The organism is Rhizobium nepotum 39/7, assembly GCF_000949865.1.
In the GTDB taxonomy this organism is placed as follows: Bacteria; Pseudomonadota; Alphaproteobacteria; order Rhizobiales; family Rhizobiaceae; genus Agrobacterium; species Agrobacterium nepotum.
Genome location: NZ_JWJH01000007.1, coordinates 284,861 through 379,081 on the forward strand (window position 1 = coordinate 284,861; position 94,221 = coordinate 379,081).

General features: G+C 59.0%; 79 protein-coding genes, 1 pseudogene and 1 riboswitch (1 of these 81 running past the window's edge). Of the genes and pseudogenes, 37 read left to right on the forward strand and 43 right to left on the reverse strand.

Annotation, left to right across the window (positions count from 1 at the left end; all coding sequences use genetic code 11):
• Positions 1–336 carry the 5' portion of a tyrosine recombinase XerC gene (locus tag RS75_RS09565; RefSeq protein WP_084686691.1) on the reverse strand. The gene continues 612 nt to the left of window position 1, outside the view, so the window shows 336 of its 948 coding nt (coding positions 1–336); it begins with the start codon at positions 334–336; its stop codon lies beyond the left edge, outside the window.
• 144 nt (positions 337–480) lie between these two features.
• On the opposite strand from RS75_RS09565, the gene RS75_RS09570 reads away from it, so the two are divergent.
• The 8 genes from RS75_RS09570 to fdhD all read left to right on the forward strand — a co-directional run bounded on the left by RS75_RS09570 (position 481) and on the right by fdhD (position 9,531).
• Positions 481–2,697 (forward strand): primosomal protein N', encoded by a 2,217-nt coding sequence (locus RS75_RS09570; RefSeq protein ID WP_045019867.1) that lies wholly within the window; start codon positions 481–483, stop codon positions 2,695–2,697.
• 80 nt (positions 2,698–2,777) lie between these two features.
• A complete protein-coding gene (locus tag RS75_RS09575) occupies positions 2,778–3,164 on the forward strand; it encodes an AGROH133_08824 family phage infection protein (RefSeq protein WP_045019649.1) in 387 nt (128 codons plus the stop codon).
• A 261-nt stretch (positions 3,165–3,425) separates the two neighbouring features.
• Positions 3,426–3,992 (forward strand): F0F1 ATP synthase subunit delta, encoded by a 567-nt coding sequence (locus RS75_RS09580; RefSeq protein WP_200893624.1) that lies wholly within the window; start codon positions 3,426–3,428, stop codon positions 3,990–3,992.
• Positions 3,992–5,521 (forward strand): F0F1 ATP synthase subunit alpha, encoded by a 1,530-nt coding sequence (gene atpA, locus RS75_RS09585; protein ID WP_045019653.1) that lies wholly within the window; start codon positions 3,992–3,994, stop codon positions 5,519–5,521. Before RS75_RS09580 ends, atpA begins: the two co-directional genes overlap by 1 nt.
• Positions 5,522–5,552: 31 nt before the next feature.
• Positions 5,553–6,431 (forward strand): F0F1 ATP synthase subunit gamma, encoded by an 879-nt coding sequence (locus RS75_RS09590; RefSeq protein ID WP_045019656.1) that lies wholly within the window; start codon positions 5,553–5,555, stop codon positions 6,429–6,431.
• A gap of 23 nt (positions 6,432–6,454) precedes the next feature.
• The gene (gene atpD / locus RS75_RS09595; RefSeq protein WP_045019658.1) at positions 6,455–7,909 is read left to right on the forward strand and encodes a F0F1 ATP synthase subunit beta; all 1,455 of its coding nucleotides are present in this window, start codon (positions 6,455–6,457) and stop codon (positions 7,907–7,909) included.
• Between the two features lie 126 nt (positions 7,910–8,035).
• The gene (locus tag RS75_RS09600) at positions 8,036–8,446 is read left to right on the forward strand and encodes a F0F1 ATP synthase subunit epsilon (RefSeq protein ID WP_045019660.1); all 411 of its coding nucleotides are present in this window, start codon (positions 8,036–8,038) and stop codon (positions 8,444–8,446) included.
• 269 nt (positions 8,447–8,715) lie between these two features.
• Positions 8,716–9,531, forward strand: coding sequence for a formate dehydrogenase accessory sulfurtransferase FdhD (gene fdhD / locus RS75_RS09605; RefSeq protein ID WP_084686694.1), 816 nt, complete (start codon positions 8,716–8,718; stop codon positions 9,529–9,531).
• Between the two features lie 53 nt (positions 9,532–9,584).
• Here fdhD and RS75_RS09610 read toward each other — a convergent pair whose 3' ends face one another.
• The 5 genes from RS75_RS09610 to RS75_RS09630 form a co-directional block, all read right to left on the reverse strand.
• Positions 9,585–11,321, reverse strand: a complete 1,737-nt coding sequence (locus RS75_RS09610) for a methyl-accepting chemotaxis protein (RefSeq protein ID WP_045019663.1) — start codon at positions 11,319–11,321, stop codon at positions 9,585–9,587.
• Between the two features lie 374 nt (positions 11,322–11,695).
• Positions 11,696–12,172 carry a chemotaxis protein CheW gene (locus tag RS75_RS09615; protein ID WP_003504949.1) on the reverse strand — a complete coding sequence of 159 codons (477 nt, stop codon included), beginning with the start codon at positions 12,170–12,172 and terminating at the stop codon, positions 11,696–11,698.
• Between the two features lie 167 nt (positions 12,173–12,339).
• Positions 12,340–16,500, reverse strand: coding sequence for a translocation/assembly module TamB domain-containing protein (locus RS75_RS09620; protein WP_045019672.1), 4,161 nt, complete (start codon positions 16,498–16,500; stop codon positions 12,340–12,342).
• 45 nt (positions 16,501–16,545) lie between these two features.
• The gene (locus RS75_RS09625) at positions 16,546–18,471 is read right to left on the reverse strand and encodes an autotransporter assembly complex protein TamA (RefSeq protein ID WP_045019674.1); all 1,926 of its coding nucleotides are present in this window, start codon (positions 18,469–18,471) and stop codon (positions 16,546–16,548) included.
• A gap of 175 nt (positions 18,472–18,646) precedes the next feature.
• Positions 18,647–18,898 carry a YMGG-like glycine zipper-containing protein gene (locus tag RS75_RS09630; RefSeq protein WP_003492347.1) on the reverse strand — a complete coding sequence of 84 codons (252 nt, stop codon included), beginning with the start codon at positions 18,896–18,898 and terminating at the stop codon, positions 18,647–18,649.
• Positions 18,899–19,267: 369 nt separating this feature from the next.
• Here RS75_RS09630 and hemA point away from each other — a divergent pair, with 369 nt between their 5' ends.
• Positions 19,268–20,485 carry a 5-aminolevulinate synthase gene (gene hemA / locus RS75_RS09635; protein ID WP_045019869.1) on the forward strand — a complete coding sequence of 406 codons (1,218 nt, stop codon included), beginning with the start codon at positions 19,268–19,270 and terminating at the stop codon, positions 20,483–20,485.
• A 61-nt stretch (positions 20,486–20,546) separates the two neighbouring features.
• Positions 20,547–21,020 carry a hypothetical protein gene (locus RS75_RS09640; protein ID WP_045019676.1) on the forward strand — a complete coding sequence of 158 codons (474 nt, stop codon included), beginning with the start codon at positions 20,547–20,549 and terminating at the stop codon, positions 21,018–21,020.
• A gap of 116 nt (positions 21,021–21,136) precedes the next feature.
• Here the strand turns inward: RS75_RS09640 and dxr are convergent, their stop codons facing one another.
• Positions 21,137–22,330 carry a 1-deoxy-D-xylulose-5-phosphate reductoisomerase gene (dxr, locus tag RS75_RS09645; RefSeq protein ID WP_045019871.1) on the reverse strand — a complete coding sequence of 398 codons (1,194 nt, stop codon included), beginning with the start codon at positions 22,328–22,330 and terminating at the stop codon, positions 21,137–21,139.
• A gap of 185 nt (positions 22,331–22,515) precedes the next feature.
• On the opposite strand from dxr, the gene RS75_RS09650 reads away from it, so the two are divergent.
• Together RS75_RS09650 and RS75_RS09655 are read left to right on the forward strand one after the other, a co-directional pair.
• A complete protein-coding gene (locus RS75_RS09650; RefSeq protein WP_045019678.1) occupies positions 22,516–23,217 on the forward strand; it encodes a phosphatase PAP2 family protein in 702 nt (233 codons plus the stop codon).
• A gap of 31 nt (positions 23,218–23,248) precedes the next feature.
• Positions 23,249–24,505 (forward strand): FAD-dependent oxidoreductase, encoded by a 1,257-nt coding sequence (locus RS75_RS09655; protein WP_045019680.1) that lies wholly within the window; start codon positions 23,249–23,251, stop codon positions 24,503–24,505.
• 6 nt (positions 24,506–24,511) lie between these two features.
• On the opposite strand, the gene RS75_RS09660 is transcribed toward RS75_RS09655, so the two are convergent.
• The 4 genes from RS75_RS09660 to RS75_RS09675 are packed head-to-tail and all read right to left on the reverse strand — an operon-like array spanning position 24,512 to position 28,409.
• Positions 24,512–25,438 (reverse strand): ROK family protein, encoded by a 927-nt coding sequence (locus tag RS75_RS09660; protein WP_045019682.1) that lies wholly within the window; start codon positions 25,436–25,438, stop codon positions 24,512–24,514.
• A gap of 3 nt (positions 25,439–25,441) precedes the next feature.
• Positions 25,442–26,608 carry an N-acetylglucosamine-6-phosphate deacetylase gene (gene nagA / locus RS75_RS09665; protein WP_045019684.1) on the reverse strand — a complete coding sequence of 389 codons (1,167 nt, stop codon included), beginning with the start codon at positions 26,606–26,608 and terminating at the stop codon, positions 25,442–25,444.
• Positions 26,605–27,627 carry an SIS domain-containing protein gene (locus tag RS75_RS09670; RefSeq protein ID WP_045019687.1) on the reverse strand — a complete coding sequence of 341 codons (1,023 nt, stop codon included), beginning with the start codon at positions 27,625–27,627 and terminating at the stop codon, positions 26,605–26,607. Before RS75_RS09670 ends, nagA begins: the two co-directional genes overlap by 4 nt.
• A 26-nt stretch (positions 27,628–27,653) precedes the next feature.
• Positions 27,654–28,409 carry a GntR family transcriptional regulator gene (locus tag RS75_RS09675; RefSeq protein WP_045019695.1) on the reverse strand — a complete coding sequence of 252 codons (756 nt, stop codon included), beginning with the start codon at positions 28,407–28,409 and terminating at the stop codon, positions 27,654–27,656.
• A 437-nt stretch (positions 28,410–28,846) separates the two neighbouring features.
• Between RS75_RS09675 and RS75_RS09680 the strand changes: the two genes are divergently transcribed.
• From RS75_RS09680 to RS75_RS09700, 5 genes are all read left to right on the forward strand, one after another.
• Positions 28,847–30,028: a Gfo/Idh/MocA family protein gene (locus tag RS75_RS09680; RefSeq protein ID WP_045019697.1), complete on the forward strand. Its 1,182-nt coding sequence runs from the start codon at positions 28,847–28,849 to the stop codon at positions 30,026–30,028.
• 12 nt (positions 30,029–30,040) lie between these two features.
• The gene (locus RS75_RS09685; protein ID WP_045019700.1) at positions 30,041–30,925 is read left to right on the forward strand and encodes a carbohydrate ABC transporter permease; all 885 of its coding nucleotides are present in this window, start codon (positions 30,041–30,043) and stop codon (positions 30,923–30,925) included.
• The gene (locus tag RS75_RS09690) at positions 30,922–31,779 is read left to right on the forward strand and encodes a carbohydrate ABC transporter permease (protein WP_045019702.1); all 858 of its coding nucleotides are present in this window, start codon (positions 30,922–30,924) and stop codon (positions 31,777–31,779) included. The genes RS75_RS09685 and RS75_RS09690 overlap by 4 nt, the downstream gene beginning before the upstream one ends.
• 40 nt (positions 31,780–31,819) lie before the next feature.
• Entirely contained in the window at positions 31,820–33,052 is a 1,233-nt protein-coding gene (locus RS75_RS09695) for an ABC transporter substrate-binding protein (protein WP_045019705.1), read from the forward strand.
• A 190-nt stretch (positions 33,053–33,242) separates the two neighbouring features.
• Positions 33,243–34,355, forward strand: a complete 1,113-nt coding sequence (locus RS75_RS09700; RefSeq protein ID WP_045019706.1) for an ABC transporter ATP-binding protein — start codon at positions 33,243–33,245, stop codon at positions 34,353–34,355.
• 152 nt (positions 34,356–34,507) lie between these two features.
• On the opposite strand, the gene RS75_RS09705 is transcribed toward RS75_RS09700, so the two are convergent.
• A complete protein-coding gene (locus RS75_RS09705) occupies positions 34,508–34,993 on the reverse strand; it encodes a hypothetical protein (RefSeq protein WP_045019708.1) in 486 nt (161 codons plus the stop codon).
• Positions 34,994–35,237: 244 nt separating this feature from the next.
• On the opposite strand from RS75_RS09705, the gene RS75_RS09710 reads away from it, so the two are divergent.
• From RS75_RS09710 to RS75_RS09735, 6 genes are all read left to right on the forward strand, one after another.
• Positions 35,238–36,101: a MurR/RpiR family transcriptional regulator gene (locus RS75_RS09710; RefSeq protein ID WP_045019711.1), complete on the forward strand. Its 864-nt coding sequence runs from the start codon at positions 35,238–35,240 to the stop codon at positions 36,099–36,101.
• A gap of 73 nt (positions 36,102–36,174) precedes the next feature.
• Positions 36,175–36,957: an SDR family oxidoreductase gene (locus RS75_RS09715; protein ID WP_045019729.1), complete on the forward strand. Its 783-nt coding sequence runs from the start codon at positions 36,175–36,177 to the stop codon at positions 36,955–36,957.
• 44 nt (positions 36,958–37,001) lie between these two features.
• Positions 37,002–38,921 carry a beta-N-acetylhexosaminidase gene (locus tag RS75_RS09720; protein ID WP_045019733.1) on the forward strand — a complete coding sequence of 640 codons (1,920 nt, stop codon included), beginning with the start codon at positions 37,002–37,004 and terminating at the stop codon, positions 38,919–38,921.
• Between the two features lie 12 nt (positions 38,922–38,933).
• The gene (locus tag RS75_RS09725) at positions 38,934–40,367 is read left to right on the forward strand and encodes a M81 family metallopeptidase (RefSeq protein WP_045019735.1); all 1,434 of its coding nucleotides are present in this window, start codon (positions 38,934–38,936) and stop codon (positions 40,365–40,367) included.
• A gap of 65 nt (positions 40,368–40,432) precedes the next feature.
• Positions 40,433–41,638, forward strand: coding sequence for an MFS transporter (locus tag RS75_RS09730; RefSeq protein WP_045019737.1), 1,206 nt, complete (start codon positions 40,433–40,435; stop codon positions 41,636–41,638).
• Positions 41,639–41,701: 63 nt separating this feature from the next.
• A complete protein-coding gene (locus RS75_RS09735) occupies positions 41,702–42,442 on the forward strand; it encodes a copper homeostasis protein CutC (RefSeq protein ID WP_045019739.1) in 741 nt (246 codons plus the stop codon).
• Here the strand turns inward: RS75_RS09735 and RS75_RS09740 are convergent.
• On the reverse strand, positions 42,408–43,559 hold the full coding sequence (locus RS75_RS09740; RefSeq protein ID WP_045019741.1) for a glycosyltransferase family protein: 1,152 nt from the start codon (positions 43,557–43,559) through the stop codon (positions 42,408–42,410). The genes RS75_RS09735 and RS75_RS09740 overlap by 35 nt on opposite strands.
• Positions 43,556–44,682: pseudogene (locus RS75_RS09745) on the reverse strand (glycosyltransferase family 4 protein). Before RS75_RS09745 ends, RS75_RS09740 begins: the two are co-directional and overlap by 4 nt.
• Between RS75_RS09745 and RS75_RS27060 the strand changes: the two are divergent.
• Complete coding sequence (locus RS75_RS27060) at positions 44,644–44,856, forward strand: hypothetical protein (RefSeq protein WP_234704240.1); 213 nt, start codon at positions 44,644–44,646, stop codon at positions 44,854–44,856. The pseudogene RS75_RS09745 and the gene RS75_RS27060 sit on opposite strands and share 39 nt — an antisense overlap.
• Here RS75_RS27060 and RS75_RS09750 read toward each other — a convergent pair.
• The 5 genes from RS75_RS09750 to RS75_RS09770 all read right to left on the reverse strand — a co-directional run bounded on the left by RS75_RS09750 (position 44,846) and on the right by RS75_RS09770 (position 52,089).
• On the reverse strand, positions 44,846–46,054 hold the full coding sequence (locus RS75_RS09750) for a glycosyltransferase family protein (RefSeq protein WP_045019743.1): 1,209 nt from the start codon (positions 46,052–46,054) through the stop codon (positions 44,846–44,848). The two genes, RS75_RS27060 and RS75_RS09750, sit on opposite strands and share 11 nt — an antisense overlap.
• A 72-nt stretch (positions 46,055–46,126) precedes the next feature.
• Positions 46,127–47,302: an ABC transporter permease gene (locus RS75_RS09755; protein ID WP_045019744.1), complete on the reverse strand. Its 1,176-nt coding sequence runs from the start codon at positions 47,300–47,302 to the stop codon at positions 46,127–46,129.
• Positions 47,299–48,297: an ABC transporter permease gene (locus RS75_RS09760; protein WP_003516797.1), complete on the reverse strand. Its 999-nt coding sequence runs from the start codon at positions 48,295–48,297 to the stop codon at positions 47,299–47,301. The genes RS75_RS09755 and RS75_RS09760 overlap by 4 nt, the downstream gene beginning before the upstream one ends.
• Position 48,298: 1 nt before the next feature.
• Entirely contained in the window at positions 48,299–50,200 is a 1,902-nt protein-coding gene (locus tag RS75_RS09765; protein ID WP_045019746.1) for an ABC transporter substrate-binding protein, read from the reverse strand.
• Positions 50,197–52,089, reverse strand: coding sequence for an ABC transporter ATP-binding protein (locus RS75_RS09770; protein ID WP_045019748.1), 1,893 nt, complete (start codon positions 52,087–52,089; stop codon positions 50,197–50,199). The genes RS75_RS09765 and RS75_RS09770 overlap by 4 nt, the downstream gene beginning before the upstream one ends.
• 211 nt (positions 52,090–52,300) lie before the next feature.
• Between RS75_RS09770 and RS75_RS09775 the strand changes: the two genes are divergently transcribed.
• On the forward strand, positions 52,301–53,263 hold the full coding sequence (locus RS75_RS09775) for a glycosyltransferase family 32 protein (protein WP_045019750.1): 963 nt from the start codon (positions 52,301–52,303) through the stop codon (positions 53,261–53,263).
• Here the strand turns inward: RS75_RS09775 and RS75_RS09780 are convergent.
• Together RS75_RS09780 and RS75_RS09785 are read right to left on the reverse strand one after the other, a co-directional pair.
• Entirely contained in the window at positions 53,255–53,998 is a 744-nt protein-coding gene (locus RS75_RS09780) for a polysaccharide deacetylase family protein (protein ID WP_045019752.1), read from the reverse strand. The genes RS75_RS09775 and RS75_RS09780 overlap by 9 nt on opposite strands.
• A complete protein-coding gene (locus tag RS75_RS09785) occupies positions 53,995–55,092 on the reverse strand; it encodes a glycosyltransferase family 4 protein (protein ID WP_045019755.1) in 1,098 nt (365 codons plus the stop codon). The genes RS75_RS09780 and RS75_RS09785 overlap by 4 nt, the downstream gene beginning before the upstream one ends.
• Positions 55,093–55,219: 127 nt before the next feature.
• On the opposite strand from RS75_RS09785, the gene RS75_RS09790 reads away from it, so the two are divergent.
• Entirely contained in the window at positions 55,220–56,560 is a 1,341-nt protein-coding gene (locus RS75_RS09790) for a nucleotide sugar dehydrogenase (RefSeq protein WP_045019760.1), read from the forward strand.
• A gap of 34 nt (positions 56,561–56,594) precedes the next feature.
• On the forward strand, positions 56,595–57,077 hold the full coding sequence (locus RS75_RS09795) for a class I SAM-dependent methyltransferase (RefSeq protein ID WP_045019873.1): 483 nt from the start codon (positions 56,595–56,597) through the stop codon (positions 57,075–57,077).
• A gap of 37 nt (positions 57,078–57,114) precedes the next feature.
• Here the strand turns inward: RS75_RS09795 and RS75_RS09800 are convergent, their stop codons facing one another.
• The 4 genes from RS75_RS09800 to RS75_RS09815 form a co-directional block, all read right to left on the reverse strand.
• On the reverse strand, positions 57,115–58,809 hold the full coding sequence (locus RS75_RS09800) for an adenylate/guanylate cyclase domain-containing protein (protein WP_045019761.1): 1,695 nt from the start codon (positions 58,807–58,809) through the stop codon (positions 57,115–57,117).
• 209 nt (positions 58,810–59,018) lie between these two features.
• Positions 59,019–59,879: an MBL fold metallo-hydrolase gene (locus RS75_RS09805; protein ID WP_045019762.1), complete on the reverse strand. Its 861-nt coding sequence runs from the start codon at positions 59,877–59,879 to the stop codon at positions 59,019–59,021.
• Positions 59,880–60,069: 190 nt separating this feature from the next.
• A complete protein-coding gene (locus tag RS75_RS09810; RefSeq protein WP_045019763.1) occupies positions 60,070–60,525 on the reverse strand; it encodes a cyclic nucleotide-binding domain-containing protein in 456 nt (151 codons plus the stop codon).
• A 43-nt stretch (positions 60,526–60,568) separates the two neighbouring features.
• Positions 60,569–63,286 carry an ABC transporter ATP-binding protein gene (locus tag RS75_RS09815; RefSeq protein WP_045019769.1) on the reverse strand — a complete coding sequence of 906 codons (2,718 nt, stop codon included), beginning with the start codon at positions 63,284–63,286 and terminating at the stop codon, positions 60,569–60,571.
• A gap of 345 nt (positions 63,287–63,631) precedes the next feature.
• On the opposite strand from RS75_RS09815, the gene RS75_RS09820 reads away from it, so the two are divergent.
• Positions 63,632–65,452 carry a serine aminopeptidase domain-containing protein gene (locus RS75_RS09820; RefSeq protein WP_045019771.1) on the forward strand — a complete coding sequence of 607 codons (1,821 nt, stop codon included), beginning with the start codon at positions 63,632–63,634 and terminating at the stop codon, positions 65,450–65,452.
• Here RS75_RS09820 and RS75_RS09825 read toward each other — a convergent pair.
• The 5 genes from RS75_RS09825 to RS75_RS09845 are packed head-to-tail and all read right to left on the reverse strand — an operon-like array spanning position 65,420 to position 71,208.
• Entirely contained in the window at positions 65,420–67,876 is a 2,457-nt protein-coding gene (locus tag RS75_RS09825; protein WP_045019772.1) for a glycoside hydrolase family 2 protein, read from the reverse strand. The genes RS75_RS09820 and RS75_RS09825 overlap by 33 nt on opposite strands.
• The gene (locus tag RS75_RS09830) at positions 67,873–68,856 is read right to left on the reverse strand and encodes a DUF1839 family protein (protein WP_045019773.1); all 984 of its coding nucleotides are present in this window, start codon (positions 68,854–68,856) and stop codon (positions 67,873–67,875) included. The genes RS75_RS09825 and RS75_RS09830 overlap by 4 nt, the downstream gene beginning before the upstream one ends.
• Before the next feature lie 6 nt (positions 68,857–68,862).
• Entirely contained in the window at positions 68,863–69,771 is a 909-nt protein-coding gene (locus RS75_RS09835; protein ID WP_045019775.1) for an amino acid--[acyl-carrier-protein] ligase, read from the reverse strand.
• Positions 69,772–69,775: 4 nt separating this feature from the next.
• The gene (locus RS75_RS09840; RefSeq protein WP_045019777.1) at positions 69,776–70,957 is read right to left on the reverse strand and encodes an acyl-CoA dehydrogenase family protein; all 1,182 of its coding nucleotides are present in this window, start codon (positions 70,955–70,957) and stop codon (positions 69,776–69,778) included.
• On the reverse strand, positions 70,957–71,208 hold the full coding sequence (locus tag RS75_RS09845; RefSeq protein ID WP_035221504.1) for an acyl carrier protein: 252 nt from the start codon (positions 71,206–71,208) through the stop codon (positions 70,957–70,959). The genes RS75_RS09840 and RS75_RS09845 overlap by 1 nt, the downstream gene beginning before the upstream one ends.
• A 182-nt stretch (positions 71,209–71,390) precedes the next feature.
• Positions 71,391–71,502: riboswitch (TPP riboswitch) on the forward strand.
• Between the two features lie 95 nt (positions 71,503–71,597).
• On the opposite strand from RS75_RS09845, the gene thiC reads away from it, so the two are divergent.
• From thiC to RS75_RS09880, 6 genes are all read left to right on the forward strand, one after another.
• Positions 71,598–73,421: a phosphomethylpyrimidine synthase ThiC gene (gene thiC, locus RS75_RS09855; protein WP_045019875.1), complete on the forward strand. Its 1,824-nt coding sequence runs from the start codon at positions 71,598–71,600 to the stop codon at positions 73,419–73,421.
• Position 73,422: 1 nt separating this feature from the next.
• On the forward strand, positions 73,423–74,427 hold the full coding sequence (gene thiO, locus RS75_RS09860; RefSeq protein ID WP_045019784.1) for a glycine oxidase ThiO: 1,005 nt from the start codon (positions 73,423–73,425) through the stop codon (positions 74,425–74,427).
• On the forward strand, positions 74,396–74,593 hold the full coding sequence (gene thiS, locus RS75_RS09865) for a sulfur carrier protein ThiS (protein WP_045019786.1): 198 nt from the start codon (positions 74,396–74,398) through the stop codon (positions 74,591–74,593). Before thiO ends, thiS begins: the two co-directional genes overlap by 32 nt.
• A gap of 4 nt (positions 74,594–74,597) precedes the next feature.
• The gene (locus tag RS75_RS09870) at positions 74,598–75,371 is read left to right on the forward strand and encodes a thiazole synthase (protein WP_045019787.1); all 774 of its coding nucleotides are present in this window, start codon (positions 74,598–74,600) and stop codon (positions 75,369–75,371) included.
• A 61-nt stretch (positions 75,372–75,432) separates the two neighbouring features.
• A complete protein-coding gene (locus RS75_RS09875) occupies positions 75,433–76,437 on the forward strand; it encodes a P1 family peptidase (protein ID WP_045019788.1) in 1,005 nt (334 codons plus the stop codon).
• Between the two features lie 3 nt (positions 76,438–76,440).
• The gene (locus RS75_RS09880) at positions 76,441–76,836 is read left to right on the forward strand and encodes a winged helix-turn-helix domain-containing protein (RefSeq protein ID WP_045019789.1); all 396 of its coding nucleotides are present in this window, start codon (positions 76,441–76,443) and stop codon (positions 76,834–76,836) included.
• Here RS75_RS09880 and modC read toward each other — a convergent pair.
• From modC to RS75_RS09900, 4 genes are all read right to left on the reverse strand, one after another.
• On the reverse strand, positions 76,805–77,881 hold the full coding sequence (modC, locus tag RS75_RS09885) for a molybdenum ABC transporter ATP-binding protein (RefSeq protein WP_045019790.1): 1,077 nt from the start codon (positions 77,879–77,881) through the stop codon (positions 76,805–76,807). The genes RS75_RS09880 and modC overlap by 32 nt on opposite strands.
• Positions 77,878–78,585 carry a molybdate ABC transporter permease subunit gene (gene modB, locus RS75_RS09890; protein ID WP_045019791.1) on the reverse strand — a complete coding sequence of 236 codons (708 nt, stop codon included), beginning with the start codon at positions 78,583–78,585 and terminating at the stop codon, positions 77,878–77,880. Before modB ends, modC begins: the two co-directional genes overlap by 4 nt.
• A gap of 54 nt (positions 78,586–78,639) precedes the next feature.
• Entirely contained in the window at positions 78,640–79,431 is a 792-nt protein-coding gene (gene modA / locus RS75_RS09895) for a molybdate ABC transporter substrate-binding protein (RefSeq protein ID WP_045019792.1), read from the reverse strand.
• A gap of 280 nt (positions 79,432–79,711) precedes the next feature.
• Positions 79,712–80,995, reverse strand: coding sequence for an NAD(P)/FAD-dependent oxidoreductase (locus tag RS75_RS09900; protein WP_045019793.1), 1,284 nt, complete (start codon positions 80,993–80,995; stop codon positions 79,712–79,714).
• Positions 80,996–81,125: 130 nt separating this feature from the next.
• Here RS75_RS09900 and RS75_RS09905 point away from each other — a divergent pair, with 130 nt between their 5' ends.
• Complete coding sequence (locus RS75_RS09905) at positions 81,126–82,052, forward strand: LysR family transcriptional regulator (RefSeq protein ID WP_045019794.1); 927 nt, start codon at positions 81,126–81,128, stop codon at positions 82,050–82,052.
• Between the two features lie 101 nt (positions 82,053–82,153).
• Complete coding sequence (locus tag RS75_RS09910; protein WP_003516842.1) at positions 82,154–82,390, forward strand: Lrp/AsnC ligand binding domain-containing protein; 237 nt, start codon at positions 82,154–82,156, stop codon at positions 82,388–82,390.
• Between the two features lie 251 nt (positions 82,391–82,641).
• Here RS75_RS09910 and RS75_RS09915 read toward each other — a convergent pair whose 3' ends face one another.
• From RS75_RS09915 to epmA, 3 genes are all read right to left on the reverse strand, one after another.
• Complete coding sequence (locus tag RS75_RS09915; protein WP_045019798.1) at positions 82,642–82,830, reverse strand: hypothetical protein; 189 nt, start codon at positions 82,828–82,830, stop codon at positions 82,642–82,644.
• Positions 82,831–83,208: 378 nt separating this feature from the next.
• Entirely contained in the window at positions 83,209–84,273 is a 1,065-nt protein-coding gene (locus tag RS75_RS09920; protein ID WP_045019800.1) for a lysine-2,3-aminomutase-like protein, read from the reverse strand.
• Positions 84,270–85,334, reverse strand: coding sequence for an EF-P lysine aminoacylase EpmA (gene epmA, locus RS75_RS09925; protein ID WP_045019802.1), 1,065 nt, complete (start codon positions 85,332–85,334; stop codon positions 84,270–84,272). The genes RS75_RS09920 and epmA overlap by 4 nt, the downstream gene beginning before the upstream one ends.
• A gap of 251 nt (positions 85,335–85,585) precedes the next feature.
• On the opposite strand from epmA, the gene efp reads away from it, so the two are divergent.
• A complete protein-coding gene (gene efp / locus RS75_RS09930; RefSeq protein WP_045019803.1) occupies positions 85,586–86,155 on the forward strand; it encodes an elongation factor P in 570 nt (189 codons plus the stop codon).
• A 113-nt stretch (positions 86,156–86,268) separates the two neighbouring features.
• Here the strand turns inward: efp and RS75_RS09935 are convergent, their stop codons facing one another.
• The 6 genes from RS75_RS09935 to RS75_RS26990 all read right to left on the reverse strand — a co-directional run.
• Positions 86,269–87,714: an efflux transporter outer membrane subunit gene (locus RS75_RS09935; RefSeq protein ID WP_045019804.1), complete on the reverse strand. Its 1,446-nt coding sequence runs from the start codon at positions 87,712–87,714 to the stop codon at positions 86,269–86,271.
• A 149-nt stretch (positions 87,715–87,863) separates the two neighbouring features.
• Complete coding sequence (locus tag RS75_RS09940; RefSeq protein ID WP_045019805.1) at positions 87,864–90,953, reverse strand: efflux RND transporter permease subunit; 3,090 nt, start codon at positions 90,951–90,953, stop codon at positions 87,864–87,866.
• A 53-nt stretch (positions 90,954–91,006) separates the two neighbouring features.
• Positions 91,007–92,209: an efflux RND transporter periplasmic adaptor subunit gene (locus RS75_RS09945; protein WP_045019806.1), complete on the reverse strand. Its 1,203-nt coding sequence runs from the start codon at positions 92,207–92,209 to the stop codon at positions 91,007–91,009.
• Between the two features lie 198 nt (positions 92,210–92,407).
• Positions 92,408–93,067: a TetR family transcriptional regulator gene (locus RS75_RS09950; protein ID WP_045019807.1), complete on the reverse strand. Its 660-nt coding sequence runs from the start codon at positions 93,065–93,067 to the stop codon at positions 92,408–92,410.
• Between the two features lie 2 nt (positions 93,068–93,069).
• Positions 93,070–94,020: a phosphoribosylaminoimidazolesuccinocarboxamide synthase gene (locus RS75_RS09955; RefSeq protein ID WP_045019809.1), complete on the reverse strand. Its 951-nt coding sequence runs from the start codon at positions 94,018–94,020 to the stop codon at positions 93,070–93,072.
• Positions 94,021–94,033: 13 nt separating this feature from the next.
• Positions 94,034–94,221 (reverse strand): hypothetical protein (locus RS75_RS26990; RefSeq protein ID WP_210165682.1); only part of this gene is annotated, 188 nt, incomplete at its 5' end.

Below are 94,221 nucleotides of genomic sequence, written 5' to 3' on the forward strand. Positions count from 1 at the left end.
CGCATTCACCAAACCTTTCTTTTGCAGGTGGTGAAGAAGGGAGCGCAGGCCCGCCAGATGCCGCCCGAGCGAACGCGCGCCGGCACCTTCCCTGCGACGGCTGGCCAGAAAGGCGCGAAGATCGACCGGGCGCAGATCGGCTATATCGGCAATGGCTGCGGGTTTGCCGATGTAGCCGGTGAGGAATGTCAAAAACTGGCGGGTATCGCGTTCATAGGCCTCGACGGTATTGTCTGAAAGGCGGCGTTCACCCGCAATCGAGGTAAGCCAGGACTGACGCTCGTTCAGGAGATCGGGTTCGGCAAATGTCAGAATTTCGGTCACGGGGCGCTCCATTCCTGTACCGAAGTTATCCTGCCATGGTCAGCATTTGGTTAAAGCCTGCGCCTCAGCGTCGCATCCGGCATGGACTTCGCGGGGGCCAGCCATTACATGCGGGCGGTTTCCTTTTTCATTTCGCCGGGGCATGGTCGCCACATCATGGCAAAAGATTCGTCCGATCTATTTGGGGCTCTGTTCGACCCGCCGTCGCCCACGCGCACGGTGCCCGTTCTGGTGCCGATGCCGGCGCCAGGACCCTACAGTTACGCCGTGCCTGAAGATATGGTCGTGGAGACCGGCTCCGTCGTTCAGGTGCCGCTCGGGCCACGGCAGGTGTTCGGCGTGGTGTGGGACGATGCCGGAGAAAAGAGCGTCGATCCGAAGAAGCTGCGGCCCATCACCAAGAGTTTCGAGTGCCCGCCGCTGAAAGCGGAAATGCGGCGCTTCATCGACTGGGTTGCCGCATATACGCTTTCTCCGCCCGGTCTTGTGGCACGCATGGCGCTGCGCGCGCCTGCCGCCTTCGATCCCGAGCCGATGATCGAGGGGCTTCGGTTGACCGAAGGCAGGCCGGAGCGCCTGACGCCTGCCCGTGAAAGGGTGATGGAACTGGCGGCGGAAGGCCATGGCTGGACGAAGAGCGGGCTTGCCCACGCCGCCGGTGTCTCCACCAGCGTTGTCGACGGCCTCGTCAAGCAGGGCGTGTTCGAGACGGTTTTCCTGCCCGCGCCGCCTGTCGTGGCGGAGCCCGATCCGGATTATGTCGTGCCGAGACTGGAAGGCCCACAGAAGCAGGCGGCATCGGAAATTCTTGAGGATGTACGTAAAGGCGGTTTTCACGTTTCGCTGATCGACGGCGTGACCGGCTCGGGCAAAACCGAGGTCTATTTCGAAGCGGTGGCCGAGACGCTCAGGCAGGGCAAGCAGGTTCTTATCCTGCTGCCCGAAATCGCGCTGACGGCGGCGTTTCTGGATCGCTTTCACGACCGTTTCGGCGCGAGACCGGCGGAATGGCATTCGGACCTGTCGCCGCGCATGCGCGAAAAGGTTTGGCGGCAGGCGGTGACGGGTGAGGTGAGGGTGGTTGCCGGCGCCCGCTCGGCGCTTTTCCTGCCCTTCGACAATCTCGGTCTCATCATCGTCGATGAAGAGCATGATCCGGCCTACAAGCAGGAAGACCGCGTCTTCTATAATGCACGCGACATGGCCGTCGTCAGGGCGCGGATCGCGGAGTTTCCCGTCGTGCTGGTGTCCGCCACGCCCTCGGTGGAAAGCCAGGTCAATGGCAATTCGGGCCGTTACAACACCATCCATCTGCATACCCGTTTCGGCGATGCGGCGATGCCCGATCTGCATCTGGTCGATATGCGCCGCCATCCGCCGGAAAGGGGAGGGTTTCTTTCGCCGATTCTCCTGCGCGGCATCGGCAAGACCATCGAGAAGGGTGAGCAGTCCCTGCTCTTCCTCAATCGTCGCGGTTATGCGCCGCTGACGCTCTGCCGTGTCTGCGGTCACCGTTTCCAGTGCCCGCAATGTTCTAGCTGGCTGGTGGAGCACCGGTTCCGCAGTCAATTGCAATGCCACCAGTGCGGCCATAACGAGCCGACGCCGGACCATTGCCCGGAATGCGGGACCTTCGACCATCTGGTGGCCTGCGGACCGGGGGTGGAGCGGATTGCCGAGGAGGTGGAGAAACATTTCCCTGAGGCCCGCACCATCGTGCTCTCCTCGGATCTCATGGGCGTCAAGCGGCTGCGTCTGGAGCTGGAGGCGATCGTCAAGGGCGAGGCGGATATCGTCATCGGCACGCAGCTGGTCGCCAAGGGGCACAACTTCCCCCTGATGACGCTTGTCGGTATCGTCGATGCCGATCTCGGGCTTGCCAATGGCGATCCGCGCGCGGCCGAGCGAACGTTCCAGCTGCTTTCGCAGGTGACAGGGCGCGCCGGGCGTACGGGGTTGAAGAGCCACGGTCTGTTGCAGACCTATCAACCGCAGCATCCCGTCATGCAGGCGATCGTTTCGGGTGATGCATCGGCCTTTTACGAAAGGGAGATCGTGGAGAGAGAAAAGGCCGTTCTGCCGCCTTTCGGACGCCTTGCCTCGGTCATCGTCTCCGCCGATACGCGTGCGGATGCCGAAACCCATGCACGAGGCCTCAGAGCGGCAGCACCGCAGGTTACGGGCATCATGCTGCTTGGTCCGGCGGAAGCGCCGCTGGCGCTGATCCGCGGCCGCCACCGTTTTCGCTTGCTGGTGCACGGGCGGCGCAATTCCGACATGCAGTCTTTTCTTAGAACGCTTCTGGCCAATGGCCCGAAGGAGCGGGGCAGTGTGCATGTACAGCTCGATATCGATCCGCAAAGTTTCCTTTGAACTTTATCGATGGAGGCGTTTTCCCCCTGTCATGACCGTGTCATAACGCAGCAGGCGAAAAGAATGATTTGGGGAACGAGATGGAGTTTTATTTTCCCGCCGAGTTCGGCGAGCAGCTGGCTTTTGGAGCCGCAGTGATATCGGCCGTGATCGGCCTGTTTTTCATGTTTGCACCGGGTATTACCCTTCGCGCCTTCGGCCTGCAGCCGGCCGGTGAGCGCAGGGAGGGTTACGCGCTCGTGCGCTCCTCGCTTGCGGGTTTTTATCTTGGCCTCGGTGCTGCCGCGCTGCTTCTGGCGCAGCCCATGGTTTATCTTGCCTTCGGCGTGGCCTTCGCTCTCAGCGTATTCGGCGGCATTCTTTCCATTCTCTCCGATGGAGGCGCAACTATGCGGAATTGCTTACTTATGGTTGTGCATTTTCTCCTGGCCGCATTGTCGTTGAGCTACGTGTTCGGACTGGTCTAAGTCGGGCTTTTTGGCTTTTCTGCCGCACCAGACGCGCATCCGGAGCGAAATCGGAAAATTTAAACGCATTCCCCCTTGCCCAAACGGCGCTTTCCGCTATTACGCGTGTTGCGAGTCCCGGCGTCCTATGCTAGACGGACCGCGAAATTGGGAAAAGGCAGGGGGGAATTCCGGTCTTTTTCGGGGAAATTGAAACGATTTCAAGAATTTGATGCGGTGGAGCCCCCTCGCTGATGTTCTTGGACGATTAGCAGGGAAAAAGTGCCCGTGGCAGACACCTCCCATGGAACATCCGGTGTAGCGGAAAGGTATGCGTCGTCGCTTTTCGAGCTCGCTTTGGAAGCGGGTGCGGTCGAAGCGGTTGGAGCCGATCTGGACAAGTTCGGCGCACTTCTCGACGGAAGTGACGATTTGAAGCGTCTGGTTGCGAGCCCGGTATTTTCCGCCGAGGATCAGTTCAAGGCAATCACCGCAATCTGCGAGAAGGCCGGTATCGCCGGTCTTGCTGTTAATTTCCTCAAGGTCGTTGCGAATAACCGCCGTCTCTTTGCCGTTCCCGGCATGATCCGCGCCTACCGCACCATTGCCGCCGCCCATCGCGGCGAAATTACCGCCGAGGTCACCTCGGCGCATGCGCTCGACGAAGCGCAGGAAACTGAACTGAAGGCGGCGCTGAAGAGCGTTACCGGCAAGGATGTGACGGTTTCCGTTACCGTCGATCCTTCGATCCTCGGCGGCCTGATCGTCAAGGTCGGCTCTCGCCAGATCGATACGTCTCTTCGCACCAAACTTTCCACCCTTAAGCTTGCACTGAAAGAGGTTGGCTGATGGATATCCGCGCCGCGGAAATTTCCGCAATTCTAAAAGATCAAATCAAAAATTTCGGCAACGAGGCGGAAGTCTCGGAAGTCGGTCAGGTGCTTTCCGTCGGTGACGGTATCGCCCGCGTCTATGGCCTCGACAATGTTCAGGCCGGCGAAATGGTCGAGTTTCCCGGCGGCGTTCGCGGCATGGCGCTCAACCTTGAAGCTGACAATGTCGGTGTGGTTATTTTCGGTTCCGACCGTTACATCAAGGAAGGCGACACCGTAAAGCGGACTGGCGCTATCGTTGACGTTCCTGTCGGCCCGGAGCTGCTCGGCCGCGTCGTTGACGCCCTCGGCAATCCGATCGACGGCAAAGGCCCGATCAATGCCGCCAAGCGTTCGCGCGTTGACGTCAAGGCTCCCGGCATCATTCCACGCAAGTCGGTTCATGAGCCGATGTCGACCGGCCTCAAGGCCATCGACGCCCTGATCCCGGTTGGCCGCGGCCAGCGCGAGCTTGTCATCGGCGACCGCCAGACCGGCAAAACCGCGATCATTCTCGATACGATCCTGAACCAGAAGGCCATTCACGACAATGGCCCGGACAGCGACAAGCTTTATTGCGTCTACGTCGCTATCGGTCAGAAGCGTTCGACCGTTGCCCAGTTCGTGAAGGTTCTGGAAGAACGTGGCGCCCTGCAATATTCGATCATCGTTGCCGCCACGGCTTCCGATCCTGCTCCGATGCAGTATCTGGCACCGTTCGCCGGCTGCGCCATGGGCGAATACTTCCGTGACAACGGCAAGCACGCTCTCATCGGCTATGACGACCTTTCCAAGCAGGCCGTTGCCTACCGTCAGATGTCGCTGCTGCTGCGCCGTCCTCCGGGCCGCGAAGCTTATCCGGGCGACGTTTTCTACCTTCACTCCCGTCTTCTGGAGCGCGCTGCGAAGCTCTCCGACGAAATGGGTTCGGGTTCTCTGACGGCGCTGCCGGTCATCGAAACCCAGGGTAACGACGTTTCCGCCTTCATTCCGACCAACGTGATCTCGATCACCGACGGCCAGATCTTCCTTGAAACCGACCTGTTCTACCAGGGCATCCGTCCGGCCGTTAACGTCGGTCTGTCGGTTTCGCGCGTTGGTTCCGCCGCCCAGATCAAGGCGATGAAGCAGGTTGCCGGTTCGATCAAGGGCGAGCTTGCCCAGTATCGCGAAATGGCCGCCTTTGCCCAGTTCGGCTCGGACCTCGACGCTTCCACGCAGCGCCTGCTCAACCGCGGCGCCCGCCTGACAGAGCTTCTGAAGCAGCCGCAGTTCTCTCCGCTCAAGACGGAAGAGCAGGTCGCGGTGATCTTCGCCGGTGTCAACGGTTACCTCGACAAGATTCCGGTCGCACAGATCGGCAAGTTCGAGCAGGGTTTCCTCTCCTACCTTCGTTCGGAAGGCAAGGCGATCCTCGACACCATCCGCACGGAAAAGGCTATTAGCGACGATACCAAGGGCAAGCTCAAGGGCGCTCTCGATAACTTCGCGAAGTCTTTCTCGTAAATTAGGGCTCTTTTACTCGGACGGATAACGGATGCCTTCACTTAAGGATCTGAAAAACCGCATTGCCTCCGTGAAGGCGACGCAGAAGATTACCAAGGCGATGAAAATGGTCGCCGCGGCGAAGCTTCGGCGCGCCCAGGAAGCTGCGGAGGCCGCCCGGCCGTATTCTCAGCGCATGAGCGCCGTTCTTGCCAACATCGCCAAGGCGGTAGAGGCGGACGTGGCTCCGGCGCTGATGACCGGCACCGGCAAGGACGACGTGCATCTGCTCGTCGTCTGCACGGCCGAACGTGGTCTCTGCGGCGGTTTCAACTCGCAGATTTCCCGTTTTGCCCGCGATCAGGCCCGCAAGCTGACTTCCGAAGGCAAGACGGTCAAGATCATCACGGTCGGCAAGAAGGGTTACGACAGCCTTCGCCGCGAATTCGCAGCTAATATCATCGAGCGCATCGAACTGCGCGACGTGAAGAAGGTCGGTTTTGAAAATGCCGACCAGATCGCCAAGAAGGTGATCTCGCTCTTCAACGCTGGTGAATTCGACGTCTGCACGCTGATCTATTCGGAATTCAAGTCCGTTATCAGCCAGATCCCGACCGGCCTGCAGCTCATTCCGGCCGCAACCCCGGTTGTGGAACAGGAAGAAGCAACGCAGAACGCCGTCTACGAATACGAGCCGGATGCGGTTTCTATTCTGGAAGACCTTATTCCGCGCAACATTTCGGTTCAGGTTTTCCGGGCTCTGCTCGAAAACGTTGCCGGTGAAATGGGCGCCAAGATGAGCGCGATGGATAATGCAACGCGCAATGCCGGTGAGATGATCAACAAGCTGACGCTTTCCTACAACCGTCAGCGTCAGGCTCAGATCACCAAGGAACTCATTGAAATCATTTCGGGCGCGGAAGCGCTCTGAGGTAAGGAAAGAGGGTAAGGATAATGGCTAAGGCAGCTACCCCCAAGAAAACCGCAGCGGTGAACGGCGCGGGCAAGGTTACCCAGGTTATCGGCGCTGTTGTCGACGTGGCGTTCGAAGGCGAACTGCCTCCGATCCTGAACGCGCTCGAAACCGAGAACAACGGCAACCGCCTCGTTCTGGAAGTCGCGCAGCATCTCGGCGAAAACGTCGTCCGCACGATCGCGATGGACTCGACCGAAGGTCTGGTTCGCGGTCAGCGCGTCAGCGACACCGGTGCTCCGATCGAGGTTCCGGTCGGTCCGGAAACGCTCGGCCGCATCATGAACGTCATCGGCGAGCCGGTTGACGAAGCAGGTCCGATCGTAACGGCCAAGAAGCGCGCCATCCACCAGGATGCGCCGTCTTATGTCGAGCAGTCGACCGAAGCACAGATCCTCGTCACCGGTATCAAGGTCGTCGATCTTCTGGCTCCTTACGCCAAGGGCGGCAAGATCGGCCTGTTCGGCGGCGCCGGCGTTGGCAAGACGGTTCTCATCATGGAACTGATCAACAACGTCGCCAAGGCGCACGGCGGTTACTCGGTATTCGCCGGCGTGGGTGAGCGTACCCGTGAAGGTAACGACCTTTATCACGAAATGATCGAGTCGAACGTCAACAAGCTCGGCGGCGGCGAAGGCTCCAAGGCTGCGCTCGTTTACGGCCAGATGAACGAACCGCCGGGCGCCCGCGCCCGCGTTGCCCTGACCGGTCTGACCATCGCTGAAAACTTCCGTGATGAAGGCCAGGACGTTCTGTTCTTCGTGGACAACATTTTCCGCTTCACGCAGGCTGGTTCGGAAGTGTCGGCTCTGCTTGGCCGTATTCCTTCGGCCGTTGGCTATCAGCCGACGCTCGCAACGGACATGGGCCAGATGCAGGAACGCATCACCACCACGAACAAGGGTTCGATCACCTCGGTTCAGGCAATTTACGTTCCCGCCGACGACTTGACCGACCCGGCGCCGGCCACCTCGTTCGCGCATCTTGACGCAACAACGGTTCTGTCGCGCTCGATCGCTGAAAAGGGTATTTACCCGGCTGTTGACCCGCTCGACTCTACTTCGCGTATGCTCGACCCGATGATCGTCGGTGAGGAACATTACGAGGTTGCCCGTAAGGTCCAGTCGACCCTGCAGCGCTACAAGTCTCTCCAGGACATCATCGCCATCCTCGGCATGGACGAACTGTCGGAAGAGGACAAGCTGACGGTTGGCCGCGCCCGCAAGATCGAACGCTTCCTGTCGCAGCCGTTCTTCGTTGCCGAAGTCTTCACCGGTTCTCCGGGCAAGCTCGTCGCGCTCGAAGACACGATCAAGGGCTTCAAGGGCCTGGTCAACGGCGAATACGACAGCCTGCCGGAAGCCGCTTTCTACATGGTCGGTTCGATGGAAGAAGCCATCGAAAAGGCAAAGAAGCTGGCTGCTGAAGCTGCCTGATCATGAATTGGCGGGCGCGTGGGTTTACCGCGCGCTTGCCTTCAATGACGGTGAAACCGGAACGGCTTTGCCGCGTTGTTACAAAAAGTCCGTGACGCCCGCGTAATTGAAAAGAAGTGAAGAGCCATGGCTGACAGTTTCAAATTCGATCTCGTTTCCCCGGAACGTCTGCTCGTTTCCGAAACGGTTACGGAAGTCGTCATCCCGGCTACGCTGGGTGAGATGACGGTTCTGGCCAATCACGCGCCGGTGATGACGACGATCAAGCCGGGTCTGGTAACGGTGAAATTCGCCTCCGGCGAAACGCACAAATATGTCGTCTTCGGCGGCTTTGCCGATATTCTTCCGACGGGTTGCACGCTTCTGGCCGAATCCGCCGTCTCGGCCGATGATATCTCTCCCGACACGCTGCAGAAGCGTATCGATGCGGCCCGCTCCGAAATTGAAGAGGGCAATCATCATCACGAACATCGGACCAAGCTTGAAAAGCATCTTTACGAACTGACGAACCTGCACGAGGTTCTCGTCGCCGCTTGAAAGCACCGGGCGGGTTCGAAAGAATGACTGCCCACAAAATATCTAACCAAAAAAGCGGCCGCTTCGGTCGCTTTTTTTGTTTTGGGGCCCGGCCATATCTCACGCGCCGAAGAGATCGGTTTCCGCTTCAGTAAAGAGCGCTTTGGCCGGCTCGGTCCTGTCGAAATCGATTCCGATTTTCGGGGCGATAGGCTAGATGTGATGATGAAGAGGAACGCAGCTTTATCGAACGGAAGCCGAGGTGAAGACGCGTCTCCTGCCATGGAGGAATGATCGCCATGTCGGCAGAAGCAAGTTACCGAAGGGTCGCGAGAACCGCTCTGCGACAGGGGACTCTTGTCACTGGGGAGCGGGCCGTGCCTGAAGAAGTGCCGGTTGCCTTTTCTTACGGTGGCAGCACCCATGCCGTGATGATGGCCAGCCCCGCCGATCTCATCGATTTCGCCGTCGGCTTCAGCCTCACCGAAGGTATCATATCCGCACGCACTGAAATCCGGGCCATAGAGGTGGTGGAGGCGAGCCAGGGATACGATGTCCAGGTGGATTTGATGGATGCCGAGGCCGATGCCCTGCGGGCGAGACGGAGGCATATGGCAGGTCCGGTGGGCTGCGGTCTCTGCGGGATTGAATCGATAGAACAGGCTGTGCGCGTCGTGCCGGATTTGAGCGGCGTGAAAATGTCCATCGAAGGTCACGAGATCGTTGCTGCGATGAAGTCGCTTAATGATGCGCAAAATCTCAACCGCGAGACCAGGGCCGTTCACGGGGCGGGTTTCTACAATGCTGGGAAGGGTTTGCTTGCGGCGCGTGAGGATGTCGGTCGCCACAATGCACTCGACAAACTCGCCGGTGCGGTCATCAACGCCAACATATCCGCCGAGGCGGGCATTGTGGTCGTCACCAGCCGCCTGTCGGTGGAGATGGTTCAGAAGACGGCGATCCTCGGCAGTCCGGTTTTGGCGGCAATTTCGGCGCCCACCGCGCTTGCCATCGAAACCGCTGAGGCGGCAGGCATCACACTTGTCGCGCTGGTCCGGGGTGAAGACTTCGAAATCTTCACCCATGCAGACCGCGTTATTTTATAGCGCCAAAGGCCATCATCTACACGTGGCCTTCCGGCTTGGTCGGGCGTGGAGATCTAAAACTCCGCCCATTCCGCCGCCGCATTTCCATGGGACCTGACTGCAGCATATCGCGGCTGTGCTGCTGGCAGTCTGGTGACCATGGCTGGTTTTCTGTCATTCGGCTGGACGGGTAACAGCGATGCCTCGCGCGATATCCTGAACTGCCGCAGCAATTCGTGCAGGTTCTCCGCCTCATTGGCAAGGCCGTGGCTGGCGGCGGTGGTTTCCTCCACCATCGCGGCGTTTTTCTGGGTCGCCTGATCCATGACGTTGACGGCCTGATTGATTTCTCTCAGCCCGTTCGCCTGTTCGCGCGATGCCTCGACGATCGCCGAGACGTTGGCATCGATTTCGCCCATCTGCGACTGAATATCCCGCAAGGCGCCGCCGGTTCTGCCAACCAGATCGACGCCGTTGACGACCTGTTCGCGGGAGGTGTTGATGAGGGATTTGATTTCCTTGGCCGCGACTGCGGATCGTTGCGCGAGTTCCCGCACTTCCTGCGCCACGACAGCGAAACCCTTGCCTGCTTCGCCGGCGCGGGCTGCTTCGACGCCCGCATTCAGCGCCAGAAGATTGGTCTGGAAGGCGATGTCGTCTATGACGCCGATGATGTTGGTGATTTCACCGGATGAGCGCGAAATCGCGTCCATGGCGGAAATCGCCTGTTGAACGACTTCGCCGGAATGTTCGGCGTGTTCTTTCGTTCGCAGTACCAGCTTTCCGGCTTCGCCGGCGCGCTGGCTGGCGTCGGTAACGGTGGTGGTGATTTCTTCCAGCGCGGCTGCGGTTTCCTCCAGTGAAGCGGCTTGCTGCTCGGTGCGCTGCGAGAGTTGATCGGCGGCTATGCGTATCTCGCCCGAGCCGGATGCGATTGTCGAGGCATTATGGGCGATCGTCTGCATGGTGGTCTGAAGTTTGCCGACAACGTCGTTGAAGTCGTGCCGCAGCTTCTCCATGCTGGGCACGAAGCTGTTATCGAGACGCTGGATCAGATCGCCCTCCGCCAGTGCCTGCAAGGCATCGGCAAGAGCGGTAATGGCGCTCATGCGCGGGGTGACGTCGGTTGCGAATTTTACGACTTTCACCACCTTGCCGGCCTCATCCAGCACCGGATTATAGGCGGCCTGGATCCATATTTCCTTGCCGTTCTTTCCGTAGCGAACAAATTCGTCCGAGATGAATTCCCCCGATGCCAGCCGCTGCCAGAAATTGGCATAGGCAGGGGATGCGGTATAGGCCGGATCACAGAACATGCGGTGGTGTTTGCCTGCGATCTCCTTCAGATCGTAGTTCACGGTGGTGCAGAAATTCGGATTGGCGGTGATGATCGTGCCATCAGGCAAAAACTCGATGGTGGCCTGGGAGCGGGAAAGCGCCTCCAGCTTGCCGGCGTCTTCCGTGGCCTTGATCTTCTTGGCGGTGATGTCGGTCGCGATCTTGACGACCTTGTAGGGTTTGCCCGAACGGAAGACGGGATTGTAGGAAGCCTCGATCCAGATGGCCGACCCGTCCTTGCGGATTCGGCGATACTCCTTGGCCTGAAATTCGCCGCGCGCAAGAGATTCCCAGAATTCCTGATATGCGCGCGATGCGACAATATCTCCGCTGCAGAAGATGCGATGGTGCTTGCCGACGATCTCAGTGAGATCATAGCCCAGCGCCGTGCAGAAATTGCGGTTTGCCGTGAGAATATTACCTTTGAGATCGAATTCTATGACCGCCTGCGATTTGGATATCGCATCGAGCATGTTTCGGTTATCTGCGCTTTTCCCTAACCCCAGCATTAACGTCCCCCAAATATCGGCCCACGGCGCGGCTTGCCGCACGGAAGGCGCGGTCCACGTCGTATCATGTTGAACAACGAATAGGTTTTGCCACCAAAGGCGGCAATGCAGGCACTTGCGACTAAGCAGCCCCCGTCAGGTATCGGACCCGCGTGATGTCGTGCGGCGCGCGGTACTGTTCGTCGGCTTTTAATATTATGGATATCTAATATTAAAATGTTCTTATTTAAGTTGTGGGACGGGTGAGAAAACAAAAACCGCCGGGCAGGTGCTCCGGCGGTCTGGTTTTGTCGTAGATAATCGTTGTTAAACGCTTGCGTCAGAATGTAATCGCCCGATCAGGCTGCGAGATCTTCCGCTTCGGTTCCCTTGAACATTTTTGCGAGGTTCAGGAAGCAGATCATGCCATGTTCGTTGGCGATGATGCCTTCGGAATAGGACTTGTCGAAAGAGGCCGAGATTTCCGGAACCGGCTGGACCTGATTTGCCGGGATCGTCAGGATGTCCGAAACGCGGTCGACGAGCATGCCGATGACCATGTTGTGCACTTCGGCTACAACGATCGCGCTTCGTTCATTCGCAACGGTGCTTTTCATGCCGAGCTTGTGGGCCAGATCGATAATCGGAATGACGGAGCCGCGCAGATTCATGACGCCGATGACGTCTTTCGGCGCGTGAGGAATGGGCGTGGAAGGCGCCCAGCCGCGAATTTCGCGGATGGTCGTCGTCTTCACGCAGAATTCCTGATCATGCAGGCGGAATGCGATGATTTCGAGCGTCTCGCCGCCAAAGTTCGTGGAGTTTATCATTGCCATCAGAATTCTTCCCAATGCTCGCTGTGGAGGCCAGCGCAAGTGCACCGACACTTGCATATGCGAATTTGGCGTTCTGCCTGGTGCCTGAACAGCCGGAAATAATATTTCCGCCTTCATTCAATGATTCTTATCATGAGATCGTTTCGCAAACCTAAATGCGGCCGGTCTCAATATTCCTTCTCGTAAAATATGCCGGCAGCACCTTCGCCATTGCCGCCCGCTTCGCCGCGCAGTTTCACACCGCGCCCGACATCGAGGTTGATGATCGCTTTGGCGCCGGAATCACCGCTTTGCTGCAGTTCGAGATAGGTTCTTTCATTGAGATATTTGCCGGCGGAAACGCGGGCCTGGCCTTCGGAATCCGTCGAGATATCGAGATCGTCGACGCCGAGATTGCTGCGGAGCTTATCGAACAGCGAGGTGGAACGCCCGCCGGCGAGTTGGGCTGCCGCATCCGCCAGTCGCGCGATCTGCAAGGCGGAGAGTTTCGACATGGACTGGCCGAAGATCAGCTGCGCCATAACTTCATCCTGCGGCAAGGCAGGTGCTGAGGAGAAGGCGAATGTCGGATCGTTGGCAGTGCCGGAAACCGCAACCGTGATAGTGGTCGAGCCGGCGGTCGATTGCGCTTCCATATCCAGAACCGGCACGAGGCCGCCACCGAAGGTGATGTTGCCCGTCTTGAAATCGAGGCGACGGGTCAGGATTTCAAGCCTGCCGCGGCGCATTTCAAAGCCGCCGGAAATGACGGGAACAGCCGCCGTGCCGCGAATGGTCAGATTGCCCGTCAGCTCCGCATCGATGCCGCGTCCGCGCACGAAGATGCCGCTCGGTGCGTTTACCTGTAGATCAAGATTGATGGTGGAGGAACTGCCGCTGCTGCCCTGATCGCCGCCAAGCGCCTTTGCCTGCGCACGCACCTGTGGTGGAGCGTTCTTGTGCTTGACGTTGATTTCCGTCAGCGAGGCGGGAAGTTTCTCCGGAATGGTGATGGCGCTTCTGTCCAGCGTCAGGTTGCCACCAAGCACCGGCGAACTCAAAAGCGGGCCTTTCAGCGTCAGCGTACCGCTTACCACCGTCGTCACCAGCGTGCCGTCATTATAACCGGCGCGATCCAATGTGATCGTAATGTCGGCCGGGAAACCCGATCCGCCGGCGATCCCGATGCTGCCGGTTCCCGAGATCGTTCCGCCGCCCGCAAGCTTGCCCGTCAACCGGGAGATGATGGCGCGATCGCGATCGAAGGTGACGGTTGCTCCCAGTCCGTTGACTGTCAGGTTGCGGCGCACGTCGGTCAGGCGCGTGCCATCGGTGGTGATGCTGCCGGTAACGACAGGTGCGGAAGCGCTGCCGGAGATTTTCACATCGATGGCGGCTGTGCCGTCCACATCGAGGCCCTGCGCTGCGGTTTGCGCCGCAACGGCGGAGAAGGGCAGCCTGCCGGAAAAGGCCATGGAAAGCGGGCGATTGCCGGCTATACCGAGGGAGCCGCCGCCCGAAAGCGACATGCCGCCCTGACCGGATACATTGGTGTCGATCTGCAGGGTGCCGGCGGCGAAACGGCCGTTTGCCTTGATGCCGAGTGCGGCAAGCCCGGCGGCGCGGGTCTGGGCAACCTCGGCATTCGTCCAGTTCAGATTGTAGTCGACCGAAGGATCGGAAGCTGCGCCCTTGGCGTTGACCGTGCCGGATATGTTGCCCGCCGCATCCAGACCGGTGGCGAAGGCATTTGCGAGGCTTGCGGGAAGCGAGCGGATATCGGCGTTGATGTCGAGCGTCGATCCGGCGATGCCGTTTACCTCGACGCGCCCGTCGCCGGTGATGATGGTCAGACCGGCGATGCGGGCCGCACCGTTTTCAATCGCGATTGTGCTCGGTTTTTCAAGCCTCACGGCGATGCCCCTGGGGGCGGCCGAGAAAGTATCGATCCGCACGGTCATCGGCGAGCCGGCAGTATTGGCGCTGCCCTTTGCCACCAGTGGCGCATTGTCGTAACGGCCGTTGACGTCGAACTCGGTCGTGGTGCCGGAATGTGCGATGGTCGCATTCAGTGCGGAAATCGATACCGTGCCGGCATTGACGCTGTCGGCACTGACCTTGCCGTTGATGGCGAGGGCCTGCAAGTCGTCGATGGTGATATCGGCGGCGAGCTTGGAGATCGTCGTCGTGCCCTGGCGGATGCTGCCGCCATTCGCCTTTATCGTCGCGGCGGTCCGGCCGTTGGCGTTGCTCAGTTCTATCTCGCCGGCAATGTCACCATCCGCCTGTTGCGCGGCAAGTGCGGCCAGCAGGGCCAGGTCCGGGAAGTTGAAGGAAAGATTGCCTGATGGCAGGAATTGCTGCGAGAATTGCAGCTGCCCGTTCAATATGTTGCGGCCTACCGCCACATGAAGTTCGGGTATCGCCGTGCCGTTTTCGGTCTGCACAACATTGGCGTTGGCGTCGATCTTCTGCTGGTCGAGGCTGCCGCTGGCGGTCAGTTTCGCCTGCGGTGCGGCGGGATCGGCCTTGCCCGCAGCATTGACCTTCAGCGCTTCGAGCTTTCGTCCGGCAAGGATGGCGCTTTCAGAGCTTAAGGTGACATTGAAATCGGGTGCGGCAAGCGCCCCGCTCGCTTCGATTGTAAAATCGGCAACGCCCTTCGCCTGCGGTGTCAATTTTTCGAGGGCGGGGAATTTGCCTATCAGGTTGGCGCTTAACGCATTGTTTTCGAGGCTGACATCACCGGTCGCTTCGAGAGTTCCGGATTTGACCACGAGTTTCTGAACGCTGGTGCGCCCGCCGATGATCAGGTCGATATCGCCCTGCAAGGCTATGGTGGTGTCGAATTTTTCCGCAAGCGCTGGCGGCAGGGTGGCGGGCAGCGCAAAGAGCTGCACGCTGGACGTCAGGCGATTGTCAGTGAGATCGAAACTGCCATTCAGTGTTCCGCCGACACTGGCGCTTTCCAGCGTCGCGCCGTCGAAACCGATGGCGGAAGAGGTGAGGCTGAGCGGCGCCTTGATGGTGACGGGCGCGCGCACCAGCCGGTTGACGTCAGGACTGACGAAGGACGATTGCGCCACGGAGAGGACGGTCTGGATGGTGCCGCTGCGGCTGGCAATGTTGAGATCGCTGCTCTCAGCCGTCAGTTTGACGTCGTCAAGCCTGCCCTGGGGCAGGGAAAGGCTGCGCAAGGATGCGGTGGTCTTAAGATGTGCGGCATCGGCGCCGCCTTTCAACGAAAGATCGAGCCCGTTGATGAGGGCCTGAACCTCGCCATTGTTCAGCGGCCAGCGGAAATCGACCGGACCGGTGGTGCCGATGAGGTTCGCGCTGAGATCGTTCTGGCCATTCGGGTCGACGGTGCCGGAGGCTGTCAGCAGCAACGTTCCGGTCTCCAGCGTGCTGCTGCCGATTTCGATGCGGCCCTGCGGGGAGAGTGTGGCGTTCGCGTCGAGTTTCGTTTCACCGGCGAAAAGCTGGCGGAAGGCAGGCGGCAGAAGCAGATCGGGTTGGCCGCCGCCTGTGATCTCGATACGGCGTGTGCCGTCATCGGCAAGAAGATGATGGCCGGTGACATTGACGACGGGGTTGCCGGCGACATTGCCGCGCAATGTCCCCGTCCAGTCGGAAAGCGGCCCTTCGCCGTTCACGTCAAGCGCCACAGCGGGCGTGCCCGGAAGCGAAAGCAACGTGGCGAGAAGCCCGCCTTCGGGCTCTTTCATCTCGGCCTTCAGCTTCAGGACGTTTTCATTCGGCAGAAATGCGACGTCCGCATTGACGACGGCATCCGGAGCATTCCGTCGATGGGCGGTGAGCGACAGCCTTATATCGTCCTGGGCCGCCTTGAGATTGCCTTCGGCGCTCAGGTCGAAGGGACGGCCGAGAAGCGATTGCCCGAGGCTTATGTCGGGAAAATTGAAATTGTCGATGCCGATTTCTATTGGCAGCGAGGAGGTGCCGGAGCTTTTGGTCGTCGTTTGCTCCGCGGGAAGCGGTTTGCGCTCGACGTCGATCGATCCGGCCGACACCCGGTCGGCATGGAAGGTTCCGGCAAGAAGCGACAGGGGCGACCAGTCGACGGCGATCTGGTTCAGGCGGGCATAAGGTCCCTGCCTGTCCGAAAGGGTGACGTTGTCGAGCCGCAGGCGACCCGTCAAAAGCCCGCTGGGCGGAGAGATTTCGATTGTCTGATCGGGTGTGGATACGAGCGATGAAATCTGCTGTGCGGCAATTCCGGCGCCCATCGGGGTAAGACCAACGAACAGAACCGCAAGCAACACCAGCACCACGCCGCAAAGAGCAGCGTAGCCCAGCCATTTCAACAATCGAATCAACGTTTTCATCAAGGGTAATCTACACTCTATTGCAAGGGTGTTCGACGTCGGCGCTTAAAAAGACTGACCGATGCCGGCATAAATGCCGAAATTATTGCCACCATCATATTTATCGAGCGGCATGGCGACATCGAGACGCAGAGGCCCGAAGGGCGTCGCGTAACGCAAACCGATACCGGCGCCAGCCCGGATATCGGAGAAATCGGGAGTTACTTCATCCGAAACCACACCCGCATCGATAAAGGGCACGATGCCGATCGTATCGGTGACCTTGATGCGCGCCTCGATAGAGCCAACCACATAGGAGCGGCCGCCAGTCGCGTCGCCGGCTGCATTATAGGGCGATATTTCCTGATAGCTGTAGCCGCGCACCGATCCGCCGCCGCCAGCATAAAAGCGCCGGGTTGTCGGAATGTCCTGTAGATCGCTGCCGCCGACAAGCACGCCGCCGGAAAGCTTTCCGGCCATGATCAGCCGGTCTTCGGCGCCAAGTCCCTTGTAGCCGGTGATGGAGCCTTCGAAAGAGGAAAAGAACGTGCCGTTCAGCGCTTCATAGCTGGGCTTGGCGGCCACCGATGCGCGAAAGCCTTCGGTGGGATTGAGCTTGTCGTCGCGGGTGTCGCGCACAAATTCCAGCGGTATGGAGGTGGTCAGATATTCGTTCTTGCCGAACGCGTCCTCGGTGTCGGCCCATTGCACCTCGAGACCGGCGGCGGCGGTGTCGGTGTCGTTCAGCTCGTAACTGAAACCGGCGGATCCCGTCAGCGTCTTGGCCTCATAGGTGTCGGGATGCTCGGTCTTGGCGATAAGGCTGGTCTTGAATGTGGTGCGCGGATTGAACATGCCGGGCTTCGTGAAGGTGATGCCCGCCGAATAATCCATGCCTTCGACGCTCGATGCTTCGGCGATGCGCGAAACCGCGCCTTCGATACGCAGCGATTCCGCCTGCCCGAACAGGTTCCTGTGGCCCCAATATCCCTGGAGGCCGATGCCTTCCGTGGTGGAATATTGTGCGCCGACACCGAAATAGCGGTGCTTGCCTTCCGACACCTCGATGGTGAGCGGAATGGAACCGTCGCGCGCCAGCGTTCCCGCTTCCTTGATCGTCAGGCTGGAAAAAACGCCCAGCTGGCGCAGCCGGTCCGCAGCTTTGCGCAGCTTTTCCGGCGAATAGGGCTCGCCGCCATTGAGGCGCGAATAACGGCGAATGAAGTCGCCATCGACGGTTTTTTCGCCGGTGACGGCGACCGTGCCGAGTGGGGCGACGGGACCACCTTCGGCTGCCATGGTAATATCAACCGTATTCGTCGCGTGGTTTGCGACCGCCTCGCGTTTCGTCAGTTTGGCAAGCGGACGGCCTTCGGCCTTCAGATCGTCGATCAGCTTGTTGCCGGCGCGGATGATCGCCAGCGAACCGGCATCGCCGCCGGTCGTCAGGCCATATTGCTCGAGATTGCGGCCTGTGACATCGCCTTCAAGCCGGACGCTGCCGAGCGTGAAAACCGGACCGGGCGTGACCGTGATGACCACAGGCACCGGTGCGGAATGATCGAACACCGGATTGGGCGGCAGATCGTCCACATCTTTGCCGGCGACGGTGACCTGGACGATGCCGCCATAACGGGCGTTTTCGTAAAGTGCCGCGATCAGCCTGTCCCTGTCGTCGCGCGCCTTTATCAAAAGACCGAGATCGCCTGAGGCCGGTTTTTCCTTGTCGGCCAGTAGAAGCGAGCTGTTTTCGAGACTGCCTGTTAGCGACTTGTCCGCATCGGGTGCATTAAGCGTCACGGCATATTTGACCGGATTGATAACCTCGACCTCCGGTTCTTCCGAACCCCAGAGGCGCACACCGAACAGCTTGAAGGCAAAAGCGTCGCGGGCGAACGCCGGGTACAGGGCGAACGTGACTGCAACCGCAAGAGCGGTGCCAGCTTTCCGATACGCAATACCTGTCTTCGGGTTAGTCCGTGTTCTTCGCATAAGGTGCTTTATGGTTGAGCATTTATTTTGGCTCTAACCCGTTTCCTCTCCGTTAACGTTGCAGTTTAATCATAAATAAACGGCGTTGAGGACCCTTCGACTTGCGTTTTGCCCGCCTTAACGCAAAAAGCCCCGGGTGACCGGGGCTTCTGTGCAACGGTATCTTGCTAAGCGATTAACGGCAACGCGCCGTGTAACGCTGACCGTACTGGTCGCGGTAATAGCAATAACCCGGCTCGGATGCATTGCCGATCAAAGCGCCGCCTACGCCGCCGATCGCCGCACCGACTGCCGCACCACGAACATTACCCGTGATAGCGCCGCCGAGGACCGCACCGGAAACGGCACCGATCGAAGCTCCCTTTTCGGTCTGCGTGCAGCTCGCGAGCGACAGGCCGACCAGCGCAAATATGATTGCCTTTTTCATGAAACTCTCTCCAACGTTACAATGAGCTCTTCGGCTCGGTAGGCGTCCCATATTTATCTGCGGCGACTGCTACCTCCGACCGCAACAGATAACTAACAATTCGATATCGTTTAGGGAAGCCTCATTTCCAGGCATTCCTCCGGGCGGAATCGATTGCGTGCCAAACAACGGTGCGACACGAAAAAGGTTCCAAATTTCGCGGTTTTTTGATGTGAATCAATTTTGTACTTTTCATCAGCTTCTATAAACGGTTTATTGGAATGGTTCAAAACAACGGCGAATTGACGCAGACGTGGTTAAAGCGGCTCGCAAGGGTTGACGGTCCCGGTGCCGGGGCAGAAAACGATCTGGTCAATTCTGGAGCATGGCATGGACTTCGAGGCATTTTTTACGACGGAACTGCAAAGCCTGCATTCTGAGGGGCGCTATCGCGTTTTTGCGGATATCGAACGCCAGCAGGGCAATTTTCCCCGCGCGACACGGTACAACGCCAATGGCGAGCGCAAGGACGTAACCGTCTGGTGCTCCAATGATTATCTGGGCATGGGCCAGAACCCGAAAGTCATCGAAGCCATGAAGGCCGCCGTCGATCACTGTGGCGCGGGTGCGGGAGGCACCCGGAACATTTCTGGCACCAACCATTATCACGTCCTGCTGGAGCAGGAACTCGCCGATCTGCACGGCAAGGAATCGGCGCTGATCTTCACGTCGGGTTATGTTTCCAACTGGGCCACACTCGGCACGCTTGGCCAGAAAATTCCGGGCCTCATCATTTTCTCCGACGCGCTCAACCACGCATCGATGATCGAGGGCATCCGTTACGGCCGTTGCGAGCGGGTGATCTGGAAACATAACGATCTCGAAGATCTCGAGGCGAAGCTCAAGGCCGCCGATCCGAATGCGCCAAAGCTCATCGCGTTTGAATCCGTCTATTCGATGGATGGCGATATCGCGCCGATCAAGGAAATCTGCGATCTGGCCGATCGTTATGGCGCCATGACCTATCTCGACGAGGTTCACGCCGTCGGCATGTACGGACCGCGCGGCGGCGGCATCGCCGAGCGCGAAGGCCTCATGGATCGCCTGACGATCATCGAGGGGACGCTCGGCAAGGCCTTCGGCGTGATGGGCGGTTACATTACCGGCTCGACTGCGGTCTGCGACTTCATCCGCTCTTTCGCATCCGGTTTCATCTTCACGACAGCGCTGCCGCCGTCGCTTGCCGCTGGCGCAATCGCTTCGATCCAGCATCTGAAGGCAAGCCCCTTCGAGCGCGCCCGCCATCAGGACCGGGTGGGCAAGCTGCGCGGTCTCCTCGATGCGCGCGGCATTCCGCATATGGACAATCCAAGCCATATCGTGCCGGTCATGGTGGGCGATGCCGCCAAGTGCAAATGGATTTCCGACATCCTGCTCGACAATCACGGCGTTTACGTGCAGCCGATCAATTATCCGACCGTGCCGCGCAAGACCGAGCGTCTGCGCATTACCCCGACGCCGCTGCATAGCGATGCCGATATCGAGCAGCTGGTCGGTGCGCTGCACCAGCTCTGGTCGCATTGTGCGCTGGCGCGTGCGGTGGCATAACACCCCCCGTAGTATCGCAATGCGAGAGTGAACAGAAGCGAGCGCGGATAGGTGAGGTAATATGCAGATCCAATATCCCGAACCGGAAGATTTCATATCCGCGATCGCAAAGCCGTTCGAGAGCGAAGCGGTCACGAAGCTTGTGGCGCCTTTTGGCGTGAACTGGTCGAACGCCGTCAAACTCGACAGGAATCTGCCGATATTTGATCTCGACGCCACAGCATTCGGTGTGGGTTTCCACTTCAAGGACCAGAGCCTGGTGAACGAAAGCGATGGCGATGCTGTTGGTCCTAACCTGCTGACCAGTTCTGCTTGCTGGGGCTATGAGGCAGGTGTCGAAACCTATGGGGGACCCTTGTGGAAAGGCCTTCGTTTCTCGGACACAAAGGTCGACGCAATTGCCAAGCTGGGCGAGCCGAGCCGAGTCGGACGCTATGATATTCACCGCTGGGTGTTCCCGGATTTCGAACTATCGATCCACTGGAACAGTCCAAACAAAATTCGCGTCATATCTTACTGGATGAACTTAGAGTAGGTCGCTGACAAGCCAGCCGCTCGGCGTGACCGTGCAACGAACACTCCGGAAACGGAGCCGTGCACCAATTTGAACTGTAGAGGACGTCTTTCTTCGAGACCCGCCAGCAATACAGTTCAAGCCGCTTTCCCGATATTTACAACTAGTTCCAGCGCGTGACTGCGGGCTTCCTTATCCGCCGCGAACACGTCTTCGATCGTGGCGGCCGATCGGCCGTCATGCATGCGGTCCATGACCGTTTCGACGATTTCGGCCATATCGAGAAAACCGATGCCGCCCTCGACGAAGGCGTGAAAGGCCGTCTCCTCGGCCGCATTCAGGGCCGCGCCCTGCAAGCCTCCACGTTCCAGCGCCGTCCGCGCCAGTCTGAGCGCCGGAAACCGGGTCTCGTCCGGGGCTTCGAAATCGAGCCGCGCCAGTTTTGCAAAATCCAGACGCTCGACATTGAGATTGCCACGCTCGGGGTAGGTGAGGGCATAGGAGATGGCGGTGCGCATGTCGGGGGAGCCGAGCTGGGCGATGTAGGAGCCATCCGTATAACCTACCATCGAATGCACGATCGATTGCGGATGGACGATGACCTCCACCTGATCGGGCCTGAGATCGAAGAGGTATTTCGCCTCGATCATTTCCAGCCCCTTGTTGAACATGGAGGCGCTGCCGATCGACACCTTCAGCCCCATGGACCAGTTGGGGTGGGCACGGGCGATATCTGCTGTGACATTGGCCATCTCATCCCGTGACCAGGTACGGAACGGCCCGCCGGATGCGGTCAGCACGATGCGTTCCACGGCCTGCTTGTGTTCGCCCGTCAGGCACTGGAAAATCGCGCTATGCTCGCTATCGACCGGGATCAGCCTGCCGCCGCCCTGCTTGACCGTGCGCAGAAAAACATCGCCCGCCGAAACGAGGCATTCCTTGTTGGCAAGTGCGATGTCCGCACCGCGCCGCGCGGCCGTCAATGTCGGGGCGAGGCCGGGTGTTCCGGCAATTGCCGCCATTACCCAACCGGCATCCATCAAGGCCGCCTCTTCGAGACCGGATTTGCCCGCCGCAACTTTTATGTTGGTGCCGGCAAGGGCTGATTTCAGCGCCTCGTATTTGTTGTCCTCGGCTGTAACCGCAAGCTGCGCGCCGAATTCACGGGCCTGTTCCGCCAGGAGGTCGATGTTTCCGGCGCCGGTGAGCGCCATGATCTCGAATTGGCGGCGACCACCCAGCTGACGCACGACATCCAGTGTGTTCGTGCCGATCGAACCCGTCGAACCCAATATCGTCAGCTTGCGTGGCATTTCACTGGTATTTTTCATCTTCGGTCCGTCGGTCGTTTCCGGTTCGCACGTCCTATGCATGCCGTTCTCCAGAAACTGCTGCACATTTTCGGGCGACATGCATTAGCCTCTACTCGCGAAAACCTGCCATAACAAGGACACAGCCAGGCTATTGTTTTTGCGGATGGCAAAGCCATATGCAAGAAAATCATGAGAGAGCATCAATGCGACGTTTCCTAGTTTCCAGCGGATGGATTTTTGCGGCGAGCCTCGTGCTTGTGCTGGTCTTTATTCCTCTCGATCCACGCCTTTCCGAAAGTGCGCAGGCCCTGCCGGGAACGATCGTTTCCTTCAATCGCATCATTACCGATTTCGGAACGTTCGGTTGGATGCTTTATTCAACGGGCGCTCTTGCCATCTTCGCTTATGTCGGCGCGCGCGTTTTACAGGCGCGGACCTATGCCGGACGCCTGAGAACGGCATGGCGGCTCCTCGCCTATTTCTTTTTGACGATCGGAACGGCAAGCATTCTGGTTCATATGCTCAAATTCCTGATCGGACGGGCGCGGCCGGAACTTTTCGTGGAACTGGGTGCCTATAGTCTCACCCCGTTTACCGGTGACAATCTCTATGAAAGCTTTCCCTCCGGTCATTCGACGGCTGCGGGGGCATTTTTCGGCGTTTTTGCCATGCTGATGCCGCGTTTCCGCTGGGTGTTTCTGCTGTTTGCCCTTGCCATCGGTATTTCACGCGTCATCGTTGGTGCGCATTATCCAAGCGATGTCGCCGCCGGTCTGCTGCTCGGCATGTGGACCGCCATGGCCTTCGCCTTTATCTTTGCCAGGTCCGAAATGCTTTTCCGTTTCGATGAGCACGGCTGGCCGCAACCGAAAAATGCAGGCCTTCCGGCAACGGATACACGATAGGGACGTTTAACGGGACGGAGAGGGGGCCGCGATGGAAGAAGCGAAAGTCACGCCGGAAAATGACGGCAGGGCCGTTCAGCACATCCGCACTTCGGTCGCCGTGGCCGGTGGTGGGCCGGCGGGCATGATGCTTGGCCTGTTGCTTGCCCGCAGCGGCATCGACGTGACCGTGGTCGAAAAACACGGGGATTTCCTGCGCGATTTTCGCGGCGATACCGTCCATCCTTCAACGCTTGAACTGATGGAGCGGCTGGGTTTCGGCGAGGAGTTTCTGAGCCTGCCGCATACGCGCGCGCCACAGCTGAATGCGGTTATTGGCGGCGAGCGCATCACGATCGCGGATTTTTCCCGGCTACCGGTCCGACATCGCTTTATTGCGTTCATGCCGCAATGGGATTTTCTCAATTTCATCGTCGGCAAGGCCGGGCAATATGAGAATTTCCGGCTGCTGATGAATGCGCCGGTGACCGGCCTCATCGAGCGCGACGGGCGTGTCGGCGGTCTCATCGTCAATACGCCGGAAGGCGTAATCGAGATCGCCGCCGATCTGGTGGTGGGGGCGGATGGACGCAATTCCATCGTCCGCGAGGCGGCGGGGCTCGAAGTGCAGCGCTTCGGCATACCGACCGAGGTGCTGTGGTTGCGCCTTTCGAGACAGCCAGGCGATCCGACGGAAACCATGGGGCATGCGGGCTCGCGGCAGGGTTTCGTGATGATCAACCGAGGCGACTATTGGCAATGCGGTTATGTGGTGCGCAAGGGCTTTTTCGCGGACATAAAACTTCAGGGAATTGAGGCGTTCAGGGACAGGGTTGCGGAAATCTGCCCTTTCCCGCGCGACAGGCTCGACGAACTTACGAGCTGGGACGACGTGCATCTCCTGACCGTTCGTATCGACCGGTTGAAGCGCTGGTGGAAGCCCGGCCTGATTTGCATCGGCGATGCGGCTCATGCCATGTCGCCTGTTGGCGGCGTCGGCATCAATCTCGCTGTTCAGGATGCGGTTGCTGTGGCCAACGTGCTGGTGCCGGTGTTTTTGTCGGGCCGGGCCATTGCCGATGACGATCTCGCCGCAATCGAAAAACGACGATCCTTCCCCACCAAGGCCACGCAGTTTTTGCAGCGGATGATGCGTATCGGCCGCAAGAAGGAGCAGGCGGACACGGCGGAAAAACCGAAAGGCCCGCCGGCCTTCGTGCTGGCGATCATGCGATTTCCGCTTTTTGCCCATTTGACCGGCAGACTGGTGGGGCTGGGCTTCCGTCGGGAAAAGATCGAGACGGTGTGACGCTGTTCAGGAATGGACGGCGATTTCCTTCGCATATTTCAGCCCGATAACGGCTGAACCGATCAGCCCCGGCTCGATCCGGCAAATGGCAGGCACGACCAGCGGGCGGTCGAAGCGCCTGAGAATGCGGCTTCTGACGGCCTCGTCCAGAGCGGCCAGAAGTTCCCTCGAATTCGAAAGCCCGCCACCGACCGGCACGATGGTCGCGCCGGTGACGTTGATCACCATTGCCAGCGGTGAGGCGAGAATATCGATGAGGATTTCAATGGTTCTTGCGGCCTCCGCATCGCCGGCCTGCCAGGCGGCAATAATATCCTCACTGGTCATATCCTTCCGGTGAAGATGCAGATGCAGTTTTTCCATACCACGGGCGCTACCGATAGCATCGACGCAACCGGTGAGGCCGCAACCGCATTCGAAGCGCGGCAGCGAGACCGGCGGGTTGCCGGCCAAAGTCGCGGCCACCGGCCCGTGGCCCCATTCGCCGGCAAAACCGCCATCGCTGTTGATGAGCTTACCGTCGATCACCAGCCCACCGCCGACACCCGTTCCGAGGATGACGCCGAAAACCACACGGTGTCCCTGTCCGGAGCCGATTTCCGATTCGGCGATCACGAAACAATCCGCATCGTTCGAAACGATAACGGGAAGGTTCAGGGCTTTTTCCAGATCGTCTTTCAACACCCTGCGGTGAATGCTTGGAATATTGGCGACTGTCGCCTTGCCGGTGTCGAGATCGATGACGCCTGCAATCGACAGCGACACGCAGTCGGGTGTGCCGCCGCTATTGTCGATGACGGATTTCAGGCCGGCGGCGAAGTCTTCGAAGCTGGTTTTCGGTGTCGGTATACGCGGCACGGGGCGAATATCGTCCGGGGCATGGGCAATTGCGCCCTTGATGGTCGTTCCGCCAATATCGAAACAAACGATCATGGTTCAGACTCCGGAACGTGTGGCATCATAGATTTTTTCTCCTGATATCCATGTGGAATGCATCTGGAGGTCTGGTGTCAGCATGATGAAATCCGCATCGAAGCCGGGCAGGAGTTTTCCCTTGGCTGACGCGCCGATTGCCTGTGCGGGATAGGCGGATGCCATTCGCAGAGCCTCTTCCAGCGGCATTTCCATCTTCTCATGCATGAAGCGGATGCAGGAGAGCATGTCGATATCCGCTCCCGCCAGCGTGCCGTCCGCAAGCGTCAACCTGCCGCCGTTGCGATAGACGCGCCGGCCGTTCAGTTCGAAACCGTCATCATCCGTGCCGATGGTGGACATGGCGTCGGTGACGAGGAAGATGTGGGCCGGGCCATTCTTGGCGCGGAGTGCAATGCCGATTGCGGCCGGATCGACGTGGAAACCATCGGCGATAAGCCCGCAATCCAGCTTGCCGTTTGAAAGCGCTGCCCCCACCAACCCCGGTTCGCGGTGGCCAAGCGGGCTCATGGCGTTGAAGAGATGCGTGACCATGGATGCGCCTGCATCAGCATAGGCTGTCGCCACATCGAGGCCCGCATCGGTATGGCCGAGGCTGACGACGATGCCGGCTTGTCGGAGCGCGGCGACTTGCTCCACAGTCGTGTTTTCCGGGGCAATGGTCGTCATCACGAAGGGAAGCTTCGCCTTGCAGCCGATCAGGACTTCAAGATCGGCCGTCTCCATCTTGCGGATAAGCGCCGGATCATGCGTGCCCTTGCGCGCGACGGAAAGATGCGGCCCCTCGAAATGCAGGCCGAGGAAGCCGGGCACGTGCGCCTTGAGGGCGGCAATGCCTGCCTGCGCCGCTTTGGACGTTACGTCCGGACGGTCGGTGATGAGCGTAACCATCAGTCCTGTCGTGCCAAACTGGGCGTGGGCGGAGCAGATGCGGGCGATGCCAGCCACATCCGGCTGGTTGTTGAACATGACCCCGCCGCCACCATTGACCTGAAGGTCGATGAAGCCCGGCGCGATCAACAGCCCGTCCGCATCGATCGCCTCGGCTTCGGCGGGCACGCCGTCCGAGATAGCGGCAACATGCCCGTCTTGGGTCAGAAGTACCTTGCCATCGTGCCACGCGGCGCCGTCGAAAATACGTGCGCCGATGAATGCCTTGATGCCGCTCATTGGGTTTCAGTCACCTTCTTCAATGCCACGGGCGCATCCGGGTTGAAGCCCCTTGCGCGCGACAATTGCTCGATGAAGCCGTAAAACGGTGCGATCAGCAACAATGCGTCGGTCAGCGGGTGATTGGTTTCCACGAAGGGCAGGGGTTTGGCCGGGCTGCCTTTGGCGGATGTGACGAAAACATTTGCGCCTTTGTGAGCAAGGCTTGCGGCAATATCCGTCACCGAGGTCTCGGCGCGGTCGCGTGCGGCAAAGGCGATGATGGGGAATTTCGGGGCAACCAGCGAGACCGGGCCGTGCATCACTTCCGCCGATGAATAGGCTTCCGCGTGCAGTTCGCAGGTTTCCTTGCACTTCAACGCTGCTTCTGCGGCAATGGCAAGGGCAGGACCCCGGCCCAGCATGTAAAGCGATTCTTCGCCCTTGACCGCCTCGGCAATATGGCTCCAGTCGAGCGCGATCGCCCTGGCGAAATTCTGTGGCAGGGCGCTGACGGCTTTGGCGAGCAGATTGTCTTCCGTCCATTCCGCGAGGATCGCGAGGCCGGCGACAATGGAATTGACGAAGGACTTGGTCGCGGCAACCGCTTTTTCCGGCCCCGCCTGAATATCGATCGCGTGATTGGCCGCCTCGCCGAGAGGGGAAGGAAGGGTGTTCACGAGGGAGAAGGTAAGCGCGCCGCCCTTGCGGGCGCTTTCCGCCAGAGCGACGATGTCAGGGCTTTTGCCCGATTGCGATACGGCGAAAGCCGCTGCCCGTTCCAGCCGCAGCTTCGTCTGGTAGATCGAGGCGAGCGAGGGGCCGAGCGAGGCGACCGGAAGTCCGGTCTGCAATTCGATCGCATATTTCAGGAAATGCGCGGCGTGATCGGACGATCCGCGCGCAATGGTGACGATAACGGCGGGATCGCGGGCCTTCAGCCTGTCTCCGGCTTCGCGGAAGGCGGCATTGGTATTGTCCAGCAGGCGGGCGACGGCATCGGGAATCTCGTTGATTTCCTGGCGCATCAGGGTTGTCATCGTTTTATGTCCTTGGTCGATATGGTTCACTCGGAGGCGATCGTCAGTTCGGCGACGAGATCGTAGGCGTCGCTGCGATAAAGCGCGCGCGATATTTCCATGAGACGCCCGCTTTCCAGATACGCCATGCGCTGGACGGAAAGTGCTGCAGAGCCCGGCGGAACCCCAAGCAGCAGGGTTTCTTCGTCCGTCAGGTTGCGGGCGGAGATGCGCTGGATGGCGCGGACGGGGCGAATGCCGTTTTTCTCAAGTTCCTGATAAAGCGAGTTTTCCACCAGTTCAGGGTCCGGCAGAATATCTCCCGGCAGGCTCGTCACTTCGAGCGCGATCGGCTGGTCGTTGGCAAGGCGCAGTCGCGTCAACCGGGCAACCATGGCGGATTGGGAAAGGCCGAGAGCCATCATCTCGTCACCGGTCGGATAAAACAATCCCCTGTCCAGCCAGCGTGTGCTCGCGGCCATTCCCCGGCGGCGCATGTCCTCCGTAAACGAGGTGAGCTTGGTCAAGGGTTGCTGCATGCGGGTGATGGGTTTGACGACGAAGGTGCCCGAACCGTGCCTGCGGACCAGAAGGCCGTCGCGGACCAGATCGTCCACAGCCTTGCGCACCGTGACACGGCTGACGCAGGCGCTTTCGGCAATATCACGTTCGGGCGGCAGGGCGTCGCCATGCTTCAGGCGGCCGCCATTGATGGCGTCCTCAATCGTCTGACGCAGTTTCAGGTAAAGCGGGCCGCCGCCTCCCGATTGCAGGTCGTTCAGATTAAGCACTGCCCCGTTCATCCATAACCTCTGTCACAATCGATGTGGCGAGTTCCGGCTATATCATACGCATTACAATCGGCAATACCAAAATAGAACCATTGGTGAAATTGTAGGATTATTCGGTGGTTTTTTCGATGATTTGCGTAATAATGCGGCTATGTGCCTGAAATTTTCGCATTAACCAAAAAAAATTTCCGCCAATGGTAATTGCTATAGACGATTGGCATTTTTTTGGTATTGTTTTTGTATCGCTGGTCGGCGACGCGCTGTTTTGCGTCCGCCTCCATGGAAAAATTGATCTCCGATTCTCCAGAGGATTTGCGGGATCGAATTTAACTTGACCGTTGTGAAAATTAATTTCATCGTGACGGGAAATTATCGCAGATATCGAACGACCAACACAGAAATGGTTGCTTCTGCGAAAATTATTTACGAATGAACAGGGAACAAAGTTCATGAAGGTGGGAATTATCGGACTCGGATTCCGTCTCGGTTATCTGGGCTACGTTTTTCACGAGATCGACAAGGATTTCGAGATCGTCGGTTATGTCGATCCCGCCCCGGCTGGTCTGCCGGGGCTTGAGGAAAAAGGCATTTCGGCCGGCAAGGCCTATGACAGCCCCGAAGCGCTGATCGCTGGCGAGACATTCGATCTTTTGATGATCGGCTCGCCGAACCATATGCATCTGGAGCATATCCGCATCGGGCTTGAAGCCGGTTGCACCATCTTTTCCGAAAAACCCATCGTCGTCAGCATTGAGGAAAGCCTCGAACTTGCCCGGCTGCTCAACAAGCACGGCCATGAGCGGCTGCTGGTCGGTCTCGTCCTGCGTTATTCGCCGCTTTACCGCGATCTGCGCGCCGCGCAGGCCGAAGGCAAGCTCGGCGATGTCGTTTCCATCGAGGCTTCGGAACATATCCCGCCCTATCACGGTGCGTTCTTCATGCGCGACTGGCGGCGTTACGAGAATTATTCCGGCTCCTTCATGCTGGAAAAATGCTGCCACGATCTCGATCTCTATAATGGCGTGGTCGGTGCGCGGCCGCGTTTCGTATCGAGTTTCGGCGGGCGCAAGAGCTTTACGCCTGCGAACGCCCCGCAAAATGACGGCATCAACGACATGGAGGTCTACCATCGCAAGCCGAGCGGCTGGATGGGCTCCGAAAAGGTGTTCGACAGCGACGGCGACATCATCGACTACCAGACGGCGATCGTCGAATATGAGAACGGCGCGTCGCTTGCTTTCCATACCAATCTAAACGTTCCCGACGATTTCCGCCGTTTCTGCGTCATCGGCGCCAAAGGCATGGCTGAGGGCGATTTCGTGCGCGGCTTCCTGAACGTGCACAATGCCCGGACCAACGAAAAGACCGTCGCCAAGACCTATTCGGCGGCAACCACGCTCTCGCAGCATTACGGCGCCGACGAGCAGATGGCCGCGGACGTGATCGCTCATGTCGTAGAGGGTACGCCCCTGCCGGTTTCCGCGCTCGATGCGATCGAGGCCGGGATTCTGGCGCTTGCCATGGACGAGGCGCGCCATGGCCGCAAGGTGGTCGATCTCAAGCCTGTGTGGGAGGAATACGATCTGGCGCTCCACGGGCAGCCGAAATCTCCCGCTGTGAAATCGGCTTAAGGGGGCGCGGCGATGGATGCGAAACGCAGCGCGGTGATCTTCGCCTGGCTTCTTCTTTTGCCGGCGCTTTTCTACATCACGGTTATTGTTGCTTATCCGCTTGTGGATACCTTCATCCTGTCCTTCACGGACGCGTCGCTGAAAAAGACGACGAACTGGGTGGGTTTTCTCAACTACGAGAAGATTTTCAACGAAACTTTTGCCGGGGTCATCACGCGGACCTTTATCTGGACGTTCTTTTCCGTCTCGATAAAGATGATCATCGGCACATTTGGTGCAGTGCTGCTGAATTCGGCAGTTCCCGGTCGGGCGCTGTTTCGCATCCTGACGATGCCGCCATGGATCGTGCCGATGGCTATCGGCATCTTCATGTGGGGCTGGATGTATAACGGCCAGTTCGGCATGATTTCCGGCCTTCTGCAGAACCTTGGCCTGGTGAATGGTCCGGTTGCTTTCCTCGCCTATGGCAACACGGCCTTCTGGGCGACGGTGATTACCGATGTGTGGATCGGCGTGCCGATGGTGACGCTTTATCTGCTCGCCGCCATCCAGTCCATTCCGCAGGATTTGCATGAGGCTGCATGGACGGACGGTGCCAGCCGCGTCTACCGCTTCCGACGTATCACGTTGCCGCTGATGTTGCCGGCCATGATCACCATGTCGGTCCTGTCGCTGATTTCGACGTTCAATTCCTTCGACATCATCTGGATTCTCACGCGCGGCGGTCCGAACGGTGAAACAACGACGATGATCATCGACACGTATAAGACGGCGATCGGAGCTTATAAATATGGCGAGGGTGCCGCCCGCGCAGTGCTGATCTGCATATTCCTGTCGATCTTCACCTTCTTCTATTTCCGCATCACCCGCCGCTTCTCGCAGGAGGCCAGCCGATGACCGACAGACATGCGATGATCAACCGTTACAGGTGGTATGAGATCGTCGGGATCTATTGCGGCGTTGCCGTATTCCTGACCTTCGTGCTGGCGCCGTTTGTGGAAGGGTTTCTGGTTTCGCTGAAACCGCTCAGCCTGCTGTTTTCCTCGCCCTACAAGTTCTGGCCGGAAAACGGCTCGTTCGAGGCCTACAGGACCATGTGGGTCAGCGTTCCGGGTTTTGCTCTTTATATTTTCAACTCGTTCTTCATTGCCGGCGCCATCACGCTCATCGTTCTTGTCCTCGTGATACCCGCCGCCTATGCGTTTGCGAGGTTTGACTTCAAGGGCGCAGGTCTGTTGCTGGGACTATTCCTCGCGGTGAAGATGTTCTCAGGCGCCGTTTTGCTTATTCCGCTGTTTCGCCTCATGCGGTCGATCGGCGTACTGAACAGCTATTTTGCGATGATCATTCCCGGCGTCGCCTTCATCATTCCCACAGGCATCCTGCTTCTATTGACCTATATGCGCCGTATACCGCGCGAACTGGAGGAAGCTGCTTATGTGGATGGGGCGAGCCGGCTCTATACCCTGCGCAGGGTGGTCTTGCCCATAGCAACGCCAGGCATCGCAGTTGTCGCAATCTCTTCCTTCATCGAGGCCTATGCGCAGCAATTCATCTATGCGCTGACGTTCAATTCCAGGACGGAATACATGCCGTTGCCGGTGGGCCTGTTTGCCTATTTCGGCCGGCAGGAGGTTGTCTGGAACGAACTCATGGCCGCAAGCTTCGTGGGTATCGCGCCAGCGATGATCGCGATTTTCCTGATGCAACGCTATCTCGTCGGCGGTCTCACCGCTGGCGCGGTGAAATAAACAACAACCGGAACGACTACCAGAAAACGGGAGACTATCGATGGCACTGAAACATTACGGATTGGCGCTTTGCGCTTTCGCATTTGCCGGTTCCACTGCTCTTGGCACGGTGACGGCGCACGCCGCCGACAAGGAGATCAGCTGGATCTATTGCGGCGACAAGATGGACCCCATCCATGAGAAATACATCAAGGAATGGGAAGGCAAGAATGCCGGATTTAAGGTCGTTCCGGAAGTCGTGGGCTGGGAGCAGTGCCAGGACAAGGCAACGACGCTCGCTGCCGCCGGCACCCCGGTCGCCATGGCTTATGTCGGCTCGCGCACGCTGAAGCAATTCGCGCAGAACGACCTCATCGTTCCGGTGCCGATGACGGAAGACGAAAAGAAGACCTACTACCCGAATATCGTCGATACGGTCACTTTCGAGGATACGCAGTGGGGCGTACCGGTCGCTTTCTCGACCAAGGCGCTTTACTGGAACAAGGACCTCTTCAAGCAGGCGGGTCTCGATCCGGAAACACCGCCGAAGACCTGGGCTGAAGAAATCGCCTTTGCCAAACAGATCAAGGAAAAGACCGGTATCGCCGGTTACGGCCTGCCCGCCAAGACGTTCGACAACACCATGCACCAGTTCATGCACTGGGTTTATACCAATAACGGCAAGGTGATCGATGGCGACAAGATCACTGTCGACAGCCCGCAGGTTGTCGCAGCGCTCAAGGCCTACAAGGACATCACGCCCTATTCCGTCGAAGGCCCGACTGCCTATGAGCAGAACGAAATCCGCGCCATCTTCCTCGATGGCAAGGTCGGCATGATCCAGGCCGGCTCTGGTGCGGCAACCCGCCTGCAGGAAACCAAGATTAACTGGGGCATCGCAACCCTGCCGCTCGGCCCTGAAGCCAAGGGTTCCGGCACGCTGCTCATCACCGACAGCCTTGCGATCTTCAAGGGAACCGGCGTCGAAGAAAAGGCGACCGAATTCGCCAAGTTCATCACTTCGCCCGGCCCGCAGGGCGAATACGAACTGCAGGGCGGCGCTGGCCTCACGCCTCTTCGTCCGTCGCCGAAGGTCGATGAATTCATCGCCAAGGACCCCTTCTGGAAGCCGCTGATCGACGGTATCGCCTATGGCGGTCCCGAGCCACTCTTCACCGACTACAAGGGCTTCCAGGACACGATGATCGAGATGGTACAGTCCGTCGTTACCGGCAAGGCTACGCCGGAGGATGCCGCGAAGAAGGCCTCCGGCGCTCTCGAGCAGTATAAGTAATCCACTTTTGATACGGTTGCGGGCGCATGTCGCCCGCAACCGGCATATTTCGCCGCGAGAACGTTTGCCGCCATTATGGACGCATCCTCTCGTGTTTTTTCAACGGTTCCGCTCGGACACGATTTTTTCCCGTGTTGCGGAACGTCTCTGAACGCAGCCTGATGTCGGCTGGTGACGGGAGAGGCAAGTTTTGGGTCAGCTTTATCTCAACAACGTCCGCAAGAACTATGGACATTTCGAAGTCATCAAGGGCGTTCAGCTCGACATCAGGGATGGCGAGTTCGTCGTTTTTGTCGGCCCCTCGGGATGCGGCAAGTCCACATTGCTGCGCATGATCGCCGGCCTTGAGGATATTACCGCCGGCGACATCGTCATCAATGGCGTCAAGGTCAATGAATTGCCGCCGGTGAAACGCGGCATCGCGATGGTCTTCCAGTCCTATGCGCTCTATCCGCATATGACGGTTTTCGAAAACATCGCTTTTCCCCTCCGCGTCGAAAAGATGGAGGAGAGCAAGATCAAGGAAAAGGTCGAGGTTGTCGCCAAGATTCTGCAACTCGACCAGCGCCTGCAGCAGCGTCCCGGCATGCTGTCCGGCGGCCAGCGCCAGCGCGTAGCGATCGGCCGCGCCATCGTTCGCGAGCCGAAGATATTCCTGTTCGATGAGCCGCTTTCCAACCTCGATGCAGCACTTCGCGCCGACATGCGCATTGAGCTTACCAATCTTCACCGGACGCTGCAGGCGACGATGATCTATGTGACGCATGATCAGGTGGAGGCCATGACCATGGCCGACCGCATCGTCGTGCTGAATGCCGGCGAAATCGCCCAGGTCGGCGCGCCGCTCGAGCTTTATCATAAGCCGGCGAACCTGTTCGTCGCCGGTTTCATCGGCAATCCGAAAATGAACTTCCTGAAGGTCACCTGCAAAACCGCCAACGCCGATGGTGTGACTGTGGAATATGAGGGGCAGACGATCACCGTGCCGGTGGAGCCTCGCCCCGGTCTCGAAGGCGCGCAGCTGACGCTCGGCATTCGCCCGGAACATACCGGTCTGGAAACAGCCGACCTCAATATCAAGGTTGCGCCCAGCGTCATCGAGCGGCTTGGGATCAATACCATCGCTTACGGTATTGCCCCCACGGGCGAGAACTATTGCGCGCTTCTTTCCGGTTCCGCGCCGGTTGTTGTCGATGAACCCATCGTCACCGGTATCAAGGCGTCGGATTGCCATCTGTTTGATGAAAGCGGCATCGCTCTGGAGCGGCACGTCGACCTTTCTGTCCTCAAGCTGATACAATAAAGGGCAGGAACCGGGCTATGAAATCTGTCTCCCCATGCCCGGTTTTTCCCGACGCGATCCGTCTTCGGCGGGTTTCCTCCGCCTTCTCCCGACAAAAAAATGACGCCGGGCTTTCGGCCCGGCGCTCGAATATCTCTCGCAGAGGCGTTGGATCAAGGCATGGGGTTCGGCATGTAGCCGGTGAAACCGCTGATTTTCCAGCGGCCCTGATGCAGCCGGCAATAATAGAGCGTCTGCCATTTCATCACGTCGAAGCTGCCATCGGCCTTGCGAAGCCCGCCGTCGAACTTCTTGCGGACGAGCGCGGTCTCGCCTTCCACTTCGATCTCCTCCAGCGTGGTAGTCGTGAAGATGGCGTCGCGCGGGTCTTCGGCGAATTGCTGTGTCTGGAAATCCTGCGCCTGTCGCAACCACTCGTCGCGATAGGCGACAAGCGAGGGGAAGGACAGACGCCAGTTGTCCGGGTTCGCGTCCCGGTTGGCGTTGATGCCGAGAAAACCGTCCTCGACGAAATCTTCCGCCACCTTCGACCAGTCGGCGGTGAGGAAAGCGTCGATATCCCGCGTCACCAGCATCTCCCAGATGGAATGGCGGGCGACGTCTGTTTCGGGAAAGGGGTTTTTGAATGGATCGCGCATGGTTTGGGTCCGTTGTTGAAATTATTTTCAGGAACTGGATATTTCTCTGGCGAATATTGTTGGCATATGCTCATCTTCCAATCAACAGAGAAAATAATTTTCAGATCATGGGTGTCCGGAGTGTCGTCAACAGGACGAAACATGGTCGATTCATGGGTATGGATGGTTGACGGACGTCTCGGATTAGGATGCATCGGAAACGGGGCCAAGGCCTGATTTTTTGGCGGAACGGAGACCGGTGAGCATGGATATTTTTGCAAAGATTCAAGACGACAGGGGACAGTTCTCACAATCGGAGCGGCGGATCGCCGATGTCTTGGTTTCGGACTTCGAATTCGCTGTCAATGCTTCGATCATCGAGCTTGCCGCTCGCGCCGAGGTTTCCCCACCGACAGTGACGCGGTTCTGCCGTCGTCTCGGTTGTCAGAGCTTTTCGGATTTCAAGGTCAGCCTTGCCAAGACCGCTTATGTCGGCATTCGCTACCTCACTTCGGAACCCACCAGCACCGGCCCTTCGGATGTCGCCGAGGAGGTGCTTGCCAAGGCGCAGGAAGCGCTTTTCCTGCTGCACAAGACGCTTGATCCCGCGCTCGCAGACGAAGCGGCGATCAAGATCGCCAATAGCGGTATGATCTATGCCTTCGGTGCGGGCGGCAACTCCTCGATGATCGCGACGGAAATCCAGAACCGGCTGTTTCGCCTGGGCTTGCGCGTTTCGACCAGCGCCGATCACAGCATGCAACTGATGATGACGGCCGCTGCCCGGAAGGAAGACGTCATCATCGGTTCCTCCTTTTCCGGCCGCAACATGGAGCTGGTGAAATGCTTCAGACTGGCGCGGGAAATGGGAGTTACCACCATTGCGCTGACCCAGAGCGACACGCCCGTCGCCATGGCTGCCGACATGGTGGTGGCCGTCAACGTGCCTGAAGGAAACAACATCTTCCGCCCGACCTCATCGCGTTACGCCTATCTGGCCGCCGTCGATGTTCTGGCGACGCTTGCTGCCTATCACCACAGGCAACGGTCGATGGTGACGTTGCGTCACATCAAGCAGCAACTCGTGGAACATCGCGATCCGGATGACCGGCAATTGCTGGGTGACTGAAGGCGTGATGATGAAAAATGTGAGCGGTTTTGCCTGAAATCCGCTCTGGAACGTTTCGAAGGAGTGACATGACATGCAGGACAGGAAAGACCGGGTCGCCGTCGTAACGGGGGCGGCAGGTGACATAGGCCGGGCAATTGCCGCAGCGCTTTCTGAAAGCCATGCAAAGGTGGTGCTGGTCGACATCGATCCAGACGCCCTTTCCACTGCGCTTTCCCTGCTTTCCGGTTCCGCCTTCGTTCCGATAACCTGCGATGTTACCGATCCGCAGGATCTCGCAAGGCTGGCCTCGGAGGTCGCGGAGCTGGGTGATGTCGCGACCCTCGTCAACAATGCAGGTGCTGCAAGGGCCGTCAGCCTGCACTACACCACCGCTGAAATTTGGCGCAAGGACAACGCCCTCAATCTGGAAGCGCCGTTTCTCTGCTTCAGGGCTTTCGAAGATGCGCTGAAGCGGACTGAGGGGTCTGTCATCAATATCGCTTCCGTCAACGGCATGGCGGTGTTCGGCCACCCCGCCTATAGCGCGGCGAAGGCCGGGCTGATCCATCTGACGAAGCTGATCGCCGTCGAATACGGAAAATTCGGCATCCGCTCCAATGCCGTTGCGCCGGGCACCGTGCGCACGCAGGCCTGGGAGGCGCGGGCAGCCGTCAATCCTCAGGTCTTCGAGGAAGCGAAGCACTGGTATCCGTTGCAGCGCATCGTGAGGCCTGAGGATGTGGCCAATGCCGTCGCTTTTCTGGCCGGCCCACAGGCCGCCGCCATCAGTGGCGTTTGCCTGCCCGTCGATTGCGGGCTGATGGCGGGGCAGGCGCCGCTTGCCCGGACTTTCTCGCAATCCGAACATTACTGACCGGAGCCCTCCAGAGGGTTCAATGCACAATAAAGGGGAGCATCATGACGCTCGCACACTATCGTCTCGAAAATTCATGGCATCCGCTCGAAGATTCCGCCTCTGGCGGCTTCACCTTTACCCTGTTCAATCTTTCCCGTGAGCCGCTGAAGGATTTCCGGATCGTCTATACGTCGTTGACGCGGACCGTCGACAAGCCCGTTTGCGGTAACGCCGTCTATCTGCGCCGCAACGCCAATTTCCATGAATTTGCGCCGCCGCCCGGCTTTGTGCTTGCGGCTGGCAAATCGTGGCGTTTCACCGTCGATGGCCTGCTCAGGCCCGCCCGCCATCGCACGGATGGCGCGAAATCCGCCTATATCAGCCTTGCCGACGGCACACATCGGGTCGCCGATGTCGGTGATCTGATGCTGGACGGGCGCCACAGCGAGCCGGCGCCGGCGCTGCTTCCTGAAGGAAAGCTCGATCTGCCCTTCTCCATCCAGCCCTGGCCAGCCGAAATCGATGCCGAACCTGGCGACACCTTTCCAGTCGCACTTTTCCCGGCGGAAGACGCTGAGGCTGAGGAAGTGCTTGCGGTGGATACCGTGCTTTCACTGTTCCGCAGGCTTTTTGCCGTTGGGCATGTGCCGTTCAGCCTCGCGCCGGTTCACGAGGGCAAACCGCTCCGTTTCAAACGCCATAGCGGTCTGGAAGCGGAGGGTTATCGCCTGTCTTTCTCCGATGAAGCCGTTGTCGTGGAATATTCGGCCGCTGCCGGTCTGCAATATGGCCTGACGGTTCTGGCGCAATTGCTGCATGGCGCGCGGATCGATTCCAAGTTCCGCTTTCCGGCCTCCGGCACCATCAGCGACGCACCGCGTTACAGCTGGCGCGGTTGCCATCTGGATGTCTCGCGGCAATTCTATCCGACTGATGATGTCGTGCGGCTGATCGATATTCTTGCATGGCTGCGCATGAACCGGTTCCATTGGCACCTCACGGATGACGAGGCGTGGCGGCTTGAAATCAAGGCCTATCCGCTGCTGACGACCGTCGGCGCGACACGCGGGCCGGATGCGCCGCTTCTGCCGCAGCTCGGCAATGGGGCTGAACCGGTTTCCGGTTATTACACGCAGGATGATGTTCGCATGGTCGTTGCACACGCGGCGGCATTGAACATCGAAATCGTGCCGGAGGTCGATATTCCCGGCCACAGCACGGCGGCTCTCGTTGCCTATCCGGAACTGACGGATGGGCAGGAAGCGCCGGACAGCTACCGCTCGGTACAGGGATATCCCAATAACGCGCTCAATCCGGCCATTGAGCCGACCTATGAGTTCCTTGGCAAGATATTCGACGAGATGGTGGAGCTTTTCCCCTCGCGGCTGATCCATATCGGCGGCGATGAGGTTGCTGATGGTTCGTGGCTTGCCTCGCCGCTTGCCAAGGCGCTGATGGAAAAGGAGGGACTCGACGGCACCTTCGGTATCCAGTCCTATTTCATGAAACGCATTCAGGCGATGCTGCATGAGCGCGGTCGTCAGCTTGCCGGCTGGGACGAGGTTTCGCACGGCGGCGGCGTTGATCCCAAGGGAACATTGCTGATGGCGTGGCAGAAGCCGGAAGTGGGCCTCGAGCTTGCACGCCAGGGCTACGACGTGGTGATGACGCCGGGGCAGGCCTATTATCTCGACATGGTGCAGGATGAAGCATGGCAGGAGCCGGGCGCAAGCTGGGCCGGCACCGTTCCACCTTCCCACACTTATGCCTACGAGGCGGTCGGCGACTTTCCAGAGGAGTTGAAGGAGCGGATGAAAGGCGTTCAGGCCTGCATCTGGTCCGAGCATTTCCTCAATCGCGCCTATTTCAACCGTCTGGTTTTCCCGAGACTGCCGGCCATTGCGGAGGCGGCATGGACGCCTAAAGCGCAGAAGGACTGGCTGCGTTTTTCCGCCATCGTTCCGCTCAGCCCGGTTTATTGAGAGGAAGACCAGATGCGTATTGCCGTTGGTGGTATTCATACCGAATGCAGCACCTATTCGCCGGTGCTGATGAAACAGGAAGATTTTCGCGTTTTTCGCGGCACAGAGTTGCTGGAGGCCGAGTACTTCAATTTTGCCGGAGAAGGCGGGGCGGAAGTGCTGCCGCTTCTGCATGCGCGGGCGGTGCCGGGCGGACCGATCTCGCGTGTCGCCTATGATGCGTTCAAGCAGGAATTCCTTGAACGTCTCACGGCTTGCCTGCCGCTGGACGGGCTTTATCTTGCCATGCACGGCGCGATGAATGTCGAGGGCATGGACGATGCGGAAGGTGACTGGATTTCCAGCGCCCGGGCCGTCGTCGGGCCGGATGTGATCGTTTCCGCCAGTTACGACCTGCACGGCAATGTCAGCCAGACGATTATCGACCAGCTTGATATTTTCGCCGGCTACCGAACCGCACCGCATATCGATGTGCGCGAGACGATGGTGCGGGCGTGGACGATGCTCATCAAGGCGCTGAAAACGGGCGAAAAGCCCGGTGTGGCATGGGCGAAAATCCCTGTTCTGCTGCCGGGCGAAAAGACATCCACGGAAGATGAACCCGCCAAAAGCCTCTATGCCGTCCTGCCGGACCACGATGTCCGGCCCGGCATATGGGATGCGAATTTCATGATCGGCTACGTCTGGGCCGACGAACCACGGGCGACGGCCTGCGCGGTTGTGACAGGAACGGACAGAGAGGCCGCGCAGGCGGTAGCCGCCGAGATCGCGCGATCCTACTGGAATGTCCGGCAGGATTTTCGTTTCGGCCCCGTGACCGAGCCGCTCGATGCCATCCTGGATATTGCGGCAAAAACGACCACCAGCCCAATCATTCTCGCTGACTCGGGCGACAATCCGACCGGCGGCGGGGTGGGCGATCGCGCCGATGTTCTGGCCGCGCTGATTGCGCGCAGCTGGCAGGACGTGCTGATCGGCGGCATCACCGACCGGCCGGCGGTCGAAGCCTGCTTTGCGGCGGGCGAGGGCGCAACGCTTTTCCTGAAGATCGGCGGCAGTCTCGATCCACGCAGCCCATCCGTTACCGTGGAAGCCAAGGTCCTGAAACTCGACGATCCCGGCGCGGCTGATCAGCGTCAGGCGGTGGTCGGCATCGGCGGCATTACCGTGATACTGGCCGCGCGGCGCAGGCCCTATCACATGATTTCGGATTTCACCCGCGTCGGTTTCGATCCGAAGGCAGTGAGGTTGCTGGTCGTCAAGTCAGGTTATCTATCGCCGGAGCTTGCGCCGATCGCCAATCCCAATCTCATGGCGCTGACGGAGGGGGTTATCAATCAGGATATCGAAAACCTTCCCAACCGCCGCCGGTCTGGCGATTTTTACCCATGGAAGCCGCATTTCGATTATATGCCGCAACCCATCCTTTCGGCCCGCTGGCGATGACAGCGGTTCGATAGCATTCCATCCAGCGATCCGGCCGTGTGCCGGATCATCTCAGGCGAACCTTCATGCCGTCGGCTCTTTCCATCGTTATCAACAATCCGTCGATCCGCATCGGGGCGCTCGCCATTCTGTTCTTCGGGTTTTCGAATGCTGCGACTGCTCCCTATCAGGCGGTGATCGGCATTCGCGAAATTGGCCTCAGCAACACCGTCTATTCGCTGCTGATGCTGTTTGCCGCCATCATCAATGTCAGCGCCAGCGTGCTGATGGGCATCGTCGCCGACAGGCTGGGCGAATATCGCAAGCCCATGCTGCTCATCGCGCTCTTCGGCGTCAGCGGTTATATGCTGGTTTATCTCGTCGGCAATGCCACGGCCTTCGTGAGCGCCAAGCTGGTTCTCCTGCCGATTTTCGGGGCGATGAACTCGCTGATCTTCGCGCATGTGCGCGCCGATGCCCGTAATCTTTCGACCGGTGACATGATCGCCGTGAATTCGATCATGCGGGCCACGATCTCGCTGTCCTGGGTGCTGGTGCCGGGTATCGTCGGTATTTTTCTGGTGAATTCAGGCAATATGCTGCTGGCTTTCCTGTTCTCGGGGGTCTGTGCGCTTGTCTGTTTTCTGCTTGTGGCGTTTTGCCTGCCGCGCACGGCCACACCGGCATCGGTGAACGTGCAGGCGCGTTTCGGTTTTCGTGCCTCGCTCGCGGAAATCGGCTCGCGGCGGGTGCTGTTGCGCATCATCGCCATCGCCCTGATCTGCTCGATGCTACATCTCAATGATTCCATTCGCTCGCTCATCATAACGGGCCAAGCGAAGGGTACGGTCGCGGATATCGGCATCGTGGCGGGCATCGTCGCCGCGCTGGAGATCGTTTTCATTCTCCTGTGGGGCTGGATCGAGAAGAAAGTCCCGCAAACGCTGACGCTTGCGGCGGGCGCGGTGCTCTATGCCATCTATCTGATCCTGCAGGGGCTGGCTTCCGCGCCATGGCATATCTACGCGCAGACCGTCATCAGCGCGCTGGGGGCTGCCGCCATCATCAGTATCCCGATCACCTATCTGCAGGAACTGATCGCGGACCGGCCGGGGCTCGGAAGCTCGTTGATCGCCGTCAACATTTTCCTTGGCGCCGGCTTGGGTGCGCTGATTTTTGCCGTGGGTACGCTCGTCACGAGCTATTCGGGAACTTCCATTCTGGGAGCAATCGTGGGTCTCGGTGGCGTTTACATGCTCTATGCGCTTGATGGGACGGGCCGTCGCAGATAGAGCGTCGAACCGAAAAGATAGTCCGGCGCGTAAACAGAGCATGCTTGAATGAAAGAGGTTACGATGATTCTCGAGATTTGCGTGGACGATGTAGCCGGTCTGGAAGCGGCGGTCAGGGGCGGGGCCGACCGGATCGAGCTTTGCGCGGCGCTGTCCGGCGGCGGCGTGACGCCGTCTGCGGGTTTCATGCGCCGGGCGGCGGCTTACGATCTGCCGGTGAGCGTAATGATAAGGCCGCGCGCCGGTGATTTCGTGTTCACGCGCGATGAGGCCGATGTGATGAAACGCGATATCGATGCGGCGCGCACGGCAGGGCTTTCCGGAGTGGTGCTTGGCGCATCGCTTGACGATGGCTCGCTTGATATTCCCCTGCTCGAAGAATTGTGCCGTCACGCCGATGGGCTGGATGTGACGCTGCACCGGGCTATCGATGTCGTTCCCGACATGGATGAAGCGTTGGAGGCCGCCATCGCGCTGGGTTTCCCGAGAATTCTGACCTCCGGCGGTGCGCGTTCGGCGCTCGAGGGTATCGAAACGCTTGCGCGTTTATCCGAAATGGCCGCCGGGCGGATCGTCATCATGCCGGGTGCCGGTGTGCGCCCGCCAATCGTACAGACATTGCTGGACCGTTTTCCCATCACGGAAATCCACGCATCCTGTTCCGCCGTTCCGTTTTATGATCCGGAAAGCCGGGTGGCGAAGCTTGGTTTCACCGGCGCAGGGCGCAAGGGCACGGATGAGGCGGCGGTTCGCGAATTGAAGACGATCCTTACCGCTCATCAAAAAGGCGGCGCAGGGCTCTAGCCGTCCCGGTCGCGCCGTCGAGATCGAGTTTGATCGTGTCCGGTCCCGGCAGGGCCAATGCCGCCCTGATGGCATCGGCCATGGATTGCGCGGAGATATCCTTCTCCTCCAGAACCTGCGCCAATCCTAGCCGCGCCAGCCGTTCGGCGCGGGCGCTCTGTTCCGTTTCGCCATCAGCCGCAAAGGGGATCAGAAGCGATCGGCATTTTGCCTGAAGAATATCGCAGACCGTGTTGTAGCCGGCCTGTGAAACCGAAAGTCGCGCGCCTGCCAGCAGGCTTGCGAAATCCTTGCGGAAACGGAAGACGGAAACATTATCCACTGCCTGCGCCGAGATCGCATCGAAATCCGCCTGCGGCATGTTGGGGCCGGTTACGAGGCACCAGCTTTTGATGTCGTCCAGCAGCGGAGCAGCGTTAAGTGCGGCCCGGATGAGTGCTGCTCCCACTGCGCCGCCGCCTGCGGAAACGACGATATCGAATTTCTCCGCCGGTTGCGGTGGTGGCAGGGGCGCAACGAGTCCGGTGTAGACGATGCGCTGGCTGATCTCGTCAGCGAGGGGAAAGGTCTCTTCGAGCCGGACAAAATCCGGATCGCCATGGACCAGCACCGCGTCGAAATGTTTCTTCACCAGCGACACGGTTTCTTCGTCCCGGCCCGGTTTTGTTTTTTCCTGCAGAATGTCGCGCAACGACGTCATGACGAGCGGGCGCGGGTCGCTTTCCTCGATCTCATCCAGAAGCGGCAGCAATTCGAAACGCACCTGCCTGCGGCCGAAGGGGAAAGCCTCGATGATGACGATATCCGGTTTCGCGCCGTGATAGGCACCGATCAGCATGTCTGTGCGGAGCTTCCGGAAGGCGTCATCCACCGGTTTGCCGGAGCTGTCGGCAAGACCGGAAAAGCTGCCGTCGCTGACGGCGATCGGCGGCAATTCGACATGGCGGATGCCCTCGCCCGGAAAGCCCGGAACCGGGGTGCCGCCCGTCACCAGAACGACATCGAAACCATCCACCTGAAGGGCGTTGGCAATGCGGCTGGCGCGGGCGATATGGCCGATGCCAAGAAGGTGCTGGACGTAGAAGAAGACGGAAGGGCGCTTTTCCGTATCGGTCATGGTGATTTTTTCCACTCGGTCTCGAACAGGGCCTTCAATTCGACAATGCTGGTGCGATGGTCGAAGGCGGTTCGGACACGGTTTTCTGCGGCACCACCCAGACGCTGGCGCAATTGCGGATCGGTAATGGCGGCGCGCAGGGCTTCAGCGAAGGCGGCGGGATTTTCCGGTTCCGTCAACATTCCGTTTTCGCCGTCGACGAAGAATTCCGGGATGCCGGAGATATTGGTGGAAATGCAGGTCAGCGCCTGGCTGGCGGCCTCGACCAGCACATTGGGAAGACCGTCGCGGTCGCCATCGCTGGTGATGCGGCAGGCAAGGGCGAATAAATCCGCCCCGCGGTAATTCTCCAGCACCTGCTTCTGGTCCATGGCGCCGGTCCAGATGATTTTGTCGGCGATGCCAAGTTCGTCAGCGAGTTTCTTCAGTGCGGCAAGCTCGTCACCGCCGCCGATATGGGTGAAACGCCAATGGATTTCCTGCGGAAGCGAGGCCAGAGCCTGCAACAGAATATCGATACCCTTTTTCTTGACTGCCCGGCCGACGCTTAAAATCCTGACGGGATCATCGACGTCCGACCCGTCTCTTTCCGGGTGCGGCGCGTCGAAATGCGGGAAGCGGGTGAGATCAAGTCCGTGATAGCTTAAGTGCACATTCCGCTTGAGGCCGGAAAGGCTGCGAAGGTGCTGAAAGCCGCTGGCGGTGCAGGTCACGGCCCAGCGGGCGCTTTCCAGCTTTGCGGCGAGATCACGGTCGCTGGAGGTCCAGATGTCCTTGGCGTGGGCCGAAATCGTCCACGGCGTGCCGGTGATAAGGTGGGTGTAGGCGGCGACCGAGGCGGGTGTGTGAATGAAGTGAACATGCAGCCACTCGGCATCCGCCGGCCATTCATGCGCCAGCACGGCGGCTTGCCCGAAACGGCGGAAACGGTTGCGGCTGAGATCATGCGACGATCGCTGAAAAACCGACGGAGCGCCTTGGCGAAGCCCGGCTTTTTGCGGCAAGCCCACAGCGCCTTTAGAACGCGCAACGGCTCCTCGTGCAGATATTCCGGCAGGTAGGTGACGGGTGCGCGGATTTCATCATGGACGGGGTGGCGTTTTTTATCGGTCGGCCGGCGCATGGACATGAGTTCAAGCGTCAGCCCGGCCTTTTCAAGCCCCAGAAGCTCCTGAGCGATGAAAGTCTCGGACAGGCGCGGATAGCCCTTGAGGAGCACCACGATTTTTTTTGTGTCGGTCACGTTGCGCGTGTCTCTTTTGAAGCGGTGATGGTCGGGGGGCCGGTCACGCGGTGAGCGTGATCGGCGCCTTTTCGCCCTCGGTCGGGAGCCATTCGGCTATCCGTTTCGATATGTTTTCCAGACCGTCGAGCTTCAGATCCCGCGAATTGACGGAGGGCGGCGCACGGTTCGGCAGCGCTTTGAGAGCCGCCGCCATCTTGGCGGGGTTTTCGGCGTCTTCCGGCAAAAGCATGTCGAAGAGACCGAGTTCCGCCGCTCGCGTAGCACGAATAAGCTGCTCTTCCCTCGGCACCGTGCGCGGCACGACAAGCGCCGGTTTATCGAAGGACAATATCTCGCAGACGGTGTTATAGCCGCCCATCGACACGACGGCCTGAGCGCCGGCGACGAGGTCTTCCATGCGGTTGTCGAACTCGATGATCTCTATATGCGGAATATCGGCAACACTGCTCATGAAGCGCTGGCGCTGATCCCCGGGCATATAGGGGCCCAGCACCACCAGCGCCTTGTGCGTCAGTTCCCTGTCGTGGCGGTAAGCATTGATGACGTCGTCGATCAATTCGCTGCCGTCACCGCCGCCGCCTGTGGTGATGAGAAGATAGTCACCTACCGGTCGGTGCGCCACGGTTTCCGCCTGCGTTTTGGAGCGTTGCAGGAAGCCGACGAAATCCATCTTGTCGCGAACGGTTTGGGGAACGTCTAGCCCCGTCAGCGGGTCGTGGAAATCCGGCGGACCATAGACCCATACATGGTCATAGAACTTGCCGATCTTGGTCATCACGTCATTGCGCTTCCATTCCGCCTCAAGCAGCTGCGGCGAATCCATGACGTCACGCAGGCCGATGACGAGCTTGGTTCCCTGGCTTTTGAGGTAGGTAAGCGTTTCCTCCACTTCACCGCGAAGGCCCATGGGCTCCTTGTCGACGATGAAGATGTCCGGCTGGAAACTTTCGGCGGTATGATAGATGATGGAGCGGCGCATCTTCAGCGTTTCCTGAAGGTCGATATGCCTGTCCATGGAGGTGTATTCGCCGTTGCGCAGCTTGATGACACTCGGGATTTTCACGAAATCGACACGGGTGCGATAATCGAAGGCGCCGGCAATGGTCGCACCCGAAATGATGAGAACATTGAGGCCGCGATAATCCTCCACCAGCGCATGCGCGATCGTGCGACAACGCCGCAGATGCCCGAGGCCGAAGGAATCGTGGCTGTACATGAGGATGCGTGCATCGTTCAAACGGGAGGTCATGGGCCACACCTCTTTTTGCCTTTCACAAAAAAGGCGATGGCGGAAGAGCAGTTTATCAAAGGGTGTTCCATTTTATCTGAAGGGGTCTGCAGCATCACGTAGTCCGTCACCGAAGAAATTAAAGGCCAGAATGACGAGAACAACCGGAATCGTCGGGATGAGAAGCCACGGATATAGCGCAATGACGCTGACGCTGCGCGCCTCCGTGAGCAGAATTCCCCAACTTGTGATCGGCGGCCTAAGACCGAGACCAAGAAAACTCAATGCGGTTTCACCGAGAATCATGCCCGGTATCGTCAGCGTTGCCGACGCGATCAGATGCGACATGAAGCCGGGGATAAGGTGCCTGCCGATGATGCGCGGCGTGCCCGCGCCCATCAGTTGCGCTGCCAAAACATAGTCTTCCTCGCGAAGCGCCAGCAATTTCGAGCGTACGGCGCGCGCCAGTCCCGTCCAGTCCAGCATGCCGAGAATGATGGTGATGCCGAGATAAACGAGGATCGGGCTCCAGGTCACGGGCATGATCGCCGCAAGTGCGAGCCAGAGTGGAATGCTCGGAATGGATTGCAGGACTTCGATGATACGCTGGACGATGAGATCGAAGGTGCCGCCGCGATAACCTGCCAGACCGCCGATCACAATGCCGAGAACGAAACTCATGGCGACGCCGAGAAGGCCGATGGTCAGCGAGATACGCGCGCCATAAATGATCCGCGACAGCACGTCACGGCCCAGCCGGTCGGTGCCGAGCAGGAACATTTCTCCGCCCTCGGCCGGGCATACGAAATGGGTTTTGCCCTCGAACATGCCCCAGAAATGGTAGGTGTCGCCCTTGCAGAAGAAACGCAACGGCTGGATGTCCGTCGGCACATCCCGGTAGACACGCCTCAGATTGTCCATGTCGAGCGTCATTTCCCGGCCATAAACGAAGGGGCCGACAAATTTGCCGTCATTGAAGAGGTGAATACCCTGGGGTGGGGCGTAGATATGCTCGATATTGCGGGTGTGGAGATTGTACGGCGCAAGGAACTCGCTGATTAGGATCGAAAGATAAAGCAGCACCAGAAAAGCGCCGGACCAGACGGCAACCTTGTGCTGGCGGAACTGCCACCACATGAGCCGCAGTTGCGACGCCTTGCTGAAGGCCGCCATTCCGGATGTGTTGGGTTCGATGAGCGACGGGTCGAACGGCGCCGTCGAGACATAATGGGGCAGCGCTTCGCCTGATGTCGGGATGGATGAAGTCATTTGACGTTACCACCTCCGAAGCGGATTCTTGGGTCAAGTATGGCTAGGGCGATATCTGACACCAGAACACCGATCACCGTCAGGAAAGCAAGGAACATCAGGAACGAACCGGCCAGATACATATCCTGGCTCTGCAGCGCCCGGATGAGCATGGGACCGGTGGTTTCGAGCGACAGGACGACGGCGGTGATTTCAGCGCCGGAAATGATGGCGGGCAGGATCGAGCCGATGTCCGAGATGAAGAAATTCAGCGCCATGCGCAGCGGATACTTGATCAGCACCTTGAAGGGGTGAAGCCCTTTGGCGCGCGCGGTCACGACGTATTGTTTCTGCAATTCGTCCAGCAGGTTTGCGCGCAGGCGGCGGATCATGCCGGCCGTGCCCGCCGTTCCGATGATGAGGACGGGTATCCAGATATGTTCGAGGATCGACTTGAACTTCGGCCAGCTCATCGCCTGGTTCAGATATTCCCGGTCCATCAGATGGCCGATGGAGATGCCGAACCAGATATTGGCGAAATACATCAGGATCAGCGCCAGCATGAAGTTGGGAATGGCGATGCCGAGCAGGCCGAGGAAGGTCAGGCCGTAGTCGCCCCAGCTGTATTTATGCGTGGCGGAGTAGATGCCGATCGGAAAGGCAAGGATCCAGGTGACGATGATGGTGACGAAAGACACCAGAACCGTCAGCCACAGGCGGTCTCCCACCACCTCGTTCACCGGCAGCTGATATTCGAAAGAATAACCGAAATCTCCGACCAGCATGCCGGTCGCCCAGCGGAAATAACGGATCGGCGCCGGCTGGTCGAAGCCGTAGCGGACGCGCAACTCCTCGATTTCGGCAAGGTTTGCCGTCTCGCCCATGGCGCGCAGTTCGGCGACGTAGCTTTCGAAATAATCGCCCGGCGGCAATTCGATGATGGTGAAGACCAGCATCGAGATCAGGATCAGCGTGGGGATCATGACGAGGATGCGCTTGAGAATATACCGCAGCATATCAGGCGTCTCCGTCATACCAGAAGGCATCCGGCATGTAGATACCGAGATACGATGTGGGTTCATAGCCGAAGAGCGCCTTTTCCGGCACGTTTCGCATGCGTTTGACATGGACGACGGGTTGCAGGGCGCCGTTGACGATGCCGATGGAAAATACCTGCTGCGTGTAGATTTCCAGCATCTCCAGCCAGATGGCCTCGCGTTCTGCCTCGGTGACGCTTCGGCGCCATTTTTTCAGGAGATCGAGCAGGTGCGCCGCCTCTGGCAGATCGGGCTCCTTGCCCTCGCGCCCGCCGGACAGATAATGGATGCCCCAGACCGGCCATTGCAACTGGTCGTCGCCGGTGGGCGCAAGGCCGGAAGGCAGCATGTCCGGTGTCGGCACGCCATTGTCCATGCCCATCCAGACCGACATCAGCACTTCGCCGCCCATGGCGCGCTTGCGGAAGACGTCGCGCTGGGTGGGACGGACGGAAACCGCGATGCCGATATGCCGCCAATGATCCGTCACCAGCTCCATCACATCGGTATCGAGCGTGCTTTCGCCTGTTGTCTCGACGATGATATAGGCCGGTCGGCCGTCCGGCAGGAGCCGGATGCCGGCGCTGTCGCGTTTCTCAAGACCCACTTCGTCGAGCAGCCTGTTGGCCGTCGCCCGGTCGAAGGCGCTCCAGGCCTCTGCGAATTCCGGCCGGTAAAGTGTGCTTTCCGGCAGGACGGTGTCGGCGCTTTCCTTCGCCAGCCCATAAAAGCAGACCATGTTGACTTCGTGCCGGTTGATCGCCAGCGACAGCGCGCGGCGTACGCGCACGTCCTGGAAACAGCTCCGCCATACCGGGTCGGCACAATTCAGATTGGGCAAAAGCGCGATGCGCGACCCCTGGGATCGCTTGTAGAGGTTCACCTTCAAGGGGAAGCGCTTTTCGGCATCCTTCAGGAAGGTGTAGTCGGCGAAATCGAGGCCGAAATATTGCAGATCGCTGTCACCCGACGCTGTCTTGGCCGAGATGATGTCGGAGGAGGTGACGTTCAGCAGGAACCGGTCGAGATAGGGCAGTTGCAGGCCGTTTTCGTCGATACGGTGATAATAGGGATTGCGCTCGAAAACGAACTGTTCGGCCGGTGGCGAAGTCGTATTGCGCCATGCGTCGAGCGTTGGCAGAGCGGGATTTTCCGGACGGACCTGCCGCGACATCTTGATATGCAGCCCGCTCCAGTCATCCGCCTTGTTTTTCTTGATGAGCTTGGCGAGGTTTTCCGCAGTCTGATATTTGGCGTGGAACTGCTTCATATAAGCGGCGGGCAGGAACAGCCGCGCCGGCGAGGCCGCTGCGAGCTTCGCCAGAAAATCGGGGTTTGGACCTTCCCAGGTATAACGCACCGTCAGCCGGTCGATGACTTCGATCAGAGGCGGTTTGTTGTTGACCAGAAGCTCGATCGGCGGACCGCCCTTATGGATTTCCTTGTTGAGAGCTACGTCCTCCCAGAAATACCGGAAATCCTCGGAGGTCAAATCGCTGCCATCGGACCATTTATGGCCCTCGCGCAGTTTGAAGGTGAATATGCGTTCTTCCTGAACGTCGTAGCTTTCCAGAATGTCCGGATGAAGCTCGAATTTTTCATCATAACCGACAAGACGGGCATAGTTGCTGATGGGCATAAGCCGGATATCACGCTGGCCGCCGATCAGCATACGCACCGAGCCGCCGTGTTTTCCCGGCTCCCGGCCAAGCGCTTTCATATCCATGACGCGCGGATTTTTCGGCAGGCGCTCCGCTATATCAGGCAACTCGCCCTTTTCCCGCTTTTCCTTGAAATAGGCGGGGTCGGTATAGGCGGCGCGCGCATGGGCCGGCAAAAAAACGGAAGCCAGCAAGGCAAGGGTGGTGCGGCGCGTGATCAAGGGCGAAGCTCCTGGATGTCGGCATTGCCGTTCGCAAGAACGAAATGGCCTTCGCCAAGATCGGCGGAGATCATCTCGCCATTACCCTCGTCGCGGAATTGCTTGCCCCAGTCGAATTTGCCCGTCGCGCTTATCTTGCCGATGGTGCGGAAATCGAGTGGACGGTCGAGATCGGGGAAAGGTACGGCCGCCAGCAGCGATTTGGTATAGGGATGCACTGGAGACCGCATCATGGCTTCCCGCGGTGCCAGCTCGACGATGCGGCCTTCGCACATCACGGCCACGCGGTCGGCCATATAATCCACCACCGCCAGATTGTGCGAGATGAAGAGGTAGGTAAGCCCGAGGTCTTTTTGTAAATCCTTGAGCAGGTTGAGAATCTGCGCCTGCACGGAGACATCGAGGGCGGAGACGGGTTCGTCGCAGATCAGCAGTTCGGGACCGAGCGCCAGCGCTCTGGCAATGCCGATACGTTGTCTTTGCCCGCCCGAGAAACTGTGCGGATAGCGGTTCAGCGCGCTTTCTCCAAGACCGATGGCCTTGACGAGATTGCGGACTTTCTCCGCCCGGTATTTCGCGTCGCCGCGTCCATGGATTTCGAGCGGTTCGCTCAGGATATTGCCCACGGTCATGCGCGGCGAAAGCGACGAGATCGGGTCCTGAAAGACCATCTGGATCTTCGACCGCAATTCTTTCAGATCGCCATCTTTGGCATTGAGGACATCGATATCACCCTGCGGCCGGTGAAAGGTGACGGAGCCTTCATCCGGGCGAACGGCCCGCATGAGGATTTTGCTGACGGTCGTCTTGCCGCTGCCGCTTTCGCCGACCAGCCCAAGACATTCGCCCCGACGGATTTCAAAACTGACGCTGTTGACCGCCTTGGTGGCGTTGGCGTCGCCGCTGCGGAACCAGCTGGATTTCCGGGTCGTGAATGTCTTGCTGATATTGTCCACGGTCAAAAGCGGGCCGGGGGTTTTGATCACTGCGGCAGTTTTTTTGCCGACGAGGCTTTCGTGATCGACGGTGATTTCGCGTAGCGCCTTCAGTCTTTCACCGGGCTTCATATCGAAATGCGGCACGGCGGCCATCAGACCCTTGAGGTAGGGATGGCTTGGCGACTTGAATATATCGTCGACCGTGCCGGCTTCCATGATCTCGCCCTGGTAGATCACGGCAACTTCGTCCGCGATGTTCGCCACCACGCCAAGATCGTGGGTGATGAGCAGCATGCTCATGTTCATCCGGCTCTGCAGATCGCGCAGGAGTTTCAGAATTTGCGCCTGTATGGTCACATCCAGCGCTGTCGTCGGCTCGTCGGCGATCAGGAGGGCGGGGCGACAGATCAGCGCCATGGCGATCATCGCGCGCTGGCGCATGCCGCCCGACAATTCGAAGGGATACATGTTCACGACCTTCTTCGGGTTGGAAAACCCTACAAGGTCCAGCGTTTCATGCATTTTTTCCGCGCGCTCGGCCGGCGACAGGATGCTGTGGATTCTCAGCGCCTCGTCGATCTGGTTGCCGATCGTATGCAGCGGTGAAAAAGACGTCATGGGTTCCTGAAAAATCAGCCCGATGCGATTTCCGCGTATCGAGCGGATTTCCCGGCCGTCCTTCGGCAATTGCAGCAGATCGACGGGACCGGCTGCGGCATTTGCGGGATCGGTGAACAGCACGCGACCGTCGACGCGCGCCGTCTTGGGGTGGATACCCATGATCGTCTGGCCGATCACGGATTTTCCGGAGCCGGATTCTCCGACCAGCGCCGTGACTTTTCCGGGAAGAATGCGAAGACTGGCACCCCTTACGGCATCAATCGTGCCACCCATAAGAGAAAACGAGACCCGCAGATTTTCAATACGGAGCAAATCTGCGCCTACGCTCATGCCAAAGGGTTCCTTGCCGTCTCTTTATCGTTGCCTTGTGACAATTTTCTCAGGAGGGCTTAAAGGCACGTTATCGTAGGGTCTGTTGTCTGTCTACGCTCCTGAAACATCGAAATGTGCAGCAAATTCAAAGCCGGCTTCCAAAACGCCATGGCTTGCCTGATGGCTCGTGTTTGGCGATATGTTAGGGAGCGTTTCCGAGTGAGGATTCATGTCCGACAAGAAATATTATGATGCCCAGCTGGATAGAGCCCGGCAGTTGCAAAATGAAGGCCAATATGGGGAAGCGAGTGCGCTTCTCCTATCTCTGGTTGCAGTAAAAGACGGGCACCTGATGGGTGAGAGAACGGTTCTCGGCATGCCGCGCAGGCTGCATGCGGCGCGGCTGCGTCTCGCCAAGGCCGAAGGCGATATGGTGGCGAAGATCGGCTATCAATATACCTTGGTTCCGCCACCACAGGTGCTGGCAAAATACGCACAATTTTCCCCGGAAGAACGCCGCGCGATCAACCTGAAAAGCAGGGAGGACGTGCCAAGGATCATTCATCAGATATGGATTGGGGAAAAAGCCCCGCCCGTGTCGGTTGAGGCCTGGGCCACCCATGCCGCCTCGCATGGTTATGAATATCGCTTCTGGCGGGAAGCCGATCTTGAGCAAGAGGGCGTATTTGCAAACGGCGTCTTCCGAACGATGCTGGACAAGGGCGATTATCCCGGCGCTGTCGATGTGGCCCGTTATATCGTGCTGGAGCGTTTTGGTGGCATCTATCTCGATTGCGACTGGTATCCGGCGCGGGACGATGTGAGTTTTGATGCTTTCCTGCCATTGGCAGGGCTGACCGCGTTCGATGAACAGACCCCGCGCGATACCGGACAGGGCAGCATGCTTCTCGCCAACTCCTTCATCGCCGCCCCGGCTGGCCATCCGGTGTTCCGCAGGATGCTGGAGGCTTTTCCGGGGATCATCGAGGAGATGCCGCGTGCGCCCGCCTGGTGGTCGACCGGCCCGCTGATCTTTACCGTCCTCGCCCGGGCTGGAAGCATCAGCCTCGCCCCGGCAGCGTTTGTTGCCGCGTCACTTGCCGATCGCGCGTCGTTTCAGGAGGTGGAGGCTGTCAGGCAGGAACTTGCCACTGGGACAGGTGGTTTGCTGATCGCCTGGAAATCATGGTGATACCTCAAGAATAAGGTCCGCCGAGGAACGCCAGCGGGCGGCGGGATGTTCAGTGGTCACCTCGAAAAGCCGTCTCAGAAAGCGCCAGACATTGTCGTCATGCACGAGATGATGGCTGAGGATGCCGGTCGTGCCACCGTCCTCCGCAGTCCGCAGGATGCGGGCGGCGGTCTCTGTGAAAAGGATGTCGTCATCGCGGCCGCCACGGCTGCCGTGCCAGTCGATCACGTCGACATGGGTATTCAGGCAAGGCGGTGCCGTCTCTTTCTCCGGACCGAAAACCGAAAGGGCGCGATATCCGAGGCCCGTCAACCCTTCCAGGATGCTGGCATCTATGCGGTTCCACGGCGGAACCAGCATGGGCACCAAACGCGCGCCATGCAGATCGTAGAGTTTTTCCAGCCCGGATTGCAACTCGTCGAGAACGATGGGCAGGTCGCGGTGCGCTCCGAGTTCCTGCTTCTTTTCTTTTTCTCTGGCATAATTCGTATGCGACCAGCCATGGACGGCGACTTGGGCAATGTCGGCCGTGTCCAGATGCCGCGCGAGCTTGTCGGTCGTCGTCTCGGGAATGACCGCGAGCGTGACCGGAGCGGAAAAGCTGCCGCAAAGATCAAGCAGCGTGTCGAGTGCCGGTGTCGGCTCGACCGCATCGTCATCTCTCAGCCAGAGATCGGCCGTTACGCCGCGCCGTCCGCATTCGTCCAGTGCCGCAACGAGTTTCTCCAGACTCATGATGTTCGTGCCTTTGCTTGTAACAGGATATGGTTCAGCTGTTTTGCGGCGTTTTCCAGAGATCGTTCATTCCTGACGAACTGGCGGGCCGCTTTCGCCAGTTCTTCACGCCGCCTGTCATCGCCGAGCAGCGTTTCAATTGCTGCGGCATAGGCGGCTGTATCATTTTCTGGTGTCAGTAATCCGGTGGTTCCGGATTTTACCACTTCGGGAACGCCGGCCACCTCTTCGGCGACAACGGGAAGGGCAGCCGCCTGCGCTTCGAGATAGGCAAGACCATAGGCCTCGCCGTGCCCCGGCCAGACATAAAGCGATGCCCTGGAAAGAAGCGTTGCGATCTCTGGTGCGGTTTTTTCACCGTGCCAGACGAGGCGGTGATCGGGAAAAGAGCTGAACATGGCCTGTACGGACGCACGTTCCGGCCCATCGCCGACGATATCAAGCGTCCAGTTCAGATCTTGCGGCAAGAGGGCAAGCGCTTGAGAGAGTGCGAGATAGCTGTCGAGCTTGTCGCCCGCCCGCATCATGGCGACGGTGATGAGTTTTCCGGGTGCGGAGCGGGGTGTGTTCTTGAGAAAGGCGTCGGCATCGATAAAGGGTGGCAACATCGCCAGGTTGAGGCTTGGCGAGGCACGCGAAAGCCCCTCGCGGTCCCGCGCGGTGAAACAGATATTGACCGAGGCGGCGTTCAGTGCGGCCAGCAATTCGTCCTGAACCGCCTGCCAGCCCATCCCATTGCGCTTGGGGGAATAGGACGCCTCGGCGGTGACATAGGGGATATCAAAACGTCCGCAAAGCTCCGGCCCGAGCAAATCCGGGGCCTTGTAATAGGGGTGATAACTAAACCAGAGGTCCGGCGCGCCCTGCCGCTGCCAGCGCTCAGTGATGGTTTCGATCTCGCGTTCGGCGGCATCGGCGAGCAAGCTGCGAGCCGGATCATCCGCCTGTTTCAGAAAGCTGCGCAGTTCGGAAGCGACGGAAACGTCGTGGTCGCCCATCGTCATTGCCCGCATCAGCAGGCGGGCCATCAACCGGTCTCCGGAAGGAACGGGATGGTTGGGTGATTTGAGCGGCGAATAAAAGGCGATCTTCATGCCGACGGTTGTGCGTTGACGACTGTTCCGGCGTCAACCGGAATTTGAAAGGGCCAAGCCTTGACAGTCCGCCCATTCTTGCCCAACTGAAAGGCATCTTTTGCACATGCGCGGAGCGTGACACGCTTTGACTTCTCTAGTTGTCTCCCAGAAATTGCTTTCCAGTATCGAAAACAAGAACGCCAAAGCGGGCGTGATCGGCCTTGGCTATGTCGGGCTGCCGCTCGCCATCACGGTCGCCAAGGCTGGCTTCAAGGTTGTCGGTTTCGACATCGACCCCGGCAAAATTACCGCGATCGATGCGGGCCGCAGTTATATCGAGGCGGTTTCGGACGAGGTGCTTTCAAGTGTCCGGTGCAATGACGGCTTCGTCGCCACCTCAGATTTTTCCAGACTGGCCGAATGCGATGTGATCGCCATTTGCGTGCCGACGCCTTTGACGAAATATCGCGAGCCGGACCTTTCCTATGTTGAAAAGACCTGTCGGGACATCGCCGCGCATCTGCGGCCAGGGCAGCTCGTGGTTCTGGAATCGACCACCTATCCCGGCACGACCGACGGGGTGGTGAAGACCATTCTGGAAAGTACCGGGCTCGTATCCGGCGCTGATTTCTTCCTCGGCTTTTCGCCCGAGCGGGAAGATCCCGGCAATCGAGATTTCGAGACCTCGACCATTCCAAAGGTCGTCGCCGGCGATGGCGAGGCGGCGGGAAAACTGATGGCGGCCTTTTACGGTTCGGTGGTCGAGAAGATCGTTCCTGTCTCGACGAATGCCACGGCCGAGGCGGTGAAAATCACCGAAAACGTCTTCCGCGCCGTCAATATCGCGCTCGTCAACGAACTCAAGGTCGTCTACGAGGCCATGGGTATCGACATCTGGGAGGTGATCGACGCGGCTAAAACCAAACCGTTCGGTTTCATGCCGTTTTATCCCGGCCCCGGTCTCGGCGGCCATTGCATACCGATCGACCCGTTCTACCTCACCTGGAAATCGCGGGAGTATGAATTGCCGACGCGGTTCATCGAACTCGCAGGTGAAATCAACACCGGCATGCCGCGCCATGTCATCGGACGGGTGGCGGAAGCGCTCGACATCCATTCCGGCAAGGCGCTCAGCCGCTCGAAGGTGCTGGTCGTCGGTCTCGCCTACAAGAAAAATGTGCCGGATATTCGCGAAAGCCCCTCGCTGAAACTTATCGAGCTTATTCACGAACGGGGCGGCCAAGCGGCCTATTTCGATCCTCACGTGGCCGAAATCCCGAAAACCCGGGAATACAGCCACCTGATGGGCATGAAATCCGTGGAATGGGACCGGCAGACAATCGGCGCTTTCGACGCCGTTCTCGTAGCGACTGATCACGACAATGTGGACTATGCCGCACTTTGCGAGTGGTCACCGCTGATCATCGACACGCGAAATGTCTTTGCGCGGCGGGACATTGCCGCAAAACACATCATCAAGGCCTGATCGCCTTCTTCAGGCATTCATGAATGGACGGAAAATGAGCAGACTGGACAGTTTCATTCGCCGGTTGACCGCGCAGCGGGATATCCTCAACCATGTCGAGGCCGATCTCGATCTGCCGGATGACGGCGCGATCATGGAAATCGGCCTTGGAAACGGGCGCACGTTCAATCATTTGCGGGAATTGTTTCCAGAACGCCGCATCGTTGCCTTCGACAGGGCCATGGGCGCACATGCCTCATCCGTTCCGCCGCAGGAAGATCTCGTGATCGGCGAAATATCGCAAACCGCTCCGGCCTTCATCGGTGTGGAAGCGGCCATGGTACATGCCGATATCGGCACGGGCTATCCGGAGAAGGATGCGATTACATTGATATGGCTGCCTCATCTTGCTGCCGGCATGCTGGCGAAAGGCGGCGTGGCTATCAGCGGCCTGCCTCTCGATCATCCCCTGTTGAAGCCGCTGCCGGTGCCGGAAAGCGTACCGACCGACCGCTATTTTCTCTATCGCAAGATTTGAGGCCGGACGGCGCGGCAGCAAAAGCGTCGGGCCTGTCTTACAGATATCGTTCGCTCTCTTCCTTCGAGAGCAGGAAAACCTTCATTTGCGAGTTGCGCCCGCGAATGGCGATTTCTTCGCTGCGCAGATCGGCAATCTCCTGCCCCGCCTGAATGATGGCGGGTTCGGACACGACGATGGCCGCGCCGAATTCCTTGGCCTTGGTTTCCAGCCTGCTTGCCACGTTCACGGTGTCGCCTATGGCCGTCAGGGTTTTCGCCGCGCCATACCCCATGACGCCGACGATCGTCGGTCCGGCGTGAATTCCGACCACCACTTCCAGCCGCACGGCGAATTGTTTCTCCAGCCCTTCGTTCAGGATTGAAAGCTCCCGCAAGATGATTGCGGCCGCCCTCATGGCATTGCGGCAGGCATTTTCCGCGTTGTCGCCAAGCCCGAAGAGGGCCATGGCGCCGTCGCCGATAAATTTGTCGAGATGGCCGCCGGCCTGTTCGACGGCCTGGCCGACGATGGTGAAATAGCGGTTCAGAAGAAACACGACATCGTAAGGTAGCTTGGCTTCGGAAAGCGTGGTGAAATTGCGCAGATCGCAAAAGAGGATGGCGATTTCTTCTTCCTTGCCGGGTCGGGCCGGTTGCGCGTCCGTTGGCAGGTCGCTTTGCTGGGGTGGCGAGACGAGAAGCGCAATCTGAATATCGTGAGTGGGACGCAACTGACAACCGAGCCGCACGTCCGAATCGGCGTGGATGCGCCGTAACGTGGTTTGCTCGATGTCTCCGGGAGGCGGAAGCGTGCCATTGCTGCCGACGACCCTCACCCGACAGGTTGAACAGCGCCCTTTGCCGCCGCATACGGAATAATGCGGAATGCCTGCGAGCCTGCTGGCCTCCAGAATGCTGAGCCCGGCCGGGACACGCGCTTGCGCGCCATGTTCATAACGGATTTCGATGGCGGTTGATCTCTGCCGCCAGCTGCGTGCACCGCGCAATACGAAAACCAGCATTATCGCGCTCGCGAAAAGCGTCTCTGTCGCGCGGGTGATGAAGCGGATTTGCGTCTCCATCTCCCGTTGCAGCGGAATGTCGTCTCTTTGCACGAGGTTATCGACGAGCCCGGGAGGAAGCGCGTATTTTCTATCCACCTCCTCCAGCCAGCGGCCCGCATCGCTGAAACCCAGCAATGCCAAAAGCGGCAACATCACCGCCACCGTCATGAATATTCCGGCAATTCTCGGATACCAGTCCCGATAACGCAGCCAGAAATAGAGACCGATACATCCGTGGGTCCAGATGACAACCAAGGCGAGACTTTGCCACGCTCCTCCCATGGGGCTGTTGATCCAGAGCCGGCGAACGACCGTGTAATAGCCCACGTCGATACCGTAGAGCATGTGCGAGACACGGATATTGACGGCATGGCTGATGATCAGAAACGGGATCGACAGGCCGAAAATGACTTGAAGCGCCTCGCGAAGCGGCATGCGCAGCGTTCTGCGCTGATAAAGCGAACGCAGAACAAGACAGACATGCACGACAACCGAGCCGTAAAACAGCAGGCTGCTGACGGGATTGAGCCAGATCAGGCTGAACCATTTTCGTGCCCGTTCGGCAGTGTCGATGGAGATGAGCGCAAGGGAGTGATTGAAAAGATGGGAAAATACGAAAGCAAATATGATGAGGCCGGATAAAATCCGGGCGCGTCTCAGGTTGGTTTCCGAAAAGAAACGGATCATACAAATCCCATCAGATGGTCATTCGGCGCAGAATCATCATTGATTATACCGTGGCGTCTTTAGTGCGGCGCATCTCGTGGCAATATCGTGGAGCAATCGACCGGCATCGGTCAATTGTGCGTGTTCGAATGCCCGCATGGCGAAGGATTAAATCAGGGCTTTGAAAAACTGTCGGACAGGTCAAACCTTCGTCGGAGCGAAGTTGCGGATCAAAGTTCGATGATCTGGCCGTCCATGGCCGCGAATGCGCCGCTGAACTGGGCTTTCGCCTGTTTTTCGATGTTATCCAGTTCCTCGTCGCTGCGGCTTGGGGCGTGGTGGATGAAGCCGACATTTTTTGCGCCTGCCTGCTTGGCAAGACGGATCGCCTGTTGCCAGGAGGAATGACCGTAACCGCGATAAAGGCTCATCTCGTCGTCGGTGAACATGGCGTCGTAGAGGAAGAGATCGACGTCCCTGATCAGGTCGAGCACGGTTTCATCGATGCTGCCCGGTTCGTGCTCGGTGTCGGTGATGATGGCGAGGGATTTTCCCTCCCAGTCCAGCCGGTATCCGACCGCATTGCCGGGATGATTGAGCATTCCGGTTCTGATCGAGAGGCCCGGAAGAACATCGAGAGTGTCGCCCGGCATAAAGTCCCGTGTCGCGATTTTTGCGCAGCAAACTTCCAGCGGCACGGGGAACCATGGCGGGCTCATGAAATCCCTGAGCATTTCCCGTGTAGTCATGGTGCCGGCGAGGTGACCCGACCAGATGGCGACATCGTTGGAGCTGTTGTAGAAAGGCTTGAAATAGGGAAAACCGACAATGTGGTCGTAATGGCAGTGGGAGAAAAACAGGTTTGCGCCGGTTATACCTTCCGCTCGCAACGCAAGGCCTGCAGGATGCAGCCCCGAACCCGCGTCGAACAAAAGAACATGATCTCCGCATCGTACCTCGATGCAGATGGTATTGCCGCCGTATTTTCGGAAGTTTTCACCTGAAACAGGAAGCGTTCCCCGCGCACCCCAGATTTTTACCCGAAAATTTCTATTACTTTCCCGACTTACTGTGTCGGAATCGAACGCCATGACACACCCCAATAACAACGGAATCTTGCACGCTTTCCTCCCATGAAGCCCGTTGTCTCTACAGTTTCTTATATCCGCTCTTTTTCTGGCGGACGCCCTTACCCTTATTCAGTCAGCATTTCATTTATATTGCAATGGTGCGACATTTATTTTTCCAATATCGCCCTTCAAAGCAGCAAGAAATTGCGGCTCATGTTCTGGCGCTTGTGCGCGCTTTGCTTAGTTCCGTCGTCGTCTGGGTGAGACGTTCGGCGAGAACGCGCATGACCTTGATGGTGATGTCAGGGAAATCGGACATGAGCTTGAAGAACTGTTCCTTGCCGATCCGCAGGGCTTCCACATTGGTGGAGGCGCGCACGGTCGCGGTCCTGACGCTATCACAGAGAATGGCGATTTCGCCGACAATCGCATTGCCGGTCATTTCGGCCACTCTTAGCGTGCCCGAGGGAGAATCGACCAGAACATCCACTTTTCCGGTCAGAAGGACATAGGCCGCATCGCCGACATCTCCCTGCCGGAACAGCACGTCGCCTGCGTGGTAGGACACCCGGTCGGACGCGAATGCGAGCAGTTTCAGCTTGGACGGCTCCATTTCCGAAAAAAACGGAACCCTTTTCAACATCTGAATTTCGTCTTTAAACAGCATTGCCTTACCCTGTTATTGTTCCACCTCGGTCGCGTTCTTGGAGTTATGTTGCGACCATATCCTTGAATGTACCGTTTTCCTCAGCCAGAGTCTCGTAACTTCCGTCGGCGGTGATGAGGCCCTGATGGACGACGATGACCCGGCCGAACATGCGCGAGAGCGTCGCATTCGACAGGACCCATATGATCGAGGGGTTATTGTTGTTCTGTTTCAGGAATGTGATGACCCGCTCGACAATCTCTTCCTGCTGTCGGGGATCGAGACCGGGAAGGGGGCGGTTGAAGACATAATAGTCGGATTTGCGGATCAGCGCCCTTGCGAGATTGAGCTTCTGCCGCTGGAGCGGCCCGAGCCGCTTGCCGCCGGCGCCGAGGTTGAAATCAAGACCCACCGCCAGCACACGCTCGTAGACGCCCTGCTTGCGCATGACCTCGGCGACGATGCGGGTGATGCGCCGTGATGCATCGGTGTAACGGTGGCTGACCTTGCCGAACAAAATATTATCCAGAAGGCTGGTGGCGCTCATATATTTGGTCGGATCGTAGATTTCGATCACGTTCTTCAGGCTGTCGGGCAGGTTTTCGTGGAACATGTGCCGGACTTCGACGATCCGGTTCATGATTTCCGGTGACAGCAGGCCGAAACGCTGCCGCGGCTCGATGTAGAAGAAACTCAGCCGCAGCATCGCGCGCTTTTCGCTTTCATTGGCCTCGTCGAAACTCCGGCTCTGAAGACGTTGCAGCATTTGCTGATAGATCGGAATGTCATCGGGCGTCATGAATGTGAGCTGCTGGAAGAAGGGGTGGTCTCCCGGCAGGTCGGCGAAGATTTCCACGATGTTTTCGGCAATCGTGTACCCCATCTCGAACAGGGTTTTGACAAGGCCGGTCTCGCGCATCAACGAACGGAAATAGTCGCTTTCGATGACGGTCCTGATCGTCTGGGTGGAGTCCCGCATGGTGCCGAACAACAGGTTCTCGCCCACGGTCGCCTCGCTGTTGTAGCTCTCCAGCTCGAAAGGCGCGATGAGGCCGCTCAGGTTCTCCTTTTCCAGTTCGGCGCGCAGGACATGCCGCAGTTCCACGATGCGGGCGGCAAGATGTAGGTCGGTCAGGGGGTCGATCGACGAGCGCAGCGCGAATTCCAGAATATCCTGCGAGAGTTCCACGCTGTCGAGGACAGCCAGAATGGCCTTGATGAGGTTTTCCGGCTTGCCGTCACCGGCAGGGCTTGAAGCGTAGTCGATCCATTCGCTGTTGATGTCGATCGTCGGATTGCCCGCCAGCTTGGCTTCCCGGATTTCCCACTTGCGATGTTCCAGCGCCGCACCTTCGTACTGCTTCTCGACAAGCGGCGCGTGCTTGAGCCCGTAAAGCAGATTGTCCTTGAGGCTGGCGTGGAAAAAATAGCTGTCCGAGGACACATAGGAAATGCGCCGTCCGGTGAGCGATTCCGGCAGTTCCAATATGTCGACGTCGTTGATGCTAACCTTGCCGGAGATCGGCCAGAGCGTGCGGCCGATTGCATCCGCCAGCGCCTCTGCTCCCGAGCCACCGACGATGGCGATCACCTCGCCCGGTTCGATCTTCAGCGATGCCTGCTCCAGAAGCCTGCTGCCGCTATCGTCCTCCAGCGTCAGATTGGCAACGACGATCGGCCCGGTAATTGCCGCGACGGACCCCGGTGACAGTTTCTGCACCTTGTCGTCGATCATGTTCGACGCATCGAACTGTTCGAAGACCTGTTCGTATTTCACCTGGACATCCTGACGCGCCTGATCCCAGTCGATTAGTTCCTTCAGCGGTCCGGGCAGTTCCTTATAGGCGTTGATGACGGCGACCAGCTGTCCGACATCGAGGCTGCCCTTGAGGGTGAGATAACCGCCGAGCGCATAAAAGAAGAATGGCGTGAGCTGTGCGAGGAAGTTGTTGATGAATTTGACCAAAAACTTCCACTGGTACAGATCGTAACGGATCTTGAAGATGTCGCCGAGCCGGTGCGAGGCATCGGCGCGTTCGAAATTGGAAGTGTCATAGGCGTGGATGGTGCCGATGCCGTCAACCATTTCGCTGATACGTCCGGCAAGCTGGCGCGCGCTTAGCTGCCGCTGCCGGCCCAGTTCGATGAGGCGGCGGCGCATTTTGGGGATGATGCCCACCTGTATGGCGGCCATGAAGGCGGCAATCAGACCCAGCCAGAAATTCTGCACGAGAATGAAGAAGAGCGCGGAGAGCGCCTGACCGCCGAGAAGTGCCGGCTGCACGAAGGCGTCACCGGTAAACCCGCCCAGCGGCTCGACCTCGTCCTTCACCATGCTGGAGATTTCGGCGCCCTTGACCCGCTTGAAATGCGTGGGCGGAAACCGCAGGATCCTGTCGATAAGTTCGAAGCGGATGCGCCGGAGAAGACGCTCGCCAAGGCGGCCCTTGAAGGTATTGATGTAATATTTGAAAAGCCCGTTGATGACGACAAGCGCAAGGAATGTCAGGCTGAGAGCCATCAGCATCGACATGCGGTTGAGTTCGAGGCCGGGGAAAAGCGTCACGGTTCCCCAATAGGGAATATCGACCGTGAGATGCATGAACATCTGTGTTGCGTTCGCGCCTTCGAAACCGTCCCCCTGAATAGGTCCGTTGACGATCTGCTTGGGCAGATCGAAGGCAAGGAAATAGGGGATCATGGACAGGGCGACGATCAGCAGGATGAAGAGCTGCTGCCGCCTCGTATGCGACCAGATGTAACGCGTAAGGCTTTGTTCCATATAAAACTTCTATGACCTGTCGGGCCGGGCCCGGCGTGTTGGTTTGCGCGGTGTCGAGACGGTCAGGCTGCCGAATGGCGCAGTCCCCTCCTGCAAATAGGTATGTGACTCGCTATTTATCAGTATATTCAAGCGGTTTCGAGCAAAATAGCGCCCGTGCCAGGGCTTGCCCACCGTCACCCGCATCTGTTTTCGCAGCGCCTGCGTCACAATCGATATAAACGCGACGGTATTTTTAGAATTCTCTAATGTTATTGTTTTTACTATGGAACAGGCGTTAAAACACTTCGGTATAGTGATCCCCTGGATGGTTGAGCCAGACACTGGCGAATGATTGCAAGGTCAATGGCGATAGATATTTCAGAGCGTGCGAGTAGTGAACCTTCTCCAGATACGTTGTCGCTTTTCGGCGTTGCATCGGATGGAGCGATTGCGCGTCCGGTTTCTTTTGAGGGGTGCACGGGTATTTTCCATCCGGCGCGCAAGGAGATCAAGCGGGATCATGCGGTTCTTTTCGTCAGTCCCTGGGGCATGGAGGAGTTGTGTAGCCGCAAGTTCCAGCGGGTTCTGGCTGAGCGGCTGGCCGCGTCCGGCGTCGCCAGCCTGCGGTTCGACTATCATGGCGCAGGTGATGCACTCGATCCGGAAGACGTGGGCCGGACCGCGGACTGGCTTGCCGACACGCGGGCAGCATTCGATTATCTGAAGCGGCTTTCCGGTTGTTCCGGGGTGGTGGTCCTCGCCCAGGGACTCGGTTGCCCGATCGTCGTGCAGGCGCTTGCCGATGCGGCGGCTGCCGGTTCCATGGCGCTTCTGGCCCCCGTCGTCTCCGGCCGCGCCTATCTTCGCGAGCTGGCAATGTGGTCGTCCATGATCGACGACGGCCTTGGTCTTCGCCCCGGCCAGCGTATGGCGGAGGCGGGGGCAATTGCGGGCATGGCCATGCCGGCAAATGTTGCCGACGGGATCAAGAAGATCAATCTTGCAAATCTGGATGCCGCTCCAGCGCGCAACATTCTGGTTCTGTCGAGACCGGGCCGGGTAACCGACAGCGATTTCGCCAAACGCCTCACCGCGATCGGTGTTGAGGTGGAAGAGGCGGAGTTTTCGGGTTACGACGATCTCGTCTCCAGCCCGACGCTCTCGAAAATATCCGGCGATGTGGTGAACCGGCTTCATGACTGGGTCCTGTCGAAGACCAGTGCCGGGGATGCGGCGGGGCAACAGGAAGATTTTACCATCAATCCCCCGCAGCGCGGTCGCGGTTTTTTCGAGCAGCCGGTGCAGTTTGGTGAAGACGGGCGGCTTTTCGGAGTTTTCTGCGTGCCGGACGATCGGCAGGCGGTTTCTTCGGTCCTTCTTCTCGGCGCGGCTTACGACCGGCATGCGGGTTGGGGCAGGCTTTCCGTGCAGACGGCCCGCGCTCTTGCGCGTGGGGGCGTCGCCTCGCTCCGGTTCGACGCGGCCAATATCGCCGACAGTCCTCCCGTCGAAAACGCGCCCGATCAGGTCCTTTACGATGTCGCACAGAATGACGACGTGGCCGCCGCGCTCGATTTTCTCGGCCGGCGCGGCAAAGGACCTTTCATTGCGGCGGGGCGGTGCAGCGGCGCCTATCTTGCCTTCAACAGTGCGCTTGCCGACGACCGGATCAGCGCTGTGGTTGCGGTCAACCCGGTTGTCTTCCACTGGCGGAAAGGCCGCTCGGTCGATGAGGCGCTGCACAAACGACCGCGTTCCTTCGGAGAATACAGCCAGCGTTTTCGTCAGGGCGCCACATTCAAGCGTCTCCTCAGTGGTGATGTCGATGTGATGAGCGCCGGGCTGAACATCGCCAAGGCGACACTCAAAAAGCTTTCGACAAAAACGGCAAGGCTTTTCCGCAGCAGCAGCGAGGAAGGGCGTGCCGTCTACAGCGCTTTTGAAAAGTTGAAGGCAAAAGGTACAGCCATCAGCCTGCTCTATAGCGACAATGACGACGGGCTCGAACATTTCCAATATTATTTCGATACCGATGGCAGGGGGCTATCAGCCTACCGGAATGTATCGCTGACGATTATTCCCGATGCCGATCACAATCTTTCGACGCCCGAAGCGAAAAGAGCCTATATCGATGCGGTGATGCGGCTGGCTCTAAAAGGAAAATCGCCGGCTGGAACCCAGTGACATCACATCGCCTGAAGGCGGCGTTTCGGGTGCCGCTGTCTCCGGCAGAAGGCTGATTTTTCTGGTCTCTCCGGGGACGAGATGGAACCAGTTTTCCGAGGCGCTGTAACCTTCCGCCGCGACATGAACCGATTGCGCCAGCCGGTCCGTACCGATCTCTAGCGACCAGTTACCTTTTTCCTCGCTGACCCCCACCTGAAGATTGGCGGCGTGCAGCGCCTTTTTCCGGCCGAGTGGAAAATGGAATGCGTCAGCGATGACATGCCCGGTCGCAACCTCGCGAAGCCGGGCCACCGTCACATCATGGGATGGCGGGCCGAACCGGTAGGCATAGGTCGTATCGAAGAAAGCACCGAACAGCTCGGTTGCGGCAATTGTCTGGCCCTGTCGCGGCAAAAGCGTCAGCGGCCGTTTGGCGTGGACGACGGGCTGCGTGCCGTCACGCAGGCAGGTCAGTTCCAGCATGGTTTCCAGGCCGTCGCCGGTTTCGTTGACGAGATGAATGTCCAGCCCGTTGGTTCCTTCATCGGAAAGACTGACCTGTATCGGTCGAAACGCTCTTTTCAGCGCATGCCAGACCGATTTCGGCCTGCCGGTGGCATCGATGACGCCCCAGCCCGCGCCGGGAACGAGATCCTGCAGGGTCCAGACCAATGCGCCCCGGCACGAGGAGGCGTCGCGACGCCATTCGGCGAAGGTCGCTTCCATGACCTCGGCGGTAACGGCTCGGGACATGTCGAGATAGAGGCCGCCATCCTCGCGTCGCAACACGTCCGGTTCGACGTCGTAAAGCAGCTCCAGATAATGGTCGCGAACATCCTCGAAATCCCAGGAGGCACCGCGATCGCGTGGCGTGCGGGCCTTCCATCGCGGATCGTGCGTCGCCAGTGCAGGGAGATATTTGTCCAGCGTTTCCTGTTCGGGAATATTGGCAAAGGCGAGGCATTCGGCGGCAAAGCGCACGTCGGCCCGGCGGGCATCTTCCAGCGGCCGGCAATAGGCGCCCACGCCATAATAATGGCCGATCCCGGCATTGGGGAAAAAGGGCAATGTTCCACCCGAGGGGGAGTTTGCCACGTAGACCGCATCGGGCCGTTTCCCGGCCAGCACGTCCGGCAAAATGTCCTCGGTGAGCGTTCCTTTCCATATCTGTTCCGGCAGGCCGAGCATCGCGCCCTGCTGGTACATTTCGCTACCGCCGCAGAAAATGGCGAGCGAAGGCGAAAGAGCTGTCGCTTCGAGGAACTGCGAGATTTCCGTGACGATATGCTGCCGGAGGGCATCATCTTTTGCCGGATAATCGAAGTTGGCGAGCATGGCGTCCTGCCACACCATGATGCCGAGTTCGTCGCAAAGCGCGAAGAACTCCGGTGTCTCATAAGCCATGGTGCCACCGACGCGGATCATGTTCATGCCGGCTTCGGCAGCTTTTTTGAGCCATGGCTCATAGTCCGGTCTTGTTCCGGGCAGGCGCACGATGTCGGCTGTCGTCCAGGCCGCACCGCGACAGAAAACGGATTGCCCGTTTACCCTGAGGCCGAAACCGTTGCCATCTTCGCCATAGTCGATCTCCAGATTTCTGAAACCGGTGCGGCCGAGCCGATGTTGCTTACCGTCCAGTTCCAGGATGATTTCGTGCAGCGCCGGTCTGCCATGGGTGTGCGGCCACCAGGTCTCGACGCCGGGTATGTTGAGTTTGCCTGAGAGCTTGCCGTTTTCGTCCCTGGAAAGATCGGTGCTGTAGCCGGCGCAGGTAAGCCGCGCGGATTGGAGGTCTCGGCTTGTCTCGAGGGTGATGTTGACCGTTCCCGTGCCGGTTTCGTCGAGCGAGGACCGGGCCGTGCAAAGCACGCTTTCCTGCCCTATCAGGCTGATGGGCCGCCATGGACCGCCAGGATGAATTTCCGGGCACCAGCCCGGCATATATCCGAGCGCCGAGGTGCGGATCAGCCGCAACCCCTGTGTGTTCATCATCTGCGGTCGCCAGCGGGCGCGGGGGCCGGTTTTTTCGAGCCTTGGCGAAAGCGCCCGGAAGCAGATCGACAGTTCGTCCGCGCCTGTCAGCTGGACTGGAACCTCCAGCCTCTCGAACATGCTCTGGCTGGCGGCGATCAGTTCGCCATTGAAGAAGATTTCCGCAATTGTCGACAGACCGTCGAAGCGCAGGATCGCCCGCTCCCGGGCATCGGAAATCATCGTCAGGCGATACCAGGCATCCCTGTCGTTAAGGGGTGTCGGATTGAAACGGTCGAATTTCCCGGCCAGTTCCAGGGCCTGCGCCACCGTGCCGGGAACGGATACGTGAAGGCTTTCAAGGGCTGCGGGAATATCGGAGGGCGTCTCGCAGGCATCGGCCGGCGTCAATGTCAGCGTCCAGCCTTCGCTCAGCAACTTTTCGCTTTCGCCGGGAAGATAAGTCCTCACGCGGCCTCGCTGGCGTTCGACAATTTTGCCGCAAGGGCGTCCATCACGCCATCCCATGCTTCCGCAGCCGGATCGAGCACGGAGGCGAGCGCATCGAACTTGCGGCGCGTGACGGCGCGGGCAAGCTGAAACTGCACGGTCTTGGCGACTTCGGATATGCGCAGCGCGTGGTCCCTGGCTTCAGAAAAACCGTCTTTATCCAGCCATTCGAGGTGGCTTGCCGCCAGCTCGAAATTGGCGCCGAGCTGGCGCAGCGTGTTGAAGGCATATTTATGGAAAAAGCCGAAGGGCCTGTCGGCGACCTTTTCCACCTGTGCCGGAAACACGGCTGCAAAAGCCCTGACCGGGTTGGCGGACGGCCGTCTCGAAAAATGAAACTTCAGCAACCGTTCGGCCGTCTTGCGGATATGCGCCTGTGATGGATTGCCGTCTGCGAATTTCGCGAATTCCGTATAGGGCAGGAAGGGCGGATCGGTTTCCGCTAGATGATGCTGGAACAGGCCGTCAAAGTCTTTACCCGACAAATGGAAGAAGCCGGCATTGTGGAAGTAGTCGAGTTCCCGGTTTGCCAGATCCAGTCGGTTGATGGCGATGGTGGTCTTGCCGTGCTCCTTCTGGTAGCCCACCCCATGGGTATCGGGCATATGGAAGCTGTCCATCTCGATCAGGCAGATACGGCCGCGTTCCAGCTGGGCCTCGATGTGGTTTTCCACCCGATCGAAGATCGCAAGCTCCGTGGCGCGAACGCCATAGAGCGCTTCGAGATCCTCCAGCGGCACCTTGAAGAAGGTGAACTGGTCGCCCTCAAAATCCTGCGTCAGGGTAAAACCGAACATGGCTTCCGGCGGCAACCCTTTCGAGGCGAGTACCTCGATCCACAAATCGATGTAGCAATTGGTCTCCGGCCACATTCTGTCGGACGAATGGAGCGGATGCTGCACATAGTTTTTGGGATCGAGGCCCGGAAAAATCTGCCGCATGAATGGTCAGCCCCAGAGCGTTTTCACAGCCTTCGCAGGCCATTTTTTCACATCCAGACCGTGATGCGCAAAGAGCGCCAGCGCAATGCGCTCAAGGCCGAAGCCGACGCAGGCGGTGTGCGCCACATCGCCATTGTCAAGGTTCAGGTCCCATTTCTGGCCGAAGGCGTCCTGATGGTAATTGAAACTCATGCAGGCCGTCGGGTTTGTGGCGGAGGTAACGGGGATCAGCAACTCGAACTTCAGATTCTGATCGCGCTGATTGTTGGCGAGCATCTTGCCGGCGCGGCCGAAGAAGGGATCGTTGGCCACATCGATCGTCACCTCGAGGCCTACTGCTTCCATCATCGCCACGCCGCGGTCCATCCATGTCTGGCGGAATTCGGTGACGTCGGTTTCAGTGCCCATGCGCACATATTCGCGCATGCGGAAAAGCTGCTGGCGCGCCGGATCCTTGGAGGGTTCATGGCGGAAACAATAGGACTGGATATCGTAGAGCCCTCCGCCGGCGGGCAGGGCGCCGCGTTTGGCAATCGTCGGGTAAAGCGGGTAACAGGCCGCCGGCGTCAGCACGATGTCGGTGGCTTTCTGGTCCTTGGTCCAGTCTTCGCCCTCATCCATGGATTTCAACAGACTCACATGATCGAGTTCGCAGCCGCAGAAGGAGTGGACCGTACCCGCCAGTTGCGGGAAGCTCTTCATGTAACCGCTCTTTTCAAAATAGGCGCGGTTGATGCCCGGCGGAAAACGGATCGCTTCGGCGCCGTCAGCGCCGCCCGTGCGGTCGATCAGCCGTTCGAATGCGGCAATCACGTCCTCGAACTGGCCGCTGCGCCCATAAAGACCATCCACACCGGTTTCAATCAGTAGGCCTTCTTCGAACAGTCGATCGAGAAACGATGTTTGCATGTCCATGGTGTTATCCCAAAAGGCTGGTGTCCTGCCTGTGAACCAGCAGGAGATTGGCGGAATTGCCGAGAATTCGATCGTTGGAAATCATCAGGCGGGCGGAATGCGCGTCGCGAAGGTGCCGGCCAAGGCTATAGGGCGTACCGTTCTTGTAACCCATGATGCCGCAGATCAGCATGGCATGGTCGATGATCTCCAGAATGGTTTCCGAAGAGCAGATCTTCACATTGTTCATGGCGACCGCAAAGGCCATGGACATCAGCTTGTCCGGATCGCTCTTGGTATCCTCGTAAGCCTTGATGCCGGCGATGATGTTGGATTTGACCACCTGCAACTTGGTGGAAACTTCGGCAAGACGAATCGCGCCGGGTGGAGCGACGCCGGGCGACTTGCGTGCCGCTGTTCTCACGAAGGACTGGGCGCGCAGCACGGCGTCGGACGCGATGCCGTACCAGACGGCGCTCCACAGGAGATGGGAGCTTGCAAGCATGGATTGCGCCGCGATTTCCGCAAATGGTTTGGGGAAGATTTGCGCGGCCGGTGCCTCGCCGCGGAACAGGAAGCCGTCCGAACACGTGCCACGCATGCCGAGCGTGTCCCAGATATGGGTTTTTTCGAGCGTATATTGATTTTTGAGGAATACGGTCATCACCTGATCGGCGGGCGCGGCGTCCTTGTGGGCGCGCGAGGTGATGAGAATGGCATCCGCATTGCTGCCGTAGGAAATGACGGTAGCGTCCTTTTCCAGCCGGCAGAAATCGCCTTCGACTTCGATCGCGCAGATGGAGTTGCGCAGATTGCCGCCGATACCGCCTTCGGTGGTGGCCGAGCCGAGCAGAAGCTGTTCGTTGGCGATGCGGCTCATGAAACCCGCATGCCATGCGCTCGCCTCGCCATGTTCCACAAGGCTGGAGGCCTTGATGTGGTGCATGGCGAAAATCATTGCCGTTGCCGAACAGGCCTGGCCAAGCCGGGCGCAGATATCGGCGATTTGCTGTATGGATGCGCCTTCGCCGCCAAGGGAGGACGGGACCTGAATGCCGAGAAGGCGCTCTTGTCTCAGCGCCTTGACGGCTTCCTCGGGGAAGCGACCGGTGACATCCACCTCATCCGTGTGTTTGGCTGCAATTGCCGCGACACGGCCTGCGCGCGCGGACAGCGTTTCATCCTGCGGCGCTACTGTCACATTCATCAGGCTGCCTCTTTACCATCCAGAATGAGCTTAACGGTGTCTTCAATGGCCTTGATGCTTGCAAAGGACTTACGGTTCAAGAGGTTGTCCGGGAATTCGATATCGAAAGCTTCCTCGATACCCAGCATCAATTGCACCGAAGCAAAGGAAGAAAGGCCTGCCGCATAAAGATCCGCTTCATTTGCAATCGTATCGACAGGGGTTGGAAGCTGGCCGAATTTTGCCAGTATTTCACGAATAGTCGCATTCATTCCGACGTATCTCCCACGAATTTCACATCAGGATGGTCTATGCTTATCGTTACGTTGCAAACGATAATATTCGCCTAAACCATTAGGTTAATTACAACTAACGGCAGCATGCGCCATCCGCGCATCTTTGCCAAGAGTTCATGGGCGCTCTTGACAAATGTCGGGCGGTGTTTTTTGCTGTGGCCATTCACCAGGGGTGTCCCGTCAAGGGGCTGAGATTCTGCTTTTATGCGCAGTGACCCGTTGAACCTGATCCAGTTCATACTGGCGTAGGGACGGTGCAAAGACCGAGGGTCGGATTGCGTGTTACGGGCGCTTGTCGACACGTCGGTATTTTCCATCATTCCGGCTCGAACTGGGTCTCCACTGTCAAACTTTGGAGCCTCATGATGAATATCGTTGCCAAGAATATCCCGCTCACGGTCACAACCGGGCCGCATCCCGCCTCCACGAAAATTCATAAGCCCGGAATATTGCATCCGCATATTCGCGTGCCGATGCGCGAAATCGCCGTCCACCCGACGGCGGGCGAACCGCCGGTGACGGTCTATGATTCGTCGGGCCTCTATACCGATCCCATGCATGACATTCTGATCGAAAAAGGCCTGCCGCGCCTGCGCCACGCATGGGTTGTGGCGCGCGGCGATGTCGCGGCTTACGACGGGCGACATGTCAAGCCGGAGGATAACGGCTTTGCGACCGGCGAGCGCCTGACGCCCGAATTTTCCGTGCGCCACCAGCCGCTCAAGGCTACGGAGGGCCAGGCGGTGACCCAGCTTGCCTATGCGCGGGCGGGTATCATCACGCCGGAGATGGAATTCATCGCCATCCGGGAAAATCTCGGGCGCGAGGCGGCGAAAGAGACGCTGATCCGCGATGGCGAGAGTTTCGGTGCGCAGATTCCCGACTATGTGACGGCGGAATTCGTCCGTCAGGAAGTCGCATCGGGCCGCGCTATCATCCCCGCCAACATCAATCACCCGGAACTGGAGCCGATGATCATCGGCCGCAATTTCCTGGTGAAGATCAACGCCAATATCGGCAATTCCGCAGTCACCTCCTCCATGGCGGAAGAGGTGGAGAAGATGGTCTGGGCGATCCGCTGGGGCGCCGATACCGTCATGGACCTTTCGACCGGGCGCAACATCCACAATATCCGCGAATGGATCATCCGCAATTCACCAGTGCCGATCGGCACGGTGCCGCTTTACCAGGCGCTGGAGAAGGTCAACGGCATTGCCGAGGATCTGAACTGGGAAGTGTTCCGCGATACGCTGATCGAACAGGCCGAGCAGGGCGTCGATTATTTCACCATCCATGCGGGTGTGCGGCTGCATTATATCCCGCTCACCGTCAACCGCGTCACCGGCATCGTCTCGCGCGGCGGCTCGATCATGGCGAAGTGGTGTCTGCATCATCACCGCGAAAGCTTCCTCTATGAGCATTTCGAGGAGATTTGCGACATCTGCCGTGCCTATGACGTTTCCTTCTCGCTGGGCGACGGTCTGCGGCCCGGCTCGATTGCCGATGCCAATGACGCTGCGCAATTTGCGGAATTGGAAACCTTGGGAGAATTGACGCAAATTGCCTGGGCAAAAGACTGCCAGGTCATGATCGAAGGCCCCGGCCATGTGCCGATGCACAAGATCAAGGAGAATATGGACAAGCAGCTGAAGACGTGCGGCGAAGCGCCCTTCTACACGCTCGGGCCGCTGACCACGGATATCGCGCCGGGTTACGACCATATCACCTCCGGCATTGGTGCCGCGATGATCGGCTGGTTCGGCACGGCGATGCTCTGCTACGTCACGCCGAAGGAACATCTCGGCCTGCCTGATCGTAACGACGTGAAGGTGGGCGTCATCACCTACAAGATCGCCGCCCATGCGGCCGATCTCGCCAAGGGTCATCCGGCCGCACAGGTGCGTGACGATGCGCTGTCACGCGCTCGCTTCGAGTTCCGTTGGGAGGACCAGTTCAACTTGTCGCTGGATCCGGAGACGGCGCGTTCCTTCCATGACGAGACCTTGCCGAAGGAGGCGCACAAGGTTGCGCATTTCTGCTCCATGTGCGGGCCGAAATTCTGCTCGATGCGGATTTCCCACGATATCCGCGCCGAGGCGCAGAAGGAGGGGCTGGAGGCCATGGCCGCGCGCTTCAAGGAAGGTGGCGAGCTTTATATGCCGCTCGCGGCCCCGGCAGACGGCCAGTAGCATGCGTGTTCTTGTCAAGGGAACGGGGGTCGCCGGTTTGACGGCGGCCTTCGAACTGGCACGAAGCGGCGTGACCGTCGAGGTTTCGGAGCGCAATGCCGAAGCCTCGCGCGGCGCATCCTTTTATGCCGGTGGCATGCTGGCGCCCTGGTGTGAGCGTGAAAGTGCGGAAGAGCCGGTTTTGACGCTGGGTCAGACGGCGCTCGACTGGTGGGATGAGGCGACACCCGGCCTTGTCGTCCGAAACGGCACGCTGGTCGTCGCGCCCGCCCGCGACAAAGCGGAGCTGTCGCGTTTCGCATCCAGAACCAGTGGATACCGTTGGGTGGATGAGTGCGAAATCGCCGCTCTGGAGCCCGATCTTGCCGGGCGGTTTCGCTCCGGGCTGTATTTTGCGGGCGAGGGGCATCTCGATCCGCGCCTTGCGCTGAAATCGCTTTATGAGCGGCTTTGCGGCATGGGTGTGCGGTTTCATATGGGCGTCCCGGTGGATGAACAGCCTTTCGACCGGGTGGTGGATTGCACTGGCCCTGCGGCGGTGGGTGTGGTGCCCAACCTCCGCGGCGTGCGGGGAGAAATGCTTTACCTCGCCACGTCAGAGGTTTCCCTGTCTCGCCCCGTCCGGCTGCTGCATCCGCGTATTCCGCTTTACATCGTGCCGCGCGAGCCCGGCCGTTTCATGGTGGGTGCGACGATGATCGAGACGGAGGATGCGGGGGCCATTTCCGCCCGCTCGATGATGGAGTTTCTGAACGCCGCCTATGCCGTGCATCCGGCCTTCGCGGAGGCGGAGATCATCGAAACCGGAACGGGTGTGCGTCCGGCATATCCCGATAATCTGCCTGATGTCACTGAGGACGGTCGGACCATCTTCATCAACGGCGCGCACCGGCATGGCTTTCTGCTGTCCCCGGCTATGGCGCGGCAGGCGGCTGAAATCGTCTGCCAAAATATTTCTGGAAAGGAACAGGATCATGAAACTTCTGGTGAATGGCGACGAGCTTGATCTCGCGACCGAGACACTGGCGGATTTGCTCGCCAGCCTCGATTACGAGGGCGACTGGCTGGCGACGGCGGTCAATGGCGAGCTTGTTCATTCGGAAGAGCGCGCCGATTATCAACTGAGGGCGTTCGACCGTGTCGAAATCCTCTCGCCAATGCAGGGAGGTTGAGGCCATGCTGACGCTTTATGGCCGTGAGGTTTCGTCCCGCCTTCTGCTGGGTACGGCGCGTTATCCGTCTCCCGCCGTGCTTGCCGATGCGGTGCGGGCCAGCAATACGGATATTCTGACGATTTCGCTGCGCCGGGAAACGGCGGGCGGCAAGAAGGGCGGCCAGTTTTTCGAGCTGATCCGCGAGCTGGATCGTTACATCCTGCCGAATACGGCCGGTTGCCATACAGTGAAAGAAGCGGTGCTGACTGCGAAGATGGCGCGTGAGGTTTTTCACACCAACTGGATCAAGCTGGAGGTCATCGGCCATCACGACACCTTACAGCCCGATGTCTTTGCGCTTGTCGAGGCGGCGAAAATTCTCACCGACGATGGTTTCGAGGTCTTTCCCTATACGACGGACGATCTTGTCGTCGCTGAAAAGCTGCTGGATGCCGGCTGCAAGGTACTGATGCCCTGGTGCGCGCCGATCGGCAGCGCCATGGGGCCGCTCAACCTGACGGCGCTGAAATCGATGCGGGCGCGTTTTCCTGACGTGCCGCTGATCGTCGATGCCGGTATCGGCCGACCCTCGCATGCGGTGACGGTGATGGAGCTTGGTTACGATGCCGTTCTGCTCAACACGGCGGTTGCCGGCGCGGGCGACCCGGTCGGCATGGCGGAGGCTTTCGCCCGTGCCATAGAGGCTGGTCATCAGGCTTGTCTGGCCGGACCACTGGAACCGAGGGATATGGCCATTCCCTCTACACCGGTGATTGGCACTGCGGTGTTTTCGTGATTCACCTTTTGCGTTGACAGTACCCGGTGGCGGCGGGATACCGGGAGAAAAGGGGAACGGCATGGCGGCACGCAACAATCTTCTGACGGATATCGATGGCGTTTCGGTTGGCAATGTGACCGATCTCGCACTCGGCTCCGGCGTTACGACAATCGTTTTCGAAAAGCGCGCTGTCGCTTCCGGTTCGGTTCTCGGCGGGGCGCCCGGCGGTCGTGATACCGGCCTGCTTGATCCGGCAATGACGGTGGAAACGGTGGATGCCTTTGTGCTGTCCGGCGGTTCGGCCTTCGGGCTGGATGCGGCGGGCGGCGTTCAGGCCGGGCTTCGCGAAATCGGGCGCGGCCTGCAAGTCGGTTCCACCCGTGTTCCCATCGTGCCGCAGGCAATTCTCATGGATCTGCTGAATGGCGGCGATAAGGAGTGGGGTCTGCATTCGCCCTATCGCGAGATGGGATATGCGGCTTTCAGGGCGGCGCGTGCCGAGCCTTTCGAGCTTGGAACGGTCGGTGCGGGAACGGGGGCGACGACCGCCACCTTCAAGGGCGGGCTCGGTTCGGCAAGCGCTGTCAGCTCCGGCGGTTACAAGGTGGCGGCCATCGTCGCCGTCAATGCGCTCGGTTCCGCAACTGTCGGAACTAGCCGCCATTTCTGGTCCGCGCCTTTTGAAGCGCAGAGCGAATTCGGCGGTTGCGGTTTCCCTGATCGCTTTGAGCCGGATCATACCGCGTTGCGCCTCAAGGGCGTCAATCTCACGGCGACGACCATCGGTGCGGTGGTGACAGATGCAGTCCTCACCAAAGCACAGGCGCATCGCCTTTCCATCATGGCGCATGACGGGTTGGCGCGCGCCGTGCTGCCGGCCCACCTGCCGAGCGACGGCGACACCATGTTTGCGGCTGCGACCGGCGAGAAGCCGCTTGAGGGCGGGGTTCATTTCGCGGAGCTCTGCCATCTCGCCACCATCGTGATGGCGCGCGCGGTGGCGCGTGGCGTCTACGAGGCGACGGCCCTGCCGGTGGAAGGTGCGCAGAAGGCCTATCGTGATCTTCATGGCCGGGGCCTTTGAACGATGAGCGAGACACGTCCGCCACTGAACCCGGTTCTCCGTATCGATTTTCCACCCGGAGAGCGTCTCGGGCACGGCAAGATCGAATTGATGGAACTGATAGTCGAGACCGGATCGATCTCGGCCGCCGGGCGGGCGATGGACATGTCCTATCGCCGTGCATGGCTGCTCGTGGATGCGCTGAACCATATGTTCAGGCTGCCGGTGATCGAATCCCAGCGGGGCGGCAAGCAGGGTGGCGGCGCTGCGCTGACCGCTTTCGGTACCGAATTGCTGGAACGTTATCGCGGCATGGAAAAGCGGATGAACGAGGCCCTGCGTCAGGATATCGACTGGCTGGAGGCCAACCGTAATCCGGATGCCGCCTTCAATAGGGATCGAGAGCCGCCGACTTTATGATCGCATGCACCGGCCTTCCGGGCTCCAGCTGAAGACGTTCGCGCGACAGATCGGTGATGCGCGACTGGATGAGATCGCCGCCGCAATCCACCTGAATGATCACCATGCCATCTGCGCTGGCTGAGATGCCGGCAATATGACCTTCGAGAATATTGAGCGCGCTCAGACCTTCCGGTTTTGTCGTGGCGAGCATGACATCGCGCGCCGGTATCAGCACGCGCGCAGATGTGCCGGGCGCTGCTTTTTTTGCCGGAACCTGCAGCAGCGCCGAGCTGAGCCTTACGGCGGCAAGCCCGTGCCGTTCATCGAAGCTTTCGATGTGGCCGGAAAGGATGCTGCCCGCTTCGCGCCGTTCGAGATGGCCGCTGAAGTCCGGCCGCGACAGCACGTCGGCCGCCTGTCCCTGCGCCTCCACCTTGCCGTCCTTCATCACCACGATGCGGTCGGCGAGGCGGGCGACTTCCTGAATGGAGTGGCTGACATAGACAATCGGGATTTTCGTTTCGTCGCGCAGCCGTTCGAGATAGGGAATGATCTCAGCCTTTCGCTCCTCGTCCAGCGAGGCGAGCGGTTCGTCCATCAAGAGTAGCCTGGGTGAAGACAGAAGTGCTCGGCCGATGGCGACCCGCTGTTTTTCTCCGCCGGAAAGCTTGTCGGGGCGACGTTGCAAAAGATGGCCAATGCCCAGCATGTCGACGATGCGGTTTTCATCCGTTCCTGCCGCCTTTTCCATGGCGAACCATTTGCCGTAGTTCAGGTTCTGGGTCACGCTGAGATGGGGAAACAGCCGCGCTTCCTGAAAAACATAGCCGAAACGGCGCCTGTGCGCCGGCAGGAACAGCCGTTTTTGGCTATCGGCCAGCACTTGGCCATCCAGCGAGACCCGTCCTTCATCTGGCCGCAGCAGACCTGCGATGATGCGGATCATCGAGGTCTTGCCGGAGCCGGATCGTCCGAAAAGTGCTGTGACGCCACCTTCGGAGGTAAAGGATGCATCGAGCACGAAGGAGCCGAGGCGGTGGCGGGTGGTGACTGAAAGCGTCATTCCATGCTCACCCGTTTTCCGATGATGCGGGCGAGAAACTCCGAGACGAGCAAAGCGAGCATGGAAATCACGACGGAAATGATGGTCAGCCGCAATGCGCCGGCATCGCCGCCGGGAACCTGTGTGAAGGTGTAGATGGCGGCGGACAGCGTCTGGGTCTCGCCGGGAATATTGGACACGAAAGTGATGGTCGCGCCGAATTCGCCCATGGCCTTGGCAAAAGCGAGGATCATGCCCGCGATGATGCCGGGCAGGGTCAAGGGCAGGGTGACGGTCAAGAACACCCATAGCGGGCTTGCGCCCAACGTTCCCGCTGCTTCCTCGAGCTTGCGGTCCACCGCTTCGATGGAGAGGCGGATGGAACGGACCATCAGGGGAAACGCCATGACGGCGCAGGCGAGTGCGGCCCCTGTCCAGCGAAAGGAAAAGACGATGCCGAACCAGCTATCGAGAAATTGGCCGATAGCGCCCCTGCGGCCGAAGAGGACGAGCAGCAGAAAGCCGGTGACGACGGGCGGCAGGATGAGCGGCAGGTGGACGATGCCATTGAGCAACGACTTGCCCCAGAAACGGCCGCGCGCCAGCACCATGGCCACCAGAATGCCGAAGGGCAGGCTGGCGAGCATGGCAATGGAGGACACCCACAGGCTGAGCCTGATCGCCATCCATTCTTCAGGGCTGAGTGTCCACCAATGCAAAGCCATATCTCGCTATCGTCATCTCTTTCGGCCCCAGATCGGAGGCCCGCGATGCGCAGTTTATTTCAAAACGGTAAAGCCTTGCTTTTCAAAGAAGGGGGCCGCCTTTTCGGACTTCAGGAAATCCAGATAGGATTTTGCCGCCGGCGATTTTGCCTCGGAGAGAATGGCGACCGGATAGATGATCGGCGGATGGCTGTCTTCCGGGAAGGTGCCGACGATCTTGACGCCGGGATCGGCAGCGGCGTCGGTCTGGTAGACGATGCCATAGGGTGCTTCGCCGCGCGATACGAGCAGCAGGGCGGCGCGTACGCTTTCCGCGCCGGCGACTTTCTGCTCAATCGAAGACCAGATGCCGAGTTTTTCCAGCGCCGCCTTGCCGTATTTGCCGGCGGGAACGGAATCGACCGCGCCCATGGCGAGGTGACCGTCGCCCACCAGCCCGGCAAGATCGAAGCCCTTTTTAATGTCGACCGGTTTCGCCTTGTCGGCCGGGGCGACGAGAACGATGCGGTTGCCGAGCAGATTGGAGCGGCTTTCAGCCTCGATCAGCTTCTTGTCGGCAACATAATCCATCCAGGCGAGGTCGGCGGAAATGAAGATATCCGCCGGCGCGCCCTGCTCGATCTGTTTGGCGAGAGCGGAGCTTGCGGCGTAGGATACGGTTGCATCATTGCCGCTTTCCTTTGCCCATTCGGCATTGATGGCATCAAGCGCGTTTTTCATGCTCGCGGCGGCAAAGATCGTGATTTTTTCGGCGGCATGGGCGGGAACGGCCGCGAGGGACGCCGCCACCCAGAGGGATGTAGCCGCGGTGATGGTTTTGAAGAAGGTGCGACGCAAGAGTCTCATGGTGTGTCCCCCGGTTCGAGATATTCTGATGAATATATCGATGCCTATAGAGCAATCATTATATTTTCAAGAATATATCGATGTGTTTGGAAAAAGCAGAGGCCTATGGGCGGATCAACTTGTGCGAAGCCGCTGAACTCAGGTTCCGTCACCCCGGACTAGATCCGGGGTCCAGCGCGCGCCATGGCTGGATGCCGGGTCAAGCTCGGCATGACGGAGGGAGTTTTTTCGTCCACACCCTTAACTTAAGCGTCTTCGATGGTAGTTTCAGCGTTTCTGATCAGAAGCGTTCACCGGCGAAATGCGCAATCTGCGCGCCCGCCTCATAATAGGCTTCCTTCACTGCACGGAAGGCCTGGGCTTTTGGTTCCGTCAGGGGCAGGGGTAACTCGTTTTCAGCGATATCGCCGAGAATATGGTGTGCAATCACCTTGCCGAAGGCTGTGCCGGGCGCGATGCCTCGGCCGTTATAGCCTGAAAAGCCGACGACATTTTCTGCGAATTTATGGAAGCGCGGCACGGCATTGTCGGTCATGCCGATCTGGCCGTACCATTCACATTCGAATTCCGTATCGCCGAGTTGCGGGAAAAGCCGCCTCAGCGACCGTTTCGCCCAGGCTCGGTGAATGGCGGCACCCGGACCGCGCAGGGCGCCGACGCTGCCGAAGACCAGCCGGCCCGCTCTGTCCATGCGGAACGATGACAGGATTTCCTTTGTATCCCAACAGCCTTCGCGGCCCGGCAGAATACTCTTTTGCAGGTTGTCGCTGAGCGGTCTGGTGGCGAAGTTGAAATAGGGCAGGTAGGTCTGCTCATCGCGGACGATCTGCCATGGCCCGGTACTATAGGCTTCGGTGGCGACGACGATCCAGTTGGCGGTCACTGATCCCTGCGGCGTCTTGACCACCCATTTTCCGCCGACGCATTCGGTCGCCACCACAGGGCTTGCGGTGTGCAGCCGCGCCCCGGCCTTTTGCGCGGTGGCGGCCAGACCGCGAACATAGGCAAGCGGCTGGAGGGTGCCGGCGCGCGTGTCGAAAAGCGCGCCGGAATAGCCGGTGCTGCCGGTGCGTCTTGCCGTTTCGTCGGCATCGAGAACGCGGACGGGCGCGCCCCGCGCAGCCCATTGTTCACAACGCTCGCGAATTTCGGCGAGGCCCTTTTCACCGACGGCACAATGCAGCGTGCCGTTTTTTTCGATCTCACAGGGAATCCCGTGTTTTTCCACCAGCTCACGCACGAGAAGCGGCGCGTCGCCCAGAAGGTCGAGAAGCCGTTCACCGTAGGTCTCACCCAGCACGCCGGGCAGCTCCTTCGGCATGACCCACATGCCGCCATTGATGAGACCGACATTGCGGCCTGCGCCGCCGAAGCCGATCTCCTTTGCTTCGAGAAGAACGACGTCCACGCCCTTTTCGGCAAGATGAAGGGCGGCGGATTGTCCGGTAAAACCGCCGCCGACAATCACCACGTCGGCAACCGCAGCACCTTCCAGAGCTGGCGTTGCAGGCGGTTGCGGCGCGGTCTTTTCCCAGAGGCCGTGCGAGTGGGGGTCGTTATACATCGTTCCACCATGTTCCGGGCGAGTTCATTTGTTTTTCGTATGAGTGACAAGCCCTTGTTTATGAGACTTTACAAGCGGCCATGCCTGTTGAATATCGACATATCGTCAAGAGTTCATTCCGTGAGGGAATATGGTTCTTCCGCCTCGCCGTTTTTTACCTTCGCTGTCTCTGCTTGCGGCTTTCGAAGCCGCCTCGCGCGCGGGCAGCGTGACAGCCGCTGCAAAAGAACTGGGGCTGACGCAGGGGGCTGTCAGCCGGCAGATACTTGCGCTTGAAGAGCAGCTTGGTGTGGCACTGTTTCTGCGCGAGCGGCAGACGATCCGGCTGACCCGGGCGGGGGAGGGCTATGCGCGGGAAATCCGCGAGGCGTTGCGGCGCATATCGACGGCGTCGCTCAATCTGCGCGCCAATCCCGATGGTGGCACGCTCAATCTCGGTGTTCTGCCAAGCTTCGGTGCGCGCTGGCTTGTGCCGCGCCTTCCCGATTTCATCGCCCGACATCCGGGCATTTCGGTCAATCTTCTGACCCGTTCGTCGCTGTTTGATTTCCGCACCGATACCGTCGATGCGGCGATCCATTTCGGATTGCCGCATTGGCCCGGAACCGAGCTTGTGTTTCTGATGCATGAAAAAGTCGTTCCGGTGTGCAGCCCGGCTTTCAAGGAGCGGTACGGACTTTCGCAGCCAGGCGATTTGCTGCATGTGCCGCTGCTGCATATGACGACCCGGCCGGATGCCTGGGAACAATGGTTTCGCAGCCGTGATGTGCGTTTCGACAATGTACATGGCATGCTTTTCGATCAGTTCACGACGATTGCCGAGGCGGCGAGCGCCGGGGTCGGGGCATCGCTCATTCCGTCCTTCATGATCGAGGAGGAGTTGCGAAGCGGTCGGCTTGTGGCGGCGGTCACGGGGGAGGTGGAGAGCGAAGAGGCCTATTATCTCGCCTGCATGCCTGATCGTGCCGGTTATGCTCCGCTTGAAAGTTTCCGAAGCTGGATCGTTTCTCAGGCCGCTATTCGGACAGGGCGCAGCGGGGAAGACTTTTCGGCGTAAACCGGTGGTCGGTCTTGCAAGACCGGCGCGGCTCAGCCAATAGTGCGCCATGACGTGTGGCGCAGCGCCACACACCGCAAGTTTCAATACGGGAGATGTCCATGAAGCCCATTTTTGTTCAGCTTCAATGCGAGCCCGGCAAGACCTACGATGTCGCCGACGCCATCTACAAAACCGAACTGGTTTCGGAGCTTTATTCCACCAGCGGCGAATATGATCTGATGCTGAAAATCTATCTTCCGCAGGAAGAGGATATCGGCAAGTTCATCAACCAGAACATCGTCAACATTCCGGGCATCGTCCGCTCGCTGACGACGCTGACCTTCACCGCGTTCTGACACGCATTTCGAGCCTTCGACCGCGCATCCGGCCAATCGAGACGTCTTATTTGGTGGTTGGGGAGAGTGCTTCGGAGGCGCTTTTTCAGCTCAACTCAGCTCAGCGCGTCTTGCGTCATGGATGACTTATGTCATCCGCTGGAAGGATTGTCAGGCAAGAGAAAAGCGCGCCATCGACCCGGTGTTCGGGATACGATATTCGGCGCGCTTTGGTTTTGACAGGGCTGTGAGCGGGTGATGGGTTTCCCGCATCAGGCCGCAGCCAAGTTCCGGTTGCGCACGAGATCGCGTATTGCAATCCGCACATCATCGGCGCTGTCGAACTTCTGTTCGTCCAGGTCGTGAACGTGGAACTTCACCGCGATGAACTTCAGCCGGTCGTTGTCCGGTATGACGATGCCGACGGGTTCGCCAGCGAATTCAATAACTTGCTTTTGCATAGATATACTCCCGCTGTGGCTAATTAACACAGCATGTTGTCGAACTGATTTTCAGAAAATTGAGACCGTCAGGTCACATTCGACAGCAGCGGGAACACATGGATTTAAATCCAGCATTCCAGGACTCAAGACCTAGGGTTGCGTTGATGCGAATATATTTTGACATGACACACTCCCTGTATTGGTGTTGGCCCAGAATCAGGAGGATCGCTCTCCAGTTCCACACTGATAATCCAGGCCACCACTAAAATCAATGCTGATTGTTATAGGTAGAATATTTTTCTGTATGATGACAGGAGAGGGGCGGAAATGTGAAATTTTTGTTTTTGTGCGAGACCGCCTCGAAAAGCCCGACGCATCAGGCTTTTTACGCTTCTTTTAATCGTCGTCAGATGCTGGCGGTGGGTAAATATGATCGTTTCCGTTGAAGTCGGAGACAGAGTAACAGCCATCACGGGTTTTTTCGGCCGCATTTCTGCCGATCATGGCCTTGCCGTGACCACCCGGTATGTCGAGGACATAGGTCGGCTGGCAAAGACCGGAGACATGTCCCCGCAAGGCGGAGACGATTCGCTGCCCTTCTTCAATCGTCAGCCGGAAATGGCTTGTTCCAGGCGCAAGATCGGGATGGTGCAGGTAATAGGGCTTGATACGGGTTTCGACAAAAGCGCGCATCAGCTCGGCGAGAACTGTCGGATCGTCATTGATGCCCTTCAAAAGCACGGTCTGGCTGACCATGGCGATGCCGGCGTCGATCAACCGCGCGCAGGCGCCTTTGGCTGCTTCGCTAAATTCGCGTGCGTGATTTGCGTGCAGGGCCACATAGGTGGTTTTGCCGCTGGCCTTCAGCGCCTCAATCAGCGGGCTGTCGATACGATCGGGATCGACGACCGGCACGCGAGTGTGGAAGCGAACGATCTTGACGTGCGGTATGTCTTGCAGCCGCTTCATCAGGTCGGACAGTCGCCGCGCGGAGAGCACCAGCGGATCGCCGCCGGTGAGGATGACCTCCCAGATGGCCGGGTTGGCTTTTATATAATCGAATGCGGCGTCCAGCTCTTCCGGGCTCATCATGCCGTTGCCCTGCGGCCCGACCATTTCGCGGCGGAAACAGAAACGGCAATAAACCGGGCAGATATGAACCGCCTTCAAAAGAACCCGGTCCGGATAACGGTGAACGATGCCGTGCACGGGACTGTGGGCGTCATCGCCAATCGGATCGTCCCGCTCTTCAGGGAGATGGACGAGTTCTGCCGGGTCCGGCACGAATTGCCGGGCGATGGGGTCCTGCGGATCGCGGTTGTCCATCAGGCCGGCAACCGCTGGGGTGATGGCGAGCGCATAACGTTGCGTGACTGCGCGCAGCTCCTCGAGCGCCTCGGCCTCGATCAGACCTGCCTCGAGAAGCGCTTCGGGTGTCTTGATGGTTTCAAGCCTTGTCATCGGCCATATTCCGCGACGGGCGCCCACATGACGAGATCAATGCGAGGAGCGCCGGTTGCCAGCATCACCAGCCGGTCGAAGCCGAGCGCTATGCCGCTTGCCGAAGGCATGATCGCCAGTGCCGCCAGAAAATCCTCATCCAGCGGATAGGTCTCGCCGTAAACCCGCTGCTTCTCGGCCATCTCCATTTCGAAACGTCGTCTCTGCTCGGCGGCGTCGGTCAACTCGCCGAAGGCATTGGCAAGTTCCACGCCGCAGGCATAAAGCTCGAAACGTTCCGCCACCCGCGCATCCCGCGGTGACTTGCGGGCAAGGGCCGCTTCGCTGGTGGGATATTCGTCGAGAATGGTGACGCGGCCGAAGCCGAGTTCGGGTTCCACCCGCTCGACTATGACACGGCTGAACATATCCGCCCAGGTGTCGTCATCGGCCACGCGGATGCCGGCATTGGTGAGGCTGGCGGCGAGATGCCGCTCGTCCGTTTCACCGTTTCGGCCGATGCTCGCCAGAAGGTCAATTCCCACATAACGCTCGAAGGCTTCAGCGACACTCAGGCGCTCCGGCTCCAGGAACGGGTCAACGCTGCGGCCGCGATAGGTGAAGTTCTTCGTCTTGGCTGTTTCAGCGGCGAGCGCCAGAAGATCGGCGCTGTCCTTCATCAGGGTCTCGTAGGTTTCTCCGACCCGATACCATTCCAGCATGGTGAATTCCGGGTGATGCAGCGGACCTCTTTCCCGGTTTCTATAAACATGCGCGAAACATAAAATGCGTTCCTCACCGGCCGCGAGCAGCTTCTTGCAGGCGAATTCGGGCGAGGTGTGGAGATAGAGCGGGGCGGCGTCGCCGGCCGGCGTCAGGCCCTGTGTGGCGAAGGCGTGCAGATGTGCCTCGTTACCGGGGGAAACCTGCAACGTGGCAGTGTCGACTTCTAGAAAATCGGCGCGCGCAAAATGTCCGCGGAACGCCAACTGGATCGCATTGCGTCCAAGCAGGAAAGGGCGGCGGTCGGCATGGACATCGGGCGTCCACCATGGCGACATTGTCTCGTTGCTTGAGCCCATCTCTCTTTTCTTTTCCGTCTCACCTGCGGCGCTTCTCGCGGATAAACGGCCCGCAAAACGCCTGATCGCATCATTTAAAGCAATTCCGGGCGGAAAACCGCTAGGCACTCTTCCGCGAATTGCTGTAGAAGGCTGGCAATTCGCGTGGATTTAAGGTAGTTGCGCCCCAGAAAAAAGACAAAACGTCTGCCGGGGCCGGTGCTGCCGCGCAGTCCTTTACGACGCATTTCATCGAGTTACAAGGAAGTCATATGGTCAAGGTTATCGCCTCATCCGTCCGCAAGGGCAATGTTCTCGACGTGGACGGCAAGCTTTACGTCGTTCTTACCGCGCAGAACTTTCACCCGGGCAAGGGCACGCCGGTCACGCAGGTGGATATGCGCCGCATCGTTGACGGCACGAAGGTTTCCGAGCGCTGGCGCACCACCGAGCAGGTCGAGCGCGCTTTCGTCGAAGACCTGAACTTCCAGTTCCTCTATCAGGACGGCGAAGGCTTCCATTTCATGAACCCGGCAAACTACGATCAGGTCGTGGTCGATGTCGATACGATGGGCGATCAGAAGGCCTATCTCCAGGAAGGCATGACCTGCGTTCTTTCCATTCACGAAGGCAATCCGCTGGCTGTCGAACTGCCGCGCCACGTGACGCTGGAAATCGTGGAAACGGAACCGGTTGTGAAGGGCCAGACGGCTTCTTCTTCCTACAAGCCGGCAATTCTCTCCAACGGCATCCGCACCATGGTGCCGCCGCATGTCGACGCTGGCGTCCGCGTGGTCATCGCGACGGAAGACAATTCCTACGTCGAGCGCGCCAAGAACTGAGCCTGATGGCTGGTTAAACAAAAAGCACCGGATGACCGGTGCTTTTTTTGTGCCTGTAACAATAAAAAGCCCGCGTCGAGACGCGGGCTTTTTCGTTTGTCTTGCGGCGTGGCTTACATGCTCTTTGCAGCGGTCCGGACCGGGCCTGCCGGCTTCTTCGGAACAGTGGTCTGGCCAACGGCGTAACCGCCGCCGAGAGCGACGTTCAGAGAGACATAGTCCTGCGCCGTCTGCTGCACGGCCTGTGCAAGGTTTGCCTGTGCGGTGGAAACCTGGCGCTGCGCATCGAGAACGTCGAGCAGCGAGGACGCGCCGTCGCGGTAGCTGGCGGTCGAAAGCTGCAGGGCTTCCTGATAGGATGCCACGGTCCTGCGCAAGGCGTCGGCCGTGCGCTGATCGCGATTGACGGCGGCCAGAGCGTTTTCGACTTCTTCCACGGCGGTCAGAACCGTCTGCTTCCAGACGAGATATTCTTCACGCGCCTGGGAGTTGGCAAGATCGATATTGGCGCGGATGCTGCCGCCATCGAGGATGGGAAGAACGAGGCTCGGACCGAAGGACCAGCCGTTTGCCGAGCCTCTGCCGCCGCCGCTGACGAAGTTGTAGCTAGGCGTGATCGCACCGCCAAGCTCGATGCTCGGATAAAGCTGAGCTTCTGCAACACCGATCTTTGCAACGGCTGCCGCAAGTTCACGCTCGGCGACGCGGATGTCCGGGCGGTTGCGAACGAGATCGGCCGGAATACCGGTGCGCGGAATGCTGCGGGCGACAGGCTGGCGCGCGCCCTTCTGCAGTTCGGCAATGAGCGACGAAGCCGGCATGCCAAGCAGCGTTGCAATGCGATGCGCCGCCTTGCGGAAGTTGGTTTCGAGGCCGGGTATGTCGGACAGCGTCGAATTGACCAGACCTTCGGACTGAACGACATCGAGACGCGAGGCCGCACCTGCTTCAAGCTGCAGCTTGGTCAGATCCAGCGTTTCGCGGCGGGAGCTGAGGTTCTGGCGGGCAATCGCCAGACGCTCCTGATAATAACGCACGTCGATATAGGCTGCGGCTACCGAAGAAATCAGCGTCAGGCGCTGGACATCGACGGTGGAGTAAGCGGCATCGAGCGATGCGTTGGCGCTTTCCGTGGCTCGGCGGTAACGACCAAAGAGATCGAGCAGCCAGGAAACGCTGAGGCTGCCGGAAGACGCGTTGGTGACCGGAACGTCACGATAGCTGCCCTTGGTTTCGCTTGTCGTGTGGCTGCCGCTGGCCGTCAGGCTCGGCAGGGAGCCTGCACCGGCCGAAACAACCTGGGCCTCGGCCTGATTGATGCGCTCGATCGCCTGCATCACCGTCAGGTTCTGGGTCAGACCGGTGGAAACGTAACCGTTCAGGCGGCTGTCGTTAAAGGCTGTCCACCATGCGACGGTGCTAATGTCGCCATTACTGGTTTTTCCGGCTTCCGCGAACTTTCCCGGCAATTGAACTTCCGGCGTCTTGTGGTCGGGTCCGACAACGCAGCCCGAGAGCAGCAGCATTGTCAGGGGAAGAGTAGCGCGAATAGACAGCATGTAATTTTCCCAATTCTCTAGTTGGCTTACCGAGCGCGGCTTACTGACAAATGGGCTGCGCGGTCGATATGCCGTAGAAACGTGCATTTACCAAATCGGCAACATTTCTAGCAGCGTATTAACGGTAGGCACAGCCCATTTTTGTTTTGTTAACGCCTTGAAAGGCGACGAATGATGACGAAAAAGGACGGAACGAAGAAAATTCCGAGCAGTGTTGCAGAAAGCATACCACCCAGCACCCCGATACCGATTGCATTTTGCGCGGCGGAACCCGCCCCGGTTGCTATCGCAAGAGGTACGACGCCGAGGATGAAGGCGAGCGAGGTCATGATGATCGGGCGCAGGCGCAGCTTCGCCGCCTCCAGTGCCGCTTCCACCAGACTTAACCCGTGCTCCTGCCTCTCCTTGGCGAATTCGACGATCAGGATCGCGTTTTTCGCGGCAAGGCCGATGGTCGTCAGCAAGCCCACCTTGAAGTAGACGTCGTTCGTCTGGCCGAAGAGATGGGCTGCGGTCAGGGCGCCGAGGACACCCACCGGGACGGCCAGAATGACCGAGAACGGGATCGACCAGCTTTCATAAAGGGCAGCCAGGCAAAGGAACACGATGAGAACCGACAGCGCGTACAGCATCGGCGCCTGCGAGCCGGAAAGGCGTTCCTGATAGGAGATGCCCTGCCACGCCACGGTGTAACCGCCCGGCATGCTTGCCGTCAGGCGTTCCATCTCGTCCATGGCTTCGCCGGAAGCCACGCCAGCGCCGGCGGTGCCTTCAAGCGAGATCGCGCCTGTGCCGTTGTAGCGTGCCAGTGACGGCGGCGCGTTGATCCATTTCACCTCGCTGAAGGAGGAGAAAGGTACCATCTCGCCGCTGGTATTGCGGGCATACCAATATTTCAGGTCGTCCGGCTGCATGCGGTAGGGCGCATCACCCTGGACGTAGACCGGCTTGAGTTCGCCGTTCAGGGTGAAGTCATTGACATCACGTCCGGCAAAGATCGTCGACAACATCAGGTTCACGGAGGATAGATCGACGCCCATGGCCCCCATCTTTTCCTGATCGAGAATGATCTTCATCTGCGTTTCGTTGTCCTGGCTGTCGCTTCTGAGCGAGCTGATTTTCGGATTGCTTGTGGCAAGCGCGATCAGTTCCTTGGAGGTGGCAGTCAGTGACTCGGTGCCGTTACGGCCGCTATCCACGAGATACATCGAGAAACCGCTCGATGTGCCCATGCCCTGAATTGCAGGCGGCAGAAGCGGAAACACCTGTGCATCGCGGAAACCGAAGAACGTACCCATCGCACGCTGCACGATGGCGCCGGCATGCTGATCGGGTGCGGTTCTCTCGGTGAAGTCCTTGAGCTTGGTGAAGACGATCGCGTTGTTCTGGCCGGAACCGCTGAAGCTGAAGCCAAGCACGCCGAAAACGGATTCGACATTGGCGGCTTCCTTTTCGCGGAAGTAGTTCTCGACCTGTTTCACCACCTCGTTGGTCCGTTCGATATTCGAACCCGTCGGGGTCTGGATGATCGTCAGAAGCACGCCCTGGTCTTCCTGCGGCAGGAACGAGCTTGGCAGCTTGGTGAAGAACCAGGCGCAGCCGCCGACGACGATCAGGAAAAGGATCGTCACGCGCAGGGGCCGCTTCAGCAGGTAGCCGATGGAGGAAACATAGCCGTTCGTCGTGTTGCTGAAGCCGCGGTTGAACCAGGCACCCGGACCGCGCTGCTTTTTGGTATGGTCGATGGGCTTCAGCATCGTGGCGCAAAGCGCCGGCGTCAGAACGATGGCGACCACTGCCGAAAGCAGCATGGCCGAAACGATGGTGATCGAGAACTGGCGATAGATGATGCCGGTCGATCCGCCGAAGAAGGCCATCGGAATGAACACGGCCGTCAACACGAGCGCGATGCCGATGATCGCGCCGGTGATTTCACCCATCGACTTTTCGGTTGCCTCGACCGGCGACAGACCTTCTTCCGACATGATGCGCTCGACGTTTTCGACGACGACGATGGCGTCGTCGACAAGAAGGCCGATTGCCAGAACCATGGCGAACATGGTGAGCGTATTAATTGAATATCCGGTCAGTGCGAGGATGCCGAACGTGCCGAGAAGCACGACGGGCACCGCGATCATCGGAATGAAGGTGGCTCTGAGATTTTGCAGGAACACCAGCAGAACGACGAAGACGAGGATAATCGCTTCGATCAGCGTGTGTACGACTTTCTCGATCGACAGCTGTACGAAGGGCGTCGTGTCGTAGGGATATTCGATCGAGACGCCTTCAGGCAGCGAGCCTTCGACGGCGGTAAGCGCCGACTTTACGCGCGCTGCGGTATCGAGCGCATTGGCGCCCGTGGCGAGATTGACCGCGAAACCGGCCGAGGGACGGCCGTTCGAACGGGAATCGCCGCCATAGGTTTCCTGGCCGATTTCGATGCGCGCCACGTCGCTCAGACGAACGGTTGCGCCGTCCTTCTCTACTCTCAAAATGACCGATTCGAAATCGGCAACCGTGGTGAGCTGGCTCTGAGCCGTCACCGTCACGTTCAGCTGCTGGCCCTTGACGGCAGGCACGGCGCCGAGGGCGCCGACCGAAACCTGGGTGTTCTGGCTCTCGATGGCGCCGGTGACGTCGGCCGTGGTCAGCTGGTATTTGTTGAGCTTGAACGGATCCAGCCAGATGCGCATTGCATATTCGGAACCGAAGACGTTGATGCTGCCCACGCCTTCGAGGCGCTTGATCTGGTCTTCGACACGCGAGGAAAACACGTCGCCGAGGTCGGCCGAATTGCGCTTGCCATCGGTCGAGATCAGCGCGCCCACCATCAGGATGCTCGATGTCGAACGGCTGACCTGGATGCCCCGCTGCTGCACGGTATCGGGCAATTGCGACTGGACGAGCTGCAGCTTGTTCTGCACCTGAACCTGCGCGATATCAGGCAGGATGCTGTTGCCGAAGGTCAGCGTCACTTCGGCGCTGCCGGTCGAGGATGACGACGTCATGTAGGTCAGGTCGTCAAGGCCGGTCATGCCGTCCTCGATGATGGTCGTCACCGATTTTTCGACCGTTTCGGCGCTGGCGCCGTTATAGGTCGCGCTGACACGAACCGTCGTCGGCGCAATATCGGGATATTGCGAGATGGAGAGCGTCACGATTGCCAAGGCGCCGCCCAGCATGATGACGATGGCGATAACCCATGCAAAAACGGGGCGCCTGATGAAGAAATGGGCCATGGCAGTCCTGCCTTACCTTTTACGAGCTTCAACCAAGGGTTTGGTGCTCATGTTTATTTCGAGGGGGCGGCGGCAGGCGGAGCTTGCTGCGGCAGAACGACGATACCGCGATCGTCGATGGTCACTTCCACTGGCGCGACCGTCGCGCCGTCGGCAATCCACTGGAAGCCGTCGACGATGAGCTTGTCGCCATCCTTGACGTTTTCCGTCACCAGCCAGGCGTTGCCCGACTGCTGGCTGGACGCGAAGGTGCGTGTTTCCACCTTGTTTTCCGCGGAGACGAACTTTGCGGTCAGTTCGCCATTGGCGTTCCGGCTCGCCGCGCGCTGCGGTATGCGGAACCCCATTTCCTTGCCGATGGTCAGTGTGGCGCGAACATAGGTGCCGGGAAGCAGCAGATCGTCCGGATTGTCGAAGAGGGCGCGGATGGAGAAGGTGCCCGTGGTTTCGCTCACCGCCATGTCGGACATGTCGATCTTGCCGTCGTGCTTGTATTCGGTGCCGTCTTCCAGCGTCAGGTGAATGCCGGTTTCCTTGGTGTCGCCACCGAGCTGGCCGGAGGAGATCGCCTTTTTGAGACGCAGGAGATTGATGCTGGATTCCATCAGATCGATGTAGATCGGATCGATACGGCGCAGCGTCGTCAAAGCCGTCGTCTGGTTTGCTGTCACCACGTTGCCGATGCTGAAAGCGGTTGCGCTCGCGATGCCGTCGAAAGGCGCGCGGACCTTGGTGAGATCGAGGTTGATTTCAGCCGTTTCCAGCGCGGCTTTGGTCTGGGCCACATCGGCTTCGGCCTGAAGCAGCGTCACCTTTGCGTTTTCATATTCGATCTGCGTTGCGCCGCTGTTGACCAGCCGCTGGTAACGGGCAAGGTTCGCCTGGGCGCTAGGAACGCTTGCTTCGGCCTTTGCCACGCTTGCCTTGGCCTGCGCCACTTCCGCCAGATAGGTGTTGTCTTCTATCTGGTAGAGAACGTCGCCCTGCTTGACCTCGCTACCTTCCTTGAAGGGAATTTCGCGGATGATGCCGGTGACGCGCGGTCGGATTTCCGCTGTCTGGAACGCGCTGGCGCGACCGGGAAGTACGGTGGTCAGCGGATATTCGCTGGTCTTCATCAGAATGATGCTGACCGGAGACGGCGGGCGCTCGGCAGCCTGGCCGGCGGTCTGGCTGCTCTCGCCGCCATCGCTGCATCCCGCGAGAACTGCGGTCATGCACAGAGAAGCAAATAGGGGTAAAATACGTCGGCTCATTGTTCTTCCCTGCGTATCGGTCGCATTCAACTATAAGCGCAATATCGCTCGGCGGATGCGCGTCCGGGAAACAGACGACAGGCGAAAGTCCAAATGGGGACCTTCTTCGCTCAATCTGTTCGGACCGCCATTCGCATAGAAGCGCAGGCTTTCACGCTTCGCAAGCAATTGCGAGAAGGTGACGTAAGTTGAGAATCGTCACTTAGCAAGTGGGTTGCGCAATCCCGCTTCGATTAAATCGACCAGTTGATCGCAACGTGTTGCCAAATTGCCGATATCTTCCCGGGCGATGAGGACGGGATGGATGACGCTGGTCAGGGCGTGGAGCACGTTTTCGGCCAGAACGGGAATGTCGGCGGCGGCGTAGACACCCTCATCCACACCGTCGCGAATAATCTCGGCCAACAGGTTCGCGATGACGAATTTGTAGTAGTCGCCGCACTTCATGTCCTGCTTGGCCGTCATCAGGATCATTTCGAATATATAAGGATTGTCGTTGAGGTTCTGATGGTGCTGCTCCATCAGGGTGCGGGCGAGATGGCGCAACCTTGAAAGCGGTGCATGGCTTTTGTCGAGCGGGTGGATTTCCCGCTGGAATGCACCGATCTGCTCGAATCCGATGGCGTCGACAAGTGCGTTCTTCGAGTTGAAGTTCTTGAAGACGTTGGCCGGCGACATGCCGAGCGCAGCAGCGATATCGGCAATCGCCACGGCATTGAACCCGCGCTCCCGAAAAAGCTCTTCGGCTTTGGCGAGAATATCCCGCCGCGTCTCTTCGGCGGAACGGCGAGGTCGACGTTTGACAGGAAGGTCGTTCTTCCTGTCACCCTTTCTCACCTGTTCGATCGTTTTGCTCAAGGTCAGACTCCGGGGAAAAACTGCTCCAGGTTCCGGCGTACTCTTGCGAGCGGCGTCTCGCCACTATCGTCGGGAACGAAGCTTTGTCCGGTGATGCGTTCGTATGCATCAATATATACCTTGGACGTCTGCAATACGAGTTCCTGCGGAATTTCGGGAACGTCATCCTTATAGGGGTCGCAGCGTTCGGCAACCCAGGCCCTCACGAAATCCTTGTCGAAGCTCGCCGGCCGTGCGCCGTTGCGGAAGCTCTCTTCATAGGTTTCAGCCATCCAGTAACGGCTGCTGTCTGGCGTGTGGATTTCGTCGGCCAGAATGATCGTGCCGTTTTCATCCGTCCCGAATTCATATTTCGTATCGACGAGAATGAGGCCCTGCTTCGCGGCAATCTCCTGTCCGCGCTTGAACAGTGCCAGTGCGTAGCGGGACAGCGTGTCCCATTGCTCCTGTGTCAGAAGTTTCTTCTCGACGATCTCGGCGGGCGTCAGCGGCTCGTCGTGGCCGCCATCGAAGGCCTTGCTCGTTGGCGTGATGATGGCTTCGGGCAGGATCTGGTTGTCCTTCATCCCGTCCGGCAGGCTCATGCCGTACATCTGTCTCTGACCCTTCTTATAGAGGGTCAGGATGGATGTGCCGGTGGTGCCGGCCAGATATCCGCGAACCACCACCTCTACCGGCAATATTTCAAGCCTCTTGCCGATGACGACATTCGGATCGGGGTAGCTGACCACATGGTTGGGGCAGATGTCCTTGGTCTGCTCGAACCAGTAGCGCGCCGTCTGGGTCAATACCTGTCCCTTATAAGGAACGCAGGTAAGGATGCGGTCGAATGCACTGAGGCGATCGGTGGATATGATAATACGGTTGCCGTCGGCCAGATCGTAGTTTTCCCGCACTTTGCCACGGTAATAATTCGGCAGCTCGGGAATGACGGCTTCATCGAGAATGCGCACGGGTTCTCCAATTCTAGGCTTTATAGGGGGCATCGGACACCCCAAGTCTTCTGAAACTCTTGTCCGTTCCTATTGCATGTTTCACTGAACAGGACCAGTCGCCACATAAAGGAGGCCTCCACGGCCCTCCTGTATCGCTGTTTGCGAAATTATCCTGTATTTTCAGCATCATAGCAAAAATGTCAGTTTTTTGACGATGGG

Bases quoted from the DNA above. Each gene is read 5' to 3' on its own strand.
- modB (WP_045019791.1), bottom strand. From the start codon at position 78,585: ATGGCTTTGCATTGGTGGACACTCAGCCCTGAAGAATGGATGGCGATC.
- RS75_RS09815 (WP_045019769.1), bottom strand. From the start codon at position 63,286: ATGGAACAAAGCCTTACGCGTTACATCTGGTCGCATACGAGGCGGCAG.
- RS75_RS09570 (WP_045019867.1), top strand. From the start codon at position 481: ATGGCAAAAGATTCGTCCGATCTATTTGGGGCTCTGTTCGACCCGCCG.
- atpA (WP_045019653.1), top strand. From the start codon at position 3,992: ATGGATATCCGCGCCGCGGAAATTTCCGCAATTCTAAAAGATCAAATC.
- RS75_RS09845 (WP_035221504.1), bottom strand. From the start codon at position 71,208: ATGAATGCGACTATTCGTGAAATACTGGCAAAATTCGGCCAGCTTCCA.
- RS75_RS09730 (WP_045019737.1), top strand. From the start codon at position 40,433: ATGCCGTCGGCTCTTTCCATCGTTATCAACAATCCGTCGATCCGCATC.
- RS75_RS09620 (WP_045019672.1), bottom strand. From the start codon at position 16,500: ATGAAAACGTTGATTCGATTGTTGAAATGGCTGGGCTACGCTGCTCTT.
- RS75_RS09675 (WP_045019695.1), bottom strand. From the start codon at position 28,409: ATGAACGGGGCAGTGCTTAATCTGAACGACCTGCAATCGGGAGGCGGC.
- RS75_RS09650 (WP_045019678.1), top strand. From the start codon at position 22,516: ATGCGACGTTTCCTAGTTTCCAGCGGATGGATTTTTGCGGCGAGCCTC.
- RS75_RS09725 (WP_045019735.1), top strand. From the start codon at position 38,934: ATGCGTATTGCCGTTGGTGGTATTCATACCGAATGCAGCACCTATTCG.
- atpD (WP_045019658.1), top strand. From the start codon at position 6,455: ATGGCTAAGGCAGCTACCCCCAAGAAAACCGCAGCGGTGAACGGCGCG.
- RS75_RS09775 (WP_045019750.1), top strand. From the start codon at position 52,301: ATGTCCGACAAGAAATATTATGATGCCCAGCTGGATAGAGCCCGGCAG.
- RS75_RS09680 (WP_045019697.1), top strand. From the start codon at position 28,847: ATGAAGGTGGGAATTATCGGACTCGGATTCCGTCTCGGTTATCTGGGC.
- RS75_RS09715 (WP_045019729.1), top strand. From the start codon at position 36,175: ATGCAGGACAGGAAAGACCGGGTCGCCGTCGTAACGGGGGCGGCAGGT.
- RS75_RS09695 (WP_045019705.1), top strand. From the start codon at position 31,820: ATGGCACTGAAACATTACGGATTGGCGCTTTGCGCTTTCGCATTTGCC.
- RS75_RS09800 (WP_045019761.1), bottom strand. From the start codon at position 58,809: ATGATCCGTTTCTTTTCGGAAACCAACCTGAGACGCGCCCGGATTTTA.
- RS75_RS09615 (WP_003504949.1), bottom strand. From the start codon at position 12,172: ATGGCAATGATAAACTCCACGAACTTTGGCGGCGAGACGCTCGAAATC.
- modA (WP_045019792.1), bottom strand. From the start codon at position 79,431: ATGAGACTCTTGCGTCGCACCTTCTTCAAAACCATCACCGCGGCTACA.
- thiC (WP_045019875.1), top strand. From the start codon at position 71,598: ATGAATATCGTTGCCAAGAATATCCCGCTCACGGTCACAACCGGGCCG.
- RS75_RS09810 (WP_045019763.1), bottom strand. From the start codon at position 60,525: ATGCTGTTTAAAGACGAAATTCAGATGTTGAAAAGGGTTCCGTTTTTT.
- RS75_RS09900 (WP_045019793.1), bottom strand. From the start codon at position 80,995: ATGTATAACGACCCCCACTCGCACGGCCTCTGGGAAAAGACCGCGCCG.
- RS75_RS09690 (WP_045019702.1), top strand. From the start codon at position 30,922: ATGACCGACAGACATGCGATGATCAACCGTTACAGGTGGTATGAGATC.
- nagA (WP_045019684.1), bottom strand. From the start codon at position 26,608: ATGAGCGGCATCAAGGCATTCATCGGCGCACGTATTTTCGACGGCGCC.
- RS75_RS09685 (WP_045019700.1), top strand. From the start codon at position 30,041: ATGGATGCGAAACGCAGCGCGGTGATCTTCGCCTGGCTTCTTCTTTTG.
- RS75_RS09590 (WP_045019656.1), top strand. From the start codon at position 5,553: ATGCCTTCACTTAAGGATCTGAAAAACCGCATTGCCTCCGTGAAGGCG.
- RS75_RS09905 (WP_045019794.1), top strand. From the start codon at position 81,126: ATGGTTCTTCCGCCTCGCCGTTTTTTACCTTCGCTGTCTCTGCTTGCG.
- RS75_RS09660 (WP_045019682.1), bottom strand. From the start codon at position 25,438: ATGATCGTTTGTTTCGATATTGGCGGAACGACCATCAAGGGCGCAATT.
- RS75_RS09710 (WP_045019711.1), top strand. From the start codon at position 35,238: ATGGATATTTTTGCAAAGATTCAAGACGACAGGGGACAGTTCTCACAA.
- RS75_RS09655 (WP_045019680.1), top strand. From the start codon at position 23,249: ATGGAAGAAGCGAAAGTCACGCCGGAAAATGACGGCAGGGCCGTTCAG.
- RS75_RS09920 (WP_045019800.1), bottom strand. From the start codon at position 84,273: ATGACAAGGCTTGAAACCATCAAGACACCCGAAGCGCTTCTCGAGGCA.
- dxr (WP_045019871.1), bottom strand. From the start codon at position 22,330: ATGAAAAATACCAGTGAAATGCCACGCAAGCTGACGATATTGGGTTCG.
- RS75_RS09820 (WP_045019771.1), top strand. From the start codon at position 63,632: ATGGCGATAGATATTTCAGAGCGTGCGAGTAGTGAACCTTCTCCAGAT.
- RS75_RS09785 (WP_045019755.1), bottom strand. From the start codon at position 55,092: ATGAAGATCGCCTTTTATTCGCCGCTCAAATCACCCAACCATCCCGTT.
- fdhD (WP_084686694.1), top strand. From the start codon at position 8,716: ATGATCGCCATGTCGGCAGAAGCAAGTTACCGAAGGGTCGCGAGAACC.
- RS75_RS09630 (WP_003492347.1), bottom strand. From the start codon at position 18,898: ATGAAAAAGGCAATCATATTTGCGCTGGTCGGCCTGTCGCTCGCGAGC.
- hemA (WP_045019869.1), top strand. From the start codon at position 19,268: ATGGACTTCGAGGCATTTTTTACGACGGAACTGCAAAGCCTGCATTCT.
- RS75_RS09780 (WP_045019752.1), bottom strand. From the start codon at position 53,998: ATGAGTCTGGAGAAACTCGTTGCGGCACTGGACGAATGCGGACGGCGC.
- RS75_RS09875 (WP_045019788.1), top strand. From the start codon at position 75,433: ATGGCGGCACGCAACAATCTTCTGACGGATATCGATGGCGTTTCGGTT.
- modC (WP_045019790.1), bottom strand. From the start codon at position 77,881: ATGACGCTTTCAGTCACCACCCGCCACCGCCTCGGCTCCTTCGTGCTC.
- RS75_RS09770 (WP_045019748.1), bottom strand. From the start codon at position 52,089: ATGAGCGTAGGCGCAGATTTGCTCCGTATTGAAAATCTGCGGGTCTCG.
- RS75_RS09750 (WP_045019743.1), bottom strand. From the start codon at position 46,054: ATGACCTCCCGTTTGAACGATGCACGCATCCTCATGTACAGCCACGAT.
- RS75_RS09575 (WP_045019649.1), top strand. From the start codon at position 2,778: ATGGAGTTTTATTTTCCCGCCGAGTTCGGCGAGCAGCTGGCTTTTGGA.
- RS75_RS09760 (WP_003516797.1), bottom strand. From the start codon at position 48,297: ATGCTGCGGTATATTCTCAAGCGCATCCTCGTCATGATCCCCACGCTG.
- RS75_RS09720 (WP_045019733.1), top strand. From the start codon at position 37,002: ATGACGCTCGCACACTATCGTCTCGAAAATTCATGGCATCCGCTCGAA.
- RS75_RS09755 (WP_045019744.1), bottom strand. From the start codon at position 47,302: ATGACTTCATCCATCCCGACATCAGGCGAAGCGCTGCCCCATTATGTC.
- RS75_RS09625 (WP_045019674.1), bottom strand. From the start codon at position 18,471: ATGCGAAGAACACGGACTAACCCGAAGACAGGTATTGCGTATCGGAAA.
- RS75_RS09805 (WP_045019762.1), bottom strand. From the start codon at position 59,879: ATGGCGTTCGATTCCGACACAGTAAGTCGGGAAAGTAATAGAAATTTT.
- thiO (WP_045019784.1), top strand. From the start codon at position 73,423: ATGCGTGTTCTTGTCAAGGGAACGGGGGTCGCCGGTTTGACGGCGGCC.
- thiS (WP_045019786.1), top strand. From the start codon at position 74,396: ATGAAACTTCTGGTGAATGGCGACGAGCTTGATCTCGCGACCGAGACA.
- RS75_RS09870 (WP_045019787.1), top strand. From the start codon at position 74,598: ATGCTGACGCTTTATGGCCGTGAGGTTTCGTCCCGCCTTCTGCTGGGT.
- RS75_RS09910 (WP_003516842.1), top strand. From the start codon at position 82,154: ATGAAGCCCATTTTTGTTCAGCTTCAATGCGAGCCCGGCAAGACCTAC.
- RS75_RS09835 (WP_045019775.1), bottom strand. From the start codon at position 69,771: ATGGACATGCAAACATCGTTTCTCGATCGACTGTTCGAAGAAGGCCTA.
- RS75_RS09940 (WP_045019805.1), bottom strand. From the start codon at position 90,953: ATGGCCCATTTCTTCATCAGGCGCCCCGTTTTTGCATGGGTTATCGCC.
- RS75_RS09935 (WP_045019804.1), bottom strand. From the start codon at position 87,714: ATGCTGTCTATTCGCGCTACTCTTCCCCTGACAATGCTGCTGCTCTCG.
- RS75_RS09670 (WP_045019687.1), bottom strand. From the start codon at position 27,627: ATGACAACCCTGATGCGCCAGGAAATCAACGAGATTCCCGATGCCGTC.
- RS75_RS09610 (WP_045019663.1), bottom strand. From the start codon at position 11,321: ATGCTCGATGCGATATCCAAATCGCAGGCGGTCATAGAATTCGATCTC.
- RS75_RS09640 (WP_045019676.1), top strand. From the start codon at position 20,547: ATGCAGATCCAATATCCCGAACCGGAAGATTTCATATCCGCGATCGCA.
- RS75_RS27060 (WP_234704240.1), top strand. From the start codon at position 44,644: ATGGACGGGGTGGCGTTTTTTATCGGTCGGCCGGCGCATGGACATGAG.
- RS75_RS09880 (WP_045019789.1), top strand. From the start codon at position 76,441: ATGAGCGAGACACGTCCGCCACTGAACCCGGTTCTCCGTATCGATTTT.
- RS75_RS09945 (WP_045019806.1), bottom strand. From the start codon at position 92,209: ATGAGCCGACGTATTTTACCCCTATTTGCTTCTCTGTGCATGACCGCA.
- RS75_RS09735 (WP_045019739.1), top strand. From the start codon at position 41,702: ATGATTCTCGAGATTTGCGTGGACGATGTAGCCGGTCTGGAAGCGGCG.
- RS75_RS09915 (WP_045019798.1), bottom strand. From the start codon at position 82,830: ATGCAAAAGCAAGTTATTGAATTCGCTGGCGAACCCGTCGGCATCGTC.
- epmA (WP_045019802.1), bottom strand. From the start codon at position 85,334: ATGGGCTCAAGCAACGAGACAATGTCGCCATGGTGGACGCCCGATGTC.
- RS75_RS09830 (WP_045019773.1), bottom strand. From the start codon at position 68,856: ATGCGGCAGATTTTTCCGGGCCTCGATCCCAAAAACTATGTGCAGCAT.
- efp (WP_045019803.1), top strand. From the start codon at position 85,586: ATGGTCAAGGTTATCGCCTCATCCGTCCGCAAGGGCAATGTTCTCGAC.
- RS75_RS09705 (WP_045019708.1), bottom strand. From the start codon at position 34,993: ATGCGCGATCCATTCAAAAACCCCTTTCCCGAAACAGACGTCGCCCGC.
- RS75_RS09600 (WP_045019660.1), top strand. From the start codon at position 8,036: ATGGCTGACAGTTTCAAATTCGATCTCGTTTCCCCGGAACGTCTGCTC.
- RS75_RS09840 (WP_045019777.1), bottom strand. From the start codon at position 70,957: ATGAATGTGACAGTAGCGCCGCAGGATGAAACGCTGTCCGCGCGCGCA.
- RS75_RS09740 (WP_045019741.1), bottom strand. From the start codon at position 43,559: ATGACCGATACGGAAAAGCGCCCTTCCGTCTTCTTCTACGTCCAGCAC.
- RS75_RS09795 (WP_045019873.1), top strand. From the start codon at position 56,595: ATGAGCAGACTGGACAGTTTCATTCGCCGGTTGACCGCGCAGCGGGAT.